Annotated in this window: 97 protein-coding genes and 2 riboswitches (2 of these 99 running past the window's edge); of the genes, 50 read left to right on the top strand and 47 right to left on the bottom strand. The window is 67.4% G+C overall.

Features of this window, described 5'->3' with window-relative positions:
• The 4 genes from M2428_RS11995 to sufU all read left to right on the top strand — a co-directional run.
• Nucleotides 1–2,585 carry the 3' portion of a LuxR C-terminal-related transcriptional regulator gene (locus M2428_RS11995; protein ID WP_277526180.1) on the top strand. It extends 157 nt beyond the left edge of the window, so 2,585 of the gene's 2,742 nt are visible here — the last part of the coding sequence; its start codon lies off the left edge, out of view; the stop codon is at nt 2,583–2,585.
• 80 nt (nt 2,586–2,665) lie between these two features.
• Entirely contained in the window at nt 2,666–5,386 is a 2,721-nt protein-coding gene (locus tag M2428_RS11990; protein ID WP_277526179.1) for a LuxR C-terminal-related transcriptional regulator, read from the top strand.
• 907 nt (nt 5,387–6,293) lie between these two features.
• Nucleotides 6,294–7,601 carry a SufS family cysteine desulfurase gene (locus tag M2428_RS11985; protein WP_277526178.1) on the top strand — a complete coding sequence of 436 codons (1,308 nt, stop codon included), beginning with the start codon at nt 6,294–6,296 and terminating at the stop codon, nt 7,599–7,601.
• A gap of 11 nt (nt 7,602–7,612) precedes the next feature.
• On the top strand, nt 7,613–8,068 hold the full coding sequence (gene sufU, locus M2428_RS11980) for a Fe-S cluster assembly sulfur transfer protein SufU (protein WP_277526177.1): 456 nt from the start codon (nt 7,613–7,615) through the stop codon (nt 8,066–8,068).
• 53 nt (nt 8,069–8,121) lie between these two features.
• On the opposite strand, the gene M2428_RS11975 is transcribed toward sufU, so the two are convergent.
• From M2428_RS11975 to M2428_RS11955, 5 genes are all read right to left on the bottom strand, one after another.
• Nucleotides 8,122–9,435, bottom strand: coding sequence for a UDP-glucose/GDP-mannose dehydrogenase family protein (locus M2428_RS11975; protein WP_277526176.1), 1,314 nt, complete (start codon nt 9,433–9,435; stop codon nt 8,122–8,124).
• A gap of 56 nt (nt 9,436–9,491) precedes the next feature.
• The gene (locus M2428_RS11970) at nt 9,492–9,908 is read right to left on the bottom strand and encodes a VanZ family protein (RefSeq protein ID WP_277526175.1); all 417 of its coding nucleotides are present in this window, start codon (nt 9,906–9,908) and stop codon (nt 9,492–9,494) included.
• Between the two features lie 107 nt (nt 9,909–10,015).
• Entirely contained in the window at nt 10,016–10,237 is a 222-nt protein-coding gene (locus tag M2428_RS11965) for a hypothetical protein (RefSeq protein WP_277526174.1), read from the bottom strand.
• A 4-nt stretch (nt 10,238–10,241) separates the two neighbouring features.
• The gene (locus M2428_RS11960; protein WP_120953656.1) at nt 10,242–10,739 is read right to left on the bottom strand and encodes a DUF2505 domain-containing protein; all 498 of its coding nucleotides are present in this window, start codon (nt 10,737–10,739) and stop codon (nt 10,242–10,244) included.
• Between the two features lie 47 nt (nt 10,740–10,786).
• Entirely contained in the window at nt 10,787–12,352 is a 1,566-nt protein-coding gene (locus M2428_RS11955) for an SDR family oxidoreductase (protein ID WP_277526173.1), read from the bottom strand.
• A gap of 222 nt (nt 12,353–12,574) precedes the next feature.
• Here M2428_RS11955 and mfd point away from each other — a divergent pair, with 222 nt between their 5' ends.
• Entirely contained in the window at nt 12,575–16,261 is a 3,687-nt protein-coding gene (gene mfd, locus M2428_RS11950; RefSeq protein ID WP_277526172.1) for a transcription-repair coupling factor, read from the top strand.
• A gap of 4 nt (nt 16,262–16,265) precedes the next feature.
• Nucleotides 16,266–17,096 carry a metal-dependent hydrolase gene (locus M2428_RS11945; RefSeq protein WP_277526170.1) on the top strand — a complete coding sequence of 277 codons (831 nt, stop codon included), beginning with the start codon at nt 16,266–16,268 and terminating at the stop codon, nt 17,094–17,096.
• 85 nt (nt 17,097–17,181) lie between these two features.
• Here M2428_RS11945 and M2428_RS11940 read toward each other — a convergent pair whose 3' ends face one another.
• The 6 genes from M2428_RS11940 to nirB form a co-directional block, all read right to left on the bottom strand.
• On the bottom strand, nt 17,182–17,406 hold the full coding sequence (locus M2428_RS11940; RefSeq protein ID WP_277526168.1) for a hypothetical protein: 225 nt from the start codon (nt 17,404–17,406) through the stop codon (nt 17,182–17,184).
• Nucleotides 17,407–17,461: 55 nt separating this feature from the next.
• Nucleotides 17,462–18,160 (bottom strand): deoxyribose-phosphate aldolase, encoded by a 699-nt coding sequence (deoC, locus tag M2428_RS11935; RefSeq protein WP_277526167.1) that lies wholly within the window; start codon nt 18,158–18,160, stop codon nt 17,462–17,464.
• A gap of 160 nt (nt 18,161–18,320) precedes the next feature.
• On the bottom strand, nt 18,321–19,238 hold the full coding sequence (locus M2428_RS11930; protein ID WP_277526235.1) for an FAD-dependent oxidoreductase: 918 nt from the start codon (nt 19,236–19,238) through the stop codon (nt 18,321–18,323).
• Between the two features lie 184 nt (nt 19,239–19,422).
• Nucleotides 19,423–20,634 carry a uroporphyrinogen-III synthase gene (locus M2428_RS11925; RefSeq protein WP_277526166.1) on the bottom strand — a complete coding sequence of 404 codons (1,212 nt, stop codon included), beginning with the start codon at nt 20,632–20,634 and terminating at the stop codon, nt 19,423–19,425.
• An 8-nt stretch (nt 20,635–20,642) separates the two neighbouring features.
• The gene (gene cobA, locus M2428_RS11920; protein WP_277526165.1) at nt 20,643–21,677 is read right to left on the bottom strand and encodes a uroporphyrinogen-III C-methyltransferase; all 1,035 of its coding nucleotides are present in this window, start codon (nt 21,675–21,677) and stop codon (nt 20,643–20,645) included.
• Nucleotides 21,678–21,679: 2 nt separating this feature from the next.
• Nucleotides 21,680–24,343 carry a nitrite reductase large subunit NirB gene (nirB, locus tag M2428_RS11915; protein ID WP_277526164.1) on the bottom strand — a complete coding sequence of 888 codons (2,664 nt, stop codon included), beginning with the start codon at nt 24,341–24,343 and terminating at the stop codon, nt 21,680–21,682.
• Nucleotides 24,344–24,599: 256 nt separating this feature from the next.
• Here nirB and nirD point away from each other — a divergent pair, with 256 nt between their 5' ends.
• Entirely contained in the window at nt 24,600–24,989 is a 390-nt protein-coding gene (nirD, locus tag M2428_RS11910) for a nitrite reductase small subunit NirD (RefSeq protein WP_277526163.1), read from the top strand.
• Between the two features lie 14 nt (nt 24,990–25,003).
• Here the strand turns inward: nirD and M2428_RS11905 are convergent, their stop codons facing one another.
• Complete coding sequence (locus tag M2428_RS11905) at nt 25,004–26,743, bottom strand: phospho-sugar mutase (RefSeq protein ID WP_277526162.1); 1,740 nt, start codon at nt 26,741–26,743, stop codon at nt 25,004–25,006.
• Nucleotides 26,744–26,871: 128 nt separating this feature from the next.
• Here M2428_RS11905 and M2428_RS11900 point away from each other — a divergent pair, with 128 nt between their 5' ends.
• Nucleotides 26,872–27,351: an Rrf2 family transcriptional regulator gene (locus M2428_RS11900; protein ID WP_277526161.1), complete on the top strand. Its 480-nt coding sequence runs from the start codon at nt 26,872–26,874 to the stop codon at nt 27,349–27,351.
• Nucleotides 27,352–27,401: 50 nt separating this feature from the next.
• On the opposite strand, the gene M2428_RS11895 is transcribed toward M2428_RS11900, so the two are convergent.
• The gene (locus tag M2428_RS11895; RefSeq protein ID WP_090576752.1) at nt 27,402–28,220 is read right to left on the bottom strand and encodes a purine-nucleoside phosphorylase; all 819 of its coding nucleotides are present in this window, start codon (nt 28,218–28,220) and stop codon (nt 27,402–27,404) included.
• Between the two features lie 108 nt (nt 28,221–28,328).
• Here M2428_RS11895 and M2428_RS11890 point away from each other — a divergent pair, with 108 nt between their 5' ends.
• Both M2428_RS11890 and M2428_RS11885 read left to right on the top strand, forming a co-directional pair.
• A complete protein-coding gene (locus M2428_RS11890) occupies nt 28,329–29,744 on the top strand; it encodes an NAD(P)H-quinone dehydrogenase (protein ID WP_277526160.1) in 1,416 nt (471 codons plus the stop codon).
• Between the two features lie 34 nt (nt 29,745–29,778).
• Nucleotides 29,779–30,504 carry a hypothetical protein gene (locus tag M2428_RS11885; protein WP_277526159.1) on the top strand — a complete coding sequence of 242 codons (726 nt, stop codon included), beginning with the start codon at nt 29,779–29,781 and terminating at the stop codon, nt 30,502–30,504.
• Between the two features lie 110 nt (nt 30,505–30,614).
• On the opposite strand, the gene M2428_RS11880 is transcribed toward M2428_RS11885, so the two are convergent.
• Nucleotides 30,615–31,163 (bottom strand): hypothetical protein, encoded by a 549-nt coding sequence (locus M2428_RS11880; RefSeq protein WP_277526158.1) that lies wholly within the window; start codon nt 31,161–31,163, stop codon nt 30,615–30,617.
• A gap of 126 nt (nt 31,164–31,289) precedes the next feature.
• On the opposite strand from M2428_RS11880, the gene M2428_RS11875 reads away from it, so the two are divergent.
• Nucleotides 31,290–31,922: a flavodoxin domain-containing protein gene (locus M2428_RS11875; RefSeq protein WP_346780744.1), complete on the top strand. Its 633-nt coding sequence runs from the start codon at nt 31,290–31,292 to the stop codon at nt 31,920–31,922.
• A 22-nt stretch (nt 31,923–31,944) separates the two neighbouring features.
• On the opposite strand, the gene M2428_RS11870 is transcribed toward M2428_RS11875, so the two are convergent.
• From M2428_RS11870 to M2428_RS11860, 3 genes are all read right to left on the bottom strand, one after another.
• Nucleotides 31,945–32,637: a hypothetical protein gene (locus M2428_RS11870; RefSeq protein ID WP_277526157.1), complete on the bottom strand. Its 693-nt coding sequence runs from the start codon at nt 32,635–32,637 to the stop codon at nt 31,945–31,947.
• 68 nt (nt 32,638–32,705) lie between these two features.
• The gene (locus M2428_RS11865; protein ID WP_277526156.1) at nt 32,706–33,338 is read right to left on the bottom strand and encodes a hypothetical protein; all 633 of its coding nucleotides are present in this window, start codon (nt 33,336–33,338) and stop codon (nt 32,706–32,708) included.
• A gap of 251 nt (nt 33,339–33,589) precedes the next feature.
• Nucleotides 33,590–34,498 carry a LysR family transcriptional regulator gene (locus M2428_RS11860; protein ID WP_277526155.1) on the bottom strand — a complete coding sequence of 303 codons (909 nt, stop codon included), beginning with the start codon at nt 34,496–34,498 and terminating at the stop codon, nt 33,590–33,592.
• 73 nt (nt 34,499–34,571) lie between these two features.
• Between M2428_RS11860 and M2428_RS11855 the strand changes: the two genes are divergently transcribed.
• The gene (locus tag M2428_RS11855) at nt 34,572–35,579 is read left to right on the top strand and encodes an EamA family transporter (protein WP_277526154.1); all 1,008 of its coding nucleotides are present in this window, start codon (nt 34,572–34,574) and stop codon (nt 35,577–35,579) included.
• Nucleotides 35,580–35,873: 294 nt separating this feature from the next.
• Nucleotides 35,874–36,179, top strand: coding sequence for a hypothetical protein (locus tag M2428_RS11850; RefSeq protein WP_277526153.1), 306 nt, complete (start codon nt 35,874–35,876; stop codon nt 36,177–36,179).
• A gap of 714 nt (nt 36,180–36,893) precedes the next feature.
• On the opposite strand, the gene M2428_RS11845 is transcribed toward M2428_RS11850, so the two are convergent.
• From M2428_RS11845 to M2428_RS11835, 3 genes are read right to left on the bottom strand one after another with little or no spacing between them, the layout of a single operon-like run.
• Complete coding sequence (locus M2428_RS11845; RefSeq protein ID WP_277526152.1) at nt 36,894–38,453, bottom strand: FAD-dependent oxidoreductase; 1,560 nt, start codon at nt 38,451–38,453, stop codon at nt 36,894–36,896.
• Nucleotides 38,450–40,714 (bottom strand): molybdopterin oxidoreductase family protein, encoded by a 2,265-nt coding sequence (locus tag M2428_RS11840; RefSeq protein ID WP_277526151.1) that lies wholly within the window; start codon nt 40,712–40,714, stop codon nt 38,450–38,452. The genes M2428_RS11845 and M2428_RS11840 overlap by 4 nt, the downstream gene beginning before the upstream one ends.
• A gap of 1 nt (nt 40,715) precedes the next feature.
• Complete coding sequence (locus tag M2428_RS11835) at nt 40,716–42,104, bottom strand: MFS transporter (protein WP_277526233.1); 1,389 nt, start codon at nt 42,102–42,104, stop codon at nt 40,716–40,718.
• A 318-nt stretch (nt 42,105–42,422) separates the two neighbouring features.
• Here M2428_RS11835 and M2428_RS11830 point away from each other — a divergent pair, with 318 nt between their 5' ends.
• A complete protein-coding gene (locus M2428_RS11830; protein WP_277526150.1) occupies nt 42,423–43,835 on the top strand; it encodes an MFS transporter in 1,413 nt (470 codons plus the stop codon).
• A 129-nt stretch (nt 43,836–43,964) separates the two neighbouring features.
• Here M2428_RS11830 and M2428_RS11825 read toward each other — a convergent pair whose 3' ends face one another.
• The 3 genes from M2428_RS11825 to M2428_RS11815 form a co-directional block, all read right to left on the bottom strand.
• Nucleotides 43,965–44,696, bottom strand: a complete 732-nt coding sequence (locus M2428_RS11825; protein WP_277526149.1) for a glutamine amidotransferase — start codon at nt 44,694–44,696, stop codon at nt 43,965–43,967.
• 86 nt (nt 44,697–44,782) lie between these two features.
• Nucleotides 44,783–46,603, bottom strand: a complete 1,821-nt coding sequence (locus M2428_RS11820; protein WP_277526232.1) for a biotin carboxylase N-terminal domain-containing protein — start codon at nt 46,601–46,603, stop codon at nt 44,783–44,785.
• Between the two features lie 190 nt (nt 46,604–46,793).
• Nucleotides 46,794–47,510: a nucleoside triphosphate pyrophosphatase gene (locus tag M2428_RS11815; RefSeq protein WP_277526148.1), complete on the bottom strand. Its 717-nt coding sequence runs from the start codon at nt 47,508–47,510 to the stop codon at nt 46,794–46,796.
• Between the two features lie 202 nt (nt 47,511–47,712).
• On the opposite strand from M2428_RS11815, the gene M2428_RS11810 reads away from it, so the two are divergent.
• On the top strand, nt 47,713–49,380 hold the full coding sequence (locus M2428_RS11810) for an HNH endonuclease signature motif containing protein (protein WP_277526147.1): 1,668 nt from the start codon (nt 47,713–47,715) through the stop codon (nt 49,378–49,380).
• A 186-nt stretch (nt 49,381–49,566) separates the two neighbouring features.
• Here M2428_RS11810 and M2428_RS11805 read toward each other — a convergent pair whose 3' ends face one another.
• From M2428_RS11805 to M2428_RS11790, 4 genes are all read right to left on the bottom strand, one after another.
• A complete protein-coding gene (locus M2428_RS11805) occupies nt 49,567–50,142 on the bottom strand; it encodes a hypothetical protein (RefSeq protein ID WP_277526146.1) in 576 nt (191 codons plus the stop codon).
• A gap of 222 nt (nt 50,143–50,364) precedes the next feature.
• Nucleotides 50,365–52,908, bottom strand: coding sequence for an MMPL family transporter (locus M2428_RS11800; protein ID WP_277526145.1), 2,544 nt, complete (start codon nt 52,906–52,908; stop codon nt 50,365–50,367).
• A gap of 1 nt (nt 52,909) precedes the next feature.
• Entirely contained in the window at nt 52,910–53,617 is a 708-nt protein-coding gene (locus M2428_RS11795; protein WP_277526144.1) for a TetR/AcrR family transcriptional regulator, read from the bottom strand.
• Between the two features lie 66 nt (nt 53,618–53,683).
• On the bottom strand, nt 53,684–54,154 hold the full coding sequence (locus M2428_RS11790) for a YbjQ family protein (protein ID WP_277526143.1): 471 nt from the start codon (nt 54,152–54,154) through the stop codon (nt 53,684–53,686).
• A 205-nt stretch (nt 54,155–54,359) separates the two neighbouring features.
• Here M2428_RS11790 and M2428_RS11785 point away from each other — a divergent pair, with 205 nt between their 5' ends.
• A complete protein-coding gene (locus M2428_RS11785) occupies nt 54,360–54,926 on the top strand; it encodes a hypothetical protein (RefSeq protein WP_277526142.1) in 567 nt (188 codons plus the stop codon).
• 143 nt (nt 54,927–55,069) lie between these two features.
• Here M2428_RS11785 and M2428_RS11780 read toward each other — a convergent pair whose 3' ends face one another.
• From M2428_RS11780 to M2428_RS11760, 5 genes are all read right to left on the bottom strand, one after another.
• Entirely contained in the window at nt 55,070–56,512 is a 1,443-nt protein-coding gene (locus M2428_RS11780; RefSeq protein WP_277526141.1) for a dicarboxylate/amino acid:cation symporter, read from the bottom strand.
• A 248-nt stretch (nt 56,513–56,760) separates the two neighbouring features.
• Nucleotides 56,761–58,260, bottom strand: coding sequence for a glycoside hydrolase family 71 protein (locus M2428_RS11775; RefSeq protein WP_277526140.1), 1,500 nt, complete (start codon nt 58,258–58,260; stop codon nt 56,761–56,763).
• Nucleotides 58,261–58,857: 597 nt separating this feature from the next.
• Entirely contained in the window at nt 58,858–60,543 is a 1,686-nt protein-coding gene (locus M2428_RS11770) for a DUF885 domain-containing protein (protein WP_277526231.1), read from the bottom strand.
• Nucleotides 60,544–60,673: 130 nt separating this feature from the next.
• The gene (locus M2428_RS11765; protein WP_277526230.1) at nt 60,674–60,862 is read right to left on the bottom strand and encodes an acyl-CoA carboxylase subunit epsilon; all 189 of its coding nucleotides are present in this window, start codon (nt 60,860–60,862) and stop codon (nt 60,674–60,676) included.
• A gap of 137 nt (nt 60,863–60,999) precedes the next feature.
• Nucleotides 61,000–62,583 carry an acyl-CoA carboxylase subunit beta gene (locus M2428_RS11760; RefSeq protein ID WP_277526139.1) on the bottom strand — a complete coding sequence of 528 codons (1,584 nt, stop codon included), beginning with the start codon at nt 62,581–62,583 and terminating at the stop codon, nt 61,000–61,002.
• A gap of 203 nt (nt 62,584–62,786) precedes the next feature.
• On the opposite strand from M2428_RS11760, the gene M2428_RS11755 reads away from it, so the two are divergent.
• The 10 genes from M2428_RS11755 to M2428_RS11710 all read left to right on the top strand — a co-directional run bounded on the left by M2428_RS11755 (nt 62,787) and on the right by M2428_RS11710 (nt 73,858).
• On the top strand, nt 62,787–63,677 hold the full coding sequence (locus M2428_RS11755) for an NAD(P)-dependent oxidoreductase (protein WP_277526138.1): 891 nt from the start codon (nt 62,787–62,789) through the stop codon (nt 63,675–63,677).
• 185 nt (nt 63,678–63,862) lie between these two features.
• Complete coding sequence (locus tag M2428_RS11750; RefSeq protein ID WP_277526137.1) at nt 63,863–64,801, top strand: biotin--[acetyl-CoA-carboxylase] ligase; 939 nt, start codon at nt 63,863–63,865, stop codon at nt 64,799–64,801.
• A complete protein-coding gene (locus M2428_RS11745; RefSeq protein WP_277526136.1) occupies nt 64,794–65,393 on the top strand; it encodes a PH domain-containing protein in 600 nt (199 codons plus the stop codon). The genes M2428_RS11750 and M2428_RS11745 overlap by 8 nt, the downstream gene beginning before the upstream one ends.
• Complete coding sequence (locus M2428_RS11740; protein ID WP_277526135.1) at nt 65,383–66,663, top strand: adenylate/guanylate cyclase domain-containing protein; 1,281 nt, start codon at nt 65,383–65,385, stop codon at nt 66,661–66,663. The genes M2428_RS11745 and M2428_RS11740 overlap by 11 nt, the downstream gene beginning before the upstream one ends.
• A gap of 160 nt (nt 66,664–66,823) precedes the next feature.
• A complete protein-coding gene (locus M2428_RS11735) occupies nt 66,824–67,612 on the top strand; it encodes a protein phosphatase 2C domain-containing protein (protein WP_277526134.1) in 789 nt (262 codons plus the stop codon).
• A 94-nt stretch (nt 67,613–67,706) separates the two neighbouring features.
• Nucleotides 67,707–70,070, top strand: a complete 2,364-nt coding sequence (gene ligA / locus M2428_RS11730; RefSeq protein WP_277526133.1) for an NAD-dependent DNA ligase LigA — start codon at nt 67,707–67,709, stop codon at nt 70,068–70,070.
• Entirely contained in the window at nt 70,067–70,909 is an 843-nt protein-coding gene (locus tag M2428_RS11725) for an inositol monophosphatase family protein (protein ID WP_277526132.1), read from the top strand. Before ligA ends, M2428_RS11725 begins: the two co-directional genes overlap by 4 nt.
• A gap of 114 nt (nt 70,910–71,023) precedes the next feature.
• Nucleotides 71,024–71,527, top strand: coding sequence for a GNAT family N-acetyltransferase (locus tag M2428_RS11720; protein ID WP_277526131.1), 504 nt, complete (start codon nt 71,024–71,026; stop codon nt 71,525–71,527).
• A gap of 156 nt (nt 71,528–71,683) precedes the next feature.
• Nucleotides 71,684–72,067: a RidA family protein gene (locus tag M2428_RS11715; protein ID WP_277526130.1), complete on the top strand. Its 384-nt coding sequence runs from the start codon at nt 71,684–71,686 to the stop codon at nt 72,065–72,067.
• A 60-nt stretch (nt 72,068–72,127) separates the two neighbouring features.
• Nucleotides 72,128–73,858, top strand: coding sequence for a SulP family inorganic anion transporter (locus tag M2428_RS11710; RefSeq protein WP_277526129.1), 1,731 nt, complete (start codon nt 72,128–72,130; stop codon nt 73,856–73,858).
• A gap of 37 nt (nt 73,859–73,895) precedes the next feature.
• Here M2428_RS11710 and M2428_RS11705 read toward each other — a convergent pair whose 3' ends face one another.
• Nucleotides 73,896–74,567, bottom strand: coding sequence for a response regulator (locus tag M2428_RS11705; protein ID WP_277526128.1), 672 nt, complete (start codon nt 74,565–74,567; stop codon nt 73,896–73,898).
• The gene (locus M2428_RS11700; protein ID WP_277526127.1) at nt 74,560–76,299 is read right to left on the bottom strand and encodes an ATP-binding protein; all 1,740 of its coding nucleotides are present in this window, start codon (nt 76,297–76,299) and stop codon (nt 74,560–74,562) included. Before M2428_RS11700 ends, M2428_RS11705 begins: the two co-directional genes overlap by 8 nt.
• A 127-nt stretch (nt 76,300–76,426) precedes the next feature.
• Here M2428_RS11700 and M2428_RS11695 point away from each other — a divergent pair, with 127 nt between their 5' ends.
• The 4 genes from M2428_RS11695 (at nt 76,427) to gatB (ending at nt 81,477) form a co-directional block, all read left to right on the top strand.
• The gene (locus M2428_RS11695) at nt 76,427–77,944 is read left to right on the top strand and encodes a CitMHS family transporter (RefSeq protein ID WP_346780745.1); all 1,518 of its coding nucleotides are present in this window, start codon (nt 76,427–76,429) and stop codon (nt 77,942–77,944) included.
• 140 nt (nt 77,945–78,084) lie between these two features.
• Nucleotides 78,085–78,381: an Asp-tRNA(Asn)/Glu-tRNA(Gln) amidotransferase subunit GatC gene (gatC, locus tag M2428_RS11690; RefSeq protein WP_026537696.1), complete on the top strand. Its 297-nt coding sequence runs from the start codon at nt 78,085–78,087 to the stop codon at nt 78,379–78,381.
• Nucleotides 78,382–78,385: 4 nt separating this feature from the next.
• Nucleotides 78,386–79,978: an Asp-tRNA(Asn)/Glu-tRNA(Gln) amidotransferase subunit GatA gene (gatA, locus tag M2428_RS11685; RefSeq protein ID WP_277526125.1), complete on the top strand. Its 1,593-nt coding sequence runs from the start codon at nt 78,386–78,388 to the stop codon at nt 79,976–79,978.
• Nucleotides 79,978–81,477, top strand: a complete 1,500-nt coding sequence (gene gatB / locus M2428_RS11680; protein ID WP_277526124.1) for an Asp-tRNA(Asn)/Glu-tRNA(Gln) amidotransferase subunit GatB — start codon at nt 79,978–79,980, stop codon at nt 81,475–81,477. The genes gatA and gatB overlap by 1 nt, the downstream gene beginning before the upstream one ends.
• 9 nt (nt 81,478–81,486) lie before the next feature.
• Here gatB and M2428_RS11675 read toward each other — a convergent pair whose 3' ends face one another.
• Nucleotides 81,487–82,395 carry a LysR family transcriptional regulator gene (locus M2428_RS11675; RefSeq protein ID WP_277526123.1) on the bottom strand — a complete coding sequence of 303 codons (909 nt, stop codon included), beginning with the start codon at nt 82,393–82,395 and terminating at the stop codon, nt 81,487–81,489.
• Nucleotides 82,396–82,555: 160 nt separating this feature from the next.
• Between M2428_RS11675 and tdh the strand changes: the two genes are divergently transcribed.
• The 4 genes from tdh to M2428_RS11655 all read left to right on the top strand — a co-directional run bounded on the left by tdh (nt 82,556) and on the right by M2428_RS11655 (nt 86,412).
• Nucleotides 82,556–83,602, top strand: a complete 1,047-nt coding sequence (tdh, locus tag M2428_RS11670; RefSeq protein ID WP_277526122.1) for an L-threonine 3-dehydrogenase — start codon at nt 82,556–82,558, stop codon at nt 83,600–83,602.
• 84 nt (nt 83,603–83,686) lie between these two features.
• Complete coding sequence (locus M2428_RS11665) at nt 83,687–84,898, top strand: glycine C-acetyltransferase (RefSeq protein WP_277526121.1); 1,212 nt, start codon at nt 83,687–83,689, stop codon at nt 84,896–84,898.
• Nucleotides 84,899–85,200: 302 nt separating this feature from the next.
• Entirely contained in the window at nt 85,201–85,503 is a 303-nt protein-coding gene (locus tag M2428_RS11660) for a GNAT family N-acetyltransferase (RefSeq protein ID WP_277526120.1), read from the top strand.
• A gap of 357 nt (nt 85,504–85,860) precedes the next feature.
• The gene (locus tag M2428_RS11655) at nt 85,861–86,412 is read left to right on the top strand and encodes a hypothetical protein (protein WP_277526119.1); all 552 of its coding nucleotides are present in this window, start codon (nt 85,861–85,863) and stop codon (nt 86,410–86,412) included.
• Nucleotides 86,413–86,679: 267 nt separating this feature from the next.
• Here M2428_RS11655 and M2428_RS11650 read toward each other — a convergent pair whose 3' ends face one another.
• A complete protein-coding gene (locus M2428_RS11650; RefSeq protein ID WP_277526118.1) occupies nt 86,680–87,249 on the bottom strand; it encodes a hypothetical protein in 570 nt (189 codons plus the stop codon).
• Nucleotides 87,250–87,268: 19 nt separating this feature from the next.
• Nucleotides 87,269–87,652, bottom strand: coding sequence for a hypothetical protein (locus M2428_RS11645; RefSeq protein ID WP_277526117.1), 384 nt, complete (start codon nt 87,650–87,652; stop codon nt 87,269–87,271).
• 100 nt (nt 87,653–87,752) lie between these two features.
• Between M2428_RS11645 and M2428_RS11640 the strand changes: the two genes are divergently transcribed.
• Both M2428_RS11640 and hutI read left to right on the top strand, forming a co-directional pair.
• Entirely contained in the window at nt 87,753–88,910 is a 1,158-nt protein-coding gene (locus tag M2428_RS11640; protein ID WP_277526116.1) for an FAD-dependent oxidoreductase, read from the top strand.
• An 11-nt stretch (nt 88,911–88,921) separates the two neighbouring features.
• The gene (gene hutI / locus M2428_RS11635) at nt 88,922–90,139 is read left to right on the top strand and encodes an imidazolonepropionase (RefSeq protein WP_277526115.1); all 1,218 of its coding nucleotides are present in this window, start codon (nt 88,922–88,924) and stop codon (nt 90,137–90,139) included.
• A gap of 54 nt (nt 90,140–90,193) precedes the next feature.
• On the opposite strand, the gene M2428_RS11630 is transcribed toward hutI, so the two are convergent.
• Complete coding sequence (locus tag M2428_RS11630; protein ID WP_277526114.1) at nt 90,194–90,874, bottom strand: histidine phosphatase family protein; 681 nt, start codon at nt 90,872–90,874, stop codon at nt 90,194–90,196.
• 101 nt (nt 90,875–90,975) lie between these two features.
• Here M2428_RS11630 and M2428_RS11625 point away from each other — a divergent pair, with 101 nt between their 5' ends.
• Nucleotides 90,976–91,743 carry a type II CAAX endopeptidase family protein gene (locus M2428_RS11625; RefSeq protein ID WP_277526113.1) on the top strand — a complete coding sequence of 256 codons (768 nt, stop codon included), beginning with the start codon at nt 90,976–90,978 and terminating at the stop codon, nt 91,741–91,743.
• 112 nt (nt 91,744–91,855) lie between these two features.
• On the opposite strand, the gene M2428_RS11620 is transcribed toward M2428_RS11625, so the two are convergent.
• Entirely contained in the window at nt 91,856–92,494 is a 639-nt protein-coding gene (locus M2428_RS11620) for a VOC family protein (RefSeq protein WP_229993759.1), read from the bottom strand.
• 171 nt (nt 92,495–92,665) lie between these two features.
• A riboswitch (SAM riboswitch) is annotated at nt 92,666–92,781 on the top strand.
• A gap of 61 nt (nt 92,782–92,842) precedes the next feature.
• Between M2428_RS11620 and M2428_RS11615 the strand changes: the two genes are divergently transcribed.
• The 3 genes from M2428_RS11615 (at nt 92,843) to M2428_RS11605 (ending at nt 97,116) form a co-directional block, all read left to right on the top strand.
• Nucleotides 92,843–94,159, top strand: a complete 1,317-nt coding sequence (locus M2428_RS11615) for a bifunctional o-acetylhomoserine/o-acetylserine sulfhydrylase (RefSeq protein ID WP_277526112.1) — start codon at nt 92,843–92,845, stop codon at nt 94,157–94,159.
• Nucleotides 94,160–94,303: 144 nt separating this feature from the next.
• A riboswitch (SAM riboswitch) is annotated at nt 94,304–94,419 on the top strand.
• An 11-nt stretch (nt 94,420–94,430) separates the two neighbouring features.
• Nucleotides 94,431–95,570, top strand: coding sequence for a homoserine O-acetyltransferase (locus M2428_RS11610; protein WP_277526111.1), 1,140 nt, complete (start codon nt 94,431–94,433; stop codon nt 95,568–95,570).
• 166 nt (nt 95,571–95,736) lie between these two features.
• Nucleotides 95,737–97,116, top strand: coding sequence for an MFS transporter (locus tag M2428_RS11605; protein ID WP_277526110.1), 1,380 nt, complete (start codon nt 95,737–95,739; stop codon nt 97,114–97,116).
• Nucleotides 97,117–97,254: 138 nt separating this feature from the next.
• Here the strand turns inward: M2428_RS11605 and M2428_RS11600 are convergent, their stop codons facing one another.
• Nucleotides 97,255–98,154: a LysR family transcriptional regulator gene (locus M2428_RS11600; RefSeq protein ID WP_277526229.1), complete on the bottom strand. Its 900-nt coding sequence runs from the start codon at nt 98,152–98,154 to the stop codon at nt 97,255–97,257.
• A 204-nt stretch (nt 98,155–98,358) separates the two neighbouring features.
• Between M2428_RS11600 and mmsB the strand changes: the two genes are divergently transcribed.
• From mmsB to M2428_RS11585, 3 genes are all read left to right on the top strand, one after another.
• Nucleotides 98,359–99,261, top strand: coding sequence for a 3-hydroxyisobutyrate dehydrogenase (mmsB, locus tag M2428_RS11595; RefSeq protein WP_277526108.1), 903 nt, complete (start codon nt 98,359–98,361; stop codon nt 99,259–99,261).
• A gap of 127 nt (nt 99,262–99,388) precedes the next feature.
• Entirely contained in the window at nt 99,389–100,873 is a 1,485-nt protein-coding gene (locus M2428_RS11590) for a CoA-acylating methylmalonate-semialdehyde dehydrogenase (RefSeq protein ID WP_277526107.1), read from the top strand.
• A 141-nt stretch (nt 100,874–101,014) separates the two neighbouring features.
• Nucleotides 101,015–101,581 (top strand): isochorismatase family protein, encoded by a 567-nt coding sequence (locus tag M2428_RS11585; protein ID WP_277526106.1) that lies wholly within the window; start codon nt 101,015–101,017, stop codon nt 101,579–101,581.
• A gap of 13 nt (nt 101,582–101,594) precedes the next feature.
• Here M2428_RS11585 and M2428_RS11580 read toward each other — a convergent pair whose 3' ends face one another.
• Nucleotides 101,595–102,203: a hypothetical protein gene (locus M2428_RS11580; protein ID WP_277526228.1), complete on the bottom strand. Its 609-nt coding sequence runs from the start codon at nt 102,201–102,203 to the stop codon at nt 101,595–101,597.
• A gap of 98 nt (nt 102,204–102,301) precedes the next feature.
• On the bottom strand, nt 102,302–103,165 hold the full coding sequence (locus tag M2428_RS11575) for an SGNH/GDSL hydrolase family protein (RefSeq protein ID WP_277526227.1): 864 nt from the start codon (nt 103,163–103,165) through the stop codon (nt 102,302–102,304).
• A 94-nt stretch (nt 103,166–103,259) separates the two neighbouring features.
• Here M2428_RS11575 and M2428_RS11570 point away from each other — a divergent pair, with 94 nt between their 5' ends.
• Complete coding sequence (locus tag M2428_RS11570; RefSeq protein WP_277526105.1) at nt 103,260–103,916, top strand: phospholipase; 657 nt, start codon at nt 103,260–103,262, stop codon at nt 103,914–103,916.
• A gap of 81 nt (nt 103,917–103,997) precedes the next feature.
• On the opposite strand, the gene M2428_RS11565 is transcribed toward M2428_RS11570, so the two are convergent.
• Nucleotides 103,998–104,234 (bottom strand): RNA-binding S4 domain-containing protein, encoded by a 237-nt coding sequence (locus M2428_RS11565; RefSeq protein ID WP_090576591.1) that lies wholly within the window; start codon nt 104,232–104,234, stop codon nt 103,998–104,000.
• A gap of 33 nt (nt 104,235–104,267) precedes the next feature.
• Here M2428_RS11565 and M2428_RS11560 point away from each other — a divergent pair, with 33 nt between their 5' ends.
• The 3 genes from M2428_RS11560 to M2428_RS11550 all read left to right on the top strand — a co-directional run bounded on the left by M2428_RS11560 (nt 104,268) and on the right by M2428_RS11550 (nt 107,748).
• The gene (locus tag M2428_RS11560) at nt 104,268–105,233 is read left to right on the top strand and encodes a DMT family transporter (protein WP_277526104.1); all 966 of its coding nucleotides are present in this window, start codon (nt 104,268–104,270) and stop codon (nt 105,231–105,233) included.
• A 122-nt stretch (nt 105,234–105,355) separates the two neighbouring features.
• Nucleotides 105,356–106,741 carry a glycine--tRNA ligase gene (locus M2428_RS11555; protein WP_277526103.1) on the top strand — a complete coding sequence of 462 codons (1,386 nt, stop codon included), beginning with the start codon at nt 105,356–105,358 and terminating at the stop codon, nt 106,739–106,741.
• A 2-nt stretch (nt 106,742–106,743) separates the two neighbouring features.
• Nucleotides 106,744–107,748: a GNAT family N-acetyltransferase gene (locus M2428_RS11550; protein WP_277526102.1), complete on the top strand. Its 1,005-nt coding sequence runs from the start codon at nt 106,744–106,746 to the stop codon at nt 107,746–107,748.
• Between the two features lie 94 nt (nt 107,749–107,842).
• Here the strand turns inward: M2428_RS11550 and M2428_RS11545 are convergent, their stop codons facing one another.
• The 4 genes from M2428_RS11545 to M2428_RS11530 all read right to left on the bottom strand — a co-directional run bounded on the left by M2428_RS11545 (nt 107,843) and on the right by M2428_RS11530 (nt 111,905).
• The gene (locus tag M2428_RS11545; RefSeq protein ID WP_277526101.1) at nt 107,843–109,282 is read right to left on the bottom strand and encodes a TIGR00366 family protein; all 1,440 of its coding nucleotides are present in this window, start codon (nt 109,280–109,282) and stop codon (nt 107,843–107,845) included.
• A 70-nt stretch (nt 109,283–109,352) separates the two neighbouring features.
• Nucleotides 109,353–110,267 carry a lysophospholipid acyltransferase family protein gene (locus M2428_RS11540; protein WP_277526100.1) on the bottom strand — a complete coding sequence of 305 codons (915 nt, stop codon included), beginning with the start codon at nt 110,265–110,267 and terminating at the stop codon, nt 109,353–109,355.
• A gap of 61 nt (nt 110,268–110,328) precedes the next feature.
• Nucleotides 110,329–111,141, bottom strand: coding sequence for a DUF1295 domain-containing protein (locus tag M2428_RS11535; protein WP_277526099.1), 813 nt, complete (start codon nt 111,139–111,141; stop codon nt 110,329–110,331).
• Nucleotides 111,141–111,905, bottom strand: a complete 765-nt coding sequence (locus M2428_RS11530; protein WP_277526098.1) for an alpha/beta fold hydrolase — start codon at nt 111,903–111,905, stop codon at nt 111,141–111,143. Before M2428_RS11530 ends, M2428_RS11535 begins: the two co-directional genes overlap by 1 nt.
• Before the next feature lie 255 nt (nt 111,906–112,160).
• Between M2428_RS11530 and M2428_RS11525 the strand changes: the two genes are divergently transcribed.
• From M2428_RS11525 to dusB, 3 genes are all read left to right on the top strand, one after another.
• Nucleotides 112,161–113,534 (top strand): FAD-binding oxidoreductase, encoded by a 1,374-nt coding sequence (locus M2428_RS11525; protein WP_277526097.1) that lies wholly within the window; start codon nt 112,161–112,163, stop codon nt 113,532–113,534.
• Between the two features lie 123 nt (nt 113,535–113,657).
• Nucleotides 113,658–115,121: a YibE/F family protein gene (locus tag M2428_RS11520; protein WP_277526096.1), complete on the top strand. Its 1,464-nt coding sequence runs from the start codon at nt 113,658–113,660 to the stop codon at nt 115,119–115,121.
• Between the two features lie 100 nt (nt 115,122–115,221).
• Nucleotides 115,222–115,343 carry the 5' end (the start) of a tRNA dihydrouridine synthase DusB gene (gene dusB / locus M2428_RS11515; protein WP_277526095.1) on the top strand. It continues 1,057 nt past the right edge of the window, so the window shows 122 of its 1,179 coding nt (coding positions 1–122); the start codon lies at nt 115,222–115,224; the stop codon falls past the right edge of the window.

The following is a 115,343-nucleotide window of genomic DNA, read 5'->3' as shown; positions in this document are numbered from 1 at the left end:
GCGGCATAGTCCTTGTGGGCGACCACGGGGCCGGCAAGTCCTTTATCGCCCAGCGCGCCCTTGAGCAGCTCGGCGACGATTACCTGGTTGTCCAGGTCAGGGGCAGCTCCATTTCCTCCAAGCTTCCCTACGGGGCCCTGAGCGTCCTCCTCAACGACCTCGACGCCTCCCATCTCGAGCACCCCCTGATGGTGCTGCGCGGACTGACCCAGCTGCTCCACAACAAATCCGAGGGGCGGCGAATCGTTCTTTTCGTGGACAACGCCCATGACCTCGACGAGCTCTCGAGCATGATGGTGGCCCAGCTGAGCGCGGGGGCCCATGTCACCTTGCTGGCGGCGTGCGTGGACATGCCCCACGTCGGCGGCGACATCATGGGCCTGTGGAAGGATGACCTGCTCCGGCGGGTAGACCTTGGACCGTTCGACTTCGCCGAGACGGCCGCAACGCTGAATCACGAATACGGCGGCCGTTTCTCCCTGACTGCAGCCCGGGCGCTGTGGAGCGCGAGCGGGGGCAACGCCCTGTTCCTCCATTCGCTCGCCCGGGAACAGATCAAGCTGGGCACAGTGGTCCGCCAGGACGGCGTATGGTTCCTGGGCAACGGCCCCATTGCCTTGACCGGCGAGATCCGGGACGTCGTGAAGGCACGCCTGAACCGGCTTGGCACCGGCCAGCGCGACGTTTTTGAACTGCTGGCACTTGCAGGCTCGGTCCCGCTGCAGACCCTCATGCTGATCGCCAACCCGCAGGACATGGACGCGCTCCAGGAGCGGGCCCTGATCCGGGTCACCCATGACCATCCGCCGATGGTTAGCGTCGCCAACCCCGTGACGGCCGGGATCGTCGCCAGCGTAGTCCCGCCCGGCCGCAGCGCCGAACTCCGCCGTCGGCTCACGGCCGTGCTCCAGGAGCCGGACGCCCTGGGCGCCGGCAGCGCGACCGGCGTCGCCTGGGCGCTGGACTGTGGGGAGCAGGTGCGCCCGGAGGTGGCCCTGGCCGCGGCCCACACCGCGAACAGCGCGTCGGACCCCGCGGCGGCGCTGCGGTTCATCCAGGAGGCGGAAGGAAACGAACGCCCGGTCCTGACGGCCATCGAATCGGTGAATGCCCACATTTTGGTGAACAACATGGAGTCCGCGCGGCGGGTTCTGGAAGCCCTGGATGACACCGCCTGCCGGGAGCTTCCAGTGTCCGAGTGGACGGCCTTGCAGCTCCTGCGGGCAGAGCTGGAAAAGCGCAGCCCGGTCCCGGGAGCCGATCCCAAGGCCCGGCTGCGCGAGCTCGCGGAGCGGCTGGCGGCAGAACCGGAGCAGCACACCCCTGTGGTGGACGCGGCCCGCGAGCAGGTGCGCCTGGCCGAGGCCGAGCTCGCCGCATTCCAGGGACGCTACGCCGATGTCCTGGCCGCGACCGAGCATGTGGACACCACGGACCTGGGCAGCGAAGTGCGCATCGTGACTGCCAGCGTCCGCGCCGAGGCCCTCGCCGTCACTGGCAACGCCGTTATGGCGCTGGCCCTGGGAAAGCAGGTCCTGGCGGCCACAGCCAACGTGCCCCTCGCGGACCGGGCGGTCCGTGAAGTGAGGGGCAGGTTCCTGCTCCTGCTTCTGCTCTCGGCAAATTTCCGGGAAGCATCCGCCTACCTGGACGAGACCTATGGGAGCCTCGAGCCCCAGACCCGGCTCGGCGGGATGTTCGAGATTGGGCACGGCGTCGTTGACCTGCACGCCGGCCACCTGGACGACGCCCTGTCCCGGCTGCAGGCCGGCAGGTGGCAGCTCCGGGCCCAGGACCCCGATGCTTTGACCGGGCTGGCCACGGCAGTCTGTGCCTATGCCGCCGCGCTCCAGGGCGAAGAGGAGACGGCAGGCCTCCTGCTGGGCGACTTGGACCAGCCGCGGCCACCCGCGGCCTGGCTGACGGAACGGCTCACCCGCTATTTCGAACTCTCGGCTCAGGCCGAGCTCGGCCAGCGGGCAGCATCCATCCGCGCCTTGGCCGCCGAGGCGGAGAACGACACGGAATCCTCGGCCGTGGCCCCGGCGCTCCTGTTCCAGTCCGCCGCGACCAGGTTGGGAGACCGCCAGATGGGCCACAAGCTCGGCAGCCTCGGCGGCCGGGTGACCGGCCAATTCGCGGCACTGTGCTCGCGGCTGGCCGAGGGCATGCGGGAGGCCGACAGCGAACTCTTGCTGGGGGCGTCCAAGGACGCCGACACATCCGGCAACGCCGTCTTCGCCCGGGATGCGGCCCGGAAGGCCGTCAGTTGCGCGAACGACGCCGGTAACCGGATCGCACTGCGAATCGCCCAGCGGACGCAACAGTCGCTTGATGACAAGTTCGGCAGCCCCAAGAACGGTCTGCACTCGCTCACAACCTCGACCCTGACGGCGAGGGAATGTGAAGTGGCCGTCCGGGCCGCTGCCGGCACGGCGAACCGCAAGATCGCGGAACAGATGCACGTATCGGTCCGCACGGTGGAGGGGCACCTCTACCAGGTGTATTCGAAGCTGCATGTCGCCAGCCGATCGGAACTCAAAGATGTCATCTCAACTCCGGCAGACAGCGCCCGGCTCGGCTGAACCCGGCAGAATCCGGTCGGCATCCCGGTCGGCTTTCCGGGGAAGGCAGAGGGCGGCAGGAAGAACCGGCAATGGAAAGTATGGCTGAGACCGCCCCTTTGATCGAGCGGTCAACACTGCTCAAGGATCTGGTGCGTTGCCTGCGCGACGACACCCGGTCAGGTGCGATCGTCGTCGGCGGCGCCGGGACCGGCAAGACCGCCGTCCTCAAGGCCGCCCTCCGCGAACTCGGGATCCACAGACACCTGATTCGGCTGACGGCCACCCCGGCCCTGGCCGCCGTTCCCTTTGGCGCCCTGGCGCCGTACCTGTCCCGGCTTCCCGACAGGGAACTGGACTCCTACGCCGCCGTCGTGGGGGCAATGGCGGGAAGCCTGAAATCCGAGGCGGAGCGCCCTCTGTTCGTCGTCGACGACGCACATTGCCTCGATCACGGGACCGTCGGGCAACTCGCGCAGGCCGCGGCCACCGGCGCTGCCAGTATCCTGGCGACCTGCAGGCCCGGGCCGATGATCCCGGAAGAATTCCTGTCGCTGTGGGACGACGGAATTATTGCCAAGCTCGATCTTGCCCCGCTCAGCCGGACCGGAACACACCAGCTGTGCGAGCAGGTCCTGCGGGCCGACGTCTCACCGTGGGTCAGCGCGCTGTTCCACGACGCTGCGGACGGGAACCCGCTCATGCTGATGTCCTTGATCCAGCATGCCCGTAGCACCGGCGCCCTGGGATGCCGGCACGGAGTCTGGTTCCTGTTGGCCAACCCCGACATGGCCCGGGTTCCTGCCGCCGACGTCGTTGACCGGCAGCTGCGGTCCATGACCCCGGAGGAAAAGACCGCAGCCACGATCGTTGCCCTGGCCGGGCCGCTTTCCCTGGCCCAGATCCTGCGGATCAGCGGCCCCAAAGCCGTCGATGCGCTGGACACGGCGGGACTAATCGCTGTTTCGGCCGGGCACCACCGGCTCGTCCGGCCCGCGAGCCCGATGGTCGGCGAGATTATCCGCCTCCGGGTCCCGGCCGGGCGCAGCTCGGCCCTGCGTTCGAGCGTGCTGTCGCTGCCCTCAGAGCGTGCCCTGCTCCCCGGAGCCACGCTGAACCGGCTGCGCTGGTCCCTGGACTGCGGCGTGGAGATCCCGCCCGCGCAGCTTCTCCAAGCCGCCGTCGCCGCGAACACGGCCCTGGATCCTGCGACAGCTGCCCGGGCCGCCAGCGCCATCCGGGACGCCCGGTTCCTCCCCGAAGCCAGGATCCAGCTGGCCTATTCCCACTTCATTGCCGGACGCCGGGGGGCCGCGGCGGCGTGCCTGGAGTCCGCGCACCCCGTGCCCGCCGGACGATCGTCGTATCTGGCGGCCCTGCTCGTGGCCCGGCTCGGGTCCGCCACGCCGGACCGGGATGCTGTGACTTCCACGCACTCTCCGGGAGGTGCCCCTCAAGAAGAACAGCGGGACGAAGCGTGGGACGGGCCGTGGGATGAGGGGGCCGCTGCCCGGGTAGCCGCTGAGTTCCTCAGCCGCACGGGGGACAGCAGGTCCGTGGCTGTCGACTCCGGGCTGCGGGAACTGGTTGATAGTCCCGGCACTCCTCCCGGAATTCGCGTCCCGGCCCTATCCCTGCTCGCCGAACTGCTGTCGGCCCAGGGCCTGCTGCGCGCAGGTCTGCGCCTGGACTTCGAGGCATGGAACGGCGCCTGCAGCGGGAGCCTCGGGCTTCCCCTGATGTACGAGGACCTAATGGTGCGACACTGCCTGAACCTGATCGGGGCCGGTGACTGGGACGGGCTCGGCAGCGTCCTCGACGATTACGCGGCCCGCGAGCCCGGACGGCTGCTGTACAGCGGCGGCATGCTCCACCTCATGCGGGGATACTCCAGGCTGCGCCAGGGCCGGATGCGCGAAAGCTTGGCCGAGCTGCGGCTTGGCGTCGAGGAACTTGCCATCGCCGACCCCTTGAACCTGCTGCCGTTTGCTCACGCGGTGGCCGCCTACGCGGCTGCCGCCGTCGGACGGCACTATGAGGCTAGCCAGCATTGCCTGGCCTTCCGGCTTTCGGACTACCGGGAGCCCAAAACCCTTCGCCTGCTAGCGGAGGCGTATTGTCAGGCGGCGGAACCCAGGGGCGGCCCGGAGGGGAGCGGCGCAACTGCCCTGGCCCGGCTGGCAGACGAAGCACTGCACGAGGGACTGCGGGGCGTTGAAACTGATATCAGGCGGCTCGCGTTCCGCAGCGGTGGCGTCTCCGAGGCCGACGCCGAGGCCCTGGCGCTGAGCAGCAGGGCAGTGGACGGGCCAGAGGCGCGCCTGCTTGAATCCTACGCGCTGGCGGTATCGGCGTCCGACGCTGCCGACCTCATTGGCATCAGCGACGACGCGCTCGGCGGCGGGCACGGGCTCCTGGCCCTTGAGGCCGCTCAGCAGGCCGAGCGGATCCTGGCCGATGACCCGGACCGGTGGAGGCTCACCGCGGTCCAGCGTCGGGTTCACCACCGGCTCGTGGAAGCCGGCATGTCGGCGCAGTTGGAGATCGTCCACAGCGATCACGGTGTCCCGCTGACCGCACGCGAAGCCGAGGTCTTGGAACTTGTCTCCCGCGGGGCCACGAACGCCGAGATCGCCTCGGCGCTATGCGTATCGCAGCGGACCGTGGAGGGGCACCTGTCCCGGATCTTCGCCAAACTCGGCGTCGGGCGGCGCGCGGACCTGCTAGGCCACGGCTCCCTGAACCCTGAACCCTGGCCGGCGACAGCGCCGGCGGGTGCGTACAGGCCGGGTGGCCCGGGGGACCGGCGGGAGTATCCCTAAGTAGTGCCATGACCCGTGAGCGTACAGAAATCGGGTAAACGCTACTCGTGTGCAGATCCGCTCCGGGCGATTGACTTAAGCCAGTCCCACGAACAGCCCACAAGGTCTCAATGGGGACAAGTCCTAAATGAGGAAACGGTCTCAATGAGGAAACGGTCTCAAAATGAGGAAAGTGTCCCAAAAATGAGGAAACTTCAGGGAGGCAAACGACAGGTGGCATGATCGGCAGGAAAGGTTGGGCCCAAAGACCCTCTTGCCTGCTGAAGCAGCCACTGCCACCATTAGAGGTGGTCGGGCCATAACCTCCCTACCCCCCAACTCCTTCGTTGGAATCGTACGGTGCCCCAGCCGGCAGCCGTGCGCCAAGGTCGGAGCCGGCGGCGTCAGAGCCTTCTGAGACCGAGGCTCTCCCCCCAGCCGCCGCCGGCTCCCTTAACGGAATGCTCCCGGGTCCGCGCCCCAACGAGGCGCGGACCCGGCGTGAGCGCCATCGAGGAGAGCCGCAAGGGTAAAGGTGACGAGGGAGGCGATTGGACGCGCCAGACCGCGCCGCACCTGGCCTCGCGGGAGCCCAGTGAAGCCGGGAGCTGCGAGGTTGACGGGAAGTGGCGGCTCCTGAACTTGGCTTGGGACGGGGCGGCGCGCCTCCGGCGAAAGTGTCACCGCCGAGAACACCTGCCACGGCGGGTCATGGTGCCCTGCTGAAGAATAAGACGCCGGATCTCCGTCGAGTACCGCGATAGCGGCTCCGCGAGTTGGCCGCGCAGGAGGCCTACAGGCCGGCGCACTGCAGGGACATCCACGCATGGGATAATTAGGATTAATCTGCGTGACGTAATGGCGCCGCCTGCCTTCCGGCCGGCGCGCTCGAGGCGCCGCAGCGAACGCCGATCCAGGAGTCTCCGCCATGGTTGCCACACCAGCCCACCTCCGCCGCTCTGCCATCACGCTCGGGAACGACGAGGTCCTGAGGATCCGCAACGACTTCCCGATCCTGCAGCAGCACGTCAACGGCAAACCGCTCATTTACCTGGACTCCGGGGCTACCTCGCAGAACCCGCTCAGCGTGCTCGAGGCCGAGCAGGAGTTCTACGAGCAGCGGAACTCGGCCGTCCACCGCGGGGCCCACCACCTCGCCGTCGAGGCCACCGAAGCGTTCGAAAACGCCCGGGAAACGGTGGCGGACTTCGTCGGGGCGGAGTGGGATGAACTGATCTGGACCTCCAACGCCACGGAGGGCCTGAACCTGCTCACCTATTCATTCCTTAACGCGTCCCTGCCCGGCGCCGCCCCCGAAGCAACCCGGTTCGCCCTGGCCCCGGGCGACGAACTCGTGGTCACGGAGATGGAACACCACGCCAACCTGATTCCCTGGCAGGAGCTGGCGGCCCGGACCGGCGCCGTCGTGAAGTTCATCCCGATCGACGACGCCGGCGCCCTGGACCTGGAGGCCGCCGCCGGCATCATCGGCCCCCGCACCCGCATCCTGGCGTTCACCCACGCGTCCAATGTCCTGGGCACCATCAACCCGGTGGCCGCCCTGGTGGCCTTGGCCCGTTCCGCGGGCGCCCTGGTGGTTCTCGACGCCTGCCAGTCCGCGCCGCACCTGCCTCTGGACCTCAAGGCGCTCGACGTCGACTTCGCGGTGTTCTCCGGCCACAAAATGCTCGCCCCCACCGGCATTGGCGCCCTCTATGGCCGCTCGGAGCTGCTCAACGCGATGCCGCCGTTCCTGACCGGCGGCTCCATGATCACCACCGTCACCATGGAACGGGCGGGCTTCCTGCCGAGCCCGCAGCGCTTCGAGGCCGGCACCCAGCGCATTTCGCAGGCGGTGGCACTCGCCGCGGCGGTGAACTACCTCAGCGAAACCGGGATGGACCGCATCCACGCCTGGGAGGCCGAACTCGGCCAGCGCCTGGTGCAGGGCCTGGAATCCATCCCCGGCATCCGTGTGCTGGGTCCCGCGGCGGGGCAGGAACGGATCGGCCTTGCCGCGTTCGACGTCGCCGGCGTCCACGCGCACGACGTCGGACAGTTCCTGGACAGCCGGGGCATCGCCGTGCGGGTGGGCCACCACTGCGCCCAGCCGCTGCACCGCCGGCTCGGACTGACAGCCACGACGCGCGCCAGCACGTACCTCTACAACACCACGGACGATGTGGACGCGTTCCTCAACGCGGCCGCCGATGTCCGTGCCTACTTCCAAGCCTAGGACGGACATCCATGAGTCTTGACCAGCTCTACCAGCAGATCATCCTGGAACACGCCAAGGCCCGGCACGGCAGCGGCCTGGCCGCAGCGGCCGCACCGGAGGACGCGAGCAGCGGCCAGTCCCACCAGCTGAACCCGACCTGCGGCGACGAGATCACCGTCCGGGTGTCCGTGGCCGGGGGGAAAGTCAGTGAGCTGCGCTGGGACGGTGACGGCTGCTCCATCTCCATGGCCTCGGCATCCGTGCTGACGGACCTCGCCGAAGGCATGAGCGTCGGGGAACTCCGCACCGTCATTGACAGCTTCCGCGAAGTGCTGCGTTCGCGCGGCAAGGTGCCGGCCGATCCGGAGGTGCTGGGCGACGCCGCCGCGTTTGAGGGTGTGTCCCGTTATGCGGCCCGGGTCAAGTGCGCCATGCTCTCATGGGTGGCCGCGGAAGACGCTCTCGGCCAGGCGCTGGCAGCCTGACGGCAGCCACATTGAACCGCGTTACGGCCGGCCAGCGTTAGGGCCGAATCGCGTTACGGCCGGCCCAGGCCCTTGTAGGTCCAGCCGGCAGCCCGCCACTTGGCGGGGTCCAGCACGTTGCGGCCGTCCAGGATGCGCGGCGCCGACACGAACGCCTTGGTTGCGTGCGGGTCCAGTTCCCGGTACGCCTGCCACTCGGTCAGCAGCAGCACGGCGTCGGCCCTGTGCAGCGCCGTCTCCAGATCCGGTTCGAGCGGAAGCTCCGGGAAGCGTTTGGCGGCGTTGGCCAGCGCCTGGGGGTCGGTGACCGTCACCACGGCGCCTTGCAGCTGCAGCTGCGCCGCGGCGCTCAACGCGGGGGAGTCCCGGACGTCGTCGCTTTCGGGCTTAAAGGCCGCCCCCAGCACGGCAATCCGCTGTCCCATCAGGGTGCCGCCACAGAGCTCCCGCGTGAGCTCCACGACGCGGGTCCGGCGCCTCATGTTGATGGCGTCAACCTCGCGAAGAAAGGTCAGCGCCTGGTCTGCGCCTAGCTCGCCGGCGCGGGCCATGAAGGCACGGATGTCCTTGGGCAGGCAGCCGCCGCCGAAGCCGATGCCTGCGTTGAGGAATTTCCTGCCGATCCGCTCATCGAGTCCGATGGCATCGGCAAGCCGGGTGACGTCGGCCCCCGTGGCTTCGCAGACCTCGGCCATGGCGTTGATGAAGGAAATCTTGGTGGCCAGGAACGAGTTGGCGGCAGTCTTGACTAGCTCTGCGGTGGCGTAGTCCGTCACTAGCCGTGGCTTCCCGCTCGCGAGCGGCTGAGCATAGACCTGGTCCAACACGGCAACGGCGGGGTGGTCCTCGCTCCCGTCCGGCACGCCGTACACAAACCTGTCCGGATTCAAGGTGTCCGTCACCGCGTGGCCTTCGCGCAGGAACTCAGGGTTCCAGGTCAGCATCGCATCGGGCACTGTCTCCGCCAACATCTCGGCCAGTCGCGCCGCGGTGCCCACCGGCACCGTGGACTTTCCTGCAACGACATCGCCCGGGGATACGTATTCAGCGAGCGATGCGACGGCCGCGTCGACGAATCGGAGGTCGGCGCCGTTCTCGCCGCGCTTCTGCGGCGTACCCACGCAGATGAAGTGGACCTCAGAACCGCGGGCCGCCGCCATGTCGGTGGTGAACCGCAACCGCCCCGATTCCTCAAGCTCGGAGAGCAGCTCGTCCAGCACAGGTTCGTAGAAGGGGGCATGGCCCGCTGACAGCTGCGCTACCTTGTGTTCGTCGAGGTCGATGCCGACAACGTCATGGCCCAGCTTTGCCATGCACGCAGCATGGACTGCACCGAGATAACCGCATCCGATAACCGAGATCCGCACAGTTCCGATGTCCTCCCGTTATGGCCTGTTCACAGCGTACGCGGTGCGCCCGGGGATCACACAGTCCCGCGGCGTGCCATGAAGAGCAACGCCGAGAGGGCCCCCACCAGGGCGCCGACGGTGTTCGCGGCGACGTCAACGACTGAGGGAAAGCGCGCCGGGAGGAAGACAAGCTGGGCCAGCTCAACTAGGACGGAGAGCAGGAACCCGACGGCAACCCCGCCCCACCAGAGCCGCGGTCCGAGTATCCGGGTGACCAGGGCGCCCAGCGGCAAGAACAGGATCACGTTTGTGGTCATCTCCACGGCAGAGTAGTTGAACCATGGAGGGACGCCCCAGCGGTGCAGTTGCCGCAGCGACCGCGTCAGGAAATCAGATGCGCCCTGGTCCACGGGAACGGGCCAGAGGGCAATGAGGCTAAGGCCCAGCAGATAGGCGCCCAGTGCCCACATGGCCGCACGACGGGGTAGCAAGTGGTGTCCCCTTTCAGCGGTCCACTTTTTTGCTGATTCTAGCGCCGGCACCTGACCGGGCAGGAATTCCAGCACACCGGCGGCTACTGCCGCCGGTGTGCTGGATCCTAGCTGACCAGCCCGGCAATGCCGATCGCGGCCGTCGCGGCCCCCAGCAGCATGGAGATGCTGACGAGGACCACGTGAACGGTCAGGAAGCGCGTGGCCTTGCCGTCGGCATCGCGGGCCCGCGGGTCCTTCATGACCCGGCGCAGGAACTGCGGCCAGACCACCAGGGACCAGACGCCGGCAATGATCAGGACGACGGCGAGGAACGCTGGCAACTCCACGACGCTAGTGGCTCTCGAGCCAGGCCTGGGCCTGCTGGGACTGCAGGTTCAGGGCCTTGCCGACCATCGGCTCGGCGGCGTCGGCGATCTTGCCGCCAAGGAACGGCACCGAGGAAGTGACGTTGCCCTCAAGCTCGATCCGGGTGCTGCCGCCGTCGGACACCAGGCGCTGGACAGCGTTCACGTCCAGCGGTGCGCCGGAGACCTTGAGGGAGATCTTGCTCTGCCGGGAGCCGTCGGCGGCGGGAGCCTCCCAGGCCTCGAGCTGGGTCACCTTCAGGCTTTCGCCGACAAATTTCCGGGCGATGTCGGGCATCCGTGTGGTGGGGATGGTCCGCACGGTGGTGGTGCTAAAGGCGCCGGCGGGATCTCCGTCAAGGGCAAAGGATTCCAGGGTGCCGCCAACGAGTTCGCTCGTGTGGCGCAGGAAGTCTTCATTGACGAAAACCGCGGTAACGCGGTCGACGCTGTGCGGAACAGTGGTGGATGCACTCAGGGCCATAGGGGGTCCTCCGGGATGTGGAAGTGGACGTTTCGGGCTCCAACATCCTACGGTGTGTGCCCGGCAGGCTCCGATTCGAGATTTTCCAGATCCCTGGCGGCCGCGGTGATGTTCCGCGACATGGCGGGAAATATGACGCTGTGGAACGGCAGGACGGCCAGCCAATAAAGGCGGCCGCTGAGGCCCTTGGGGAAGAAAATGGCGCGCTGGTGGTAGCGGCTGCCCGTCCCCTCCGGCTCCACGGAAAGTTCGAGCCAGGCCCGGCCCGGAGCCCGCATTTCGGCCCGCAGCCGCAGCAGCCGGCCGCGGTCGATCTGCTCGACACGCCACCAGTCCACCGCTTCGCCCTCCGCGAGCAGATGCGGGTGCCGGCGGCCGCGCAGCAGCCCTGCCCCGCCGGTCAGCTTATCCAGCCAGCCGCGCACCTGCCAGGCCAGCGGCAGGGAGTACCAGCCGTTCCGGCCGCCGATTCCTTCGATGATGGTCCATACGTGCTTCGGGTCCACGTCGCTGGGGAAGCTGCGCTCGTCCACGAACACTGTGTGGCCGGACCAGTCCGGGTCGCTCGGCAGCGGATCGGCGTCGACCCCGGCGCTTGCCCACGTGGTTTCCACCTGGCCGTCGCGTTCCTTTCCCAGGGCGAGGGCCACGGCCCGCCGGTATGAGGTCAGGCCGCCCTCGGGCACACGGATGTAGGCATCGATGTCGTGCTCCCGGGAAACGGCGTCGTGCTGCAGCGATTCCACGAGCGGCAGTGACATGGAGAGCGGAATCGGCGTTACAAGCGCCACCCACAGACCGGCCAGCTTGGGAGCCGGCACGGGCAGGGCTAGGACCCAGCGGCGGGGGAGTCCGGCCTCTGCGGCGTATTCCTGCATCATTCCGGCGTAGCTGAGCACCTGGCGGCAGCCGATATCAAACGTCCGGTTGATGTCATCTTCCAGCGAGGCCGCCGCCACGAGGTAGTACAGGACGTCGCGGACGGCGATCGCCTCGATCTTGTTGCGCACCCAGCTTGGGGCCGGCATGAGCGGGAGCGTCTCGGACAGGTGCCTGATCATTTCGAACGACGCCGAGCCTGAGCCGATGACGACGCCGGCCTGGAACACCACTGCGTCCACCGGGCTGTCCAGGAAGACTTTCCCCACCGCCTCGCGGGAGCGCATGTGCGTGGAAAGTTCGGCCCCGGCCGGGTGCAGGCCGCCGAGGTAGACAATCCGGTCCACTCCGGCTGCGGCCGCGGCGTGGGCAGCCGTCCCGGCCATCGCCTTTTCCTTGTCCTCAAATCCGGCTCCGGCCGCCATGGAATGGACCAGGTAGTACAGGACGTCGACGCCGTCGAGCGCCTCCCGCAGGGCCTCGCCGTCGTCGAGGCTGCTGTGCACCACCTCGACGTCGTCCAGCCACGGCACGCCGGCGATCTTGGCCGGGGTCCGGACCACGACTTTGACCCGGTGCCCGGCTTCCAGGAGCCGGGGGACCAGCCGCCCGCCGATGTAGCCGGTGGCCCCGGTGACAAGCACGGTTTTCCGGGAGGCGGCCTTCGCGGAAGCTGCCTGCGGGGTTGGAGCAGGCGTTCGAGCGGGTTCAGGGGTAGCGGTTGTGCCGTTCATGGTGACTCCTTGTCAGCCAGCAGTTGGCGGGTGGCCTACCAAGCCATTCGGTGCCCAGGCCACTTCGGATGGGCCCCCGCTCCTCTTGCCAGCCTAGCCCCGCCGGTCCAGCCCCGTCGGCCCGGCCGTGGCCTCCGCGGTAGGCTTGGAGGACCCGGGATTCTCACGAATTTCGGCTATTCGTGTTGCCTGCACCCCGTGATCACATCAGGAGCAACAGCTATGAGCCTCAACGGCCCCTCTCTCACCGGTCTGCGCCGTGTCCTCGCCGAAGACCGGAATTACGCGCGGGTCCAGGCCGAGGCCGCCCGCGGGTTCGCCGCCCGCAGCGAGGACTACCAGATCAGCGCCCCGGCCGGAATGCGGTCCACGCTGCTCGCCGAAATGGCGGACGGACTGACGGCGTACGCGGCGAACGGGGCCGGCTCCGCCGAAACCGGCTCTGCCGGCGCCGTCCGTCCGGTGCCCGTGGTCCTCGCCGTCACCGCGACCGGCCGTGAGGCCGAGGACCTGACCGAGGCCCTGCGCGCCTTCCTGCCGGCCGATGCCGTGGCCGAATTCCCCAGCTGGGAAACCCTGCCGCATGAACGGCTCTCCCCGCGCTCGGACACCGTGGGCCGGCGGCTGTCCGTGCTGCGGCGGCTCACGCACCCCGAGTCGTCCACTGCCGGTGCGCTGCGCGTCGTGGTGGCCCCCGTGCGCGCCGTCGTCCAGCCGATCGTCGCCGGCCTGGGCGAACTGGTGCCCGTGACCCTGAAGCTCGGCCAGGAGGCCCCCTTCAGCAGCGTCGTCAAGAGCCTCGCCGACGCCGCCTACGCCCGGGTGGACATGGTGACGCGCCGCGGCGAGTTCGCCGTCCGCGGCGGCATGCTGGACGTCTTCCCGCCCACCGAGGACCACCCCATCCGGGTCGAGTTCTTTGGCGACGAGGTGGACCAGATGCGCTGGTTCGCCGTCGCCGACCAGCGCTCGCTGACCGGGCCCGGCCTGCACCATCCCACCGAACTCCACGCCCCGCCGTGCCGCGAAATCCTGATCACGCCCTCCGTCATGTCCCGCGCGGCTACCCTGAAGTCCCAGCTCCCGGCCGCCGCGGACATGCTGGAGAAGATCGCCGGCGGCATCGCCGTGGAGGGCATGGAATCGCTGGCCCCCGTCCTGGTGGACGCCATGGTGCCGTTCCTGGACCAGCTTCCGGCGGGTTCCATCTCGGTGGTGATCGAGCCGGAGAAGGTCCGCACCCGGGCCCACGACCTCGCCGCCACCAACGAGGAATTCCTCGAGGCCGCCTGGTCCACGGCGTCCGACGGGGGCACGGCACCGCTCGATCTCAGTTCCGCGGCGTCCGAGGCGCTGCATTCGGCCAGCTTCCGTTCGCTGACCGAAACCCGCACCGCCGCCCTGGAGCACGGCGTCTCCTGGTGGTCCATCACCTCGCTGGCCAGCGACGAAGAGCTGCTGCCCGACGTCGACGTGCTGAACCTGCATGCCCGGGAACCCCGCGGCTACCAGGGCGACGTGGCGGAAATGATGGACTTCATCGGCTCCCGCGTCCGGGACCAGTGGCGGATCGTCGTGGTCACCGAGGGCCCCGGCCCGGCGCAGCGCCTCGCCGAACTCTTCCACGACAACGACATTCCCTGCGCGCGGGTGGACACCCTTGAAGCGGATCCGCAGGCCGGGCTGATCGAGGTGACCACCGCCGCCGTCGGCCGCGGTTTTGTCCTGGATCCGCTCAAGCTGGCGCTGCTGACCGAGGCGGACCTGCTGGGGCGTACCTCCGCCGGTTCCACCAAGGACATGCGCCGGATGCCGTCCAAGCGGCGGAACGCCGTGGATCCGCTCCAGCTCGTGGCCGGGGACTCCGTGGTGCACGAACAGCACGGCATCGGCCGGTTCGTGGAGCTGATCCAGCGCCGCGTGGCCGGTGGCGGCGACGGGGTGCGCGAATACCTGGTCCTGGAATATGCCCCGTCCAAGCGCGGAGCGCCGGGCGACCGGCTCTTTGTGCCCACCGACCAGCTGGACCAGGTCACCCGGTACGTCGGCGGCGACACCCCGGCGCTGAGCAAGATGGGCGGCGCGGACTGGGCCAGCACCAAGTCCAAGGCCCGCAGGGCGGTCAAGGAGATCGCCGGCGAGCTGATCCGGCTGTACTCGGCCCGGATGGCCTCCCGCGGCTACGCCTTCGGCCCGGACACCCCGTGGCAGCGGGAACTGGAGGAGGCCTTCCCGTATGTGGAGACCCCGGACCAGCTGACCACCATCAACGAGGTCAAGGCCGACATGGAGCGCGAGATCCCGATGGACCGGCTGATCTCCGGCGACGTCGGCTACGGCAAGACCGAGATCGCGGTCCGGGCCGCGTTCAAGGCCGTCCAGGACGGCAAGCAGGTGGCCGTGCTGGTGCCCACGACCCTGCTCGCCCAGCAGCACTACGAGACCTTCACCGAACGGTTTTCCGGTTTCCCGCTCGTCGTCAAGCCGCTGTCCCGCTTCCAGAGCGGCAAGGAAGCCAAGGAAACCGCCGACGGCGTCAAGAGCGGCTCCGTGGACGTCGTGATCGGCACGCACCGCCTGCTGTCCAAGGACTTCGGCTTCAAGGACCTCGGCCTGGTGATCGTGGACGAGGAGCAGCGCTTCGGCGTCGAACACAAGGAGGCGCTCAAGAAGATGCGCACCAACGTGGACGTCCTGGCCATGAGCGCCACCCCGATTCCGCGGACCCTGGAAATGTCCCTGACCGGCATCCGCGAGACCTCCACCCTGGCCACCCCACCGGAGGAACGGCACCCCGTCCTGACCTACGTGGGCCCCTACACGGACAAGCAGTCCTCCGCCGCGATCCGCCGCGAGCTCATGCGCGAAGGCCAGGTGTTCTTCGTCCACAACCGGGTGTCCACGATCGACCGCACCGCGGCGAAAATCCGCGAACTGGTCCCGGAGGCCCGGGTGGAGGTGGCGCACGGGCAGATGTCCGAGAGCCGGCTGGAACAGATCATCGTGGACTTCTGGGAAAAGCGCTTCGACGTCCTCGTCTGCACCACCATCATCGAGACCGGCCTGGACATCTCCAACGCCAACACCCTGATCGTGGACGGCGCGGACAAGTACGGCCTGTCCCAGCTGCACCAGCTGCGTGGACGGGTGGGCCGCGGCCGGGAACGCGCCTACGCCTACTTCCTCTACCCCTCGGAAAAGCCGCTCGGCGAGGTGGCGCTGGAACGGCTCAAGGCCGTCGCGACGCACAACGAGCTCGGCGCCGGCATGCAGCTGGCCATGAAGGACCTGGAGATCCGCGGCGCCGGCAACCTGCTCGGCGGCGAGCAGTCCGGCCACATCCAGGGCGTCGGGTTCGACCTCTACATCCGGCTGGTCGGCGAGGCCGTGGCCGAATACCGGGGCGAGGCCGAGGAGAAGGCCGCCGAAATGAAGATCGAGCTGCCGGTCAACGCGCACCTGCCGCACGACTACGTGCCGGGCGAGCGGCTGCGCCTGGAGGCCTACCGCAAGCTCGCCAGCGCCATCACCTACGAGGCGATCGACGAGGTCCTCGCGGAGCTCGTGGACCGCTATGGCGAACTGCCGCTGCCCGCCACAAACCTGATCGACGTCGCCCGGTTCCGGGTGGGCGCCCGCGAGGCCGGACTGTCCGACGTCGCGCTGCAGGGCAACTTCATCAAGTTCTCCCCGGCGCAGCTGCCCGAGTCCAAGCTCATGCGCCTGACCCGGATGTACCCCGGTGCGCAGGCGAAGCCGGCCCTGGACGCCGTGCTCGTCCCGAAGCCCAAGACCGCCCGGATCGGCGGCCGGGACCTGCAGGACGCCGAGATCCTCGAGTGGGCCAACGGCGTCATCCGCAACATCTTCGCTGATGCCGCTGTATCTGCGACACCGGCGGTGAAATAAGCGAATGATGGGAGGACATCACGCCGCGTCGGGAGCGGCGGCGTGGGTAGCCATTGCCTCGACCGGCCCGTATGCGCTGGGCTGGTACCCCCTGGATCCCACGGGAATCGTGATCGGCGCCATGGCGACGGCGGGGACCGCGCTGGTCTGCGACTGGGACCACCGCGCCAGCACAGTGGCGCACGCGCTGCCGCCGCTGTCCAACCTGGTGGCGCGGGGCATTGAGAACGTCAGCGGGGGCCACCGGCAGGGCACACATTCGGTGTTGGGCGCGGCGTTCTTCGTGCTGCTGGCCACGATCGCCGGGCAGTGGCAGGTGCAGACCCAGTGGGGGCTGCTGTCCGTCGGGGCCGGCCTGCTGTGCATGTTCATGATCAACATCGCGGTGAAGGCACTGAAGCTCTTTCCGAAATACGGCTGGATCAGCAACTGGATCTTCGGGCTGCTCATGGCAGGAGTGGTGACGTGGTTTGCGCCGCACCAGTGGACCTGGCTGCCGGTCTCGATGCTCACCGGCGTGCTGGTGCACATTGTGGGGGACATGATCACCACCGGGGGAGTGCCGCTGCTCTGGCCACTGGTGATCAAGCCGCCGAAGGTCCTGCGGAAACTGCCGCTGCTCAAGAACATCTGGAAAGCCAACGGGGCGTTCTCCATCCCGCTGCTGGGCCGGGCGGGCTCACGGCGGGAATGGTTCGTCCTCATCCCGGTGAGCGGCTACGCGATGGTGGGGATGTTCGGCGCCGGCCTGGCCGTGGCCAAAGCGCACTTCCCGGCAGCCCTGGCACTGGGCACCGGGCTGGTCAAGGGCCTGTTCGCACTGGTGCCCGGCTAGGCTGCGCTCCCCAGATGACTGAGGGTCCTTAAATGACTGAAGCTCCGGAGTATCCGGAGCTTCAGTCATTTAAGAAAGGGAGAGCCTAGTTTTCGCCGGCCGAATCCGAGCGGCCCAGCAGCGTCTGCGGGATCCAGAACGAGAGGGCGAAGAGGACCAGGCAGACGGCCATCGGCCAGACGTTGTCCAGCGTCAGGAAGGCCAGCGAGTAGATCGCGCCGAGGAACAGGACCATCATCGGCACGAACAGGGCGATGCTGGATCCGAGGCTGTTCTCGACGCGCCGGGACGGGGTGGTATTGCTGGACATTCGTTCCTCCTCGGCCCCGGGGGGCTCTCAAAACTGTGGGCGCTGCCGGCGTGGATCAGTACGCGGATGAACCCTGTTCACCCTTAACGATCGCGATGCCGGAGCTGGCGCCAATACGTGTTGCACCTGCAGCAATCATAGCCTGAGCGTCGGCCAGGGAACGCACGCCGCCTGAGGCCTTGACGCCAAGGTCCGGACCGACGGTGCGGCGCATGAGTGCGACGTCCTCTGCCGTGGCCCCGCCGCCGTTGAAGCCGGTGGAGGTCTTCACGAAGTCCGCCCCGGCCTCCACCGCGGCCTCGCACGCGAGCACTTTCTGGTCATCGCTCAGCAGGGCCGTTTCGATGATGACCTTCAGGATGGCTCCGCCCTCGTGCACGGCGTCGGCGACGGCGGCGATGTCATCCACCAGCGCCCCTTTGTCATTGGCGCGGGCGGCGGCGATGTTGATGACCATGTCCACCTCTTCGGCACCGTCCAGGACCGCGCCGCGGGCCTCGAAGGCCTTGACGTCGCTCGGCGTGGCGCCCAGCGGGAACCCGACCACGGAGCACGTCAGGACGCCGGAGCCCTTGAGCGCGGTCTTGACGGTCTTGACCCAGACCGGGTTCACGCAGACCGACTTGAAATGGTATTCGGCCGCCTCGGCGCACACCTTGAGGATCTCCGCCTCGCTGGCCTCCGGCTTGAGTAGCGTGTGGTCGATGTAGGAGGCGATGTTGGGCGTGCCCGCGGTAGCGGCGTCGTGGCTCATGGTGGTCCCTTTCGTGGCGGGCCTGGGACGCGGCGGTCCCTCCCCGGGCCTTGTGGGCCTGCGGGCCCTGGCGGCGCCGCATGGTGCGCGGCTTATCAGGGAACCATCTTGCCATAGGAACATGCCCGGTGGATGCCCCGGCCGGGCCGCCCCCGCACGCTCAGGCCGCGGCCGCCAGGGGCCGGGCCATCGTGGCTTGAAGCAGCTGGGAAGCACACACTGACGCGGCCGAACCGGAGGCCACGAGCAGTCCCAGCCGGACGCCGTCGTAGGCTGCAGCGTCACCGATCGCCCAGATGCCCGGCACGGAAGTGCGGAAGTCCTGGCTGATGACAATCCCGCCACGCGGCGCGGTGGTGAGCCCGGCCGTGGCGGCCAGTTCGTCGCGGGCGATGCGCTCCTCGGCCAGGATCACGAGGTCGCCGTTCATGCTGGAGCCGTCCTGGAAGACGATGCCGGACGCCGGCAGGACGGACCCGGCGACGGTGGGAACGACGGCGGCAGGGCGGACGGTGGTGCGGACGGGGCGGACGCCCCGCGCCCGGAGCACGGCCTCGGCCTGGCCGGCGGCGGAGCCCGTGCCGACCAGGATGCCCAGCGGCCGCCGGCCGAGGACCCGGGTGACGTCCTTGACGGCCTCGCCCAGCCGGGCGGCGTCGTCGATCGTGGAATAACTCAGGCACCGCGCGGCCCCTTCCACCGGCGCCTCGGCGGGGGCCGAGCCGGTGGCGATGACGAGCTCGTCGTAGTCGAATTCCATGCCGTCGGCGGTGGTCACGCGGCGGTTTTCCGCGTCGATGTAGCTGGCCGGCTGGCCAAAGCGGACGGACACCTGGGGCAGGACGGCGAGTTCCAGCAGTTCCTCGGGGGCGTCGTCCCGGTTGCTGAGGACCGTGATGGCGCCGGCAAACGGGGTCCGGGTGAGCTGCCGGACGAGGGCCTGGGCGGCCGGGCCGGCGCCGGCGATGACGATTCTGGGCCGGGCGGCCGTTGTGGCTGTCGTCGGAGAGGCGGTGCCGGGAGCGGCTGCCGTCGAGGCGGACGTGCCGGAGGTGGGAGACAATGCCGGAGCGGACATGTGCAGGCCCTTTCGCTGGGTGGCCATCGTGTGGCCGGTGTGCTTGATGAACCCCAGCGTAGGCGTCCGATTTTTCCGGGGTGTTTCCCGGGTGTTGCCGCTTTTGCCCTGCCTGTTCGCCAGTATTTACCGGCCGGTAATGTCGTGCGTCACACCTGGGCGGGCTGCCTTTCTGCCGCCTCCGTTACACCCGGATCCGGTAGCCGCGCTTCACCACGGTTTCCACCAGACGGGTGTCCGGCAGCGCGGACCGCAGCCGGCTGACGGTCATGTCGAGGGCATGCACCGAACCGCGCAGTTCCAGGAGGTCCGAGAGCGCTTCGCGGGACAGCACGGCCCCGCCGGCGCCGATGAGCGCGCGCAGCAGCAACAGGGGTGCCGGTGCCATGTCGACCGCTTCGCCGTTGATCCGCAGCGAGCGGCCGCGCAGCTCAATGCTGCCGGAAGCGGTATCGAGCCGGCGGACGTGGTTGAGCGCCAGGTGCTCGCAGACCAGCCGGATCAGGGCGCCCATCCGGAAGCGTTCCGGGATCAGCGGTTGCAGCCCGGCGTCCAGCAGCGGCTGCGCGGTGATGGGCCCGACGACGGCGGTCGCCACCGTGGTTTTCAGGCTCTCCACGAGTTGTTTGTAGACGCCCATCTCGTGCGCCGTGCTCCACATGGCGTCCACGGCGGGGGCGCTCGTGAAGGTCAGGACATCCAGGTTGCCGCTGCACGCGGCCTCAATGAGCTTGGGCAGCCGGTCGGCGCCGTCGGGCTTGACCCAGCGGTACGGGGTGACGGTCAGGACGGTGGCGCCGGACATGCGCAGGCGCTCAAGCTGGCGGACATCGGTGTAGCCGTGCAGCTGCACCGCGACTGTCTTGCCCCGCACACCTTCGGCAAGGAGCATGTCCACGAGCGTGGCGGTGGTTTCGTCGCTGCTGATTCCGACGTCGGCAAGCCCGGCCGCACGCACGGCGCCGCGGGCCTTGGGCCCGCGGACGAACATCCGGGTAGCGGAGAGGGTCTCGAGCAGCTGGTCTCCGATGCCAAACGTGTCCGCGGCCTCGCACCAGCGGCGCATGCCGTAGGCGGTGGTGGCGATGCAAAGGTCGGGCCGGGCGGCGATGATCGCCCGGGTGTCCTCGATCAGGCTCTCGTCCTCCCGGACCGGGGCGATCTTCAGAGCCGGGGCGTGAAGCACCTCGGCACCGCGGCGCTCGAGGGCCTCGATGAGGTCCTGCGAGCGGCGGTGCGAGGTGACACCGATCCGGAAACCGTCCAAAGGAAGGTCCCGTTCGGTCGCGTCGTCTGCGGCTTCCGGCGCGGGTGCGCCGGACGTTGAGGGGATCAACGGTGTTAAGGGTGCGCCGGGCTCCGGGAAGGTTGCGGCGACGGCATTCAATGCGCTCATGGGAATCCTTACGCCTCCATCAGTGATGCGGCCAGTCGGTCGAGCTCTGCAGTGGCCTCGGCACAGCCCCGGTTGGCCTCGGCCACCCGGACAACCTCCCCGATCACCAGGACGGCGGGGTTGCTGCAGCCGGCGGCTGCGGAGGTGATGGTGCCCAGCTCGGCGATCGTGGTGCGCTGGCCGGGGCGGTAGCCGCGTTCGACGACCGCCATCGGCATATCGGCCCGCATCCCTGCCCGGCGGAGTCCGGCCGCGAGGTGGTGCAGGGTGCCGATCCCCATCAGGACCACAATGGTTCCGCCGAGGCCGGAAAGGTGCGTCAATTCGTTCTCGGTCAGCGGCGCATGGCCTGAAACAACCGTGAACATGTGGCTGACTTCGCGGTGCGTGACGGGAATGCCGGCGGCGGCCGGAACCGAGATGGCGCTGGTAACTCCGGAGATGACGCGGACCGGAACCCCGGCCGCGACGCAGGACGCGACTTCCTCGCCGCCGCGGCCGAACACATAGGGGTCCCCGCCCTTGAGGCGGACCACATTGTTGCCGGCCAGCGCGCTTTCCACCATGAGCTTTTCGATGTCGGCCTGGCCGACCTTGTGGTGGCCGGGCTTCTTGCCCACATCCACGAGCTCGGCCGAGGTCAGGGACGGCAGTTCCTGGTACGGGGCGAGCCGGTCATAGAAGACGACGTCGGCATCCCGCAGCGCCGCCACGGCGGCGACGGTGAGGAGTTCGGCGGTCCCGGGGCCGCCGCCGACTAGCGTGACGTGTCCCACCGGGCCGGCCGCTGGCTCGGCCGCCACCGGAATGCCGGCGGCATGGCACCGGCCCAGGAGGGCCTCCCAGCCGGGCTGGCCGTCGTCGACTGCCGCCACCAGGAACGGACGCTCGGGCAGCGGGCCGTCAACACTGTCGCCCTGCGGGGAGCTGAGGCGGAACACGATGGCGCCAGCCGCTTCATAGCGCCGCACGGCCTGCCGCGCGGCGTGGTCCGCGCCCGTGACCAGGACTTCGCGTCCGGTGAGGTCAATGGTGAGCTGCATGGCTATACCTCGTTCTCGTCAGGCAGTCCCGGGGTGGTGGCACGGACCGGAATGGAAGCGCCGATCAGGACCTTCGCCTTTTCTTCTGCCGTGGCGGGGCGCATCTGGCCGCGCTCGTCGGAGACGAAGGTGATGGAATCGTCCTTCTGGTCCGGGGCGTTGACGAAGGAGCGGAAGCGGCGGAGGCGCTCGGGATCCTTCAGGGTGTCGGCCCATTCGTCGACGTAGGTGTCAACGTGCTTGGCCATGGCGGCCTCAAGGTCCTCGGCGATGCCCAGGGTGTCGCGCACCACCACATCCTCGACGTGCTTGATGCCGCCGTCGAGCTCTTCCTGCCAGCGCGCGGTGCGCTGCAGGCGGTCGGCGGTGCGGATGTAGTACATGAAGTAGCGGTCGATGTACTTGATCAGGGTTTCGTCGTCGAGATCCTTGGCCAGCAGCTGGGCGTGCGCCGGGGTGGCCCCGCCGTTGCCGCCGACATAGAGGTTCCAGCCGTCCGCTGTGGCGATGACGCCGACATCCTTGCCCCGGGCCTCCGCACATTCGCGGGCGCAGCCGGAGACACCCATCTTCAGCTTGTGCGGGCTCCGGAGGCCGCGGTAGCGCAGCTCAAGCGCGATGGCCATGGCAACCGAGTCCTGGACCCCGAAGCGGCACCACGTTGAGCCGACGCAGGACTTCACCGTGCGCAGGCTCTTGCCGTAGGCCTGGCCGGATTCGAAGCCGGCATCCACGAGGAGCTTCCAGATTTCCGGCAGCTGCTCCAGCCGGGCGCCGAACATGTCGATCCGCTGGCCGCCGGTGATCTTCGTGTAGAGGCCATACTGCTCGGCGACCGCGGCGATCACGCCGAGTTTCTTCGGGGTGATCTCGCCGCCGGCGATCCGCGGAACCACCGAGTAGGTGCCGTCCTTCTGCATGTTGGCCAGGGCGCGGTCGTTGGTGTCCTGCAGGGTGCCGCGGCCCGCGTCCAGGACGTAGGCGCTGTTCTGGCTGGCCAGGATGTTGGCGATGGTCGGCTTGCAGATATCGCAGCCGGCCCCGGTGCCGTACTTGGCCATGATCTCCTCGAAGGAGGTCAGTTCCAGGACCCGGACGGCGTCGAAGAGTTCCTGGCGGGAGAGCTCGATGTGTTCGCAGAGTGCCTTGGAGACCTCGACGCCGGACTTTGTCAGCTCGGTCTCGAGCAGCTTTTTGAGCATCGGCACGCAGGAACCACAGCTGGTTCCGGCGCGGGTGCAGCCCTTCAGCTCGCCGAGTTCCTGGACCGGCGCGTTGCCGTCGCAGGCGCCGCAGCCGTTGACGGTGTCGCGGATGGTTCCCGCAGAGACGTTGTTGCAGGAACACAGGATGGCGTCGTCCGGCAGTTCGGTCTCCGGGGCGTCGCCGCCGCCGGCCGCGGTGAGGTAGGCGCCGGGCTCGGCCGCCAGTTCGCGGCCCAGCATGGGGCGCAGGGACGTGTAGGGCGAGGCGTCGCCGACGAAGATGCCGCCGAGCAAGGTCTTGGCATCGTCCGTGGTGACGATCTTCTGGTACACGCCGCGGGCGGGATCGGCGTAGACGATTTCGAGCGCGTGTTCCGTGCGGGCGAAGGCGTCGCCGAAGCTGGCGACGTCGACGCCGGAGAGCTTGAGCTTGGTGGCCGTGTCGAAGCCGGGGAAGGTTGCGTCGCCGCCGTGCAGCCGGTCCGCGACGATTTCGGCCATCGTGTTGGCCGGGGCCACGAGGCCCAGGCACATGCCGCCGAAGTTGGCGACCTCGCCGATTGCCCAGATGCCGGGAACCTCAGTGGAGCAGTCGTCGGAGATGACGACGCCGCCGCGCTGGCCCAGCTGGAACTGCTGCTCTGCACCCTCCGCGGCCCGGAACAGCTCATCGCGGGGCCGCACACCGATCGCAACGATCACGATGTCGGCGTCGATGATCCGGCCGTCGGCCATGAGGACGCCGGTGACCCGGCCGTCGTCGGAGAGGACCTCGGAGGGGAACACCCCGCCGTGGACGGTGAAGCCCTTGGCCTCGATGAGCCGGCCGAGCGACTGTCCGGCGCCCTCGTCCAGCTGGGTGTTCATGAGCCACGGCGAGCCGTTGATGACGATCGGGGTGGCGCCGAGCTGTTCGGTGCCGGCCGCTGATTCCAGGCCCAGCAGACCGCCGCCGATGGTGACCGCGTTGACCTTGCGGCCAAGCTTCCCGGTGAGGTCCGCGATCGCCTTGTTGATGGCCCAGACGTCTTCGAGGGTGCGGTACACGTGGGTGAGTTCGGAGCCGGGGATGGGCAGACGGGCCGCGTCCGAGCCCGTCGCGACCACGAGCTCGTCATACGGATAGACGGTTCCCGCCGCGGTCATGACCGTCTTGCCGGCGGCGTCGATGCTGATGACGCGCTCGCCGGTCTTCAGATTCAGGGCCGTGTGGTCCCACATGGAAGCGCTGCCCAGGGTGAGGTCGACGTCGCTGTCGGTGAGTGCCTTGCTCAGCGCGACGCGGTCGTACGGGAGGTGGGCTTCTTCGGTGAGGACTGTAACGTGCCAGCCATCGAGTCCGCGGGCGTGCATCGCATCGGCGAAACGGTGCGCTGCGGGGCCGCCGCCGGCCACCACAATACGGCGCGGGGCGGCGCTGGTTGCGCCCTGGTTCGGGTGGCTTGAGGGGTGTCCGGTCACGGTGGGCCTTTCGCATGGGCCGCAGACGGTGCTCTGCAGCTTGTCGTCCCAGACTAGGCAAAAGGAATTTCGCTTCAGTTTCCCTTATGTTTCGTGATCTTAACTTCTGCATCACGAACGCATTTCGGGCCGTGTGAGCTCTCTTTTACGCGCCGGACACATCCGGCGCGTCCGGATGAAACACCGCGGGCCTAGCTTGAATATGTGGCCGCAGCAGCGGTTGAGCCCGTAAGGGATGTATCAGAGAGGGGCCGGGATGACCGCCGTACTTGAAACCGCAATACTCGAGTTTGAGGATCAGGCCGCTAGGCAGGTTGGCTCCACAGCCGGCTGGTACCGGGCGTGCGCCGTGGCGGACCTGGAACCCGCGTGGGGCGAGGCAGCACTGATTGCGGGCCGCCAGGTGGCCCTGTTCCGGACCGTGAACGGTGAGGTTTTCGCCGTCGCCAACGAGGACCCGGCCACCGGCGCGAACGTCATGGCCCGCGGCATCACCGGGTCCCGCGGGGATCGCCCGACCATCGCCTCGCCGCTGCACAAAGAGGTCTACGACCTCGAAACCGGACATTGCCTCGGTAGCGCGGAACTCCGGCTCGCCACCTTCGGTACCCGCATTGTGGGCGGGTACATTGAGGTAGAGCTCTAGAGGGAAGTAGGACTCTAGAGGCCCAGGGCCTCGCGGACGTCCGCCAGAACACTGTCCAGCGCGGCGCGGGCCTCGTCCCGGGCTGCCGGAAGTTCGGCGGCCGAACCGACGCTACGGATGACTTCCAGGTAGCACTTGAGCTTCGGTTCCGTGCCGCTGGGACGGATGATGACGCGGCTGAGGTCTCTCGTCAGGTACAGCAGGCCCTCAGTCGGCGGGAGTTCCTCGGTGCCCACGGCCAGGTCCGTGACGGCCTCGACGCCGGAGCCGCCGAACGATTCCGGCGGGCTGACCCGCAGCCGGTTCATCATCGCGTCCAGCAGGCCGAGGTCCGCCACCCGGATGCTGAGCTGGTCGCTCGCGTGCAACCCGTGCACCAGGTAGAGCTCGTCCAGGGTGTCGAAGATAGTCTTGCCCTCGGCCTTTGCAGCGGCCGCGAGTTCGGCGATCAACACCGCCGCCGAAATGCCGTCCTTGTCGCGCACCAGCGACGGGGCGACGCAATAGCCCAGCGCCTCCTCGTAGCCGTAGACCAGCCCCGGCACGCGGGCAATCCACTTGAAACCGGTCAGGGTTTCCTCGTGGGCGTAACCTGCCGCGGCCGCGATGCGCGCCAGCAAGCGGGAAGACACAATCGAGTTGGCGAACACGCCGCCCGGCGCCTCGCCGCCGGCGGCCTGACGCGCCACGATGTGGGCACCGAGCAGGGCGCCCACCTCATCGCCGCGCAGCATGCGCCACGCGCCGGTGGCCGGGTCCTTCGCCGCCACGGCTGCCCGGTCGGCGTCGGGATCGTTGGCGATCACGATGTCGGCGTCCTCGCGCGTCGCCGCCTCGAGGGCCAGATCCAGCGCCCCGGGCTCTTCCGGGTTGGGGAAGTTCACAGTGGGGAAGTCCGGATCCGGCTGCGCCTGTTCCGTGACGAGCGTGACGTCGGTGAAACCGGCGGCGTTCAGCACAGCCACAGCCGTTTCCCCGCCCACGCCGTGCATCGGGGTCAGGACGATCTTCAGCCCCCGGGCCGGGAAGTGCTGCGGAACCGCCAGGGCCGCGACGGCGCCCTGGTATTCGGTGGCGATCGAGGGCTCCAGCACGGTCCACCCGTCCGCGGCCAGAACGATGGAGTCCAGGGCACCGACGCCAGCGATCTTCGCCGCTATCAGGGCATCGTAAGGTTCCACGATCTGGGCGCCGCGGCCGCTTTCCTCAACCGCGTGACGGCCGAGGTACACCTTGTACCCGTTGTCCTGCGGCGGGTTGTGGCTGGCGGTGACCATCACGCCGCCGTCGCAGTCCAGCGCCCGCACCGCGTACGCGAGCAGCGGGGTGGGCAGCGCGGCCGGCATCAAAAAGGTCTCAACACCCGCCGCGGTGAGGATCGCGGCGGTTTCTTCGGCGAAAATATCGGAGTTGTAGCGCGCGTCGTAGCCGACGACGGCGCGCGGCCGGGTGCCGGGGGAGGCCTGCTGGACGGCGTTGGTGAGGAACGCGGTGAAGCCGGCGGCGGCGCGGCGGACCACCACGCGGTTCATCCGGTTCGGTCCCGGGCCGAGGGCCGCCCGCAGTCCGGCGGTGCCGAACTGGAGGGTGCCGCTGAAGCTGTCGGCCAACTCCTGGCGGGCCGCGGCGACGCCTCCATCGGTGAGGCGGATCAGCTCGGCCAGGGTGGCGGCGGTGGCGGGGTCCGGGTCCTGGTTTGCCCAGTCGCGGGCATCGCTCAGGAGTCGGGCGAGGTCGGCATCAGAAGACGTCATAGGAACCAAACTATCGCCAATCGCGAGCGATACCTGCCCAGATAATCGAGAGTTAGGGTTTCGGTTCCATCTCAAAGCTTCCAGCGGGACCTTGACACCCAAATTTCCGGACACGTAGCGTCTGGAATATGAAGATGGGCCGTGGCGTGGAATGGGCCGTGCACAGTTGCGTCAACATGGCATGGACACCACCAGGGGAGCCGGTGAACAGCGCCCGGCTGGCCGAGTTCTACAAACTCCCGGCCGCCTACCTCAACAAGCAGTTTCAGTCGCTGGTCCGGGCCGGCGTGCTGGAGTCTGTCTCCGGGCCCCGGGGCGGATTTCTCTTGGCGCGCAGGCCGGAAAACATCACGGTGCTGGACATCGTGCTGGCGCTGGAGGGCCAGGACGCGGCCTTCCGGTGTGAGGCGATCCTCGGGAATGTCCCGGAGCCGGACCGGCAGGAGAACTTCGCGCGGACGTGCCTTATTTCCCAGACCATGCGTCAGGCCGAACTCGCGTGGCGCCAGGCGCTGGCGCGCCAGAGCATCGCCGGGATCGCGGACTCGATCGAGCGGCGGTTCCCGTCGGACAAGGCAAAGATCCTGGACTACCTGGCCGTGGAATGACCGCAGCGGGGTAGTCCAGGATCTGTGTCAGAGCCGGATGAGGGCCCGGATCAGAGCTTGGCGATGATCTCTGCGAGCAGCTTGGAAATCCGCGGTCCGGCGGCCTGGCCGGCCTCAAGGACCTCGCCGTGGCTGAGCGGCACCGGGCTGATCCCGGCGGCGAGGTTGGTCACCAGCGAGATGCCGAAGACCTCCATGCCGGCGTGGCGCCCGGCGATGGCCTCCAGGGCCGTGGACATGCCCACCAGATCGGCGCCGATCCGCTTGGCGTACTGCACCTCGGCGGGCGTCTCGTAGTGCGGGCCGGTGAATTGGGCGTAGACGCCCTCGTCCAGGGACGGGTCCACTTCGCGGGCCAGGCCGCGGATCCGAGAGGAGTACAGGTCCGTCAGGTCCACGAACGTGGCGCCTTCCAGCGGTGAGGTGGCGGTGAGGTTGATGTGGTCGCTGATCAGCACCGGGGTGCCGGGCGTCCAGTTCTCGTTGAGCCCGCCGCAGCCGTTGGTCAGCACGAGGGTCTTGCAGCCGGCGGCCGCGGCGGTGCGCACGCCGTGAACCACAGAGCGGACGCCCTTCCCCTCGTAGTAGTGGGTGCGTGCGCCCAGGACGAGGGCCCGCTTTCCCTCTTTGGTCAGCACCGAGCGGATGGTGCCCACGTGGCCCACCACGGACGGTGCGGAGAAGCCGGGGATTTCGGCGGCGGACAAGGTGGCGGTGGTCTCGCCGATCAGCTCGGCGGCGTCGCCCCAGCCCGATCCGAGGACCAGCGCGACGTCATGGGAATCGACGCCCGTCTCTTCGGCGATGTAGGCGGCGGCGTCGCGGGCGGCGTCGAAGGGGTCTGCATTCAGGAATTCTGTATAGCTCACTGGTACAAGTTATCGTGCGCCGGGCCTGCTGCCCAGCATGCACCGCTGGACCAGCGTGCGGCCCGGATTCTTGGTGGCTCCGGTTCGGATGGTGGACAATGGTTGATTGTGACTACGCATCCTGACTTCAGCTCACCCCGCATCGCAATTCTCGGTGGAGGGCCTGGCGGCTACGAAGCCGCCATGGTCGCCGCCTCGCTGGGGGCGCAGGTCACCATCATCGAGCGTGCGGGACTCGGCGGCTCCGCGGTGCTGACCGACGTCGTCCCCTCCAAAACCCTGATCGCGACGGCCGACCTGATGACCCGCATGGCTGAGGCGGGGGAGCTGGGCGTCAAGTTCGACGTCGACGGCGGCGACTTTGCCCCGGCGATGCGCGCGGACCTTAAGCACATCAATGACCGCCTGCTCCGCCTGGCGCGGAAGCAGTCCGAGGACATCCAGGCCGGGCTGGAACACCAGAACGTCCGCATCGTGATCGGCTCCGGCAAGCTGCTGGACAACCACACAATCGAGGTCCTGACCGCCGACGGCACCGAGACGGTGGAGGCCGACACCATCCTGCTGGCGGTCGGCGCCCACCCGCGCGAGCTGCCCACCGCGCGTCCGGACGGCGAACGCATCCTGAACTGGGCCCAGATCTACAACATGGACGAACTCCCCGAAGAGCTGATCGTGGTGGGTTCCGGTGTCACGGGCGCAGAATTTGCCTCGGCCTACAACGGCCTGGGCTCCAAAGTCACCCTGATTTCCAGCCGCGACCGCGTGCTGCCGGGCTCGGACACCGACGCCGCCGAGGTCCTCGAGGGCGTGTTCGAACGCCGTGGACTCAAGGTCCTCTCCCGGGCCCGCGCCGAGACCGTGGAGCGCACGGATGACGGCGTCGTGGTCACCCTCGGCGACGGTTCCAAGGTGACCGGCAGCCACTGCCTCGTCTGCGTCGGCTCCATCCCGAACACCGCCGGAATCGGCCTGGAGGAAGCCGGCGTCGCGCTCACCGAGAGCGGCCACATCAAGGTCGACGGCGTCTCGCGCACCACGGCGCCGAACATCTACGCTGCCGGCGACTGCACCGGCGTCCTTGCCCTGGCCTCCGTGGCGGCGATGCAGGGCCGGATCGCCGTGGCCCACTTCCTGGGCGACGCCGTCATGCCGATCAAGCTGCACCAGGTGGCATCCAACATCTTCACCTCGCCCGAGATCGCCTCCGTGGGCGTGTCCGAGGCCGAGATCGACTCCGGCAAATACCAGGGCGACATCATCAAGCTGTCCCTGCGCAGCAACGCCCGCGCCAAGATGCGCAACCACCGCGACGGGTTCATCAAGATCTTCGCCCGCAAGGGCTCGGGCACCGTCATCGGCGGGGTGGTGGTGGGCCCGAACGCCTCCGAGCTCATCTTCGCGATCTCGATCGCCGTGACGCAGAAACTGCATGTCGACGACATTGCCAGCACCTTCACCGTGTACCCGTCGCTGAGCGGCTCCATCTCCGAAGCGGCCCGGCGGCTCCACGTCCACATGTGACAGTTCACATGTAGCAAAACCGGAGGCCGGAGCCATGCAGAGTCCCCGCTCGCTTGTTGAGCCGATGCAACAGAACTGTGCGGTGCCCTCCGGCCCGGAGGAACGCTTTGCCGGGTACGCCGTCATGGGCGTTCCGTTCAGCTCCGGCTACGTCCTGGCCTTTCGGCATTTTCCGGCATCTTCCGTCGGCCCGGGCTACATCTCGGTCTGGATTCGCGACCCTGCCGGCGTCTGGACGATTCACAGCACCACCGAGCCCGGGACCTCCTGCCCCCGCTACTTCGGCAGCGCCCTTGGCTCGGCGTCGACGGGCGGGATCTCCATCCGGTGGCGTGACGGCTATTCCTTCAGCGTCGAGGTCGGAGACGGCGTGGACCTGAGCTGGGATTTGACGCTGGCGGCGACGCCGGTCACCCGGCTCATGTCCGCGGTGTCCGGCGCCGTTCCGGAGCGGCTGTGGCGCAGCCGGACGTTCCTGCGCGCCATGGGGGCTGTCGCCGGCCCGGTGCTGGGGGCGGGGCACCTCGGGTTGACGGGCGCCGTGCCCAACGGCCAAATTTATTTGGCGCGCCCACGGCGGATGTGGTTTGTCCGCGATAGCAAGGCGCATCTGCAGGGTCACAGCCTGGGACAGACGTCGGCACTGCCCGTCCAGGACCGGCTCGGGGAATTCTGGGTCCCCCAGCGCGGCATCTTCATGATCGGCTCGGTCTTGTTCGAGCCCTTCGACCCCGCCACGCACGCCGCCGCGGGGCAGTGATCAGACGTCGGGCTCAGGTGCCCTGAAGCTCATACCGGGAGCGGCCATCGTGCGGGCAGATCAGGGCGAATGACCGTCGGACATTCGCCCTGATCTGCCCGTGTCAGCGACTATGCCACGGCCGCGCAGATATCTGTCCTCGTCCCGGAGGTGCTGAGAAGCGTGAAGACGCCGCTGGGTGAGATCGTGTAGACGATGCGGCCCTGATACTGGACTGCTGAGGGCCCCGCGCCGAGGGGAAGGTCATTGGGGAACAGGACGAGTCCGTTCGTCCCCGTTGCTGTGATTGTTTGGGTGCCATCGGCGGCCACTGCTACCTTCTGAACCGAGCCGGTCGGCCGGAGATTCAGGGATTTCACCCGGTTCCCGTTTGCATCGAGTCGGGTGTAGGTGAGCGTGTAGCCCCGACCTGCTGTGATCACGCGGGCGACCGCGCCGGTCTTGTCCTTGAAGGTTTTGATAGTCGCATTGGAATTGGTCGCTTCAATAAGCAGCGGGAAGACACATCCCAGTCCGGCATCCACAACAGTTCCGGGCGGGAAGTCCGGGGGGTTGCCGCCCTTCTCGGGAGGTGCGGCGATGGCTGCGGGCGATGCGGCGAGCAGCGCGGCGGCAAGCAGGGCAGTTGGGATAAATCGGCGAACGGTGAGACGTTTCATGGTTCTCCAGGGATCGGCGGCCAGCTCTGGCCGCGGATGGCTAAGGCCAAGATGAGCGGCTGATGCGCTCTTACGGATTGCGCTACGGCGGGCTTCACCGCGGGGTCAACAGTTACCATCGGGTCCTTGGGGATTTCTTGGGCCGCGCCGCTGGGGGAGGCCCGCGGGACCTTCGGCCGTACCGCATCCCAGTCGGCCGAGGCACTATGGCACATGGCCAAAATCTATATCGCCTACGGAACCGTTGAAGGACAAACAGCAAAAATCGCCGACTACATCGCCGAGGTAGTCCGGGCGCACGCGCACCAGGCAGAGACGGCGGACCTCAAACATTCCGGCGGTACCCTTCCGGGCGGCTACGACGGCGTGATCGTGGCGGCCTCGGTGCACGTGGGGAAGCACGAGGGGTACGTCGCGGACTTCGTCAAGAAGAACCGCGCTGAGCTCGAGCGTCTGCCTTCCGCCCTGGTGTCCGTCAGCATGGCCGCCCACGGAGACCAGGAACACGCCGAGGGCTACGTGCAGAAGTTCGAGGAGGACACGGAGTGGCGGCCCACCCACGTCGGGTTGTTCGCCGGCGCGCTGCTCTACACCCATTACGGCTTCATCAAGAGGCACATGATGAAGAAGATCGCCAAGGATAAAGGCTCCCCGGACACAGACACCACCCGTGACTATGTCTACACCGAGTGGGACGGCGTCCAGCGGTTCACCGAAGACTATCTGGCGTGGATGGCCAAGCCAGGCAGTCAGAAATAGGGCCCAGAAGCAGGCTCAAGGCTCAGGAGTAGGCGTAGGGCGGAACCGTGTCGCCGGGGGCGAAGGGTTTGAACCACTGCTCGAAGTCCAGTTTTGCGGCGTCGTCCTCGAGAACGTCCAGGTTGTCGGAGTACAGCGCTTCACTGTCGGCATCTTCCAGCAGGACTTCCTCGACGTCGGCCCGCCAGTCCTCCGGAAGGTCCAGTTCGTAGATGTCCTCCGTGATTTCCGCCTGGTCGAGCAGGCAGCGGACGGCCAGTTCCGCTGCAAGGCAGCCGGGGGCGGTCCAGCCCCGGACCAGGGACGCGGTGACGTCGGCCGCGACGACGACGAACTTCTGGGTGAACTTCGCGTCGTAGCTGGCCGCGAACTGAGGCGGCAGCGAGGACAGGACCGAGGTGCCGGCGATGTCGACCGGCGTGGGAACGTCAAGCGTGCTGAGCGTTCCGAGATCGCGGAACAACTGGTCGATGAGGATGCTGGACGAGTTCCACAGGAGCCCGGCCAGCAGGCGGGTCTGGCGCACGGCAATGTGACGGTCCTGCGGTGAGACGGCGGCCATTTCGGCCAGGTCCTCGGGATCAAACTGGAGCCGTTGCTCGGCCGTCATGTCGTCCGGGTGCGGATCGAGCCCGAGCAGTTCCAGGCTCAGTCCGGTGAGTTTCCCGGCGTCGGCCAGCAGTTCTTCGGTGATGTCGTCGTCGTCGGCGTCCATGCCCCCGATGCTACCCGCCGTTTGTTTCCGGCCCGATTCGCGTTACGCGGCCGGGTAACCGGACGTTTTCAGGCGGCAGTTGCCTGATGCTTCCCGGATGCCGTGCTGCCGTGGGCCATCCGGTCGGAGAGGAGGTAGCCGACCCCCGCGATCAGGGGGACCACGCTTGCAGCGACGATCGATCCGACCGGGCCGGACCTTGCGATGACGGTGATCACGAGCGGCAGCACGCCTAGGGCTACGAGCAGCCAGCCGGCCAGCGCGGTTCGCTTCAGGCCGAGTATGGCGGCCGGGAAGGCAAGCGCGACGACGCTGACGGCGATGATGGGTCCGTTCTCGCTGACGAAGCTGCGCAGGGCCTCAGGGTCGAAGGCCAGCCAGACGCAGGCGGCGATGAAGGCGGAAGACAGGGCGAGCAGCAGGGGAGCGGTTGCCGGCGGCCAGAACCACGCCGAGACCGCTAGGATGAGCATCGGCACCACCCAAGCCAGGGTAATCAGCATCGCGGCAGTTCCGCCGGGGTTCTGCAGTGAGTCGCCGACAATGACGATTCCCGCGAGGACCGTGAACACCGCCATGATGGCTGCCCCGGTGCGCAGCAGCACCGTGGCCCGCTGCTGCGGATCCTTGTCGCGCGTCATAACCACGACGACGGCGAACATAACGATCGCGCCGAGCGCCAAAATGATCGGGACGTTCATGGGATGCCTCCTGCTGACGAACGGAGCCTACGTTCATTGCATCCCCGCCCCAGCGGCCGTGCCAAGGGGAGAAAGGCCCGCTTCCCGTTGGACTGGGTTGACGGGTGGTCTGTGGCGCCGTCCGACGAAGGTTCCTTTTCGGCCGTCAGGGCACGTCCGGAGCCGGGCTTCTGGGCTTTCTGATGCTCGGCCGTCAGAGTCTCCGGTGGTGATGCGGAGAGGACGCTTGTTGCTTTGCGCCGAGGGCGCCTCTAGCGCGCAGCTGTGCCTGCAATCTTGCGCAGGAGGCCGGCAAGGTGCTGAATGCCCGGGCTTTCGGCCATGGTCCTGCGGTGCACCATCCCCACGTGACGAGCCGGCACGGGATTGACCACCGGTACAGCGACCACATCCGCGGGCAGTGCGGGCCTGCCGAGACGAGGCACGAGCGCCACCACGGCCCCTTGCTCCACCAGCGCGATGTGGGTTGCGAAGTCCGGATCGTAGACCTGGATATCCGGGACACGGCCCAAGTCGGCAAAAATCCGCAATAGAGCCTCGTTGCAGATGGCGCCGTGCGGGGTGCTGATCCAGCGCTCATCAACCATATCGGCAGCTTCCACCTCCGCCCTTCCTGCCAGGGGATGGTTGCGGTGAACCAGAAGATCCGCGATGTCATCGCAAAGCCACTCGAGCATCACGTGCTCTGGAATCACAAGCGGGACGGAGTTCCAGTCGTGGACGATGCCGAGGTCGGCTTCCCCGCCGGCTACACGTGCCACCGCTTCACGTGGGTCCTCAGCCAGCACGGTGACGTCCAGATCAGTTCCGGAGGAAGCGAGCATGCCCAGCATCGGCCCCACCAGCCCCCGGCACGCGGTGGAGAAGGACACCACCTTCAAGCGGCCATAGGGTTTGGCGGGATCGGCCAGGAGCGTGGACTGGAGTTCTTCCAGTTCGGCGAGAATGCGGCGCCCATAAGCGGCCAAGGCAAGTCCGCGTTCAGTCAGCAGCACCCCTCGGCCATGCCGCTCCAGGACCGAAAAGCCGGTCTGCTTTTCCAGCTTCTTGATCTGCTGCGATACCGCCGACGGGCTGAAGCCCATCACCTCTGATGCTGCAATGACGGAACCATGGTGCTCGATCGCTGCCAGCGCACGGAGCGCTCCGATGTCTATCATGAAGCAAACGTACATGCTATGCGGTATGAATCAACGCTGGTGCTTCATTCTCCTTTCTGTCAGGGTGAGGAGCGTGAACCTTCGCCATTCCTTGCTTGCTACCCTCGTCGCTGTCTTGTGGGGCCTAAACTTCGTGGCCATCGACTTGGGCCTCCACATCAACGGACGCGACGTTCCGCCGTTGCTGTTCGTGGCGATGAGGTTTGTCCTGGTGGTCTTCCCCTGGATTTTCTTTGTGCGCAAGCCCGATGTCAGCTGGGCAGCAATTATCGGCGTCGGACTCTTTATGAGCGCCGGCCAGTTCGGGCTGCTGTACCTGGCCATGGCGCTGGGCATGCCGGCTGGTCTGGCCTCCCTGGTACTACAGGCGCAGGTTCTGCTTACGGTTCTGTTGGCCGGCGTGTTCCTTGGCGAGCGGCCCAGCGGGCGTCAGTTGGCCGGCGTCGTACTTGGCGTCGCCGGCCTGGCGGTAGTAGCGGTGGGCCGCAGTGCCGTTGCCCCGCTACTTCCGTTCCTCATTGTGCTCGCCGCGGCGCTTTCTTGGGCCGTGGGCAACGTAGTTGCACGCAAAGCCAAGGCGGCGTCGGGGCTGGGGCTGGTGGTCTGGTCGGGTGCGGTGGTCCCGCTCCCGCTCGCCGGACTTTCACTGATCATCGATGGTCCCGGTGCCATCACCGCAACGATCGGAGACCTCCAGCCCGCCACTGTCCTGAGCGCGCTATACACTGCGGTTTTCGCTTCGCTGGTGGGCTACGGGATCTGGAACCGGCTGCTCGCGAAATACTCGCCGTCGGCCGTGGTCCCTTTCACGCTGCTGGTGCCGGTCGTGGGGATGAGTGCCGCGTGGCTGGCCCTGCGGGAGGTGCCCTCGGCCACGGAAGTGGCTGGCGGACTGCTCCTGCTGGGAGGAGTGGCGACGGCGGTGCTCACCAGAAGCGGTGGGCGGATTCAACGACAGGGCCCCGCATTGCCGCCAGTTTTGGGCCCCGCTTCGGCCAGTGGCTTGCGGGTCGCAGACGCCGACGAACCAAACCTTCAGCGACTGCAGGGATCAGCCAGTGGAAAACCGTCCGAGAACTGACATAACGCGCGACTCGTTTCCTATGCGTTGGCCTTGGCCTTGGCCACCCTAACCTTCCTACCTATCGACTCCGAGCCGTGGGTATGGGTAAAGCTCGCAGTTCTTGCCGTGGGCACCATCGTTCCTGGTACCTGGTTAACTCGGTTCACATTGTGGCAACGGGATGAGTGCTGGCGGGAGCGCGGTAAAGACCCCAAGCATCCAGGGTAGGACCACGCGGACGACAACTCCCGTGCGGGCGATCAGGGAGTAAGGCCCCTACCTTCGGCCGTGTCGCATATGCATAATGTCGCCATGTTTATTTTCGTGCTGTTGGCCATCTTGATACTGGTCGTGTTTTGGCAATACATCTTGGCTGGGCTCGGCCTGTGGGTGCTCGTCCTCATCATGCGCGCCGTGATCAACTGGACGCTGGCCGACCCGAAGCCGAATTACCCCCGGAAGCCCGTTCAGACCCGGCCTGTGCCCAAGTCCAGGCCCAAGCCTGCCCGCGAGTTGCCCGCGCCCGAATATCTGCCCAGGTGGACTGCGAACCGCCGGCTGGACGCGGGGCGCGAGCATGCCCAGTGGCAGGAGAAGTTCGACAACGCAGCGCAGTAGGACCCCGCGGGCTGGGCGGCATTCGCGGGCTGGAGCGAGTGCTTCTTCGGGGTCAGGGGCGCCAACGCACACCGTTGTCCGTACATGGAGCCGTGTTGACTGCACGGCCCCCCAAACATGCTGCATCGACGAGTTCGCGTTTCCCGATCGGTTCGTTCAATTCGACCGTCACCGGCACCGCGTCGTTTCCTTGGCAGGTATATCCCCCAGGTCATAAGGGTTCGACATCGGTCCGGATCACGATCCGCTCCTGTTCGACCCGCACTCGGGGATCCAGCACAGTGCCGGTTACGCCACTTGCGCACTCCAGTCGCGTCACCCCCAACCGGAGGGTGGTGGAAAACGAGGTGACCTCCGTGGAGTTGAGTAGTTCCCACGTTCCGATGTCCTCAACCGCGGATGCAGACGATCGGGTGCCACTCACCTTCGGTGAAGACGATCCGGTGTCACCGACGTCGGGTGCGGAAGCGTCGCAACCGCTGAGGAGGAAAGCCGAGCAAGCTAGTGCTCCGACCAAGAATTGAAGTCCGGAACTTGGGTGCTCCACTTCCACCTCCACGTAAACAAGTCCGAAAGAGGATACGGGGTGACTTGCGACTGCCGGTGCCCGAAGTATGGCATCCTTGGTGCTCGGCTCATAGAGCATCAACTCTGTAGCGGGAAGTTTCGGGACTCAACCTACTCCGGGAGTGCGTGATGAAGCTTCACTTCCGCCTAGGCAACGGCCCCCTGAAAGTGGGCCTCAATGATCCCCTTGATGTCGTCGTGGCAGCCGCCGCAGCCCGTGCCGGCGCGGGTTGCCGCGGATACCTCGGGCACGGTACCGCAGCCCTCCGTAACAGCAGAAGCAATGGCCGTGCCGCTGACGCCCGCGCACCGGCAGACCGTCCGGGAAGGGTCCACGGATCCCGCCGCGGCGGCCTGGTCCGGCCCGTCCAGGCGCAGCAGCAGCGAGCGGTCCGCGGGCAGTTCGGCGCCGCGTTCGAACAGCTGCACCAGTTCGGCTGAGGTGCGCGGCATACCCACGGACACGAGGCCTTCGAGCACGCCGGCGCGGGTGGTCATCTTGACGTAGCGGCCGTGCTCGGGATCGGCCCACTGGGCGATCTGCAGCCTGGCCCGGCCGTTCACGGCCCCGGCGGTCAGGGCTTCCTCGTCCCACGGGTCGGCGGAAACATCCCCGGCCACGGCCATGTTCATGCCACGGGCCTTGAGCACGATCACGCCCGGCAGTTCCGCGGGAAGGGGCGGCAAGGCCTCGGCCTCCGCGTCGGCGCCGGACGCCAACAGGGTCAGATAGTCGGCGAGCCATTCGGCCTGCCGCCAGCCAGGCCCCACCAGCCCGGACGGGCCGCGTGCGGTCCGGCACTGAACGCACTCGGGATCCGGGCAGCGGACCTCGGCGCAGTCGCCGATCGCAAAAATGTGGGGCTCGTGGTGGGCGCGGAGCTTGTGGTCCACCAGGATCCCGGCGGCGGTGGAGAGCCCGCAGCCTTCCGCCAGTTCGGTCCGTGGCCGGACACCGCAGGAGAGCACCAGGAGGTCGCCGTCGATCGCGGAGCCGTCATCGAGGAGCAGGGCCGAGAAACCGCCGTCGGGCGCGTTGTGCTCCACGCCGACGGAGCGGGCGTTGCCGGCCATCCGCACGCCGCAATTCCGCAAGGAGGCCGCGAGTACGGAGCCGCCGCCGCGGTCGATGTTCCGGCCCAGGGGATGCGGGCCGTTGTGCACCACGGTCACGGTGGCGCCTTCCTCGGCCGCGGCGAGGGCCGTCTCCAGGCCCAGCACGCCGCCGCCCAGGACCACCACCCGCTTGCCGCCTGCCACGGCAGCGTGGAGTACGGACGCGTCGCGGAGATCCCGCAGCGCGGTCACGCCCGGCGGCAGCACCGGTGCGGCCGGGTCCGGGTTGAGCCCCGTGAGGTTGGGGATGACAGGGCGCGAACCGGTGGCGAAGACGAGCCGCTCGTAGCCGGGGGAGGTGCCGTCGCTTAGCAAAACCCGCTGCCGGGCACGGTCCACACGGCGGACGCGGACGCCCAGCCGGACATCGACGCCGTCGGCCACCAGCGCTGCCGCGTCGGCGAGGGCCAGGGCGGCCGGCGTGGTGCGGCCGACGCCAAGATCGGCCACCAGCACGCGGTTGTACGCCGCCTCGGACTCTTCGCCGATCACCGTCAGGTGCGCGATGCCGCTGCGCACGGCCGGCAGCAACTCGTCGATCAGCCTCGCGGCGACGGGCCCGAAGCCCACCACCACAATCCGCTCAGTCATGAGGTCTCCTCTGCTTGAAGAACTTGAACACCGCTGCGATTGCCGGCCGCGCCCCCGGAGACAGCGTCTCCGGAAACCGCCGGGCGGATCCACACCTTGCTGGTCTTGAACTCGGGCATCCCGGAAATGGGGTCCGTGGCGGCCTCGGTGAGCCGGTTGGCGCTCTCAAGTTCCGGGAAGTGGAACGGCAGGAACACCGTCTCCGGCCGGATGTCCGTGCTCAGCTCGGCACGGCAGCTGACCACGCCGCGTTCGTTGGAAATCGAGACGTAGTCGCCGTCGGCGATGCCCTGGGCGGCGGCCGCGGCGGGGTGCAGCTGCAGCCGCGCCTCCGGCTGGGCTTCGGCCAGCGCAGCGACCCGTCGGGTTTGCGCGCCGGACTGGTAGTGCTCCATGAGGCGACCGGTAATCAGGGTCATCGGTGTCCCGGCGCGGTCCGCCGCGGACGCTGCGGCCACAGGGGCCGCGCCGGCAGAAGGCGTACGACGTCGGGGCGTCACCGCCGTGAACACGGCACGGCCGCCGGCATGGGCAAAGGCGTCCAGGAACAGCCGCGGCGTTCCGTCACTTCCGGCGGGGTAGGGCCAGTAGGCGGCCTCGCCGCGGTCCAGCATGGCGTAGTCGATCCCGGAATAGTCGGCCAGGCCGCCGGAGGACGCGAGCCGGAGTTCCTCGAACACGGTTTCCGGGTCCTCGCTGAACGTGGACGGTGCATCCAGCAATTCGGCCAGCCGGGTCATGATCCACAGCTCGCTGCGGACCCCGGGCGGGGGAGTGAGGGCCCGGCGGCGGCGCAGCACGCGGCCCTCGAGGTTGGTCAGGGTTCCTTCTTCCTCGGCCCACTGGGTGACCGGCAGGATCAGGTCCGCCTCGGCAGCGGTCTCGGAGAGGAAGAAGTCGCACACCACCAGGAAGTCCAGGCTGCGCAGGCCCGCGATCACGGCGTTGGCATCCGGGGCGGACACCGCCACGTTGGCGCCGTGCACGAAGAGGCACCGGACGCCGTCTGGCTGTCCAAGGGACTTGAGGAGTTCGACGGCGGGGAGGCCCGGGCCCGGGATGAGGGTTTCCGGCACGTCCCAGACCTTTGCCATGTGGGCGCGGGCGGCGGGATCGGTGATCTTCCGGTAGCCGGGGAGCTGGTCCGCCTTCTGGCCGTGTTCGCGGCCGCCCTGGCCGTTGCCCTGCCCGGTGAGCGTGCCGTAGCCGCTGCGTGCGGAGCCCGGCATGCCCAGTAGGAGGGCGAGATTGATGGCGGCCGTGGCGGTGTCAGTGCCGTCGACGTGCTGTTCGACGCCGCGGCCGGTGAGGATATAGCTGCCGCCCTTGCCGGCGCCGTCGGCCAGCCGCCGGGCGGTTTCACGGATCAGTCCGGCGGGGACGCCGGTGATCGACTGGACCCGTTCCGGCCAGAAGCTTCCGACGCTGCGGGCCACGGCCTCGTATCCGGTGGTCCGGTCCGCGATGTACCCGGCGTCGGCGAGGCCCTCGTGGATCACCGCGTGGGAGATGCCCAGGAGCAGGGCGAGGTCGGTGCCGGGCAGCGGCTGCAGGTGCAGGCCGCCGCCGTCGGACGTGAACGCCGCGGTGGCGGAGCGGCGAGGGTCGACGACGATCAGCCCGCCGGCGTCGCGCGCACCCTGGAGGTGCTGGACGAAGGGCGGCATGGTTTCGGCCACGTTGGAGCCGAGCATCAGGATGGTGCTGGCTGTGTCGAGGTCTGCCAGCGGGAACGGGAGCCCGCGGTCCAGGCCGAATGCGCGCATGCCGGCCGCGGCGGCCGAGGACATGCAGAACCGGCCGTTGTAGTCGATCCGCGAAGTGCCCAGGGCCAGCCTGGCGAACTTGCCCAGCTGGTAGGCCTTCTCATTGGTGAGGCCGCCGCCGCCGAACACGCCGACGGCGTCCCCCCCGTGCCCGGCGCGGGTCTCCTTCACGGCGGCGACGATCCGCGTCAGGGCCTCGTCCCAGCTGATCGGGCGGTGGACGCCGTCGGTGCCCCTCAGCAGCGGCTCTGTGACGCGGCCGGTGTGGTTCAGCAGTGAGGCGGAGGTCCAGCCCTTGCGGCACAGGCCGCCGCGGTTGGTGGGGAAATCGCGTCCGGCGACTGTCAGGAGCGGCGGGGCGACGGAGGGTGCAGTTTGTTCCGCCACGGGGTCTGACCCCGGCTGGACAGCCGGGGTCAGAGCCGCTGGGGATGTGAGCGTCATGGCGCACTGCAGGGCGCAGTAAGGGCAGTGCGTGTCGGCGCTTTTGGTCATGTTAGACGTGTCCCATCGCATTTCGGTTGGCGTTGCGGATGTAGAAGAACCAGCAGACGGCGAGCATCAGGACGTAGGCCCCCACGAATCCGTAGAACGCCGGGGTGTAGGAGCCGCTGGCGGAGTTCGAGGCGTTGAGCACCTGCGGGATGACGAATCCGCCATAGGCGCCGATGGCCGAGACCAGGCCCAGGGCCGAGGACGCGAGCCGCTGGGTGGTTACCGTGCTGGCACCTGACTTTGCTGCCCGGCTTGAGGTGGCGAAGATGATGGGGATCATCCGATAGGTGGCACCGTTTCCGAAGCCGCTGGCGGTGAAGAGCAGCAGGAACAGGCCCAGGAACAGCCAGAAGTTCTTCAGCGGCAGCGTCCAGATCATGGTCAGGGTGATGACGGCCATGGCAGCGAAGGCTGAAACCGTCATCCGGGCGCCGCCCATGCGGTCCGCCATGCGTCCGCCGTAGGGGCGGGCCAACGAGCCGACCAGCGGGCCGAGGAAAGCGAGAGACAGGGCTACGGTTCCGACCCCGATCGAGGAGAAGGCCGGGAAGTAGTCCTTGATGAGCTTGGGGAACACACCGGCGAAGCCGATGAACGAGCCAAATGTGCCGATGTACAGCAGCGCCATGATCCACAGGTGCGGTTCCTTGAGCGCGGCGAGCGAGCCCGCAACATCGCCCTTGGCGCTGGTGAGGTTGTCCATGTACTTCCAGGCGCCGAACGCGGCGAGCAGGATCAGCGGGACCCACATGAGGCCGGCCACCGGCAGGTTGACGGTGCCGGCGGCCAGGAGGGTGATGGCAATCGGAACGGCCAGCTGTGCGACGGCGGCACCGAGGTTGCCGCCGGCGGCGTTCAGGCCCAGGGCCCAGCCCTTTTCGCGGGCCGGGTAGAAGAAGGTGATGTTGGCCATCGAGCTGGCGAAGTTGCCGCCGCCGAAGCCGGCGAGGGCGGCCACGAACAGCATGGTGCCAAACGGGGTCTCCGGGTTGGAGACGCACATGGCCAGCCCGATCGAGGGGATGAGCAGCAGCAGGGCCGAGACGATGGTCCAGTTGCGGCCGCCGAAGCGGGGGACCATGAACGTGTAGGGGATCCGCAGCGTGGCGCCCACCAGGCTGGGCATGGAGATCAGCCAGAAGATTTCCGAGGTGGTGAAGGTGAAGCCGGCCGCGGGGAGCTGTACCACCACAATCGACCAGAGCTGCCAGACCACGAAGCCCAGGAACTCGGCGAAGATGGACCAGTTCAGGTTGCGCCGGGCAATGGAGCGGCCCTGGGACTCCCACTGGTCCTTGTTTTCTGCATCCCAGTTGGCGATCCAGCGGCCGGGCCGGTGGTCGAGGGTAAGGGCATCAGTGCGGGCGGCACTGGCATCTGCGGTGCCGATTTCGGCGGTGCGTTCAGCAGTCACTTGGGAGACCTCCTTGGGGGGTGTTGTCCTTCAAAGGTAGGGATGCCGCGTTTCAGGGACGGTCGCGGTTTATTAACACGCTGTGACTTTTGCCTATCGGGGCTTTTATGACGGTGTGAGAGTAGGTGTGACGATCACCACGTGAGGCAACGACACGGCGTCCAAATAACGGACCATTTGTCCATTGACTGGACAGTAGGAACTAATATCAGACGTATACGAATCCCTAGCCGGCGGCCCCGGGCATCGGGCTCTTGGGGAACATCCGACCGGTCTTCATGAAAGCGTTACTACATGTCATCCACTGCAACCTCCGCGGAGCATGGGTCCACCAAGCAGGTGAATTCGCGCGGCCGCGTGATTGTCGCCAGCCTGATCGGCACCACCGTCGAGTTCTATGACTTCTACGTGTACGCCACCGCTGCCGTACTGGTCTTCCCCTCCTTGTTCTTCCCGGCGCAGAACGAAACCGCCCAGCTGCTCAGCTCGTTCGCCGTATTCGGCGTGGCCTTCATCGCCCGCCCGCTCGGATCCGTGGTCTTCGGCCACTTCGGGGACAAGTTCGGCCGCAAGGGCACCCTCGTGGCCTCGCTGCTGACGATGGGCATTGCCACCTTCCTGATCGGCTGCCTGCCGACGGCGAAGGTGGAAGGCTGGGAATTCTGGGCTCCGGCCCTCCTGGTCGTCATGCGCTTCTTCCAGGGCCTGGCCCTCGGTGGCGAATGGAGTGGTGCGGCACTGCTGGCCACCGAGAATGCCCCCGCGAACAAGCGCGCCATCTACGGCACCTTCCCGCAGTTGGGGGCCCCGATCGGCTTCATCATCGCCAATGTGATCTTCCTGGTCTTCAGCTACACGCTGTCGCCGACGGCCTTCATGGAATGGGGCTGGCGCGTGCCGTTCCTGCTCAGCGCTGTCATGGTGATCATCGGCCTCTACGTCCGGCTCAAGTTGATCGAAACTCCCGCGTTCACCAAGGTCATCGAATCCAATGAGGTCGCCAAGCTGCCTCTCGCCCGGGTCTTCAAGTCCAGCTGGCGCCACCTGATCCTGGGTACGTTCATCATGCTCGCCACGTACGTGCTCTTCTACCTGATGACAACGTTCACGCTGACCTACGGAACCCGCGCCTCCAGCCTGGATGCCGCCAAGGCCGCAGCCGAGAAGGCGGGCAAGCCGATGACCGAGGCCGCGGCCGCCGCGTTCGTCCCAGGTCTGGGGTACACGCGCAACGACTTCCTCTGGATGCTGATTGTCGGCGTCGTGTTCTTCGGCATCTTCACCCTGGTCTCCGGTCCCCTGGCCGAGAAGTTCGGCCGCCGCAAGATGCTCATCACCGTGACCGCGGGCATCTTGGCCTTCGGCCTGCTGTTCGTCCCGCTGTTCAGCGCCGGATTCGTGGGCACGATGGCGCTGCTGATCATCGGATTCTCCCTCATGGGCCTGACGTTCGGCCCCATGGGTGCGCTGCTGCCGGAGCTGTTCCCGACGAACGTCCGGTACACCGGCTCGGCCATCAGCTACAACTTCTCCAGCATCCTGGGTGCGGCGGTGGCTCCGTTCATCGCTGTCTGGCTCTGGGAAGTGGGCAAGGGCAGCCCGGCGCTGGTCGGTGTCTACCTCGCCGCTATGGCCGTGCTGACGCTGATTGCCTTGTTCGTGAGCAAGGAAACGCGCGATCTTGATTACGAGAACAACGTAGCCTGACGCTCCAGCCCAGTTGCTGACAGAAATGCCCGGTGTGTTCCTCGAACGCACCGGGCATTTCCGTGTCGGCCGGAAAGCAACCGGGACCGAACGCGGGGCGGGGCAGGCGGGCGGGGAGGCGGCAGGGGTTTAGCTCGCGTAGCGCTCCACGAAGTTCCGCAGGATTTTCATCGGTTCCGTCGCGGTGAACCGCCGGGCGTCTTCCATGAGCATTTCGGCCGATTCGGGCGGGAAGTAGCCGGCGTGGCGGTAGATATCGATCCTTGTCACGAGCCCTTCGGCATCGAGCTCAGGGTGGAACTGGGTGGCGTACAGGTTGGTCTTGATCCGGAACATGTGCACCGGGCAGGCGGCCGAGCTCGCCAGGAGCACCGCGTGGGCGGGCAGGACGGTGCAGGCTTCCTTGTGGCCGGTGAACGCCGTGAAGCTCTCCGGCAGTCCGCGCAAAAGGGGATCCTGCAGCCCTTCCGCCGTCAGTTTGATGGTTACGCCGCCGAGCCCTTCACCATACGTCCGGTCGATCACGGCGCCCTGGTGCAGTCCGAGCGTGCCGACGCCGTAGCAGGCGCCGAGGAACGGGAAGTCCTCGGTCACAATCCTGTCCAGCAGCCCGGCGAGTTCGCGCTCTACCCGGTGCTGGGCGGCGCTCTTGTGCTCGGCCGGGTCGCTGGAGGTGAAGGGACTGCCGCCCACAATGACGCCTGAATAGTCGGACAGTTCCAGGTCAGGCAGCGGGACGGCTTCCATCCGGATGCGGTGCAACTGCTCCGGCTTGAGCCCGCAGTAGCGAAGATAGGCGCGGTATTCGTCCTCGGCAGCGGTGTCTTCCGCGCGCGAGGCGAGGAGCAGGAAGGGCTTCACACTCCAAGTCTCTACCGGCCGGTCACGGGGGCGCCAGAGGCGCGCCCGCGACCGGCAGCGTCATAAACTCCGGCCGTCGCTGTCGCTTACTGTGCGTCGCCGTCCTCGATCATGGCGATCACGGCGCCTGCGGCCACAGTCTCGCCGGCCGCTGCGGCGAGGCCGATCACGATCCCGGCGCGGTGGGCGGTGAGCGGCTGCTCCATCTTCATCGCTTCGAGCACGACGACGAGATCGCCCTCGGCGACCGTGTCACCTTCGGCCACGGCCACCTTCACGATGGTCCCCTGCATGGGGGAGGTCAGGGCGTTGCCGCTCGCGGCCACGGCTGCGCTGCCGCCGCGGGAGCGCTTCTTGACCTTGGCGGGCTTGGAGCCGCCCGTGTTGCTGACCGAGCCCAGCGACGCCGGCAGCACGACTTCCAGGCGTTTGCCGCCGACCTCGACGACGACGCGCTGGCGGTCGCCGGCGTCGGCCGCTTCAGCCTCGGTGCCGGTGGGGGTCCAGGCAGGAATGTCGTTGACGAAGGCGGTCTCGATCCAACGGGTGTGCACCTTGAACGCGCCGTCGGCCGGTGCGAAATCGGGGTTGGTAACAACGGCTAGGTCGAATGGGATGACGGTGGGGATGCCTTCCACCACCATTTCCTCAAGCGCCCGCCGGGACCGCTGCAGGGCCTGGGTGCGGGTGGCGCCGGTAACGATCAGCTTGGAGAGCATGGAGTCGAAGTTGCCGCTGATGACATCGCCCTGCTCCACGCCGGAATCGATGCGGACGCCGGGGCCCGTGGGGTTCTTCAGGAGCGTGATGGTGCCCGGGGCGGGCATGAAGTTCCGGCCCGGGTCCTCGCCGGTGATGCGGAATTCGATCGAGTGGCCGCGGACTTCCGGGTCGCCGTAGCCGAGCTCCTCGCCGCAGGCCAGCCGGAACTGCTCGCGGACGAGGTCGATTCCGGTGACTTCCTCGGAGACGCAGTGCTCCACCTGAAGGCGGGTGTTGACCTCGAGGAAGGAGATGGTGCCGTCCTGGCCGACCAGGAATTCGCAGGTGCCGGCGCCGAGGTAGCCGGCTTCCTTGAGGATTGCCTTGGAGGATTCGTAGAGCCGGCGGTTCTGCTCTTCGGTGAGGAACGGGGCCGGGGCTTCTTCGACGAGCTTCTGGTTGCGACGCTGAAGCGAGCAGTCGCGGGTGGAGACCACCACGACGTTGCCGTGGGCGTCGGCGAGGCACTGGGTCTCGACGTGCCGCGGGGCGTCCAGGAAGCGCTCGATGAAGCATTCACCGCGGCCGAAGGCGGCGGTGGCCTCGCGCACGGCGGATTCAAAGAGTTCGGGGATTTCCTCGCGGGTGCGGGCCACCTTGATGCCGCGTCCGCCGCCCCCGAAGGCCGCCTTGATGGCGACCGGCAGGCCGAACTTGTCCACGAACTCGAGGATTTCCTCGGCGGATTCGACTGGGTCTGCGGTGCCGGGGACCTGCGGGGCGCCGACTTTCTCGGCGATGTGGCGGGCCTGGACCTTGTCGCCCAAGGCCGAGATCGCTTCGGGGGAGGGCCCGATCCATGTGATGCCTGCATCGATCACCTTGGCGGCGAACTCGGCGTTCTCGGCCAGGAACCCGTATCCGGGGTGGATGCCGTCCGCGCCGGACTGGCGGGCGACGTCGATGATCTTGTCCATCACGAGGTAAGACTCCGCGGCGGTGTTGCCACCGAGTGCGTAGGCCTCGTCGGCGAGCCGGGCGTGCAGCGCGTCGCGGTCGGGGTCGGCGTAGACAGCCACCGAGGCGATGCCTTCATCGCGGGCGGCGCGGATGATGCGCACCGCAATTTCTCCGCGGTTGGCGATCAGCACCTTGGTCAGCCGACGGGTGCCCGCGGCTGTAGATGACTGTGTTGATCCCGGCACGGTGGGTGCGGACTGCTCCGAATTTGCTGACAAGGCGTCTCCTTCTTTCCTTCAGGGAGCCTAGCGCGGTTTTGAGGGTTCCGCCGATATTACTTGCGGATTCCGCGCGTATACGGCCCTTCCTTTGTAGGGTTGCCACAAAGGACGGCCAATTGGCTCACTCCGGACCCACTCGACTCTCGCTCGGTCTTTACTCGGCTCGGACGTCCGCTGGGTCTACGGCCCCGCCGGTCCAGAGCTCGGTGATGCTCACATTTGCCTGTCCAAGCAGCGCGCGCAGGGTGGAGATGGAGAGCCCGACGACGGTGTGGGGATCGCCGTCGACCTTGCGGATGAACGCCCCGCCGTAGCCGTCGATCGTGAAGGAGCCGGCGCACTGGAGTGGCTCGCCGGTGGCGATGTAGGTTTCGATTTCCTCGGTGCTCATCTCCATGAAGTGCACCTCGGCGGAGGAAACCGAGCCCAGGGTGGCGCCGGTGCCGCGTGCGGTGACGCCGCCGTCGGTGTCGGTTCCTTCGTCGTCAGGGTCGCCGTCCGTGTCGCTTTCTGTGTCGCGGCAGTCGACGAGCCAGTGGCCCGTGTGGAGGACGCCCATGCTGCCGCTCATGCGGAGCATGCGTTCGCGGGCGACGTCGGCCGTGTACGGCTTGCCATGGGCCTCCCCGTCGAATTCGAAGACCGAGTCGCAGCCGATCACGAGTGCGCCGTCCGCCTCGGGCAGTGAAGCGACGGCCTCGGCCTTGGCCCGGGCGAGGAGCAGGGCGGTGTCATGCGGATCCGTCACGCCGTAGCGGGCCTGGACGGCGTCCTCGTCCACATCCGAGACGAGGACCTCGTGCCGGATGCCGGCGTGGCTGAGCAGCTTGGTGCGGGCGGGGGACTGGGAGGCAAGAATGAGGCGGGTCACCGTTCCAGCCTAGTTGACCCGGTCCAGAGGGGGACCGTTGCGTTGGGTTCACTCGTTGCGACCGGCGTTTTCTTGGCGGATTGCCGGAATGTTCGGGGCGCAGCCTCTCATCCCGGGTGACGTCCGCTAATCCAGGGTCCGCGACGGTTGAAGCCTCTTTGCGTGACCCCAGAATGTCAGACCCCCGGAGGAGAGTGGACCTATGGACGGCAATCAGGGGCCCGAAGTGGTTCCGGCAGGAGGCGGCGGCACCGGTTTCGGCCGGGCCGGGGGCGGTGCGGCGTCCGGGCCGGTGACCGTGGCGGCGGCCGTCGAGGACCTGGTCCGCATGGTGTCCGCGATCCGTCCGGCCACGGACAGCGCGGGGATGATCGACCAGCTCCGGGTACTCGAGGACGTGAAGTCGGCATCGGCGGCCCTGCAGGCCCGGATCGCGGTCTCCTTTGATGCCTCCCAGCGCCGCGAACAAACAATGCTCGGAATCCCCGCGGAGAAACGCGGTGCCGGGGTCGGTGCGCAGCTCGCCCTGGCCCGGCGCGAGTCCCCGGCCAGGGGCGGCCGGCTCCTGGGCCTCGCGAAAGCGCTCGTGACGGAGATGCCGCACACCCTCGCCGCGCTCGAGTCCGGGCAGCTGAACGAATGGCGCGCCACCCTGCTCGTGCGCGAGACCGCGTGCCTGACCGCCGCGGACCGGGCCGCCGTGGACGCGGACCTCGCGCCCGACACCGGGGCACTGGCCGGGGCCGGGGACCGGCGGCTGGTGGCCACCGCCCGGGCCGCCGCGTACCGGCTGGACCCGCGCACCGTCACCGAACGCGCCGCGCCCGCCGTGTCCGAGCGGTATGTCAGCCTCCGCCCGGCCCCGGACACCATGTGCTATCTGACCGCCCTGCTCCCGATGACCGCCGGCGTGGGCGTGTATACCGCGCTGGGCCGGCACGCCGACACCCTGCGGGCCGCCGGGGACCCGAGGGGCCGCGGACAGGCCATGGCCGACACCCTCGTGGACCGCTGCACCGGAACCCCGGGCGGGATCACCGGGGTGGAGATCCAGGTCGTCATGACCGACCGTACCCTTTTCCAGGGCGACAGTGAGCCGGCCCGGATCCCCGGCTACGGCACCGTCCCCGCCGGCTGGGCCCGCGCCCTCATCACCGGCACCAAGGCCAACGACAGCACCGTCGGCGTCGGTTCACCCGGACAAAGTGGCTCACAGGAATCCGCCCAGTCAACAGCCGGTCCTCCTGAACCTGGCGGTGCAGCCGGCGGTCCCCCTAAACCTGGCGGCACACCCGGCAGATCCCCGGGACCCGGCAGCCCCAATAGACCCAGTGACGCGTCCGGTGCCGATGAAACCGCTTTCGGCGTCTTCCTCCGCCGGCTCTACACCCACCCGGGCACCGGCGAGCTAGTCGCGATGGACTCCCGGGCCCGGATCTTCCCGCACGGGCTCCGCCGCTTCATCCAGGCCAGGGACGACACCTGCCGCACGCCCTACTGCGACGCCCCGATCCGCCACTTGGACCACATCATCCCCTGGCACCACGGCGGACCCACCACCAGCACCAACGGCGCCGGCCTCTGCGAAGCCTGCAACCACACCAAAGAAACCCCCGGCTGGGGAGCGCGAGCCGTGACTGCACACGAGTCAGACCCCACATCAGGGGACGAAACCAGATCCACGCCCGGACAGCGGCACACCATGGAACTCACCACCCCCACGGGCCACACCTACCGCTCCACCGCGCCACCCCTGCCCGGATCGCCTACCGGCGAAGCGAGCGCGGTGTCCCGCCGTCGGCGCCGCGACGAGGGCCACCACGGGAAGACGCTCAAGCGTGTGCGGCCCCCAGGTTCATCGGCGGCCTGAGCGGCGCGGGTTCTCACCAAAGTCGCAACTGAAAGTGGGGTTGATTTCATGGGACGTTCGACGGGTCAGTACGACCGACAAGTCTGCAATCCAAGGGGCCGCAGCGCGAACGTCACGCCGTCCCAGATGCAGGGAGGCTTGACGGGGGTTGAGCAGCACTTTCTGCCGATGAAGGAACTGGGACAGTCAGGCGAGAGTGCTGGTCAGGAATCGCTCAATGGCAGTGAACACCTGAACGTGAGCGGCCAAGGAGGCACGCCAGTCGTTCGGGACTTCCAACGAGTGATTGGCGTTCAGAATGTCAACGAACGTAGCTGCCGTCTCTGACAACGCATCGGTTGTCCATAACTTGTCTTTGGATCCGCCAATGAGCAGGTCCGGCTTACGAGTTTCAGTAAGCGTTCGCCGAATGACGTCATCCGTGAGGATAGGGGTGAGCCAAACAGCTGGCACTTGAGCCTCTTCCGCCCAGGGAATAGAGAACGTGCCAAACGACTTGGCCACGATGAGTCGATGGTCGGCGGGCGGCGCCTCGGCGAACGCCTGCTGAACCGCACGAGCGGCGAACCCGTGGGGGTCATCCCCAGGTTCATCGTCGGCGGTCCAGCGAATTGCCCGAACCTGCCAGCCGCGGTCTCTCAACTGTTCTGCAGGCCAGTAAAGAAGAGGAGATTCGACCTTGTACCCCGCACCTGGCACAAGCACGACGACCTTGGTCTCATCTTGATTGGCCTCACAGCCTGGCCAGAGGAAAGTTTCCATGCCGGAGATCCTACAGGGGCTGCTTTTCTGTCCTGATGGCAGAAGCCAGTGAGCAAAGTTCGTCGTTGACCTGTGGCGATGCTGCTGAGAAAACCGGCGGCGAACGCACCCCCAACCCGTCCCGAATTGCGCGCACAAAAAAGCCGCCCGCCGATCAGAATGATCAGCGGGCGGCTTCAGGACAACTCGGCTTTAGGGCGACTCACAAGCAGGCTGTGAGTGTCAGCGCGCGCCGACCCCCTCTGGCTCGGGCTCGCTTTCGGATGAGGTGGCTGATGCCGCGGGCCGGAGCTTGGCGCCCTCGACGTCGACGTCCGGCAGGATTCGGTCCAGCCAGCGGGGCAGCCACCACGACTTGTCGCCGAGCAGGTACATCACGGCCGGGACGATCGTCATGCGGACCACAAAGGCGTCCACCAAGACACCGAAGGCCATCGCGAAGCCCAGCGGCCGGACCATGTTCAGGTGCGAGAAGATGAAGCCGGCAAAGACGCTGACCATGATGATGGCTGCGGCGGTGACCACGGATGCGGCATGGCTGAAGCCAGTGCGGACCGCATGCTTGGCCGATTCCCCGTGCATGAATGACTCGCGCATGCCGGAGGTAATGAACACCTGATAGTCCATGGCCAGGCCGAACAGCACACCGATCAGGATGATCGGCAGGAAGCTCAGCACGGCGCCCGGGTTTTCGACCCCGAACACGCTCCCCAGCCAGCCCCACTGGTAGACCGCCACGACGGCTCCGAAGGCGGCCGCCAGCGAGAGCAGGAAGCCGCCAGTGGCCAGCAGCGGCACCACGATCGAGCGGAACACGAGCAGCAGCAGGATCAGCGACAGTCCGACCACGATGCCCAGGTACGGGGGTAGGGCGTCGCCAAGCTTTGTGGAGACGTCGACGTTGCCGGCCGTCTGACCTGTGAGGCCGATGCTGACACCGGTGGAGTCCTTGATGCGGTCCTTTTCGGCGCGCAGCGCGGAGACCACCTTGACCGTACTGGCGCTGGCAGGGCCCTCCTTGGGAATGACCTGGAACACCGCGGTGCGGCGGTCCTCGCTCAAGGCCACCGGAACTGCGGCCGTCACGTTGGCCGTGCCGCGGAGGATGTCGGCGACGTCGAGCTGCTTTGCCGTGGCTTCGTCCTCGCTGAGGCCGGCGGGGAAGTCGCCCACCACCACGATCGGGCCTGTCATGCCTTCGCCGAAGCTGCGGCCGGTGACGTCGTAGGCCTTGAAGGCCTGCGACTCAACGGGCTCGGACCCGCCGTCGGGCAGAGCGAGCCGCAACTGGCTGGCCGGCAGCGCCACGATGCCCAGCAGCAGGACACCGGCCAGCAGCGCCAGGATGGGGTGGCGGGTGACGAGGCCGCCCCAGCCGCGGGTGCTGCGGCGTTCGTCGCGCGCACGGTCCTCCCTCTCATGGCCGGGAGCGGCGTTGTGCTTCTCCGCCTTGGCCCAGACGCGGCGGGAAATGAGTCTGGGGCCGATCAGGGACAGCACGGCCGGGGTAAGGGTCAGGGCGACGACGACGGCGACTGCCACCGTTGCGGCGGCGGACAGGCCCATGACGGCCAGGAAGGGGAGTCCCGGAATGACGAGGGCCGCGAGGGCGATGATGACCGTCAGGCCCGCGAACAGCACCGCGTTGCCGGAGGTGCCGGTGGCGAGGGCCACGGATTCCTCCCCATCCATGCCGGCCAGAAGCTGGCCGCGGTGCCTGTTGACGATGAAGAGCGAGTAATCGATGCCGACGGCGAGGCCCAGCATGAGGGCCAGCATCGGGGAGATGGAACTCATGTCGATGGCGCCGCTGAGGGCGAAGGTGCCGCCGACGCCCACTGCCACACCGACCAGGGCCATCAGCAGGGGGAGCCCGGCGGCGATGAGCGTTCCCAACATGACGATGAGCACCAAGGCCGCGATGGCGATGCCGAGGATCTCGGAGATGCCGAACAGCTCCGAGACGTCCTCGGTGATTTCCTTGCTGGCCAGGGCGGTGACTCCCGCAGAAGAGACTTCGTGGGCGATGTCCTGGACTTGCTGGCGCACCGCGGGGGCCAGCCCGTTGATCGAGGTCTTGAACTGGACCTGTGCGATCGCCGCCGTGCCGTCCTCGGAAACGAACCGCATGCCCTGCGAGGCCTCAAGCTGGCGTTTGGCGAGGGCGAGCTTGGCCGCGCCGGCCTCGAGTTCCTTGGTCCCGGCGTCGAACTTTTCCTGGCCGGCGGTGAGGGCAGCCTTCTGCTGGCCGAGCTGGGCGTCGATGGCCTCAGCGGACATGCCGGCCGCGGTCATCTGCTGCTCTGCCGCAGCCAGCTGGGACTTGCCCGCGGCCAGCCGGGCGGCCGACGCGTCCAGCTGCGCCTTGCCCGCGGAAGCCTGCTGCTCGCCGGCGGCAAGGTCCGCGACGGCTTTGTCCAGCTGGGCCTGGGTGGCGAACGGGTCCACGGTGCCCTGGACGTCGGGTAGGGCTTTCAGCTTGGCCAGGGCAGCCGAGACCGCGTCCTTGCCGGCCTGGGTGAACTGGCCGTCGTTCGACTCGAACACGATGCCGGCCGAGCCGCCGGAGGACTTGGGCAGTTCCCGCTTCAGCTTGTCCGCCATCTGCTGGGTTTCAGTGCCGGGGATCTGGAAGTTGTTGGACATGGTGCCGTGGAAGGCCGCCGCTGCACCGCCGACGGCCACCAGGACGGCGAGCCAGAGGGAAATGACGAGCCAGCGGTGGCGGTAGGAGAACTTACCGAGACGGTAGAGCAACAGGGCCATGTCAGTGCCGATCTGGGGAAGGGGTGGCGGGGGAGTGGGATGCGAAACCGGAACCGAGGAGGCTCATGGAATCGATGAGGAGCTGGCGCAGGATGGACAGGGAGGCCGGACTGAGGTCGCCGCCGCACCGGGCGAACCAGACATCCATGGCGGCCTTACCGCAGGAGATGATGGAGCCCGCGAGGGCGCGGAGGTACAGTTCGTCGATCTCGACGCCGGAGACCCGGGCGAAGCGCTCCCGGGCGGCGTCGATGATTTCAACGGTGCAATGGTCCCAGGCTTCCAGTTCAGAACGGCTGAGCATGGGGTTGGCCTGGCCCATGCTGTACAGCTCGGCCATGGGAGCCACTGTCATGGGGTCGGCCAGTTCAACCAGGGCCGCCCGCGCAGATTCCAGGATGGGCTCGCCTGCCGGGCGGAGCCGGAACTGCTGGAGCGCCTTGTCCAGGAATCCGTGGGTCACCGAGGCAATGACCACCTCGGTGCTGGCGAAGTAGTTGAAAAACGTGCGGCGGGATATGCCAGCTGCCTCGGCGATGTCCTCCACTGTGAAGTTTCCGGGACCCCGCGTGCGGAGCAAGTCCATGGCAGCGTCCGTGATGGCCTGCCGGGTGGCGGCCTTGTTTAGTTCGCGGCGCGACGTCGGTGCGGCGCCGGATCCGCCGGACGGGGCAACGTAGGCGGCGGAAGGAGATGGTGAGGAGGGCACGCGCTTACACTACGTGCATGTTTGCACTCTGCGCAAGTATTTTGGAGAGGGTCCGGCAAGGCGGAATCAGGGCTTGAGCTGGGGCGCCGTGCCGCCGGAGGTGGCCTTGCCCCCCGAATTGCCCGTAACGCCGGAATTGGTCAGGCCCCCGGAAGTCGCCGTGCCGCCGGAATTGGTCAGATAGATCGACTGGCCCGTGGCTCCGGGCTCGTCCTGAGTCAGGGGAATGGCAAAAACGGCCGTGCCGTAGGCGCAGATTTCCGTCCAATTCTGCCCGATCGCTGAAGTGTCGAAGCGCATGGCGATGATGGCGTTGGCGCCGCGCTGCTCGGCCTCGGCCACCATCCGGGCCATGACATCCTGCCGGCTGTCGTAGAGTGCCCGCGTCATTTCCAGCACCTCACCGCCGCCCAAGGAACGGAAGCCGGCCATGACCTGGGCGGTGATGTCCCGGGAGCGGACGGTTAGGCCCATGACCTCACCAAAGACGGCGTCGATCCGGTGGCCCGGAATGTCATTCGATGTCACGATCAGCATGCCCAGAGCCTATCCACTTTTGCCGCCCGCACGGCGGGTGCCAGGCGGCACAGTATCCCTGCCGGATTCACAGCAAAGCGAAAGCTGGGAAACAGCTATCTCTGCTGGGGCTGGTGCAGACTGGAGGTGCTCGCGGAGCAGACTTCCCCGGAAGAACCATCAGCTTCAAGCGCCGTCACCACTCGGCAGATCCAGGAGACAGCAGATGTCACGCACAACCAAAATCACGCTCGGCCTCGGGGCGGCGGCCGTGGCACTGGGCGCCGGGCTCGGAGTCGCCGGGATGGCCTCCGCCACCACGACGCCGACGCCCACCCCGTCCCCCAGCTCGAGTGCCCCCGGGAACAACCCCGCCGACGGCTACGGCATGCGCGGCGGACGCCACGGCCACGGCGGTGCGGAGCTCGGCGCCCGCGCCAAGGAACTCGCTGCCAAGCTGGGGGTCGACGAGGCCAAGGTCACCGACGCCCTGAAGTCCTTCCGCGAAGCCAACAGGCCCGCCACCCCGCCGGCCACTCCACCTGTCGCAGGACAGAAACCGGACCGCGCCGCGAGGGAGAAGGCGCTGGCCGCGTCCCTGGCGAAGTCGCTCGGCATCGATGAGGCCAAGGTCACCGCTGCCTTGGCGGAACTGCGCACGGCCGAGCAGGCCAAGCATGCCGCCGCACTGAAGCCCCGGCTGGACCAGGCCGTCAAAGACGGCACCCTGACCCAGGCAGAGGCGGATGCCGTCGCCAAGGCCGCCGAAAAGGGTGTGATCGGCGGCCGCTAGGCCTCCGCGTCTTCGGGCCGACGAATTTGGGCCGATGGATTCGGGCCATCAGCGATGAGAGACGTCGGTTAAGCCAGAGAAGTCCCCGGGGGGTTCCCGGGGACTTCTCCTGTAAACGCTGGTACTAAACGCCGGTTCAGTCGTTACGCCTTCACGTCCACAAGTTCGCGCTCATCCCGTCCAGCCGCGGGAGCTGCGGCAGCGGACGGATCAACGGCCGTCGTGCCGACGTCGTCGCTGAACGGGTCCCCGTTCCGCGGCGCGTTGTACAGGGTTTCGTCCAGGATGCTCTGGCGCTTGGCCACGATCGCGGGGATCAGGGCCTGCCCGGCCACGTTGACGGCGGTGCGGCCCATGTCCAGGATCGGGTCGATGGCCAGCAGGAGGCCGACGCCGGCCAGCGGCAGTCCCAGCGTGGAGAGCGTCAGCGTCAGCATGACGACGGCGCCCGTGGTGCCGGCGGTCGCGGCGGAGCCGAGGACGGACACCAGCGCGATCAGCAGGTACTGGGTGAAGTCCAGCTGGATGCCGAAGAACTGGGCCACAAAGATCGCCGCCACGGCCGGGTAGATCGCGGCGCAGCCGTCCATCTTGGTGGTCGCGCCGAGCGGCACCGCGAAGGAGGCGTAGGCGCGGGGGACGCCCAGGTTCCGCTCGGTCACGCGCTGGGTCAGCGGCAGCGTGCCGATCGAGGAGCGCGAGACGAAGGCCAGCTGCACGGCCGGCCACACGCCGGAGAAGTACTGCCTGACGGACAGCCCGTGGCTGCGGACCAGGACGGGGTAGACCACGAACAGCACAAGCGCCAGGCCGATGTAGATCGCCACGGTGAACTTGCCGAGCGAACCGATGGTGTCCCAGCCATAGACGGCCACGGCGTTGCCGATCAGGCCGACGGTGCCCAGCGGCGCGATCCGGATGATCCACCAGAGGACTTTCTGGATGACGGCGAGGGCGGACGCGTTCAGGGCCAGGAACGGCTCGGCTGCCTTGCCCACTTTGAGCGCGGCGATGCCGACGGCGATCGCGATCACCAGGATCTGGAGGACGTTGAAGCTCACGGCGGTGGTGGCGACGCCGTCGGTGACTGTGGTGCTCGCGCCGAGGCCCAGGAAGTTCTTCGGGAACAGCCCGGTCAGGAAGGCCCACCAGTCACCGGACTTGCCGGCGTACGTGGCGTCCTGGCTGATGCCCGTGCCGGCGCCGGGCTGCAGCAGCACACCCAGGCCGATGCCGATCAGCACGGCAATCAGCGAGGTGATCGCGAACCAGAGCAGCGTGTTCCACGCCAGCCGGGCGGCGTTGGACACGGCGCGCAGGTTGGAGATTGAGCTGACGACGGCGGTGAAGATCAGGGGGACCACGGCGGTCTGCAGCAGCGAGACGTAGCTCGAGCCGATGGTCTGCAGCGTGGTGCCGAGGGCGTTGGGGTTTGCCTTGGTGCTGCCGGTGTACTTGGCCAGCAGGCCAAGGCCCAGGCCGACGATCAGGGCGGCGATGATCTGGAAGCCGAACGAGCCGGCCCATTTGGGCAGCTGGAACCCGGTCTTTCCAGCGGGTGGGGGGGTGCTTGTCTGAGTGGTCACCGGAACACGCTAGGACCGCCACGAATAGCATGACCAACGGATGTTGAGAAATGTTACGCGGCGGAAGTTTTGTTTAGAGCGCAAAATCCCTTAGATTCCGCCGGAAGACTGCCCGATTGTGAAGTTATTCCCGGGCAGAATGTGGCGATTGTCTCGCGGCCGAAGCCACGGTCACACGAGAGTGCAGTTCGCGGCAATGTTTTTCCTCGAAAACACTGCCGCGAACTGCCATCCCCCGCGGGGACGGCCTAGCGGGCGCAGGTGGCCGCGACGCCGCCGCCTGCGCGGTAGATCATGTCCTGGTACACCACAGAGGAGCGCACCGGGGTGTTGCTCGTGACGGTCTGGACCGTAGCCCCGCTGCGGGCGAGCTTGAAGGACGGTGTGGTGCCCGCCACGAGCGGAACCTTGAAGGACGTCAGCCCGGCCGGCGCGTCCATGGTCTTGACGTTGCTTCCCTGTGTGATGGTCAGGCGCCCCGGTGACTTCAGCACGGCCACGAGCTCCACCTCGTTCTTCGCTGCGTCACCGTTCGGGATGGACATGGGCGTGGGTTTGCCGTTGCGGCCGATCGGCGTTTTCGAATACGGAGCGTTCGTGGGGTGCGAGCGGTGGCTCCAGTACAGGGCGTCCTGCGTGATGGTGGGTTTTACTCCGCTCTTGAACCAGGAAACGTAGTAGGCAGCCATGTCCAGCACCGCATAGCCGCGTTGCTTCGAGGGCGCCACCCATGACTCGGTGTAGTCGTTCCAGGTCATAAGCGCAATAGAATCGGCGTTCCCGCTGATCGCCGTTGCCAGCGAATTCCGCAGCGTGGAGCTGTTGGACGACTCCCAGTAGCGCCCGTCGTAGGACCGTGTATCCTCGAATGCCACCGGCTGCATATACGTCTTGCCGCGGCGGTGGGCCTCGGCGCTTTCCTTGGCCAGAGTCGGAACGCCGCTGGCGATGCGCGTGCCCCATTGCGAATACCCGGAAACCGAATTGTTCCAGTCTGCCTTTTGGGTTCCTCCGCCCCAAGAGATGAAGATCGGAACGAGGTTGGACTTGACGCCGGAGGAGGCGAGGCGATTCCGGAGCCCGTCCCACCATGCAGGTGTCTTGCGCTCCGGGAAGAACGGCGCCAGCACAATGCCAGCACTGTTCCGGTAGATCGAAGCGTCGTCCTTCACCTTCATGACGTTTTTGTAGACACTGTCAGAGGTGGAGCCGGCCGCCGTGTTGAAGTCCGGGCTGAGCATGATCTTGAAGCCCGGGTCCACTGCCTTGGCGGCGGCGAGCATGGCGGGCAGCTGCTGCCAGCGGATGTCGGTGGAGCTGTTGTACTCCCAGATGAACCCGTCCAGGCCTGCCCCGACTGCCTGTCGGATCTCTTTCTCGAAATCTGCCTGTCGCCACGTCGTCTGGCTCGCGCGCTGAGGGGCCACCGGACGGTCCCGCAGGTCGTAGGCGCCATTGGCGGAGTTGTGGGTATCCATCCAGCGCGGGTAGACGTCGCGGGTCGCGTCGGCACTGTCCACTGCGAGCGGGAACGGCGGGAAGTAGTAGGCCCACGCCTTCTTCGCCGAGGTGTGCCGGTTCGCGGGCGCCGGAAGGCTAAAGGGCAACGGATTGCAGGCCGCCGTCGTGGCCATTGGCGTGGCTGACGGCGTCGCAGCGTTTAGCGGTGCCGAAGTGCCAATCGCGGCCGTGGCCGCGAAGACTGCCGTCGCAACCACGGACACGGCCACCCGCTTCCGGGTCCGCATCCGCGCTTTCGTCGCGTCATTGGCCGTTGGTCTTAGGGGTGAGGCAAAATTCCTCATAGAGTGCTCCAATATGGGGTTTTGGTGTCTGCCCGGCAACGATCAGCCGCTGCGGAAACCTCAGCGAGGTTCCGGCCGGCCCAGCACACAACATTTCCGCCGTGCTCCTTAGCGGAGCCGTGAAATGCTACAGCTGTTCGTTCGCGCGGGTTCAATTTTCCAACTGCGCGCACCCGAGACCGAGATGCTGGATAGCTCTATCATGCGCCTGCTTCATAGGCGACGTCCCGCGTAAGTGCCGCAGCGACGAAGCGCGCATAATGACAGACAGCAAGACCGCACCGCCGTTGCGGCGGTTCTTGCTTGGGCCGGGGCCTGCCGAAGAGCACGGGCACACCGGACATTTGCGTCGCAGCCCCCAGCCGCTGACCCGGGCTTCCAAAAGCCCTGCAAATGTGTTCCCCAGAGACTAGTCGACTATTCGGCCAAGGTCCATTTGGCCTTGGCGTACGAGCGGCCAGTTGCGGTGGCTTCGCTGTGCGGAAGCCGCCCCAACTGGCCGTATAGCCGCTGAAAGCGCAGGTTAGACCGTGAACATCCTTACCCCAGGAGCGCGCGCTTGAGGGTGTCGAGGCCCACCGAGCCGATGTTCAGGGCCTTCGTGTGGAAGGCCTTGAGGTCGAAATCCGGGCGGGATTCCAGCTCTGCCCGGATCTGCTCCCAGAGCCGCTGGCCCACCTTGTAGGACGGTGCCTGTCCCGGCCAGCCCAGGTAGCGGGTGAACTCGAACTTCAGCTGTCCCTCGCTGATCGCGAGGTTCTGCTTCAGGAACTCGTAGCCCTTGTCGGGGGTCCACGCCCCGGAGCCCCAGCGCTCGGGGACCTCAAGTTCCAGGTGCACGCCGATGTCGAACACCACGCGGGCAGCCCGCATGCGCTGCGCGTCCAGCATGCCCATGTGGTCGCCCGGATCGCTGAGGTAGCCCAGTTCCTGCATGAGCCGCTCCGCATAGAGCGCCCAGCCTTCGCCGTGCCCGGACGTCCAGCAGACGTTCCGGCGCCATTTGTTCAGCAGCTCGCGGCGGTAGGTGGCGGTGGCGACCTGGAGGTGGTGGCCCGGGACCCCCTCGTGGTAAACCGTGGTGGTTTCGGCCCAGGTGGTGAAAGTGTCCTCGCCGGCCGGCACGGACCACCACATCCGGCCCGGACGGCTGAAGTCGTCCGAGGGGCCCGTGTAGTAGATGCCGCCTTCATCCGTGGGCGCGATCCGGCACTCCAGCGTCTTCATGACCTCCGGGATGTCGAAGTGGACGCCGGCGAGCTCAGCGACGGCTTTGTCTGAGAGTTCCTGCATCCAGGCCTGGAGGGCGTCGGTGCCTTTGAGCTGGCGGGCGGGATCGTTGTTCAGGATCTCCTTGGCTTCCTCCACGGTGGAGCCGGGCCGGATTTCCCCGGCCACGCGTTCCTGCTCGGCAATGAGACGGTCCAGCTCCTGGACGCCCCACGCGTAGGTCTCCTCCAGGTCCACGGTGGCGCCGAGGAAGTCCCGGGATGCCAGGGCGTAGCGGCTGCGGCCCACGGCGTCCTTGGCCGGGGCGACGGGCAGGAGTTCGGACTCGAGGAAACCCGCGAGCCGGGAGTACGCCACCCGGGCAGCCGCCGCTCCGGCGTCGAGCTCTGACTGCAGTTCCGCCGGAAGCGGGCCCTCCGCGGTCTTGGCGCCGGCGGCGAGCTTCGCAAAGAAGCCGTCGTCCGCGGCGTGCTTGGTGGCCTGCTCGATCACGATCGACACCTGGCGGGCCGCGGCCACCTTGCCGTCCTGCATCGCCGACCGCAGCGACTCGATGTAGCCGTCGATCGCGGCGGGGACATTGTGGGCGCGGCCCGCGATGTGCTCCCACTGCCCGGCGGTGTCCGTGGGCATGAGGTCAAAGATCGCGCGGATGTCCTGGGACGGGGACGCGATGTTGTTCAGATCGGCCGTGTGCCAGCCCGATTCGTGGATTTCCAGCTGCAGGCCCAGCCGCTCATGCATGGCGTCGAGCGTGACGGCGTCGACGTCGTCAACCGGCTCCAGCCCGTCCAGCGCGGCGAGTGCCTCGCGCGCGGCGGCCGCGAATTCCTCGTGGCCGGAGGGGGAGAAGTCCTGGTACTCGGTCTCGTGCCCGGGCAGGCCGAGCTCCGTGGCGAAGCTTGGGTTCAACCGGATCAGGGTGTCCGTGTAGGCGTCGGCGACGGCGTCAATGGCCGTCTGCTGGCGCACGGGGGCAGTGTTGTCTGAGGCAATCGTTTCGGTAGTCACCCGACGAGACTAGCCCGGCCGCGGTGGTTATGAAAGAGTCACTGAACTTTTTTCGTGGCCGGATATGGGGCAGACCGCTGCCCAGCAGAGGGGTCTCAGGAGTGGCCGAGAGCTCTCAGCCGAGGCTGCGGCGCCAGGCTTCCGGACCGGGCCTGGGAGCCAGCCGGAGCTGCTGCCGGCGGACCCAGTGCCGGACGCCGGGGCTTTCCGGTGCGGCCTGCTGGGACTGCCCCAGGGACAGCACGACGGCGGTCAGTGCCGCCAGCTCTTCAGGTGTCGGCTCGCCCTTGGCGACGGAGAACAGGACCTCGGGCGTGGTCTCCGGCCCGGTGGCTGGCTCGAGGGGGTGGGTGGCTGGGCCCACGCCGGCGAGGGACCCGGCCTGAGATTGCGAAGGCTGGGAGCCGGTGGGGACGTGCGAGGTTAGGGGGCCGGTGGGGATCACAGCGGGATGTTCCCGTGCTTCTTGGCGGGCAGGGCGGCCCGCTTGTCCCGGAGGGCACGCAGGCCCTTGATGATCTGGACCCGGGTCTCGGACGGTGCGATGACGGCGTCCACGTAGCCGAGCTGGGCGGCCTGGTACGGGTTGAGCAGCTCTTCCTCGTACTGGCGGATCACCTCGGCGCGCTTGGCCTCGACGTCGCCGCCGTTCTCAGCCACCGCGGCGAGTTCGCGGCGGTACAGGATGTTCACGGCGCCCTGGGCGCCCATGACGCCGATCTGGGCGGTGGGCCAGGCGACGTTGAGGTCCGCGCCAAGCTTCTTGGAGCCCATCACGATGTAGGCCCCACCGTAGGCCTTGCGGGTGATCACGGTCAGCTTGGGCACGGTGGCCTCGGCGTAGGCGTAGAGCAGCTTCGCGCCGCGGCGGATGATGCCCTGGAATTCCTGGTCCTTGCCCGGCAGGAAGCCCGGGACATCCACCAGCGTGATGATGGGGATGTTGAAGGCGTCGCAGTGCCGGACGAAGCGGGCCGCCTTCTCCGACGCCGCAATGTCCAGGGTGCCGGCGAACTGCATGGGCTGGTTGGCCACGATACCCACCGTGTGGCCCTCCACCCGGCCGTAGCCGATGATCACATTCGGGGCGTACAGGGACTGCATCTCCAGGAAGTGCGCGTCGTCGACAATCTGCTCAATGACCTTGCGCATGTCGTACGGCTGGTTGGCCGAGTCCGGGATCAGCGCATCCAGGGCGAGGTCGTCGTCGTCGACCTCCAGCTCCTGGGAGTGCTCCAGCACCGGGGCCTCGGCGAGGTTGTTGGAGGGCAGGAAGTCCAGCAGTTCACGGACGAACTCGACAGCGTCGGCCTCGTCGGAGGCCAGGTACGTCGAGGTGCCCGTGTTGGCGTTGTGCTGGCGGGCGCCGCCGAGGGTTTCCATGTCCACGTCTTCGCCGGTGACGGTCTTGATGACATCCGGGCCGGTGATGAACATGTGGGAGGTCTTGTCCACCATGACCACATAGTCGGTCAGGGCGGGGGAGTAGGCCGCGCCGCCGGCGGAGGGGCCCATGATGAGGGAGATCTGCGGGACGACGCCGGAGGCGTGGACGTTGTTGCGGAAGATGTCAGCGAACATGGCCAGCGAGGCGACGCCCTCCTGGATGCGGGCGCCGCCGCCGTCGAGGATGCCGACCACGGGGCAGCCGTTGCGCAGCGCGAATTCCTGGACCTTGACGATCTTCTCGCCGTTGACCTGGCTGAGCGAGCCGCCGTAGACGGAGAAGTCCTGGCCGTAGACGGCGACCGGGCGGCCGTCCACGGTGCCGTAGCCGGAGACGAGCCCGTCGCCGAGGGGCTTCTTCTTCTCCATCCCGAACGCGGTGGAGCGGTGCACGGCCAGCGCGTCGAATTCGACGAAGGAGCCGGCGTCCAGCAACAGGTCGATGCGCTCGCGGGCGGTGTTCTTGCCGCGCGCATGCTGCTTGGCGATCGCTTCCGGACCGGAGGGCTGCTCGGCACGGGCCTGGCGGTCGCGGAAATCTGCAATCTTTCCCGCAGTCGTGGTCAGATTGTGGCTCATCAAGTTTCTCCGGCTCTGTCGCTAAGTTGTACGGCGCCCGTGCGTGGGTCCTTTGGCTGGAATCCACAAAAACAGGGCTCTGCTGGCAAGTCTAGTGACGGTATTGCCCGGTGCCGCTGTAGGGAACCTACAATTTTCCCGCCGCGAAGCTCCCGCTCCACTTTGTTACCCGCCAGTAACATGGGTCCGCTAGAGTGTTGGACATGACTTCTAGCAATGATGCTTCGGGCCCCGCCGCAGGGCCGTACCAGGCCGCCGGTTCCCTCCAGGGCCGCACTGTCCTCATCTCCGGGGGCAGCCGCGGCATCGGCCTGGCCATCGCGCTGCGTGCAGCCCGGGACGGAGCCAACATCGTCCTGATGGCCAAGACCGGCCAGCCGCACGCCAGGCTCGAGGGCACCGTCTACAGCGCCGCCGAACAGATCGAGGCCGCCGGCGGCCAGGCGTTGCCGCTGGTCGGCGACGTTCGTAACGACGCCGACGTCGCCGGTGCTATCGGTGCCGCCGTGGACCGCTTTGGCGGGATCGACGTCGTCATTAACAACGCTTCCGCGATCGACCTCTCTACGACCGATGACGTGGACATGAAGCGCTACGACCTCATGCAGGACATCAACGTCCGCGGCACCTTCCTGCTCTCGAAGCTGGCGCTGCCGGCCCTGCGGGTTTCCGAGGCCGGCCATATCCTCACGCTCTCCCCGCCCTTGAACCTGGACCCCAAGTGGGCCGGGATGCATCTGGCCTACACCATGGCCAAATACGGCATGAGCCTGACCACGCTGGGGCTTGCCGAGGAGCTCAAGGCCGACGGTGTCAGTGTGAACTCGCTCTGGCCGTGCACGTTGATCGACACCGCGGCGATCCGCAACATGCCCGGCGGCGACATGATCGTCAAGGGCGCCCGCAGCCCCGAAATCATGGCCGACGCCGCCCACGCCGTGCTGACCGGCAGCAATGCGGTCCCGGCGCACGGCAACCGGACCGGAAACTTCTACACCGATGAAGAGGCTCTCGCAGCGGCAGGGGTGACGGACTTCAGCCCGTACAGCCTCGGCGCGCCGGAGGACCAGCTGGTGCCGGACATCTTCCTCTGAACTTGCTGAGTCTTTCCCGGCCGCGAGGGCTGCGGAAATTCCCCTCGTTTGAGGATCCGAGGCCGAAATTCCCCGGAAAGTCCGGCCGACCCGCCGGACTTTCCGGCCAAAGGTGGGGAGTTTCGGCGGAGTTTGAGTCAACAGGGGCGGGATCCTCGGGGCGCTTTCCTCGGTAGGATTCAAGCATGGAAGCCGTGCAGGAAACCCCGGACCGTCCGCCCCTGGACCTGAGTGCCCTCAGCGATGAGGCGTTCCTGTCCGCCAACGGAATTCCGAGCCTGACAGTGGTTGAGTCCACCGGCTCCACCAACGCCGACCTCCTTCGCGGTGTGACCGAGGACCCCGGCGCCTGGCCGGACCTGTCGGTGCTGACCGCCGAGTACCAAAGCGCCGCGCGCGGCCGGCTCGACCGCCGCTGGGAGGCGCCAGCCCGCAGCTCCGTCTCCGTCTCGCTCGTGCTCCGACCAGTCAACGCGGCTGGCCGCCCGCTGCCGACCCACAGCTTCTCCTGGCTCTCTCTCCTGGCCGCCCTCGCCCTGCGCGAGGCCCTGGCGGAAACGGCTGGCCTTCCGGCGGAACTCAAGTGGCCCAACGACGTCCTGGTGCGGGGCCGGAAGATCGCGGGCATCCTGGCCCAGCTCGGTCCACTCGGCGGCGCCGGCACGCCGCCGGTCATCCTGGGCACCGGCCTGAACGTCACCCTGACCGAGCCCGAACTTCCAGTCCCCACGGCCACGTCCGTCCTGCTGGAGAACGCCGACACCGTGGACCGGACCGAGCTCCTGAAGAGCTACCTGTCCCGCTTCGCCACCCTCTACCGGAGTTTCTGCAACGCCGACGGCGACCCCGCCGCCGGCATGGCCGGCGGCCCGTCGCTGCATAAGAGGGTGGAACACCTGCTGTCGACCCTCGGCAAGCAGGTCCGTGCCCAGCTCCCCGGCGACCACGAGATCATCGGCCACGCCACCCGCCTGGACGAATACGGTTCGCTCCTGGTGGTCGACGCCGCGGGCCATGAACATGTGGTGACCGCCGGCGACGTCGTCCACCTGAGGCCGTGGAACCCGGCCGGGACCGGCGGGCAGGGCGACGGCCGCGGCGGAGCAGAAAGCGGTTATGCGTAAAGTGCTCCTGCCGGGAGAGCAAGTGATTGTGGTGACCCGGCCCCAGCCCAGGCTGCTCATTGTCCCGGCGCTGATGTTCATTGTTGTTCCGGCGTTGGCCGCCTATGCCTGCGCCTGGGTTCTCAAGGGCGGCCCGGCGCGGCTGATGCCCCTCATCCCCAAGGAATGGACGCCCTGGCTGGTCGCCGTGTGCCTGGCGCTGGCGGCGTGGGTGCTGCTGGGTTATTGCCTTCCGCGGGTCATTGCGTGGCACGCCACGCGCTACATCCTGACCAGCCAGCGCTTAGTTACCCGGTACGGCATGTTACGGCGCCGCGATGAACAGGTCGCCCTCGCTGCCGTCCGCCATGTGGCCATAGAGCAATCGTTGTTGCAGCGGCTATTGCGCTCCGGGAATATATCCTTGGAGACCGGGTACCCCGTTGGAATGGTGGTTCCGGATGTCCCGGAGGTCGCGACATTCCGTAACTTCGTGCTGGACGCCATCGGCGAACTCCCCCAGGGCGAGGTGTTCGGGGCCGATGACATGACCTACAACGCGGGCGAGGCCTGGCCGTGGGAGACGAGAGAAGGTGGAAGAGATGAACGCTGAGAACGTCCACCAGGACATCGACCTCGCTGCCCCGGATTTGCCCCGGGAACCCGAGGGCGTGGCCGGCCCGGCTGTGCCCGGCAGCAACGCCGAGACCGCCTTCGACACTGAAGCCGGCGCGCTCATCGAACCCGCCGAAACTGAGCTTGGAATCGAACCCGAACCCGCCGCCGACCCCGAACCCGAACCTGCGGCCCCGGAACCTGCCAACCCGCCAACGGGAACGGTGTCCGCCGAACGGCTCGCCGCCAAGGCCCTGGAGGCCCGGCTGCTGGGCGGTGAACGCAAGCTCCGGCGCCGTGAGGTTGCCGCAGGCGCGGGACTCTCGCTGCTCTCTGCCCGGAAACTTTGGCGGGCCCTCGGCTTTCCCAACCTCGGGGACGAGGATGTCGCCTTCACCGAGCGCGACCAGTCCGCCCTGTCCACCATCGTGGACCTCGTGCGTGACGGCAAGCTCACCGAGGAAGCCGCCATCTCCATCACCCGGGCCATCGGCCAGATGACCGATCGGATGGTCGTGTGGCAGATCGAGGCCCTGGTGGAGGACATGGTCCAGGAACAGGGCGTGCCGGACGCCGTTGCGCGCAAGCGGCTCGTCAGCGAGCTGCCGAACCTCATTGACGCCCTCGAGGAAATGCTCGTCTATTCCTGGCGCCGGCAGCTCAACGCCGGTGTCCAGCGTCTGGCCGTCCGGGCCGAGGCCGGACTGCAGTCCAGCGAAGAGGGCCGCGAAGGCGACGAGGACGATTCGCCGCTGCCGTTGGCCCGGGCCGTTGGCTTCGCCGACCTCGTGTCCTATACAAGCCTCTCCCGCCGGATGAACGAGAAGACCCTCGCCCAGCTGGTGCAGCGCTTCGAGAACAAATGCGCCGAAATCATCTCCGTCGGCGGCGGCCGGCTGGTGAAGACCGTTGGCGACGAAGTCCTCTACATTGCCGAGACCCCAGCGGCCGGCGCCGAAATTTCCCTGGCCCTGTGCCGTGCCTTCACCGAGGACGAGATCCTGCCCCAGGCCCGCGTGGCCATGGTCTGGGGCCGCATCCTCTCCCGCCTCGGCGACATCTACGGACCCACCGTGAACCTCGCAGCCCGCCTGACGGCCCTCGCGGACCCCGGAACCGTGCTGGTGGATTCGATGACCGCGGCCGCGCTGGAACAGGACGAACGCTTCGTCCTGGTGCCCCGCCCGGCCGAGGACGTCCGCGGGTTCGGTGAAATCCACCCCGTGCAGTTGCAGCCCGGCAGCGGCCGGGGCCTGATCCTGGACTAGGCGGCAGATCAGGATAAGCGCGGCGGTAGCCCGTGGCGGGCTTCTCACTCTGCGGCGCATATGCAATAGTCGGACCGGCAGTTGCGACCCGGCTGGGTTTGTGACCGCCGTGAACCCTCGCGCACCACTGCAGCCGCGCACCACTTTATTGAGGACCGCCATGAACCCTACGCCAGACGCCCCCCTCCCGCCGTCGGACGGGGAACGGGGACCGCGCCTGCGCTTCGGGTTCGGCACGGACCGGGGGCTGCGCCGCGAGGCGAACGAGGATTCCTTCATTGCCGCCGACCCCGTCTTCGCCGTGGCGGACGGCATGGGCGGGCATGAGGCGGGCGAAGTTGCCAGCGGCATCTGCGTGCGCACCCTGGCCGAGCTGCCGCAGTTCAAGACCGGCAGCCGGGACGCGACGGCGAACATCCTCCAGGAGTACCTGCTGATGGCCGACGCCGGCATCCGTCACGCCACGGGATCCCGCGCCGGGACCACCCTGTCCGGCGTCGCTGTGGTGGAACAGCTGGACGTTCCGTACTGGCTGGTGTTCAACATCGGTGATTCACGCACCTACCGGTACAGCCACGGCCAGCTAGTGCAGATCAGCGTGGACCATTCCGAGGTGCAAGAACTCCTGGACACCGGCCAGATCAGCGAAGCCGAGGCTGCTGTGTATCCGCGCAGGCACGTTGTGACGCGGGCATTGGGCACCGGAGACGACTCCGAGGCCGATTACTGGCTGGTTCCCCTAGAGGACGGCGACAGGATCCTGGTCTGCTCCGACGGTCTCAACGGGGAACTGAGCGATGAGCAGATAGCCGGCATCCTTGAAGCCGAGGCGGACCCCCAGGCGGCCGTGGACGAACTGATCCAGGCAGCGTTGCGCAGCGGCGGCCGGGATAACATCACGGCGATCGTGGTCGACGCCCAGACTGCAAGCGTGGATGCGCCCGCCTGACCGGCCCCGTGCCCGGACGCTGACCGGCCCCGTAACCGGACGCTGACCTGCCCCTGGACCGGACAATGTCGGTGATCTAGGGCAGGATAGGTCTGTGAGCACAGGGAAGACCGCAGCAGAGACCGCAGCAGGGACTGAAAAAGCAGCCGAAGAAGCCCCCAGGCACGCCACGGATCCTCAACCTCCCGAGGGGGAGCAGGTCCCGTCCGGCGACATCCGCGCGGAGTATGAGGACCTTGTGGAGCAGGTCCGCAAACACCGCTTTGCGTACTACCAGGAGGACGCTCCGATCATCTCCGACGCCGAGTTCGACGAGCTCTACCGACGGCTGGAAACGATCGAAGCCATGCATCCGGAACTGGTGGCCAACGATTCGCCCACGCAGGAAGTCGGCGGCGAGGTGTCGGCGGCGTTTACCGCCGTCCAGCACCTGCAGCGCATGTACAGCCTGGAAGATGTCTTCTCGCTCGAGGAGCTTGAGGCCTGGATGGTGAAGGCCGAGGCAGGCGTTGCCAGGATCGGCAACGGCGGCAACCCGCCGTCGTGGCTCACCGAACTGAAGATCGACGGGCTGGCCGTCAACCTGCTCTACCGCGACGGCGCGCTGGTCCGGGCCGCCACCCGCGGCGACGGCACCACCGGCGAGGACATCACGCACAACGTCCTGACCATCAAGGAAATCCCGCAGCAGCTCAGCGGCTCCGGCTTCCCGGCGGAAATGGAAGTCCGCGGCGAAGTCTTCATCCCGTCCCAGGCCTTCGCCGAATTCAACGAAGCCCTGATCGAGGCCGGCAAAGCGCCCTTGGCCAACCCGCGCAACGCTGCCGCAGGCTCGCTGCGGCAGAAGGACCCGGCCGAAACCGCCAAGCGTCCGTTGCGGATGTACGTCCACGGCATCGGCGCCCGCGAGGGACTCAACATTGCCAGCCAGTCGGAGACTTACCGCAAGCTCGCCGAGTGGGGACTGCCCACGAGCCCCTACTTCGAGGTCCTCGCCGGGCTGGCCGACGTGCTGGACTTCATCAAGCGCTACGGCGACAAGCGGCACAGCCTCACCCACGAGATCGACGGCATTGTCATCAAGGTGGACGACTTCGCCACACAGCGGGCCCTGGGCTACACCACCCGGGTACCGCGCTGGGCCGTGGCCTACAAGTACCCGCCGGAAGAGGTCCACACTAAGCTGCTCGACATCGCCGTCAACGTCGGCCGCACCGGCCGGGTCACCCCGTACGGCGTGATGGAACCGGTCAAGGTTTCCGGCTCCACCGTGGAAATGGCCACCCTGCACAACCAGGAAGTGGTCATTGCCAAGGGCGTGAAGATCGGCGACATCGTGGTGTTGCGGAAGGCCGGAGACGTCATTCCGGAAATTGTGGGCCCGGTCCTGGCGCTCCGGGATGCCCAGGACCCGCCTGTCCGCGACTTCATCATGCCCACCGAGTGCCCCGCCTGCGGCACGCCATTGGCCCCCGGGAAGGAAGGGGACGTGGACATCCGCTGCCCCAATTCCCGGTCCTGCCCGGCGCAGCTGCGCGAACGCGTCTTCCACCTCGCCGGTCGCGGCGCCTTCGACATCGAGGCCCTCGGCTGGGAAGCCGCCATCGCACTGACCCAGCCCGCCGAGCCCACCACGCCGCCGCTGACCACGGAGGCGACACTGTTCGACCTCACTCCGGAGCAGCTCGCTGACGTCCGCGTCCGCCGTGAGAAGCGCTCCAAGGGCGTGGGCACAGGGGAATTCGAGCTGGTGCCCTACTTCTACACCAAGGCCACCACCAAGACCCCGTCCAAGCCCACGGCCACCACGGACAAGCTCTTCCGGGAACTGGACAAGGCGAAGTCCCAGCCGCTGTGGCGGGTCCTGGTGGCCTTGTCCATCCGGCACGTCGGCCCGCGGGCCTCGCGCGCCCTCGCCACCGCGTTCGGCAGCATGGACGCGATCCGGCGGGCCTCCGAGGAGGAGCTCGCTCACGTCGACGGCGTGGGTCCGGTGATTGCCCAGGCGCTGACGGAATGGTTTGCCGAGGACTGGCACCGCGACATCGTGGACCGCTGGGCGGACGCAGGCGTCCGGATGGCGGACGAACGCGACGAGTCCATGCCCAGGACCCTGGAAGGGCTGACCATCGTGGTGACCGGAAGCCTCGACGGCTTCAGCCGCGATGAGGCAAAGGAAGCCATCCTGATCCGCGGCGGTAAGGCGGCCGGTTCGGTCTCCAAGAACACCAGCTACGTGGTGGCGGGCGAGAACGCCGGCACCAAACTGGACAAGGCCGAACAGCTTGGCGTTCCCGTCCTGGATGAGGACGGTTTCCGGGCGCTGCTGGCGGACGGGCCGGCCGACGCCGGCGCGGAGAGCTCCGAGGACAGCGTCGCCGACGGTGTCAAGAACAGTGTCCTGGACTCTGACGACGACGGCCAGTCCCACGGCGTCGACGTTGCGGCGGCCGAATGAGCGCCCGCCCCGGCGTCCCTCCCGAGTCCGCACCGGCCATCCCGGCGTTGCTGGAACTGGCCAAGTCGGCCGCGGCAGCGGGGGCCGCCGTCCTGGCCACCCGCAAAACCGCAGCCTTGGACGTCAGCAACAAGGGCGACTCAGGAGACTGGGTGACGGCTTTTGACCTCGCCGCCGAAGCCGCCGTCCGGGACGTCATCACCGCCGCCCGGCCGTGGGACATCATCACGGGGGAGGAGGGCGGCACCGTCCTGCCGGCGCAGCCCAGCGGCTACCGCTGGTCCGTCGACCCGCTCGATGGCACCACCAATTTCATCCGCAACATCGTTTACTACGCCACCTCCGTGGCGGTGGCGGACGCCGACGGCGTTTGGCTGGCCGGCGTCGTCAGCGCACCGGCGCTGGGCCGCACCTACTACGCGTCGCGCGGCGAGGGGGCCTGGGTCCAGGAGCAGGGCACACTGACCGCTCTGTTCGGCCCGGTCCCCGGACGGGCTGGGCAGATCCTGGCCACAGGCTTCAGCTATGACCCCGACGTCCGGGCGGAACAGGCCACTGGCCTGGGCGCCCTGCTGGACGGCTTCGCCGACATGCGCCGGCTGGGCTCGGCGGCGCTGGATTTGTGCCTCGTGGCGGACGGCACGCTCGATGCCTTTGGTGAGCGCGGGCTCAACGAACACGACTTCGCCGCCGGGGCCCTGATCGCCGAGGAAGCAGGCTGCTGGGTGCGCCGGCCGCGGCTCACCAGCCCCCTGGCCGGCGGCCCCTCCGACGACGAGCGCCTGGCCGCATGGACGTGCGCCGGACCGCTGGAACTCTCCGGCAAGTTCCCCCTCTAAAGTCGTTCCCGCCGGTCGGCTCCTGGCCTGAGTGCGCCTGACCTGAGTGATAGTTCAGTCACGGAAACGGCCGTTCCGGTCCAGGCCCGGGCAGAGCGCCCGTACCATTGACAGGTGCCTTCGCAGATCCTCATTCGCCCCGCCGTTCCGGCCGACTACGACGCCATAGCGCGCATCACCCGGGACGCCTACCTGGCGGCAGGCTACTTTGAGAGCGCCGACCACCCGTACATGCGGCAGATCCAGAACGTCGAGCAGCGTGCGGCGGACGCGACGGTTTGGGTCGCGGAGCGGGACGGCCGGATCCTCGGCTCGGTGACGCTGGCGGTCGAGGGCGAGCCGTACGCGGATATCGCCCAAAGCGACGAACTCGAGTTCCGGATGCTCGTGGTGGACCCGTCCGTCCAGCGCAGCGGCGCCGGCAAGGCCATGGTCCAGGCCATCATCGACCACGCCAAATCCCTGCCCGGAATCCACGCCGTCGCCCTCACCACGGGTGAGACCTGGGAAAGTGCCCACGGCCTCTACCGGAAGACCGGCTTCCTCCGGGCGCCGGAGCGCGATTGGCTGGTGCCTGGCACGGACATCAAACTGCTCGTCTACCGCCAGGATTTCTAGCTAGAGGTTCTAGCTAGAACCTCCAGCCCGGGCAGTGGCCCCGCGTAGGCCCGCCGACCAGCAGGCCCGCCGACACAAACCAACCCGGTTTGGCGGCTCCAGCGCCGGGCGACCTAAAGTTGTGCCGATCCCTGCGGCAACTGCGAAAGGCCCACCATGCGCAAGACCTTCGGTACCGGCTCCACCTGGGAACAGGCCCTCGGCTATTCCCGGGCTGTCCAGGTGGACAACACCCTCTACATCTCCGCAACCGCCGCCAGCGGCGAAGACGGAATTGTGGGCGACGACTTCTATACCCAGACCAGCTACATCCTGCAGAAGCTCGGCGCCGTGCTGGCCGAGGCCGGCTTCGGCTTCAAGGACGTGGTGCAGTCCAAGCTGTACCTGACCGACATCAGCAAGTGGGAAGAGGCCGGCCGCGCCCACGGCGAGGTCTTCGGCGACATCCGTCCCACGCTCTCCCTGGTCCACGTGCTGCCGTTCCTGGATCCCAAGATGTTCGTCGAGATCGAACTCGTCGCCCAGAAGAGCGCCAGCTAGCAACCAACGCGGGCCGCCGGGACTCTGGCGGAACTTCCGCGCGTGGAGTATGACTGGCGCATGACCACGGCGCACGGGCAGGGGCCCACCAGGGTTCCCCTTATCGGCCAGTTCCGCTCCTATGACCGCTCGTGGCTGCGCGGCGATCTGATCGCCGGCGTCACCGTCGCGGCCCTGATCGTTCCGAAGAACCTGGGCTACGCAGGAATCGCGGGGATACCGTTGCAGAACGGTCTGTATGCCGCGGCCGCCGGGGCCATCGTGTACGCGATTTTCGGCACATGCCGGCAGATCTCGATGGGGCCGAGCTCCGGTCTGGCGGCGGTGGCCGCGAGTGCCGTGCTCGCGGCAGGCATCACCAGCGAGCAAGATGTCGCCTCCTTCGTTGCCGGAATCACCCTGGCCTCCGGGATCCTGTTCCTGCTTCTTGCCGTCTTCAAGATGGGCTGGATTGCGCAGTTTCTCTCGAAGGCCGTGGTCACCGGCTTCCTTTTCGGCGCGGCGATCGACGTCGTGATCGGGGAGCTCCCCAAACTCACCGGGACGGAGGTCACCGGTTCCAACCCGATCCAGGAACTGTGGTCTTGGCTGGGCACTCTGGGCGAGGCCCAGCCAGCCACCGTGGTGGTGGGGGTCGTCGCGCTGGCCGTCGTCTTCGGGCTGAAAGCCATCGCTCCCCAAGTCCCCGGCGCCCTGGTCCTGGTGGTGGGCGGATTGCTGGCTGCGGCGCTGTTCGATCTCGGGGCCAAAGGTGTGGCCCTGGTGGGCGACGTGCCCAGCGGGCTGCCCTCGCTTGAGGTCCCGGACGGCCAGCTGATGTGGGACCACGTGGGCACCGTGGCCCTCGCGGCGGTGGCTCTGGTCCTGATCGGCTTTTCCCAGACCGCCGGGGATGCGAGGGCCTTCGCTGCCAAGCACCGCTACCAGATCGACATCAACCAGGAATCGATTGCCCAGTCGATGGCCAACATTGCCGCAGGACTCTTCAAGGGGATGCCCGTCTCGACGAGCCTGTCAGCGAGCTCTCTGAACGACCACTCCGGGGCGAAGACCGGCCTTGCCTCCCTCACTTCGGGGGTCACGGTTCTGCTCACGCTGCTCTTCCTGGCGCCGCTGTTCTCGATCCTGCCCAAACCTGTGCTGGCGGCGCTGATCATCGAGGCCGTCGTCATGGGCATGATGAACTTTCCGGAACTGCGACGGCTAGCCCGGGTGCAGAGGTTCGACTTCTGGATTGCGGTCGCAGCGATCATCGGCACCCTCATCTTCGGCGTTCTCGCGGGCGTCGTGATCGGGATCGGCCTCTCGATCTTCTGGCTCGTCCGGGTGGCCACCCACCCGCAGATGCCGTCCCTCGGCCGCGAACCGGGCACCCAGGTCTTCCGTGAAACCGGTGAGCACCCCGGCGACGAGATCGTTCCCGGCGTTGCCGTGATCCGGTTCGACGGCGGCCTCTTCTTCGCCACCGCCGACGCGCTGGAGGACCGTCTGCGCGAGGTCATCCGGTCAAGGCCGGGGCTCACAGGGATTGTGCTCGATTGCGGCGGGATCAACTTCGTCGACTCCCAGGGGGCAGCAAAGATGGCGGACATCGTGATCCTCGCCCGGGAGTCGGACGTCAACTTGCGCCTGACCCGGCTCAAGCCCGAGGTTCGTGCGGTCCTGGAACGCGACGGCGTGATCGAGCGCGTCGGGGCGGACATGATCCACGGCAACATCTACAGGGCCGTCCAGGCGGAGCAGGCGGCGGCACAGAAGCGGCCCGACGGCGCCGCCGACCAGCCGCAGTGACCCCGCAACCCCCGCAACGCCCAAGCACCCTGCGTTTCTAGTGGCCGGTTCCGGCGGGGATTCCGTAGCGGTGCTCGGGCCGCCCGGTGGTGCCGTAGCGCAGCTGGATGTCGACGGCGCCGTCGTCCGCCAGCGCGGACAGATACCGTTGGGCAGTAGCCCGGGACACACCTACACGGACGGCGACGTCGGCGGCCGAATACTGCTCGCCGGGAACCAAGGATTCCAGCACCGCGGCCTCCGTGGCAGAGCGGGGACGGGCCGAGGCAACGACGTCGCCCGGGATCAAGGCACGCTTGGCGCGTTCCACCGTCTCTTGGCTGACGGACCCCGGCTGCGCCAGGATCCGGCGGTAGCGTGCATAGGAGCGCAGCTGCTGCGAGAGGGATTCGGCCGTGAAGGGCTTGAGCAGGTAGCCCAGTGCCCCGCGACGGAACGCGAGGCGCAGCGAAGCTGTGTCCGAGGCCGCGCTGAGGATCACGGTGTCGACGTCCAGCTGGCGCAGCAGGTCCAGGCCCGAAGCGTCCGGGAGGTAGACGTCCAGCAGTACCAGGTCCGGGCGCAGGCTGTGGATGGCCTGCAGAGCCTGCGACGCCGAGCCGGCCGGCGGCAGCGCCAGGAACCCTGCCACCGAATCCACGTAGGCGGCATGCAGCTTGGCGACGTGGAAATCATCGTCGACAATCAGCACCCTGAAATCTTCAGACATCGTTGTCCTCTCCGCTTGATTCGGTGGTTCCCGGCATCGTTGGCCCGGATTCGGTGGTTCCCGGCAGGGTGGCGACGAACACGGCGCCCGGGCCGCCGGGGGAGCCCGCCTCAAGCAAGCGCACGTCTCCGCCGCGGCGGCGCGCGAGCTGCCGGGACAACGCCAGCCCCAGGCCCTGGCCGGCGCCAGCCCGAGCTGGCCGATCCGAGGTCGTATAGCCTTCCGTGAAAACCGCCTCGGCCTCCGCGGCTGTCATTCCGGTGCCCAGGCCGTCACCGGAATCCGCCACCACAATGTGAAGTGTGCCGGGGCCTCCGTCGATGCCCGGTTCGTCCAGCACTTCCACTTCCACCCAGCGCTCGGCCGCAGAACCGGCGACGGCGGCGTTTACGGCGTTGTCGATCAGGTTCCCCAGCACGGTGGTGACGTCCTGCGGCTCGGTGACGTGGCCGCGGACCACGGATTCCGGGCCGAGGCGCAGGCTCACGCCGCGCTCGTCCGCCTCGACGCCCTTGGCGCCCAGGAAGGCCTGCAGGTAGGGATCCTGAAGCAGCTCGGCCTGGTCCACCGGGAACGCCAGCGGCCCGGTGCCTGCCAGTTTGGCGAGATAGTCCTGGGCTTGCTGGGGCTGGCCGATGCTCATGAAGCCCGCGATCGTGTGCAGCTGGTTGGCGAATTCGTGGCGCTGCGCCCGTAAGGCCGCGGACATGGTGCCGACGGCGTCGAGCTGGCGGGTCAGCTGCTGCAGCTCGGTCCGGTCCCGGAGCATCACCACCCAGCCCAGGTCCTCTCGACGATGCAGGGCCTTGCGGGCGCTCGCCACCAGGACCCGGCCGCCGGCCACCAGTTCCACGGCCTCACCCTCCGCCGCGTCGGCCCGGGTCAGGGCCTTCAGCTGGGCGGGCACCGGCGCGGTGGCCCAAGCGCTGCCCGCCAGGTCGGGAACACCGAGGAGCCGCTGGGCGGCGGCGTTGAAAACACTGACCCTGCCGTCGGCCGCAACGCCGATCACGCCGTCGTCGACCCCCTGCAGCACGGCCACCTGGTCGTGCACCAGGGTGCTGATCTCCTCGGGCTCGAGCCCGAGCGTCAACCGCTGGAGCCGCCGCCGCAGCAGGAACGAGGCCAGCACGCCGGCCAGCAGCGCGCCGGCGGCCGTGGCGGCGATGGGGATGATGTCCCGGGCCAGGCTTTGGCTGATCGTTTCGGTGGAATACCCCACGCTTACCTCACCCACCACCGCTCCGGAGTCCGGGGCGTAGACCGGGACCTTGGCACCGGCGGACGGGCCCAGCGTGCCCGTGTTGCGCGTGGTGACCTCCCGGCCGGCGAGGGCCTCGGAGGGGTCGGTGCTGACCTTTTCGCCCAGCCGTTCCGCGTCCGGGTGCGCCAGCCGGATACCGGTCTCGTCCGTGATGACCACGAACAGGGCCCCGGTCCGGGTGCGGGCACCCTCCGCGGCAGCCATCAACGGACCGGACAACAACTCGGACGCCGGGGGAGCGGCGGGAAGGGCGCTGATGGACTGGACCTCTGACCGCACTGACGGGTCCGAGGCCACCGTCCGGGCCAGGGTCAGCGCCTGGCTCTCCGCCTCGCGGCCCAGCCGGTCGTAGGTCAGCCAGGCGTGGACGGCGCTGCTCAGCAATACCACCAGCACCACGACGCCGAGCTGCAGCAACAGCGTCTGGGTCGAAAAGCGCAGGGTCGGCATCGCTGTGCGGCGCTTCATTGGGCTCCTGCCTGGGGTTAGTACGGACGTGAGCAAAATGCGCAAAATGAATCCAATAAGCAGTATGCCAATCAATTGAGCCAAAGGCCCAGTCGTGACGAGCGCCACTCTAACGTCTGTAGTGCGCATCACACCGGAGTGGTGTCATTCAACGAAGAAGGAGCCGGCCGTGCTGGTATTACTAGGATTCGCCATGATCGCGGTATTCATGGTGCTGATCATGACGAAGAAGTTGACGCCAGTATTGGCGCTCATCATCGTCCCCACAGTCTTCGGACTTTTCGCCGGCGCGGGCCTCGGCATCGGCCCGATGGTGCTGGACTCGATGAAGTCCATGACCTCCACGGCCGCGCTGCTGATGTTCGCGATCATCTACTTCGGCCTGATGATCGACGTCGGGCTCTTTGACCCGCTGGTCCGGTTCATCCTGCGCAAGCTCGGCAATGACCCCGCCAAGGTGGTCCTCGGCACGGCCATCCTCGCAGCGGCTGTTTCGCTCGACGGTGACGGCTCCACCACCTTCATCCTCACCACCGCGGCCATGCTCCCGGTCTACCTGCGGCTCAAGATGAGCCCCGTGGTCCTGACCTGCGTTGCCGGCCTGGCCAACGGCACCATGAACATCCTGCCCTGGGGCGGTCCCACCGCCCGCGCCGCCTCCGCACTGAAGCTCGACGTCAACGATGTCTTCGTACCCATGGTCCCGTCCCTCATCGCAGGACTCATTGTGGTGCTGGTCTTCTCCTGGTTGCTCGGCCTGCAGGAACGCAACCGCCTCCGCAGCACCGCCCCCGAGATTTGGGGCGTCCCGGACTCAGCTGAATCCCTTGTTGGCGATGCAGACGGCGCGGCCGGTGGCAGCACGGCCGGCGGTTCCGGTAATCGCCACGGCCGCAAGGGCCCCGGAGCCTCGCCCCTCTCCCCGGAAGGATCCTCCGTTGCAGTGCTTGAGCGCACCGATTCCCTCGTTGACGACCGCGACTCCGCCATGGCCGACACCGCCCTGGACCCCAACCGCAATACCCTCCGCCCCAAGCTGTTCTGGTTCAACCTCGGCTTGACGGTCGCGGTCATGGTGACGCTCGTCGCCAACGTCATTCCGCTCCCGTTCGTCTTCATGGTGGGCTCAGCCATCGCCCTGCTGGTCAACTTCCCCAAGGTCAAGGACCAGAGCGCCCAGCTGATCGCGCACGCACCCTCGATCGTCGCCGTCGTCAGCATGGTCATGGCTGCCGCAGTCCTCACCGGCGTCCTCAACGGCACGGGCATGGTCAAGGCCATGTCGGAATGGCTGGTCCAGATCATTCCGGCCGACATGGGCCCGCTGATGGCCATCATCACCGGCGTCCTGAGCATCCCGATGACATTCTTCATGAGCAACGACGCCTTCTACTTCGGCGTCCTGCCGGTCCTCAGCGAGACGGCGGCCCACTACGGCGTCAGCGCCGCCGAGATGGCCCGCGCTTCCATCACCGGCCAGCCCTTCCACCTGCAGAGCCCCCTGGTCCCGGCCATCCTGCTCCTGGTCTCCCTGGCCAAGGTGGACCTTGGCGACCACCACAAGAAGGTCCTCTGGCGCACGGCTGTGATCTCCCTGGTCATGCTCGGAGTAGGAGTCCTCACCGGAGCCATCGGCATCGGCTAACCAGCCCCACGAGACGACAGTTCGCGGCAGTGTTTGCACAAAACATTGCCGCGAACTGTCGTCTCGGCGTCCGACGGTAACAGCAGTTCAACCCACGTAGACTGGGACGGAAAATAATCCTTTACTTGCAGGGGAGATCCATGGCTGCGATCAACCGCGACGACGTCGCGCATCTCGCGCAACTCGCGCACATCGAGATGAGTGCTGAAGAGCTGGACAGGATGGCCGGCGAACTCGCCGTCATCGTGGATTCAGTGAAGTCCGTCAGTGAAGCTGCCGGTGATGACGTCCCGGCCACGTCCCACCCGATTCCGCTGACCAATGTGTTCCGCGAGGATGTCGTGGGCCACACGTTTACGGCCGAGCAATCCCTCTCCGGTGCCCCCGACGCTTACGAAGGCCGTTTCAAGGTCCCGGCAATTCTGGATGAGGACTAAGACCATGACTGACAACAACGAACTGATCCGCCTCTCCGCCGCCGCGCTCGCCGAGAAGCTGGCAGCCCGCGAGATCACCGCCGTCGAGGTCACCCAGGCGTACCTGGACCGCATCGCCGCCGTGGACGGCAAGGTCCACGCCTTCCTGCACGTCAACGCCGACGAGGCGCTCGCCGTCGCCGCTGAAGTGGACGCGATCCGCGCCGCCGGCGGTGCCGCCGCCGAAGAGCTCCACGTCCTCGCGGGCGTGCCGATCGCGGTCAAGGACCTCATTGTCACGATCGGGCAGCCCACCACGGCCGGCTCGAAAATCCTCGAAGGCTGGCACAGCCCGTACGATGCCACGGTCGTCGAGCGCCTGCGCGCCGCCAAGATGCCGATCCTGGGCAAGACCAATCTGGACGAGTTCGCGATGGGCTCCTCCACCGAACACTCCGCCTACGGCCCCACGCGCAACCCGTGGGACTTGGACCGCATCCCGGGCGGCTCCGGCGGCGGCTCCGCTGCCGCCGTCGCGGCTTTCGAAGCCCCGCTGGCCCTCGGCACGGACACCGGCGGCTCCATCCGCCAACCCGGCGCCGTCACCGGCACGGTCGGCGTCAAGCCCACCTACGGCGGCGTCTCCCGCTACGGCGCCATCGCCATGGCCTCCTCGCTGGACCAGATCGGCCCGGTCTCCCGCACCGTGCTGGACTCGGCCCTGCTGCACCAGGTGATCGGCGGCCACGACCCGCGCGATTCCACCTCGCTGCCGGACCCGCTGGAGGACCTTGTCGCCGCCGCCCGGACCGGCCACGTCGAGGGCATGAAGATCGGTATCATCAAGGAGCTTCACGGCGAGGGCTACCAGGCCGGCGTCGAGAACCGCTTCAACGAGTCCCTTGAGCTGCTCAAGGCCGCCGGTGCCGAGATCGTCGAGGTCTCCTGCCCCAACTTCAAGTACGCCCTGGGCGCCTACTACCTGATCATGCCCTCCGAGGCGTCCTCCAACCTGGCCAAGTTCGACGGCGTCCGGTACGGCCTGCGGGTCCTGCCCGAACATGGACCGATGACGATCGAACGGGTCATGGGCGCCACCCGCGCCGCCGGCTTCGGCGATGAGGTTAAGCGCCGCATCATCCTGGGCACCTACGCCCTGAGCGCCGGCTACTACGACGCCTACTACGGCTCGGCCCAGAAGGTGCGCACTCTGATCCAGCGCGACTTCGACGCCGCATTCGCCAAGGCCGACGTGCTGATCTCCCCGACGGCCCCCACCACGGCCTTCAAACTCGGCGAGAAGCTCAACGACCCGCTGGCGATGTACCTCAACGACGTCGCCACCATCCCCGCCAACATGGCAGGCGTTCCCGGGCTCTCCCTGCCCGGCGGCCTGGCCGACGAGGACGGGCTGCCGGTCGGCATCCAGCTGCTGGCACCGGCCCGCCAGGACGCCCGGCTCTACCGCGTCGGCGCAGTCCTGGAATCCCTGCTCGAGGCACAGTGGGGCGGACCGCTGTTGGACAAGGCTCCTTCACTGACGGCTCCTTCCCTTTCTGATTCTTCACCGGCTGCTTCAACGGCTGGCGCCGCTTCGAGCCACGGAGGTTCACACTAATGACTGACGCAACCCTCAGCTTCGAAGAGGCGATGGAGAAATACGATCCCGTTCTGGGCTTCGAGGTCCACGTGGAGCTCAACACCAAGACGAAAATGTTCTCCTCCGCGCCGAACGTCTTCGGCGACGAGCCGAACACCAACGTCAACGAGGTGGACCTCGGCATGCCCGGCGTGCTGCCGGTGGTGAACAAGACCGCGATCGAGTCCTCGATCAAGATCGGCTTGGCGCTGAACTGCAAGATCGCCGAGAGGTGCCGCTTCGCCCGGAAGAACTACTTCTACCCGGACACCCCGAAAAACTTCCAGACCTCCCAGTACGACGAGCCCATCGCGTACGACGGTTACCTGGACATCGAGCTCTCCGACGGCACCATGTTCCGCGTCGAGATCGAACGCGCGCACATGGAGGAGGACGCCGGCAAGCTGACCCACATGGGTGGCGCCACCGGCCGCATCCAAGGCGCGGACTACTCCCTGGTGGACTACAACCGCTCCGGCGTGCCGCTGGTCGAGATCGTCACCAAGCCGATCGAGGGCGCCGGCAGCCGCGCGCCCGAACTCGCCAAGGCCTATGTGGCCGCTGTCCGCGAAATCGTCAAGAACCTCGGGGTCTCCGACGCCAAGATGGAACGCGGCAACGTCCGCTGCGACGCCAACGTCTCGCTGCGCCCGCACGGCCGCGAACGCTTCGGCATCCGCTCGGAAACCAAGAACGTCAACTCGCTGCGCGCCGTCGAACACGCCGTCCGCTACGAGATCCAGCGGCACGCCGCCGTCCTGGACTCCGGCGAGCCGGTCACCCAGGAGACTCGACACTGGCACGAGGACACGCGGACTACGACGTCGGGCCGGGCCAAGTCCGACGCCGACGACTACCGCTACTTCCCGGAACCTGACCTGGTCCCGATCACCGCGTCCCGCGAATGGGTCGAGGAACTCCGGGCCACCCTGCCCGAGCCGCCGGCCGCCCGCCGCAAGCGGCTGCAGGCCGACTGGGGCTACTCGGACCTGGAGTTCCGCGACGTCGTCAACGCCGGCGTCATGGACGAGATCGAGGAAACCATCGCCGCCGGCGCCACCGCCACCGTGGCCCGCAAATGGTGGATGGGCGAGATCGTCGGACGCGCCAAGAACGCCGACGTCGATCCCGGCCAGCTCGGCGTCGCACCGGCCACCATCGTGGAACTGAACCAGATGGTCGAAGACGGCAAGATCAACAACAAGATGGCCACCGAGGTCCTCGACGGCGTGCTCGCCGGCGAAGGCACCCCGGCGGAAATCGTGGAGAAGCGCGGCCTCGCCGTGGTCTCCGACGACGCACCGCTCCTGGAAGCGATCGATGCGGCTCTCGCCGCGCAGCCCGGCGTCGCGGACAAGATCCGCGGCGGCAAGATCCAGGCGATCGGCGCGATCGTCGGCGCCGTCATGAAGGCCACCCGCGGCCAGGCCGACGCCGGCCGCGTCAAGGAGCTGATCCTGGAACGCCTCGGCGTCTAAGGCTAGGTCCTAGCCGCCCACTAAATCGGTCATGATGGTCTGCAGTGCTTCGCAGACCATCATGACCGATGTGCGTTTAAGGTTCTCCGGCCTGGCCAGAAGGTCGATCCGGCGCCGGGTGCTGATGCCTTCCAGCGGACGCAGCACAATGTCCGGATTCAACACAGGCCGTGCGGTGTGCCGCGGCAGCAGGCCGATCACGCCGCCGGCCGCCACGAGTGCCGCCACGGTGGAGTAGTCGTTGATGCGGTGCACAATGTTCAGTTCACGGCTGGAGACCGCCGCGACGGCGGAGAGCACGTCCGCGGGGGAGTAGCCGGCGCGGCTCGTCACCCACGGTTCGCCCACGACGTCGTCGGCCGTCACCGCCCGCTGGCCGGCCAGCCGGTGCCCGGCCGGCAGGGCCACGTCCAGCGGCTCGTGCGCGAGCGGGATCACCGCGACGCGTTCCTCGGGCCAGCGCGGGCTGTGATCCATCCGGTGCGCCAGGACCAGGTCGTAGCGGGCCGTCAGGGCCGGGAAATCCTGCTGGGCGACGTCCTCGTCGGAGAGCAGGATCCGGGGTTGGCCGGGGCCGTCCAGGAGCCGGGCCAGCGGCGCGAACAGCGCCTGCCCGGCACTGTGGAAACCGCTGAGCGTCACCGGCGCCACCGGCGAGCCGTGGTAGGCGCCGATCGCCATCTTCGCATCCGCCATCGCGCTGACCACCGCTGCTCCGGCGTCCGCCAGGACCTGGCCGGCCTCCGTGAGCACCAGGTTCCGGCCCTCCTTGCGGGTCAGCGGCACCTCAACGGACTTCTGTAGCGCGGCCAGTTGCTGGGACACGGCCGACGGCGTCACGAGGAGGGTTTCGGCGACGGCCTTGACGCTGCCCAAGGCTCCGAGTTCGCGCAGCATCTCCAGCTGGTGGATTTCCATGCCAGCCATTCTATGCAATAGCAATTCCTAATTCGTCGATTGAGAAAAATTCGGTTGTGCTAATGCTTTCTGGTGGGTCTAATGGGGTGAGTTGTCCCACAAGCCCGTGCCGCACGGCGGAACAGAACGCGCGGAGCGAATCTCACAGTTAGGAAGGCCCATGAAGGCTCTCTACAAGGCCGGCGCCCACGCAGGGTTCGAGCTCGTCGACCGTCCCGAGCCGAAAACCGGCCCCGGCGATGTCAAGATCCGCGTCATGACGACCGGCATCTGCGGCACCGACCTGCACATCCAGGCCTGGGACGCCTGGGCGCAAGGCATCATCAACGCCCCCCTGATCGCCGGCCACGAGTTCTACGGCGAGGTCGTGGAGACCGGGGAGGACGTCCTTGACGTCAAGGTGGGGGACCGGGTCTCCGGCGAAGGCCACATCGTCTGCGGCATCTGCCGCAACTGCCGCGCCGGCCGCCGGCAGATGTGCATCAACACCGTCAGCGTCGGTGTCCAGCGTGACGGCGCCTTCGCCGAGTACGTGGTGATCCCCGAGACCAACGTCTGGGTCCACCAGGACCCCTCCGTCACGCCGGAACTCGGCGCCATCTTCGATCCCTTCGGCAACGCCGTGCACACGGCCCTGAGCTTCCCGCTAGTCGGTGAGGACGTCCTGATCACCGGCGCCGGACCCATCGGGCTGATGGCAATCGCCGTGGCCCGGCACGCCGGCGCGCGCAAGATCGCGATCACCGACGTCTCCGCTCCCCGGCTGGAACTGGCCCGCAGGCTCGGCGTCGACCTCGCGATCGACGTCTCGAAGATGCGGGTCAAGGACGCCCAGCGCGAACTCGGCATGCGCGAAGGCTTCGACATCGGCATGGAAATGTCGGGACACCCCACGGCACTGCCTGAGATGATCGACAACATGAACCACGGCGGCCGGATCGCAATGCTGGGACTGCCCAGCCAGTCAATCGACATCAACTGGGGCAAGGTGGTCACGCACATGCTGACCATGAAGGGCATCTACGGCCGCGAAATGTTCGAGACCTGGTACGCGATGAGCGCCATGCTCTCCTCCAACCCGGTCTTGCACGCGACCATCTCGGCCGTCGTCACGGACACGCTGCCGGCCACCGACTGGGAAAAGGGTTTCGAGGTGGCCCGCGCCGGCGTCGGCGGCAAGGTGGTCCTCGACTGGACTGTTTTCTAGGCCAGCAGTTTTCAGGCCCGTTCCACACCGCCCTTCCAGACACCACATTTTGCCCCCGCATCCAACCAGCTGAGGAGCCAACCCATGTATTCAGCCATCAAGGACCAGCTGCAGCACGAACTCGATGAGATCCGCAGCGCCGGACTGTTCAAGACCGAGCGGCACATCGACTCGCCGCAGGCCAACCGCATCAAGGCCGGGCAGATCGGCGAGTCCGGCGCCGACGTGCTGAACTTCTGCGCCAACAACTATCTGGGCCTCGCCGACCACCCGGACATCATCGCCGCGGCGAAGACCGCAATGGACGAGCGCGGCTTCGGCATGGCCAGCGTGCGCTTCATCTGCGGCACCCAGGACCTGCACCTGGCCCTCGAGCAGCGCGTTTCGGCGTTCCTCGGCACCGAGGACACCATCCTGTTCTCCAGCTGCTTCGACGCCAACGGCGGCGTGTTCGAGTCCCTCTTCGGCCCGGAAGACGCCGTCATCTCCGACGCCCTGAACCACGCGTCCATCATTGACGGCATCCGGCTCTGCAAGGCCCAGCGCTTCCGCTACGCCAACCAGGACATGGCTGACCTCGAGGCAAAGCTGATCGCGGCCACCACGCAGGAGAACCCGGCCCGCCGCAAGATCATCGTCACGGACGGTGTCTTCTCGATGGACGGCTTCCTGGCGCCGCTCGAAGCGATCTGCGACCTCGCGGAAAAGTACGACGCCCTTGTGATGGTGGACGATTCCCACGCGGTGGGCTTCATGGGCGCCACCGGTGCCGGCACGCCGGAACACGCCGGCGTCTCGGACCGCGTGGACATCTACACGGGCACGTTCGGCAAGGCCCTCGGCGGCGCGTCCGGCGGCTACGTCTCGGGCCGCGGCGAGGTCGTGGCGATGCTCCGCCAGAAGGCCCGCCCGTACCTGTTCTCCAACTCGCTGGCCCCGGCGATTGTCGCGGCCACACTCACGGCCCTGGACCTCGTGGAGAACTCCGGCGAACTGCGCGGCAAGCTCTTCGCGAACGCTGAGCTCTTCCGGAACCGCATGAGCGAGGAAGGCTTCGACCTGCTCCCCGGCGAGCACGCGATTGTCCCGGTGATGTTCGGCGACGCCGTCATGGCGGCCAAGGTGGCCGACGCCATGCTCCACAACGGCGTCTTCGTCACGGCGTTCAGCTACCCGGTGGTGCCCAAGGGCGCCGCACGGATCCGCGTCCAGCTTTCCGCCGCGCACAGCTCCGACGACGTCGAGGCCTGCGTCCAGGCGTTCGTGCGCAGCCGCGCGGCGGTGGCTGCAGCCTAGGGCGGATCCCTGAGGCCGGGCCCCACGCTGAACAGCAAGGGGACCGGCCTGGCCCGGCCTTGCTCGTTCATCCCGGCTTCCTCCACTTGCTTGTCCGCGGGACATGCCCAGCTACCGCAGCGAGGACTGGACATAATGCCACTATGTCCAACGGCCACGACCAACGAAGGGCATGTCCCGTGCCGGCCCGCAGCAACGAGGGACGTGTCCAGTCGTGCGGACCAGGGAAGGGCATGTCCTGGGCTGGCACGCGGCAACGAGGGACGTGTCCAGCGGTTCAGGACCAGGGAAGGGCATGTCCAGTGATCGGAACGTGGATATGGCACGTCAGCCATTTTCGAACGATCCACTGGCGCCTTTGTCGGCTACTGCGCGGCGTAGTCAGGGCGCCGGATCGGGACTTCGATGAACTGATCTACGTCATTCACCACAAGTTCTGGGGTAAAGGCTACGCAACCGAAGTCGGCCAGAAGATGCTCGCCTACACCTTCGAAAACTCCACGCTCCGCTCAATCTCCGCGACAATCGATCCAAATAACCAGGATTCCAAGAAGGTCGCCGCCAAACTCGGATGGTGGAAACAACATTCGCCGACAACCCCGTGAGCCACTGGACTCTTCAACGCCCCGGGACCTAATAGGATCGCTGTCGTGACGGAGCGCGTCCCGGCGAGTCTTGAAGGTTGCACATGACAGACGTGCCGACCCTTTGTCACAAAAGTGACCAGCAGGCTTCTCTAGTCAGTGAATAATCCCGGTCTTAAATTGAGTGTCATCACTCGTTTCTAGCCGGGGAGTTACGGTGTTTATTGGGGGAAATGCGGCGCACGCTGCAACATCAGATCGATCTGCAGGTGTGGTGATGGCGACGTGGGGAAGATTTGATCTGATCTATTTGCCTGCCATACCTCTGGTCGTATCCTCCGGGTTCCTGTGGCTGAGCCGACCCGAACGATGACCGGCATGAGGAAGTGGATAGCTGCCCACCGCAAGTTGGTCGTACTGCTGGGAGGCGCAGTTGTGTGGGTCGCCGGGATAGCCCTCTTCGTCAGCTGGGGACACCCGCTGGATAAGACGCTCATGAACGCTGCGTTGTGGGCAGTCTTTATGGCCGGCTCCTTGACCTTCCAAGCACGCCGGGAACGCAAGGCCGCCACCAAACTCGACGCCCAGGGCGCGATTCTGGCCTACGTCCGCTACCCGGATTCACGTCCCGGATCCCTCAGCGGTATCTGGAATATGGGCGTCGCCACGTTCGACGGGCCCACGACTATGAAGTTTCAGCCAGCCGTCTATGACACGCTCGAGCCTTCCGGGCGACCCACCACGTTCAGCGCCCTGGCGACAAGGTCCTCCGAGCCCAGAAGAATCGACCGGAAGGAACAGAAATATGTCACCCATCAGGGTTTCCAGGCTATCGGACTCACCGCCGACAAAGGAGACATCGAAGTGGCCGCCCGGCCCGAATCGCTCCGAAGGATCCTCGACGTCGTTACCGGCTCCCCGGGGCCTTAATGAGTCGGGGTGGGTGTGGCTCACACCGATTCGTTCTGACCGGAGTCCGCCAACGTGATCCCACCTACGGACCAGTTCTCGCGTGGAACTTCGTGAAGGACGACGCGGATAGTGTCCGGCCGTATGCCCATGATCTGGGCGTACGTGGCTGTCAGGCCCGCCAGCAGTTCGCGCTTTTGTCCGTGGGCGATGGGGACGCGTTATGAACCTCGATGATTGGCATCTGCCGAGTCTGGCGTGATCGGTCCCAGAAGCGCCGCAGACCAGTCAGTTGTGAACCTGGGACGTATTGTCTGGGAACTGGGCCATGAGTTCCCGGATCCGCGCCCTGCGCCGCCGCTCCCAGGCTGGTAACCAGATTGCCAGGACCAGAAACAGTACGCCGCAGACCACTCCGAACCAGGGATGCTCAGGGCTGTCGAAAATCAGGAAGACCGCCAGCGCGGTGAACAGGCCGAACACCAGAGGCGCAACCCACACCGTGTGCCGGTCCCGGATGAGGATCCAGATCAGCTCGGCTTCCCACTGTTCGGCCGATGCCTGCTCCGGCAGCTGCCCGGTGGAGATGGCCTTCTGGATGTTCGCTGGGGTGGGCGACCCGGGAGGGAGGTTCCGCTCCTTCGCTTGAACGCGGCGGCCGAACCACACAACGAAGATTCCGATGGCCACACCGAAGGCGCTGGTAAAGGCGACATCCTCCGCCACGACCTCCTTGCCCCTGAGGTATCGCATGCCCAGCTGGATGGCAGCCCATCCCACTGCGACGACGAGCGCGATCAGCCATCGAGGGGCGCGGCGGAGCAGTTCCTGCCAGCGGCCCGTGGAGTTGTTGGTCACCAATTCTCCCCGCCGGACGTCATGCCATCCGGGAAGCGACGATGGTCCCACCCACCATGAACCAGATTCCGACGAAGGCAAACATGGCCCCAAAGATGCGGACGAACTTGGGGTTGGCGAAGAACGACTTGGAGTAGTCCACGCCCATGGGCTTGTAGTCCTTGACCAACGACGCATACGCGCGTGCCGAACCGCGGAGATCGGAAGCCAGCACCAACCCGAGCACCACCGCCGTGAGTCCCAGCGCGCCCATGCCCCAGGGCATCACCGGGTTCAGGCGGCCTTGTCCGGAGGAAACCGTGGCCGCCACGGAGACGAAGACCACCCCAAAAACAATCAAGTAAGCGATCAGGCAACCCTTCACCGGTTGCGGCAGCTTCATCATCGAACGCCAGAACTTCAATTGGTCCCCAATCCGATAGTCGACTACTGCGGCCACCCTAACCCGTCGAAGCCGCAGGGCCTAGGAAATGCCTGACGCGACAATCTGCAAGGATGGGACCATGTCAGCTCATTACGATGTCGTAATTGTCGGCGGCGGTATCGCCGGTCTGTCCCTTGCCTCCACCCTGGCCGGGCAATGCAGCGTGGCCCTGATCGAAGCCGAGCAGACCCTGGCCTACCACACCTCGGCCCGCTCGGCCCGGCAACTGATTCCCAGCTACGGCCCGCCCGTGGTCCAGGAACTGACCGTCCGGACCCTGGACCTCATCGCCGCCCAGGACACCGAACGCCCGGAACCGGTGCTCACGCCGCGCAGCTTCCTGCTGATCGGGGACGAGGCCTCCGTCCGGGCGGAGGCCAGCGGCCACATGCGCCGGATCACCCACGCCGAGGCACTGGATCTGTGCCCGGCCCTCCTTCCGGACTCGTTCAGCGCAGCCGGCCTGGACACCGGATCCTTCGCCTGCAACGCCCCCGTGCTGCTCGAGGACCACCGGCGCCGGGCCGAGGCGGGAGGCGTGGACATCATCACCGGCGCCAGGGTCCATTCGGCCCAGCGCCTGGGCACCGGCTGGGAACTGGGCGCAGGGCAGGAAGGCTTCCAGTCCGCCGTCGTGGTCAATGCCGCCGGCGCCTGGGCGGACGAGCTCGCCGTCCTCAGCGGCGTCGAGAAGCTGGGCCTGCAGCCGTACCGGCGGACCGCAGCGATCGTCGACGTCGAGAATCCCCTCCCGGAAGCCTGCCCGATGGTGGCGGCGGCCGATGACAGCTTCTACTTCCGGCCCGATGACGGCCAGGTCCTGATCTCGCCCGCGGAGCACGTGCCCAGCGGCCCCGAGGACGCCCGGCCCTATCCCGGCGACATCGAACGGCTTGTGGCCCGGCTCAACGCGATCACGACGCTCGGGATCCGGAGCGTCATCACGGCCTGGACGGGGCTGCGGACGGAGGCGGCCGACGGCGTCCCGGTGGCGGGGTTCGACGCCGAGGCCACCGGATTCTTCTGGCTCGCCGGTCAGGGCGGGTACGGTTTCCAGACCTCATCCGCCATTGCGGAGCTGGCCGCCGGCCTGATCCTGGCCGGTCAGGGGCCCGCCGCCCCGGCCGCGGCCCGGACCCCGGCCGTGTCCCCGTCTGTGCCCCCGGCGCGGGACGCTAGTCCGGCATCCCGGACAGCGGAGGCGCTGGCCGCCACCCGCTGGTCCATCCGGCGCTAAAGAATGGTTCTATGAGCACCCTGATCACCAACATCGCCGAACTGATGACCCAGGACGCGGAACACCGCGTCCTCCGCGACGCGGCAGTGGTGATCGAGGGGGAACGGATTTCCTGGCTCGGCCCCGCAGCGGATGCTCCGGCGGCCGACGAGGCCGTGGACGCCGGCGGCCGGGCGCTCCTGCCGGGGTGGGTCGATTCGCACACCCACCTGATCTTCGCGGGGGACCGCACGGCCGAGTTCGAGGCCCGGATGGCAGGGCAGAGTTACAGCGCCGGCGGCATCGCCGTGACCACCGGCGCCACCCGGAGCACGAGCGACTTCGACCTCACCCGGCTGGCGATGGGCCGCGTTGCGGAGGCCGTGTCGCAAGGCACCACCTACCTCGAGACCAAAACAGGCTACGGACTGGACGTCGAGAACGAGGCCCGCAGCGCCCGCATCGCCTCGACCGTGGCGGACGAGGTGACCTACCTGGGCGCGCACCTTGTGCCCGCCGGGATGGACGCGGAGGAATACACCGAGCTGGTCTGCGGGCCGATGCTCACCGCGGTCCGGCCCTATGTCCGCTGGGCCGACGTCTTTTGCGAGCAGGGTGCCTTCAATGAGGACCAGTCCCGCCGGGTGCTCCAGGCCTGCAAGGCCGCCGGGCTGGGGCTTCGCGTCCACGGCAACCAGCTGGGCGAGGGCCCCGGTGTCCGGCTGGCGGTGGAAGTCGGCGCCGCGAGCGTGGACCACGTGAACTATCTCTCGGCCGCGGACGTCGATGCTCTCGCCGCCAGCTGGTCCGGTTGGGACGCCGCCGGCGGCAACGGCACGCGGGGCACCGTTGCCACCTGCCTTCCAGCCTGCGATCTTTCCACCCGGCAGCCGCTGGCCCCGGGACGGGAACTGCTCGACGCCGGCGTGCAGCTGGCGCTGGCGTCCAACTGCAACCCCGGCACGTCCTACACGAGCTCCATGGCGTTCTGCGTCACCACCGCCGTGCTGCAGATGCGGCTCAGCGTCCACGAGGCGGTGCGTGCCGCGACCTACGGCGGCGCGCTGGCCCTGGGGCGGGAGTCCGGGAACGACGTCGACGGCGAACGCGCGGTGGGCTCGATCGCCGTCGGACACCGCGCGGACCTGCACCTGCTGAACGCGCCTTCGGCCACGCACCTGGCCTACCGGCCCGGCATCCCCCTGACGCACGCAGTGTGGCGGGCCGGCCTGGCGCAGCCCGTCCGTTAATCAGCCCGTCCGTTAATCAGCCCGTCCGTTAGCCAAGCGGTCCACTAGTCCTGGCTAGAAAATCATGGGCGGAGCGTCGAGGACGGTCTCGTCCACGCGCCTCTTCTCCCACTGCGTGAAGGGCTTGTCGAGCTCGTACTTGTCGCGCGCCGTGCGCAGCAGCGTACGGACCTCGGCGTTCTCCGGGTTGTTCAAGGACTCGAAATATTCCACCGACCAGTGGAACCAGCGCATGCAGAACAGCCGCATGGTCAATCCGTGCGTCACGAACAGCGCGTTCGGGGCATAGCTGGGCTTGGACCAGTGCCGGTGCAGGGTTTCCATGAAGGACGAAATCCTGTCGTACACATCGGAACCGGACTCGCCCTCCCGGAAGCGGTAGAAGAAGTGCCCGTAGGCGTTGCGGAGCTCCTTCTGGTCCTCGATGTCGCCGGCGATCTGAAAGTTCGCCCAGTCCTGTTCGCGCAGGCGCGGTTCCTCGATCACCCGCTCCACGAGCGGGCCGAGGTTGAGCGCCTCGAGGGTCTGGTAGGCGCGCAGGTACGGGGAGACGTAGACGCACACCGGGCGGCCGTCCAGCTGGCGCCGGACCTCGTCCCCGGCCGCTGTGGCCTGCTCCAGGCCCAGGGGTGTCAACGGAATCCGGTAGTCCGGAACACGGTTGTAGATCGAGGTATCGGCATTGGCCGCAGACTGGCCGTGCCGGATCATGATGATTTTCCGGGGCGCACTCATATTCCCCAAGCATAGGGCTCCCAAAAAGGCCGGTGGTGCCGGCGCGGCCGGCACCACGTGGGCACCAGCAAACTATCGGCAACTGCAGGCAAGATAGAATCATGTTGGTTCCCTCCCGCCGTCGGCTGCGGTTCGAAATGTTGATTGTCCTGGGGTTGTCGCTGGGGCAGTCCGCGGTCTACTCCCTGGTGCAGCTGCTGGACAAGATGACCACGGCACCGCTGGCCCAGGGGACGTCCACGCTGAACCGCTCCCAGAGCCCGCGCGAATACTTCGACCTCACCTATCAGATGCTGGACATCTTCTTCGCGCTGGTCCCGGTGGCCCTGGTGATCTACTTCCTCACCGAACACTGGCCGGCCGGAGAGCGCGGTACCTCGGCGTTCCATAAAATCGGCTTCGACTTCGCCCGCCCCGGCAAAGACCTCCTGCAGGGGCTGGGGCTCGCCGCGCTCATCGGCATTCCGTCCCTCGGGCTCTACGCCGCCGGCCGGGCGCTGGGGATCACGACGTCGATCATCCCCAGCGCGCTGGACCCGTACTGGTGGACCGTGCCGGTGCTGGTCCTGTCCGCGATCCGGCACGGAATCGTGGAGGAAGTGATTGTGGTGGGCTACCTGCTGGACCGGCTCGGGAAACTGGGCTGGAGCGTGCCGGCGGCAATCGCCGCCAGCGCCCTACTCCGCGGCAGCTACCACCTGTACCAGGGGTTCGGGCCGTTCATAGGCAACGCGATAATGGGCGTCGTCTTCGCGCTGGTCTACACGCGGACCAAACGGGTGATGCCGCTGGTGATCGCCCACGCCATCCTGGACACCGTGGCGTTCGTGGGATTCAGCCTGTTCGGCAAGGCCGTGGGCCTGGGCTGAGTACTTGGTCCGGCACGACTGGGCCGGCTTTTAAATAATCTCGGCCGCCGTCTCCTAGGTGACATCGTTGGCACCTAAGAGATGGCGGCCGAAGCGTGGGGCAGGTGGAGTCTTAGATCGTGACCGCTCCGGAGGCGGTCTCGAAGGTGACAGAGAGGATGCCGGGAGTACCGTGCGGCGCGATCCAGTTCACGGCGACGTCTTCCAGCGGCTTTTCCACCGGCTCGCCCAGCCACTCCGTCACGCGCGCGGCCGAACCGGCAATGGTCAGCGCGGACATCTTGACTTCGCTCGCGTAGGCGTTGGACGGGTGCAGCTCCGGGTCGCCCTCCCACTTGAGCATGTAGGGCACCTGGGGGTCGGCGATGAGCCCCAGGATCCCGATCTGCTTCCAGACCAGTTCGCGGCCGTCGGGAAACTTCCGGTTGCCGTTCACAGCCGCGCGGCCGAGCCGCTCCTCGAACGGGGCGAGATCGTCAACCTCGACGCACCAGCCCATCCAGCCGCCGCCCGCTTCGGAGCGCGCCCGGACTGCCTGGCCGAAAGGGGCCTTGTCAGATGCCGGGTGGTTCAGGACCTCCACGACTTCCAGGTACTTGTGTCCCGCGAGCGGGATAATCATGTTGCGTGTCCCGAAACGGGGGTGCACTCCACCCTTCACGGCTTCGACGCCGAGGGCAGACGCAATTCGTTCAGTGGTGGCTGCCAAGCCATCGTGTTCACAGGCGTAAGAGACGTGATCCATGCGCATGCCCTCATCTTGGCACTTTGTGATGGACCTCTCAGCTTAGGCACCCCTAACCGTCATGGGATGTCCCGGCGCACCTGACGCGCCCGCCCCGGGAGCCGCCGCCACTGCAACCTTCTTCATCTTCGTCACAAAGCTATCCAGGGCTCCGCCGCCATTCCTACACTGAAACCAGGTCATGAGTGCCAGCGCACAGCCCCGGCTTGCTGGCCGGCAACCCTCGTAACGCGGTGGGGTGCCCCGGGTGAAGACCTGGCCGTCCGGCGCCCGCCGGAGGGCAAGCGCGGCGCCTCTGCCGGTCTGGGCCTCAAGCCCCGCCCGGTGCTGTGCCCAGTTCTTTGAGGAGCATCAATGTCCAACGCCTGGTCCTTCGAAACCCGCCAGATCCACGCCGGCCAGGAGCCGGACAGCGCCACCGGTGCGCGTTCCCTGCCGATCTACCAGACGACGTCGTTCGTGTTCCCGAGCGCCGAAAGCGCCGCGAACCGCTTCGCGCTCGCCGAACTCGCCCCCATCTACACCCGGATCGGCAACCCCACCCAGGACGCCGTGGAACAACGCGTGGCCAGCCTGGAAGGCGGCCTCGCGGCCCTGCTGCTCAGCTCCGGCCAGGCGGCGGAGACCTTCGCGATCCTCAACATCGCCGAGGCCGGGGACCACATGGTGGCCAGCCCCAGCCTGTACGGCGGAACCTACAACCTGCTCGCCCACACGCTGAAGAAGTTCGGCATCTCCGTGACCTTCGTGGAGGACCCGGACAACCTGGTGCAGTGGCGCGATGCCGTGCGGCCCAACACCAAGCTGTTCTTCGGCGAAGTGGTCTCCAACCCCCGCCAGGACGTCCTGGACATCGAGGGCGTCTCCCGCGTGGCGCACGAGGCCGGCGTGCCGCTGGTGGTCGACAACACGCTCTCCACCCCCTACCTGATCCGGCCGATCGAGTGGGGCGCGGACATCGTGGTCCATTCCGCCACCAAGTACCTCGGCGGGCACGGCGCCGCAATCGCCGGCGTGATCGTGGACTCCGGCAACTTCGACTTCGGGAAGGACCCGGAGCGGTTCCCCGGCTTCAACACCCCGGACCCCACCTACAACGGTCTGGTCTACGCCCGCGACCTCGGAGCCGACGGCGCGCTGGGTGCGAACCTCTCCTACATCCTCAAGGCACGGGTCCAGCTCCTGCGCGACCTCGGCTCCGCGGTGTCCCCATTCAACGCCTTCCTCATCGCCCAGGGCATCGAAACGCTGAGCCTGCGCGTCGAGCGCCACGTGGCCAACGCCACGAAGGTGGCGCAATGGCTGGAGGGGCGGGACGACGTCGAATCGGTCGCCTACGCCGGGCTGCCGTCCAGCCCCTGGTACGAGCGCGGCCGTAAGTACGGGCCCAAGGGGACCGGCGCCGTCGTGGCGTTCAACATCGCCGGGGGAGCGGAGGCCGGCAAGCGGTTCGTCGATGCCCTCGAACTGCACTCGCACGTCGCGAACATCGGCGACGTCCGTTCCCTGGTGATCCACCCGGCGTCGACCACCCACAGCCAGCTCTCGCCCGAACAGCAGAGCATCGCCGGCGTGAATCCCGGGCTGGTGCGGCTCTCGGTGGGCCTGGAGCACATCGACGACATCCTCGCGGACCTCGACGCCGGATTCCGCGCAGCCAAGTCCGCCTAAGTTAAACGGCCAGGTAAACCTGACGGCCGGCGGCCGGTCTCCCTTGAACGGGACGGCCGGCCGCCGGGCTGTCAGATGGCAGGGCTGTCACATGGAAGTCACAATCTTCGTGATTTCCGCACCCTCTTTCGTAGACTCGTACCAGGTCATGAGTGCCAGCGACAGCCCCGGCTTGCTGGCCGGCAACCCTCCTTTTGCGGCGGGGTGCCCCGGGTGAAGACCTGGCCTGCCGGTCAGCTGACGGCAGGCAAGCGCGAAGATAGGTCCTCACATGACGATTGCCGTCACCCGCACGGGTGTTCCCGAAACCAAGCCATCCCGCAACCCGCACGGAACCGTCCAGTACGTCAGGATCGGTGACCTGCAGCTCGAATCGGGGATTCCCCTGCCGGATGTGGTCCTCGCCTACGAGACGTGGGGGACCCTGAATGCTGATGCCTCCAACGCCGTCCTCATTGAACACGCCCTGACCGGCGACACGCACGTAACCCGCGGCAACAGCGAAGAGCCCGGCTGGTGGGAACAGCTCGCCGGACCCGGGGCCCCCGTGGACACGGACAAGTACTTCGTCGTTTCAATCAACATCCTGGGCGGCTGCCACGGATCCACGGGACCCTCCACGCCGGCCCCGGACGGGCGCCCCTGGGGATCGCGGTTCCCGCTCGTCACCCTGCGGGACACCGCCGCCGCGGAGGCGCGGCTGGCCGACGCCCTGGGCATCGGCTGCTGGTACGCCGTGCTGGGCGGCTCCCTCGGCGGCGCGCGCGCCCTTGAATGGGCCGTCACGTTCCCCGGCCGGGTCCGGCGCTGCGCCGTGATTTCCGTCGGCGCCAGCAGCACAGCCGAACAGATTGCCTTCGCGCAGGCCCAGACCCTGGCCATCCGCCAGGACCCCCACTTCAACGGCGGAAACTACTACGGCGGCCCGGAACCCGAAGCAGGGCTCGCCCTCGCCCGCCGCATCGCACACATCACCTACCGCTCAGCGGCCGAACTGGACGGCCGGTTTGGCCGGAAGGCGCAGGAGCCCGAGGCGCCCCTGGAATCCGGATCGCTGGCCGGACGCGGGCGCTACCAAGTGGAGAGCTACCTGGACCACCAGGGCAGCAAACTGGTCCGGCGCTTCGACGCGAACAGCTACATCGCCATTACCGAAGCCCTCATGAGCCACGATGTCTGCCGGGGGCGCGGAAGCCTCGAGGAGGCCCTGGCCCCGGCCACCGCCGAGTTCCTGGTGGCGGCCGTGGACTCGGACCGCCTGTATTTCCCGGCCCAGTCCCGTCAACTGGCCGAGGCCCTGCCGGGCGGCCCGGAAGTGCACATCATTGAAGCGCCGATCGGCCACGACGGCTTCCTGACCGAAATCGGCCAGCTCAGCGGACAGCTACGGGAGACCTTCTTCGGCCACTAGACCACCTCGGTTGTGCATTTTTGCAGATGCGCTCTGCACTTCTGGCCGTTGATGCTCAGGGCGGGAGCGTCCATACTCATGGGGAATGACGCCATGTGCCCTACATCACGGGCGTCCTCAGCCCAATGGTCCACAGGGTGTCGATGTAGACACCGAAGGAGTCACGATGAGTACGGATAACGCCGCTAGGCGCGCTGAAGAGCCAGACGTCAAAACGTCAGGCCTGAGGAAAGTAGTAACGGCCTCCATGGCCGGCACGGTCGTGGAATGGTACGAGTTCTTCCTCTATGCCTCCGCCGCCACCCTTGTGTTCGGCAAGCTGTTCTTCCCGAACACCGGTTCGGAGCTGGACGGCATCCTCGCCGCCTTCCTCACCTACGCGGTCGGCTTCATTGCCCGCCCGATCGGCGGCATCGTCTTCGGCCACTTCGGCGACAAGTTCGGCCGCAAGCAACTGCTCCAGCTGAGCATCATCCTTGTCGGCGTGGCCACCTTCGCGATGGGCTGCCTGCCGACCTTCCAGCAGATCGGCTACTGGGCTCCGGCCCTCCTGGTCTTCCTGCGCTTCGCCCAGGGCTTTGCCGTCGGCGGTGAATGGGGCGGCGCAGTCCTCCTCGTCGCCGAGCACAGCCCCAGCAAGTCCCGCGGATTCTGGGCCAGCTGGCCGCAGTCGGCGGTTCCGATGGGCAACCTCCTGGCCACCGCCGTCCTGTTCACCCTCTCCGCCACGCTGTCCTCCGCCGACTTCCTCAGCTGGGGCTGGCGTGTGGCCTTCTGGCTCTCTGCTGTGATCGTGATCGTCGGCTACTACATCCGCACTAAGGTCCAGGACGCCCCGATCTTCCTGGAGGCCCGCAAAGAGGTCACCGTTGAGAACAAGGGCTACGGCGTCGGCGAAGTCTTCCGCCGCTACCCGCGCGGCGTCTTCACCGCCATGGGTCTGCGCTTCGCGGAGAACATCCTCTACTACCTTGTGGTCACCTTCTCCATTACCTACCTGAAGGTGATTGTCCAGACGGACACCTCGCGGATCCTGCTGCTGCTGCTCGTTGCGCACCTGGTCCACTTCGCCGTGATCCCGATGGTCGGCAAGCTCTCCGACGCCTACGGCCGCAAGCCCGTCTACATGGCCGGCGCTGTCCTCGGCGGCACCTGGGGCTTCTTCGCCTTCCCGATGATGGACACCAAGAACGATCTCATCATCCTCGCGGCCATCACCATCGGCCTGCTGTTCCACGCCCTGATGTATGCCGGCCAGCCGGCGCTCATGGCCGAGATGTTTCCGACCCGCATGCGCTACTCGGGTGTTTCGCTCGGCTACCAGGTCACCTCGATCGTGGCCGGTTCGCTGGCTCCGATCATCGCCGTTGCCCTGCTGAGCCAGTTCAAGTCCTCCACCCCGGTGGCGATTTACCTCCTCGGCGCCTGTGTGGTCACGATGGTGGCCGTGTACTTCCTCAAGGAAACCCGTGGGATCTCCCTGCGAGACGTCGACGCCGCCGATGCCCGGGGCACGGCCGATCTCCTCGCCGCCTCCAAGAAGTAGGCAAGAAGTAACGTCGAATTAAAACGGCAACAGCCCGGGTCCCGCACTGCGCGGCCCGGGCTGTTGGCATTTGTGCCAGCCTGCTCAGCCGGCCAGGACGGCTCCGCCTGCCAGGACTGCTCAGCCTGCCAGGACTGCTCAGCCTGCCAGGACTGCCTGGCGGGCGGCAATCTCGGTCCGGATCGCCTCCAGTACGGCCTGCACGGGAGCGGAGCGCAGCGACTCGGGCCTGGCCACTGCCCAGATGGGCAGCTGGCGCTGGAAGTCGTCCGGGAGCACCGGAAGGAAATCGGGGCTTCCGACCACCAGGAAGTTGGGGAGCAGGCCTATCCCTGCGCCCCGCCGGACGGCCTCGAGCTGGGCGAAGACGCTGGTGGCCTGGAAGCTGGACCGCGGCACCGGCAGCTGCGTGGAGCGGTGACCCAGCTCGGCCACCTGGAGCGCCGATTCCACGTAGGAGACAAAGCCGTGCTGCCCGACGTCGTCGAGCGTTGCCGGAAGGCCGTGCTCCTGCGCATATCCGGGACTGGCGTACAGCCTGAGGAAATAGTTGCTCAGGAAGATGGCCTGGGCGTTGGCGGTCTCCATGTTGCCCACCACCACTTCCAGGTCCACGCCTGAGCGGTTTTGGCTGACCTTGCGTGTGGCACTGAGCAGCTCGACGTTGAGCAACGGATTCGCCCGCTGCAGGCGCACCAGGGCCGGGGCCAGGAACTCGGCGCCGAAGCCGTCCGGGGTGCTGATCCGGACAAGGCCGGAGACCACGTCACCGGACCGGGCAATGCTGCTGGATAGGGCACCGAGCGTGCCCTCGATGGCCTCCGCAGCCGCGACGGCCTGGCTGCCAAGATCGGTCAGCTCCCAGCCGTGCGGGCTGCGTTCCAGCGTCCGGCCGCCGAGCTGCTTGTCCAGGGCCAGGACACGGCGGGAGATGGTGGTGTGGGTCGTGCCGAGCGTCTCCGCCACCGCGTTGAACCGGCCGAGCCGTGCCACAGTCAAAAGGATCAGCAGGTCATCGGGGCTCGGAAGCCGGCGCAAGTCCACTTTTTGTCCCTCTTCAGTGAGTGTGTCGTCAACGGATGGGGGAGCCACAGCCGACAGTGTGCATTTGTGCACATGGCATCTGTAATTTTTTCCCTTGATTGCACTCTATCAGGGGTGTGATGGTGGACACAGGGACGCCGGGTTTTCGGTTTTCAGGCCGGAGCGCCCGGCAGCACATCAAGCAAAGGAGCTTAAGCCATGGCAGTCATCGCCTGGATCGGACTCGGAAACATGGGCGGGTCCATGTCCGTCAACCTCTCAAACGCCGGACATGAAGTCCGCGGCTTCGACCTCAACGCCGCAGCCGTTGCCGCCGCCGAGGCCGGGGGAGTCAAGGCCGCCGGCAGCATCGCCGAGGCCGTCGCCGGCGCCGACGTCGTCTTCACCATGCTCCCCAAAGGCGAGCACGCCCGCGCCGTGTACCTCGGCGAGGACGGCGTCCTGGCCCACGCGGACACCCGGACCCTGCTGGTGGATTCCTCCACGATCGATATTGCCTCCGCGCAGGCCCTGCACGACGCCGCGGCTGCCGCCGGCTTCCGCTTTGTCGACGCGCCCGTCTCGGGCGGCATGAGCGGCGCCAAGGCCGCAACACTGACGTTCATGATCGGCGGTGAGGCCGGCGCCGTTGCCGAGGCCACCGAATACATCCGCCCCATGGCCGCGAACATCATCCCCACCGGCGGCGCCACCACCGGCCAGGCCGCGAAGATCTGCAACAACCTCATGCTCTTCATCAACCTGGCCTCCACGGCCGAGGGCGCAGTCCTCGCCGACCGGCTCGGCCTGGACAAGCAGGTTTTCTGGGACATCGCGTCGGTCTCCTCCGGCGACAGCTGGGCGCTGCGTACCTGGTACCCCGTGGCCGGCGTCGTGCCCACCGCGGCATCGAACAACGACTTTGCCCCGACCTTCACCACGGAGCTGGCCAACAAGGACATCGGCCTGGCCATCAGCGCGGCGCGTGACACCGGCACCCCGCTGGAAATCGGCGAGCACGTCCAGCAGCTCTTCCAGCGGCTCATCGACTCCGGCCAGTCCGGCCAGGACTGCTCGATGATCGTCAAGCTCGTCGACGGCACACTCGACCCCGCCAACTAGCCGACCCCGCCAACTAGCCGACCCCGCCAACTAGCCGTCCCCGCCAACGAGGCGCCCTGCCCGTCAGGGCCTAACCCTTGAGGGCCAGCAACGTCACGGCCCCGCCCTTCACGAAAGAGATCCACGCATGGAACGCATCCCGCACTTCATCAACGGCGCCCTGATTTCGGACGCCGAGCGCTTCGGCCCCGTCTTCAACCCCGCCACCGGCGAGCAGGAGAAAGAGGTGGCGCTGGCTTCCGCCGCACGCGTCGAGGAGGCCGTCGCGGCCGCCCGCGCCGCCCTGCCCGGCTGGCGCGCCACGAGCCTGGCCAAGCGCACCGGCATCTTCTTCAAGGTCCGTGAACTGCTCATGCAGCGCCGGCCCGAACTGGCGGCCCTGCTGACCAGCGAGCACGGCAAGGTCCTCTCGGATGCCGAAGGCGAAATCACCCGTGGCCTGGAGAACATCGAATTCGCCACCGGGCTGGCCCACATGCTCAAGGGCGAGCGTTCCGAGCAGGTCTCCGGCGGCGTCGATGTCCACTCGGTCCGCCAGCCGGTCGGCGTCGTCGCCTGCATCACGCCGTTCAACTTCCCCGCGATGGTGCCGTTGTGGATGATCGGCAGTGCCCTGGCCTGCGGCAACACCGTGCTGCTCAAGCCCAGCGAAAAGGATCCGTCCTCCGCCATCTTCATCGCCCAGGTCTTCGCCGAGGCCGGACTGCCGGCGGGCGTGCTCAATGTGGTCCACGGCGACAAGGAGGCCGTGGACGTTCTGCTGGAACACCCGGACGTCAAGGCCGTCAGCTTTGTCGGCTCGACGCCGATCGCGCAGTCCATCTACAAGCGCGCCGCCGATCACGGCAAGCGCGTCCAGGCTCTGGGCGGAGCGAAGAACCACATGGTGGTCCTGCCGGATGCGGACCTCAACATGGCCGCGGACGCCGCCGTCTCGGCCGCCTACGGCTCCGCCGGGGAGCGCTGCATGGCAGTCAGCGTCCTCGTCGCCGTCGGCAGCATCGCCGATGAACTCGTGGACGCGATCAGCACCCGCATGGCCACGCTCACGATCGGCCCGGGCACGGACCCGGCCTCCCAGATGGGCCCGCTCATCACGGCCGAGCACCGTGACAAGGTGGCCTCCTACGTTGCCGGCGCGGCCAACGAAGGTGCCACCGTAGTGGTGGACGGCCGCGAGCACGAATTCGACTCCAACGGCTTCTTCATCGGCGTCAGCCTGATCGACCACGTCAAGCCCGGCATGAAGGTCTACGACGACGAGATCTTCGGCCCCGTCCTCTCGGTGGTCCGCGTCGAGACCTACGCCGACGCCGTGAAGCTGGTCAACGACAACGAGTTCGGCAACGGCGTGGCCATCTTCACCCGCGACGGCGGCGCCGCCCGGCAGTTCGAGTTCGACGTCGAGGCCGGCATGGTGGGCGTCAATGTGCCCATCCCGGTGCCGGTGGGCACCTTCTCCTTCGGCGGCTGGAAGAATTCGCTCTTCGGCGACACCCACATGTATGGACCGGAAAGCATCCGCTTCTACACCCGCGGCAAGGTTGTCACCACCCGCTGGCCGGACCCGTCCACTTCCGTGATCGACCTCGGCTTCCCCCAGGTCGACTGACACCTCTCGGTTTCTACTCCAACGCGGGGCCACTTGCGCGCCCATCCGGCACCGGATCATGGGCTGCGGGTGACCCCTCGTTGGTTCCGGGGTCCGGGATTAGAGTAGGCAGGCAGCGACAGCCACGATCCGGGAGGCACCATGACCACGCTCATCAACCGCCCCAACACGGCATTGCTCGTCGTCGATATGCAGGTCGGCGTCGTCGCGGAGGCCTACCGCCGCGACGACGTCGTCGCGACTATCGCCGCCCTCGTGGAGAAGGCGCGCGGTGCCGGGGTGGACGTCGTCTGGGTGCAGCACAACGGCGAGGAACTCCCGCGCGGCAGCGACGGCTGGCAGTATGTGCCGGAGCTCGCGCGGCGCGATTCGGAGCCGATGGTGGCCAAGGAATACAGCGACGCCTTCGAGGCCACCGACCTGGAGTCCGTGCTGGCCGATCGCGGCATCGGCCGCTTCTTCCTGGCCGGCGCGCAGACCGACGAGTGCATTCGCTCCACCCTCCACGGCGCGATCACCCGCGGCTACGACGTCACGCTGGTTGCCGACGCCCACACCACCGAGGACCTGACCGACTTTGGCGCCCCGCCGCCGGAAATGGTGGTGGCCCACACCAATTTGTACTGGCAGTACCACAAGGCCCCGGGGCGCACGGCGGGAACGGTCAACGCGGCCGACGTCGACTTCGCTAGCCCTTCAGGGTCCTAGCCCCCTTTGTGAGCTAGCCCTTCATGATTTCAGCGCGCTGGGCCATGTAATCCTCCATGGACAGCTTGCCGTCGCTGTACTGCTGGTCGAGTTCGGCCAGCTTGCGGGCCCGGTAGCCCTGCGCGCCCGACGGCACCTGCGGAGTTTGATGGGGGATTTGCGGTGCCTGCGGCTGTCCTGCTGCCGGCGCTGGGGGAGTTGGGGGTGCCTGCCGCTGCGGTTGCGGCGGGTTGTTCAGGTACTCGGGGCTGTCCTCGTAGGGAACGGGGGATTGGTAGCCGGTCGGACCCGGGTACTGCTGGCCGGGGTAGGGCACGTTCGGGAACGGCTGGTTGGGGAACCGGGGACTGGGGTCCTGCGCGTTTGGGTACGGCTGGTTGGGGTACGGCTGGTTGGCCGGTCCCGGCTGCTTCGGGGCGCCCAGCTGGCCGAAGCCGCCGAAGTAGTCCTGCTGTGTGTAGCCATCCCGCGGCTGGTTGCTCTGGTTGCCGGGGTCGTTCTGGTTGCCCGGGAACTGGCCGAACTGTCCCGGCGTGCCCTGGTTCCGGCCGCGGACGGACCGGCGGTAGAGGCGCATGGCCACGGGAACCAGGAACGACAACACGATGATCCAGAAGAACATGCTGCTCACGGTATGGGGCCTTTCAGCTGCTGGGCCTTCTCATTGCGGGCTCATCTGTAGGGCCGGAGAAGTGTTCCTCCAGCTTATGCCCCACAGGCTCAGGACCGCACTGCGTCCTCGGCGCCGGGCGGACCTTCGCCGGAGCCGAGCGGAACGCCGGGACCGAACACCGGGCCGGCCAGGGGCCGCTTGGCCGTCACGCCGTCGCCCGAGGACCTGTGCCGCAGGCGCCGCACCACCCAGGGGACAAAATACGCCTTGGCCCACACCAGGTCCCCGCTACGCGCCTCGCGCCAACTGCGCTGCGGCAGCGGCTTGGGGGAGAGAGGCTGCAGGGTGTGCTGAACGTTCAGCGAGTCCAGCACCATGGCCGCGATCGTGTGGTGGCCCAGCGGTGAGAAATGCAGCCGGTCAGCATTCCACATCTGCGGGTCATTGAGCTGGCGCAGGGACCACATATCCGCGATCACGGCGTCGTGGCGCGCGGCGATGGTGCGCAGGTTCTCGTTGTAGATGGCCACCTTGCTGCGGATCCGGCCCAACACCGTGGAACCGGTGTCCGGGCCGTTGAACAGGACCACGGTGGCGCCGCCCAGGCTCAGGATCTGCACCACCGAGTCCAGCTTTTCGGCCAGCACGTCAGGGTCACCGCCCGGGCGGATGAGGTCGTTGCCGCCCGCGGAGAGAGTGATGAGATCCGGCTTGAGGGACAGGCAGTGCGCCATCTGCTGGTCCACGATCTGCTGCAGCAGCCGGCCGCGGACGGCCAGGTTGGCGTACGCGAAGTCGTTGTGGCCGCGGCTGAGTTCCTCGGCGACGCGGTCTGCCCAGCCCCGGTGGCCGCCAGGGCTGGCCGGTTCCGGGTCGCCGATGCCTTCCGTGAAGGAGTCGCCCATGGCCACATAGCGGGTCCACGGGTGGGTGACGACAGTCTCCGCTGAGGGGTCCGGTGAATTTTCCATGGCTTCGGTTTCGCTCACCCCCTTATCCTGCACTGTTCACGTTAAGCTACGCCACCGTGAGTTGTTACCGGCGGGTAACTGTAAGAATGGTTCCATGACTCACGCTGATGCCCTTCCGGCCCCCGTCGTCCTTTGGTCCAAGCCGGAGCAGGAGAGGGCCGGGAAACCCCTGCTGGTCCTGCTGCATGGCTACGGCGCCAACGAACAGGACCTGCTCAGCCTGGCGGAGATGCTCCCGCAGGATTTCGCGGTGGCCTCGTTGCGCGCCCCGCTCACCGAGGGTCCTGGCTTCACCTGGTTCCCGCTGACAGCGTCCATTGACTATTCGCTCGACGCCGTCAAGGTCGCCGCAGCGTATGTCCAGGACTGGCTCGACGGCGTCAAGGCCAACCACCCGTCGGTGACGCTGCTGGGGTTCTCGATGGGCATGGCCATGGCCACCACGTTGCTGCGGCAGCGTCCGGCGGACTTCGCCGCCGTCGTCGGCCTGTCAGGGTTTGTCGTCGACGCGGGCGACGATCCCAGCTTCCGCGACGGCGAACTGGACGGCACAGTGCCGCTGTTCTGGGGCCGGGACCAGCAGGACCCGGTGATCACCGAGGACAAGATTGACTACACCATCGGCTGGGTCCGCAAGCACGTGAAGCTCACCAAGGTCCTGTACACGGGTATGTGGCACGGCATTAACCAGCAGGAAGTCGGCCACGTCTCGGAGTTCCTGACGCACGTGGTGCTCAACTCCAAGAAGTAGCCGCGGGGGTAGAAGCAGCCGCGACGAAGAAGTAGCCGCGCCCGGACGAGCAGCTAGGAGGCCGTGCGCCCGGGCAGGCGGCTAGGAGGCTGCTGGCGCGCTGATCCGCACGGTCCGGGCGTTCACGGTGACGGTGTCGCCGTCGTGAAGCTGACGGCCGCGGCGCTCGTCGATCTCCCCGTTGACCTTGACCAGCCCGTTCTTGATCAGTTCTGCGGCCTCCACGCCGTCCTCCACCAGATTCGCGAGCTTTAGCAGCTGGCCCAGCCGGATCATGCTGTCGCGGATGGTGATGTCTTCGAATTCCGGATTGCTCATACAAGCAATAATGCCTGACCTAAGGTGGCACCAATGACCCACACCCCCCGGCTCCCGCTGATCGTGGGCCTGCCCATGGCCGTCGCGACCGGACTGTTCATCCCGGTCCAGGGCCGGATCAACGGCGCACTCGGGGTGGTGCTGGGCGACGGAATCGGCGCCGCGGTGGTCAGCTTCAGCACCGGACTGGTGGTGATGACAGTCATCTCGCTGACCCTGCCCAAAGGCCGGGCCGGCCTGGCCCGGATCCTGCCGGCCGTGCGCGAGCGGCAGTTTCCGCCCTTTTACGTGATGGCCGGCTGCATCGGGGCCTTCTTCGTGTTCGCCCAGTCCTTCACTGTGGGACTGCTCGGAGTTGCCCTCTTCACGGTGGCTGCCGTGACGGGGCAGACCCTCAGCGGCCTGCTGGTGGACCGGATGGGGATCGGGCCGGCGGGGAAGAGACCTATCACCGGCATCCGGGTGCTCGGCAGTGTGCTCACCGTCGCAGCCGTCGCCTGGGCGGTGTCGCCCAGGTTCAGCGCCGGGGAATCCGGGCTGCAGCTGTTTGTGCCCGTGATGCTGCCGCTCCTGGCCGGGATCCTGATGAGTTTCCAGCAGGCCATGAACGGCACGGCCACCGTGCACTACGGCACTCCCATCGCCGCGACACTCGTGAACTTCATCGCCGGGGGCGCCCTGCTGTGGGTGGCCTGGCTGGTCAAACTTGCCGTGGCCGGGGCCGGCAACCCCCTGCCGGCGCAGTGGTGGTATTACCTTGGCGGCCCACTGGGCTGCATCTTCATCGGCATCGGTGCCCTCTTGGTCCGCAGCCTGGGCGTGCTGGTCACCGGCCTCGGGATGATCGCCGGACAGCTGCTCGGGTCCCTCGGACTGGACTTGATAGTGCCGGTGCCCGGAACTGTGATCGCGCTCCCGACATTCCTCGGCACCGTACTGACGCTCGGCGCCATCATCCTGGCCACCCTGCCCTGGCCCCGCGGCGCGCTGAAGCGGTAGCGGGCCGGTAGGCTTGGAGTTTGCATCGCACTGTTCGTTTCCCCCCGTCCGGCAACCAGCCGGTGACCCGGGGCTGACACCGCGGACCGCACCCAGCGGCCCTGTACAAAATTGGAGTTCCCATGGCAGCAAAATCCGTCCTTGACCAGATCATTTCCCTCGCCAAGCGCCGGGGATTCGTTTTCCAGGCCGGTGAAATCTATGGTGGCTCCCGTTCTGCCTGGGACTACGGGCCCCTCGGCGCCGAGCTCAAGGAAAACATCAAGCGCCAGTGGTGGCAGTCCGTGGTCCGCGGCCGCGAAGACGTCGTAGGCCTGGATTCCTCCGTCATCCTTCCCCGCCAGGTCTGGGAAGCGTCCGGCCATGTCGATGTCTTCTCCGACCCGCTGGTGGAGTGCCTGTCCTGCCACAAGCGCTACCGCGCGGACCACCTCGAGGAAGAGTACGAGGAGAAGAAGGGCCGTCCCGCCGAGAACGGCCTCAAGGACATCGCCTGCGCCAACTGCGGCACCCGCGGCCAGTGGACAGAACCCCACGAATTCTCAGGCCTGCTCAAGACCTACCTCGGCCCCGTCGCCAGCGAGGAAGGCCTGCACTACCTGCGGCCCGAAACCGCCCAGGGCATCTTCGTCAACTTCGGCAACGTCCTGACCACCTCGCGGAAGAAGCCGCCGTTTGGCATCGGCCAGATCGGCAAGTCGTTCCGCAACGAGATCACGCCCGGCAACTTCATCTTCCGCACCCGCGAGTTCGAGCAGATGGAGATGGAATTCTTCGTCGAGCCCGGCACCGACGAGCAGTGGCACGAGTACTGGATGAAGGAACGCATGTCCTGGTACACGGGCTTGGGCATCCGCGAAGAGAACCTGCGCTTCTTCGAGCACCCGCTGGACAAGCTCAGCCACTACTCCAAGGGCACGACCGACATCGAATACCGGTTCGGCTTCCAGGGCTCGGAGTGGGGCGAGCTCGAGGGCATCGCCAACCGCACCGACTTTGACCTCTCCACCCACGCCAAGGCCTCCGGCGCGGACCTGAGCTACTTCAACCAGGCCACCAACGAGCGCTACACCCCATACGTGATCGAACCCGCGGCCGGCCTCACCCGCTCGTTCATGGCCTTCATGATCGATGCCTACACCGAGGACGAGGCCCCCAATGCCAAGGGCGGCGTGGACATCCGCACCGTGCTCAAGCTTGATCCGCGCCTGGCCCCGGTGAAGGCAGCCGTGCTGCCGCTGAGCCGCAACGAGGACCTATCTCCGAAGGCCAAGGACCTCGCCGCCCAACTGCGCAAGAGTTGGAACATCGAGTTCGACGACGCCGGCGCCATTGGCCGCCGCTACCGCCGCCAGGACGAGATCGGCACCCCGTTCTGCATCACCGTGGACTTCGAGACCCTGGACGACCAGGCCGTCACCATCCGCGAACGCGACACCATGAGCCAGGAACGCGTTTCCCTGGACAAGGTGGAGGGCTACCTGGCCGCACGGCTGATCGGCGCCTGATCATGGCCATTGCATACCGGGAATGGCGGGAGGGCGACGACCTCGCGCTGCTGGAAATCTGGGGCGGCCCTGAGACGGTCCAGGCCGGACAGTTCCGTGGCACGCTGTCGCCCTCGGGCAATTCCCCGTGGCGCCGCTGCATCGTGGCCGAGGACGTCGTGGACGGTGTCGCCATTCCCGTGGCGGCTGCCGTCGTCCACGAGGCCTCGCTGCATCCGGAACGGCTCTGGGCGTATGTCGAGGTCGCCCGGGACCACCGCCGCGCCGGCCTCGGGTCCACGTTGCTGACCATGCTGCGGCACGAGGCCGCCCAGGCGCCGTCGGGCGTGTCCAAACTGCGCTGCAAAGTGGAGCCGGGCACCCCCGGGGCGGCGTTTGCCGAGGCCGCGGGCCTGGCCCCGATCCAGCGCTCCCGCCTCGTCGTCGTTGACCCGGCGCCGCTCAAGCTGCCGGTGTTCGGCGACGGCTCGGAGTCCGCGGCCACCGATCAGGTCGAAGACCTGGCCACAGGCTCGGTGGAGCTCAGCGACGTCGTGGGACGCTACTACACCGCCGTGCACGGCTGGGACAGCCCCGGGGAGCTGAGCGTCGCCGCGGTGCAGCGTCTGTTCCTGGATGATCTCAGCGGCGCCCACGGAGCGATCGTGCTGCGGGCGCCCAAGGCCAGTGCCTTTGGGCACGGCATCGCGGCGAGCCGGAAGGGCAGGCTGGAGGGGTTCGCCATCAGTTACGCCCAGGGAATTCCAGGCGCCGACGCCGACAGTGCCGGTGCGGCCGGGTCTTCTGAACCTACTGAGGTTTTCCTCGGACACGAACCCAAGCTCGACGCGGATCAAGCTCGGGCCGCCGTCCGGGATCTTCTGGCCCTGATCGCCTACCAGCACCCGGTGATGCTGGAACTGGACGACGCGATGACAGCCCTGCACGCCGTCGTCGAACCGCTGCTCGAGAGCGGCAAAGCCCATGTCCAAGGCTCGGAAACGCTGGTCGTCTCCGACCAGGCGTAAGCCTTAACCCAACTGACCCGCAGTTGCGGCCGTTATGGGTAACGGCTGCAGCTGCGGGTCAGTTTGCGTTAAGCCCGGTTAGTATCCAGGACAGTTACTTGGGGATCACCGGCGGCACGAAGTCGAAGGTCATGCCCAGCAGCCAGACGAGCAGCAGGACCACCGGCAGGTGGAAGACGAACTGCAGAAAGGTGAAGCCCACCAGGTCCCGGGCGCGCAGCCTCAGCACCGCGAGCAGCGGCAGCATGAAGAACGGGTTGACAAGGTTCGGCAGTGCCTCGGCGATGTTGTAGATCTGCACGGTCCAGCCGAGGTTCATGTTGACGTCGGTCGCGGACTGCATCACGTACGGCGCCTCCACAAGCCACTTGCCGCCGCCGGACGGCACAAGCAGGCCCAGCAGGGCGGTGTACAGCGCAATGACGACGGCGAACGCGCCATTGCCGCCGATGTCCGAGAAGAACTCGGCCAGGTGCGCGGAGAGGGTCATCCCGCCGTGGCCGGTGGCCTTGGTCAGGATCGCGGCCATCGCGGCGTAGAGCGGGAACTGCACCAGGATGCCGGCGGTGGCCGGGACCGCCTTGGTGACCGCCTGCAGGAAGTTCCGCGGCGTCCCGTGCAGGACCAGGCCCAGGATGAGAAACACCAGCAGATAGCCGTTGAGGCTGCTGACCACGCTGAGGAACGGCTTGGTGAAGAACTGCGACATGAGCCAGCCGAGCGTGAGGATTCCGGCCAGGATCGGCAGGAGCTTGCTGTATTCGAGCCATTCGCCCGGCCGGGAACGCGGCGCGGGCTCGCTCGGCTCGTCATCCAGGTCCACGCCGAGGTCCTCGGCGGTGCGGATCGAGCCGCCCTGGGGCGCGGAGAAGTGCGCAATCACGGTGGTGAGGGCCATCAGGATGGCCAGGGTCAGCAGTGACTGCCAGGTAAAGATTGTGGTGCCGAAGTCCAGGATGCCGGTGATTTTCAGCAGCGCCGGCGGCAGCGACGCGGCGGTGGCCTGCAGCTGCGCGGCGGAGGAGGACAGCCCGAGCGCCCAGACGGCGCCGAGGCCCATGAACGCGGCGGCGCCGAGTGCACGGTAATCCACGGTCAGGTCCGTGCGGCGGGCAATCGCCCGCGCCAGCAGACCGCCGAAGATCAGGCTGAGCCCCCAGTTGAGGAAGGACACGGACATCGACATCAGCGCCACGAAGCTTACCGCGGTCCGCGCGGTTGACGGCACGAGGGCAAGCCGGTTGATCAGCTTCGCCACGGGCGGGGAGGTGGCCACGACGTAGCCGGTCAGGACCACCATGGCCATCTGCAGGGTGAAGGCGGTCAGGTCCCAGAAGCCGTTGCCGAACGAGTCAGCGATGGCCTGGGGCGAGGCGCCGATGGCCAGTGCGGCCACAGCGATGATGACGACGCCGGCGAGGGCGAAGATGTAGGCGTCCGGAAACCACTTCTCCGTCCACGACGCCATCCGTTGGGCTATCCGTGCGAGACCGCGTTCATCGATTCCGCTCTTGGTCACGACTGTGCTTGCCACAGGTGTCCCTCTCCATTGAGTGCTTTTTGTACCCCATGGAGCTTAGTCAAGACGATGGCGGAAGCCGGGCTTATCGGCGCCGCGCACCTGCGCGCCGCGGACCGTCGGCCTTGTCCAGCCGGCGTCGTTCCTCCTCCGTCGCGGCGCTGCCGCCGAGACCGGCCGGCATCCACCAGGCACCGGGCGCGGGCTGCAGGGGGAAGTCGGCGATGCCGGTGTCGATCCCCTCCTGGAGCGTCGTGGCCAGGCGCGCGGTGGCCTGCCGGGCGTCCTCGGCCGGGCCCGGGAGGGAGCCCGGAAGGATCGGGGCGCCCACGTGGATGCGGACCGGGGCTCGCCAGGCGCGCCGCGGCGAGAAGGCATGGTGGCGGGTCATCAGTCGGTGGGCGCCCCAGATGGAGACCGGGATGATCGGCACGCGGGCCTCGGCGGCCATCCGCACCGCACCGGTCTTGCATTCGCGCACCGTGAAGCTGCGGCTCACGCCGGCCTCGGGCAGGACTCCGATGTACTCGCCCTCCCTGAGCCGGGCGACCGCGGCGTCGTAGGCGTGGGCTCCCGAGCCATACCCCACCACGACATGCCCGGCTGCGCTGACCGCGGGCCCGGCCAGCCAGTGGTCGGCGGCTCCCTGCGTGACGAGGAAGCGCAGCTGGGCCCGGTTGTGCCACCACAGCAGCATCTCGGCAAAGGCAAAGTCGAGGTAGCCGAAGTGCGTAATCGCCACCACGGCACCCCCGCCGGGCACCACCGGCCGCGACGGGCCGCTAGCGGCAGCGCCGCGGCTGGCAGCACCGCGGGCGGCAACACCGCGGGCGGCAACACCGCGGGCGGCCGCACCGCGGGACGCACTGAGTGGCCCGGGCTGGGGCAAGTGCTCCCGGCCTGTGATGAGGACGCGGATCCGGAACAGCCAGCGCAGCACCAGCCCGGTGCGGACAGTGAAACGGTAGAAGCGGTCGTTGGGTTCCGGCCGCCAGCGCATCAACCTCCACCTCACCGGCCGCCAGCCCAGGGGAGGCCGGGCCTGTCCCGGGTCTCGCATGTCAGTGCCTGCCCACCCGCCGCCGGGGCGGCAGGGGCAGGAAGCCGGAGGTGGATTCGATGTATTCCTTGTAGCCGGGCCGTGCAGACATTGCCTTTTCCGTCAGGGGCTTGCCTGTCTTACCGGCAAGGGTCCAGATCATCAGGGCGGGGGAGAGGATGGTCAGCACGCCCGGCCAGGAATCGGCGGCCACGAGGAAGAGCCCTGCCCAGACGGCGGCGTCGCCGAAGTAGTTGGGGTGGCGGGTGTAGCGCCACAGCCCAGTGTTGAGGACGGTGCCGCGCTTGGCGGGATCGGCCTTGAACTGCGTCAGCTGCCAGTCGCCGACCGTCTCGAACACGAAGCCAACGATCCAGAGCAGGACGCCGGCGAACGCGAGCCAGCCCAGGCTTCCGGTGGCGAACATGCCGACCTGGATGGTGAGCGAGACGAAGAACATCACCACCCCCTGGGGCAGGTAGACCCGCCGCAGGGCGTAGACGTTGCGTGATCCGGGTGCTGCGGAGAGCATGTCCACATAGCGCGGGTCCTCGTGGCCGCCGCGTGCACGGAGCCCGATGTGGACGGCGAGGCGGATGCCCCAGACCGCGACGAGGACAAGCAGCAGCAGCCGCCGTCCGGCGTCGCCGTATCCGGAGGAGAGTACCCAAGAGACGCCGGCCACCACGACGAAGCCGAGGCCCCAGACGGTGTCGATAACGGAGTGCCGGTTCTGCCGCACGGCAACCACGAAGGTAACCGCCAGCAGGACCACGAGTCCCGCGATGACCCACGGCAGGCTGGCAAGGAAAGCATCAAGCGGGAACGGCGGCATCACAACACCACCGGCAGGCGTGTTCCGGCCGCCGGCAGGGCGCCGCGCAGGACGCTGCGTAGTGCGTCCGTGGATCCAGAGACGTCAGCTCCCGTGGCCTCGCCGAAGGTGTCCAGGATAAAGCCGTTGGCGAGGGAGTTCCACAGACCCACCCGGGTCAGCATGAAATGACCGGCACTCTTGAGCGAAACGTAGTCCACGGATTCCGCGACGCCCTCGGCGCGCCTGGCGTAGGCGAGCGAGTTGGCGGGACTTGTCCAGTGATCCTCGGCACCGTGGACAATCAGCACCCGGCGGCCCGCGACGGGTTCAACCGGGGTTTTGTGATTAATCCACGGGGCGAGCGCGACGACGGCCTCGACCTGCGCGTCGTCGGCCACGCACAGTGCCGTGAGACCGCCCATGGAGTGGCCCAGCAGGTACACCGGCACGCCGGGATGTTCCTGGCTGATCTGGGCGAGCGCCCAGCGGGCATCGTGAACGGGGGACATGTCCTCCCCGTTCCAGCCACGGTACCGGTTGCGCAGGGTCCAGACGGCCAGCCCGTGTCGGCCGCCCTGCCTGTGGAGCGCCCGGGCGAAGGGCCGCATCCGGGCCGGGCTCAGGTGCCTCCCGCTGACTGCGTCGTAGCTGTCGGCCCGCCCGCCGTGCAGGATCAAGGCGACTGCGCGGGTCTCCCCGGCGGCCTCGGCGATTCTCAGCACAGCCTTGGCTGCGGGCCCGGAACGGCCCGCTCCCGGCTCGCGGTCGTCTAGTTTACGCATGGCCACGCGTGTGTCCTTCCGTCCTTCGTCCCTCAATAACCAACCCTAGGTTGCAGCCTCCGCCCGTCAAGGCAGGTGGTGCCTAGTGTGATTCGGAGCCGGCGCCTCCGGTGATGGGTGCGGCCAGCAGTGGACCCTTGACGGGGGAATGCGGGAAGAGTAGGCATGTGCAAGTAAACCTCCGGGCGCCACGCCGGCTGGGAGCGCAGAAAACTGTCCGGGTCGAAGCTCACGACGAAATCGACGGTACAGAAAATGAACGGAACAAAGTTCGATAGCCTGCGCGAGCAAGTCCGCGGGCAGATCATCACGCCCGGCGACGCCGACTTTGACGCGGCGCGGGCAGTGCATAACGGCATGATCGACAAGAGGCCGGCAGCGGTGGTCCGCGTATCCCAAGTTGCGGACGTCATCGCCTGCGTCAACTTCGCCCGGGACAACTCCCTGGATCTTGCCATCCGCGGTGGAGGCCATAGCGTTCCCGGGTTCGGCACCTGGGATGACGCCCTGGTCATCGACTTCGTCAACACCACCGGGGTCCGGGTCGATCCAGCAGCCCAGACGGCGCGCACGGAGGCCGGGGCAACGTGGGCCGACTTCAACCACGCCACCCATGCCTTCGGGCTGGCGACTCCTGGGGGCGTTGTCGGATCCACGGGCGTCGCCGGGCTGACTTTGGGCGGCGGCATTGGCTACCTGTCGCGGAAGTATGGACTCAGCTGTGACAACCTGCTCTCCGCCGACGTCGTAACGGCGGACGGAAACTTCCTGACCGCCAGTGAAAGCCAGAACGAGGATCTGTTCTGGGCCCTACGGGGCGGCGGAGGAAACTTCGGTGTGGTGACGTCCCTGGAATACCGGCTGCATCCGGTGGATATGGTCCACGCAGGGATCATCATCTATCCGATGGAGCATGCGGACACAGTGGCGAAGTTCTATCGGGATCATATGGATTCAGCGCCGGAGGAGTTTGGAGCGTTCCTTGCATTCGCCCAAGGGCCGCCTGTGCCATTCCTGCCCGACGAATGGCACGGCAAACCAGTGATCGTGGTAGTCGGCATGTGGACGGGCGATCAGGCCGAAGGTCCCAGCCGCTGGAAGCCCTTCCTCGACGTCGCTCCCGTGGCGGGTTCCATGGTGGGGCCGATGCCCTACCCGGCCCTGAACCAGGCCTTCGACCCGTTGGTTGCCAAAGGGCTGCAAGGCTACTGGAAGGCCGACTACCTGGCGGAGCTCAACGACGGCGCCATCGCCGCGCACATCGAACACGGCAGCAAGGTCCCCAGCGTACAAACCGCTGTACACCTGTACCCCGTTGACGGGGCAGTGCATCGCGTGGGCGCAAGCGAAACTGCGTTCGCCAATCGGAACGTGAAGTTCGCGCCTGTGGTCGCAGGCATGTGGCAAGATCCCGCGGACAACGAGGCGAACATCGCCTGGGTCAAGGAATATGCGGCGGCACTGCGCCCCTATTCGGCGCCGGGTGGCTACATCAACTTCATGGACGGCGATGACTTGTCCCGCGTGGCGGAGAATTACGGGCCGAACTACAAGCGACTGAGGGACGTCAAAGCCAAGTACGATCCCCAGAACCTCTTCCACGTCAACCAGAACATCGCACCGGCGTAACCTGGCGTTCTTGCCGGCACTCCGGCACACCGGGGCGCGCCGCGAACGCGCGGCGTGCCCCGTCATCCGTCCGGACAGCCCCCGCCCACGCCGTAAAGTTTTCGGCATGAGGTTGAACTGCTGATGGGCGCCGGACACTCGCATTCCCACACTGCGCATTCGGAGCCGACGCCCCAAACGCTCGCGGCGCGGAAGAAGGCCAACTGGATCCTGGCTGCCGTCCTGATCCCGCTGACGCTGCTGACCCTGGCGGCCATGGCCTTTATGTGGCCGTCGGGAAGCAAGGAGGGCATCTCCCTGGCGAGCCCCTATGCGGCGGCCCCGGGCGTGACCTTTGACACCGGCAAGATCCAGCGGGTCGTCGTCGGCAGCTGTTCGGATGCCCCGGCAGGCGGTGACGCCGCGGCGCAGCAGGGCACATCCGGTTCCGGCACCACTCCGCAGCCCCCGAACGAGGGCTCGCAGTGCACGTTCGCCTACACCGAGCCGGACAAGGGCGGCAACCCGGTAAAGGTGGTCATCAACCCTGACATCGCGAAGTCCCACGGCGTGAAACCCGGGGACGACATCCGCTACCTGAACCTCTCCAAGGTGCAGGGAGCCGACGGTCAGGGCGCGCCGGCCTATGTCTTCGTCGACTTTGTCCGGACCCTGCCCATCATCTTCCTGGCCGTGCTCTACGCCGTCGTCGTGATCGCGGTGGCGCGGTGGCGCGGCCTGCGCGCCCTGATCGGACTGGTCGGCGCCTACGTCGTGCTTGTCTCGTTCATGCTGCCCGGGCTGGTCGAGGGGAAGCCGCCGCTGCTGCTGGCGCTCGTGGGGTCCACGGTGATCATGATCGGGGTGCTGTACTTCGCCCACGGCTTCTCCGCCCGCACGTCGACGGCCCTGCTCGGGACGATGTTCGGCCTCGCCATTACGGCGCTGCTGGCGGCCTGGGCCACCGACGCCGCAAACCTCGCCGGTGTGGGCAGCCACGACGCCGCCACCCTCACCAACATGTCAGACAACATCTCAATCTCCGGCATCATCCTGTGCGGGCTGATCATTTCCGGTCTCGGTGTGCTGAACGACGTCACCATCACGCAGTCGTCGGCCGTCTGGGAACTGTGGGAGCTCGCCCCCGAGACCAGCGCGCGGCAGCTCTTTACGTCCGCGATGCGGATCGGCCGGGACCACATCGCCTCCACGGTCTACACCATTGCGTTTGCCTACGCCGGCGCGGCCCTGCCGGTCCTGATCCTGGTCATGCTCTACGAACGGCCGCTCGGTGACGCCCTCACCAGCGCCGAACTCTCCGAGGAAGTCATCCGCACCCTGGTCGGTTCCGTGGGGCTCGTCCTCGCCGTTCCGGTCACCACCCTCATCGCCGTGCTGGTGGTCAAGGCCACCGGAATCAAGGGCAGCTCGGTTAAGCGGGTTGCCTTGGGCGAGCCTGACTGGGGTGGATCCGAGGCTGGCGGCTCTGCAGGGATCGAGTCCGACCGGGTCGCGCCGGACGGGATCTGGCCGGACGGGGCCGAGCCAGATGATGCCGGTGCCGGTCCTGCCACGCGCCGCGGGCGGCGTGCCGCCCTGCGGGGCTGACGCGGACCCGGCGGCACCCGAAAGTATCCACACAGCCGGGCATTTCCACATAGCCGGAGCGGGACCGGGCTGATTTGCCCGTCTTTGAGACAATGGTCGGGTGACTGTTGTAGCAACGCCTCCCGCCCCCAAGCTGGAACTCCCGCCCCTGAAGCTGGGCCCGATCACCGTGGACACCCCCGTGATCCTGGCTCCCATGGCGGGTATCACCAACTCCGCCTT

Source organism: Arthrobacter sp. ES3-54, from assembly GCF_029504395.1.
Classification (GTDB): Bacteria; Actinomycetota; Actinomycetes; order Actinomycetales; family Micrococcaceae; genus Arthrobacter.
This window is presented reverse-complemented; position numbering and strand designations above follow the sequence as displayed.

Excerpts from the sequence above, each read along its gene's own strand:
- M2428_RS11925 (WP_277526166.1), bottom strand. The coding sequence starts at position 20,634 with ATGAGCGCATTGAATGCCGTCGCCGCAACCTTCCCGGAGCCCGGCGCA.
- M2428_RS11955 (WP_277526173.1), bottom strand. The coding sequence starts at position 12,352 with ATGAACGGCACAACCGCTACCCCTGAACCCGCTCGAACGCCTGCTCCA.
- M2428_RS11740 (WP_277526135.1), top strand. The coding sequence starts at position 65,383 with ATGAACGCTGAGAACGTCCACCAGGACATCGACCTCGCTGCCCCGGAT.
- gatB (WP_277526124.1), top strand. The coding sequence starts at position 79,978 with ATGACTGACGCAACCCTCAGCTTCGAAGAGGCGATGGAGAAATACGAT.
- M2428_RS11710 (WP_277526129.1), top strand. The coding sequence starts at position 72,128 with ATGACCACGGCGCACGGGCAGGGGCCCACCAGGGTTCCCCTTATCGGC.
- cobA (WP_277526165.1), bottom strand. The coding sequence starts at position 21,677 with ATGCAGCTCACCATTGACCTCACCGGACGCGAAGTCCTGGTCACGGGC.
- M2428_RS11630 (WP_277526114.1), bottom strand. The coding sequence starts at position 90,874 with ATGAGTGCGCCCCGGAAAATCATCATGATCCGGCACGGCCAGTCTGCG.
- M2428_RS11870 (WP_277526157.1), bottom strand. The coding sequence starts at position 32,637 with ATGGACGCCGACGACGACGACATCACCGAAGAACTGCTGGCCGACGCC.
- M2428_RS11840 (WP_277526151.1), bottom strand. The coding sequence starts at position 40,714 with ATGACCAAAAGCGCCGACACGCACTGCCCTTACTGCGCCCTGCAGTGC.
- deoC (WP_277526167.1), bottom strand. The coding sequence starts at position 18,160 with ATGAGCCACGACGCCGCTACCGCGGGCACGCCCAACATCGCCTCCTAC.
- M2428_RS11705 (WP_277526128.1), bottom strand. The coding sequence starts at position 74,567 with ATGTCTGAAGATTTCAGGGTGCTGATTGTCGACGATGATTTCCACGTC.
- M2428_RS11940 (WP_277526168.1), bottom strand. The coding sequence starts at position 17,406 with ATGTCCAGCAATACCACCCCGTCCCGGCGCGTCGAGAACAGCCTCGGA.
- M2428_RS11520 (WP_277526096.1), top strand. The coding sequence starts at position 113,658 with ATGGGCGCCGGACACTCGCATTCCCACACTGCGCATTCGGAGCCGACG.
- M2428_RS11530 (WP_277526098.1), bottom strand. The coding sequence starts at position 111,905 with ATGCGTAAACTAGACGACCGCGAGCCGGGAGCGGGCCGTTCCGGGCCC.
- M2428_RS11750 (WP_277526137.1), top strand. The coding sequence starts at position 63,863 with ATGGAAGCCGTGCAGGAAACCCCGGACCGTCCGCCCCTGGACCTGAGT.
- M2428_RS11810 (WP_277526147.1), top strand. The coding sequence starts at position 47,713 with ATGGACGGCAATCAGGGGCCCGAAGTGGTTCCGGCAGGAGGCGGCGGC.
- M2428_RS11580 (WP_277526228.1), bottom strand. The coding sequence starts at position 102,203 with ATGTTCTTCTGGATCATCGTGTTGTCGTTCCTGGTTCCCGTGGCCATG.
- M2428_RS11610 (WP_277526111.1), top strand. The coding sequence starts at position 94,431 with ATGACGATTGCCGTCACCCGCACGGGTGTTCCCGAAACCAAGCCATCC.
- M2428_RS11560 (WP_277526104.1), top strand. The coding sequence starts at position 104,268 with ATGACCCACACCCCCCGGCTCCCGCTGATCGTGGGCCTGCCCATGGCC.
- M2428_RS11865 (WP_277526156.1), bottom strand. The coding sequence starts at position 33,338 with ATGAACGTCCCGATCATTTTGGCGCTCGGCGCGATCGTTATGTTCGCC.
- M2428_RS11850 (WP_277526153.1), top strand. The coding sequence starts at position 35,874 with ATGTTTATTTTCGTGCTGTTGGCCATCTTGATACTGGTCGTGTTTTGG.
- M2428_RS11715 (WP_277526130.1), top strand. The coding sequence starts at position 71,684 with ATGCGCAAGACCTTCGGTACCGGCTCCACCTGGGAACAGGCCCTCGGC.
- M2428_RS11640 (WP_277526116.1), top strand. The coding sequence starts at position 87,753 with ATGTCAGCTCATTACGATGTCGTAATTGTCGGCGGCGGTATCGCCGGT.
- M2428_RS11860 (WP_277526155.1), bottom strand. The coding sequence starts at position 34,498 with ATGATAGACATCGGAGCGCTCCGTGCGCTGGCAGCGATCGAGCACCAT.
- M2428_RS11535 (WP_277526099.1), bottom strand. The coding sequence starts at position 111,141 with ATGCCGCCGTTCCCGCTTGATGCTTTCCTTGCCAGCCTGCCGTGGGTC.
- M2428_RS11990 (WP_277526179.1), top strand. The coding sequence starts at position 2,666 with ATGGCTGAGACCGCCCCTTTGATCGAGCGGTCAACACTGCTCAAGGAT.
- M2428_RS11655 (WP_277526119.1), top strand. The coding sequence starts at position 85,861 with ATGAGGAAGTGGATAGCTGCCCACCGCAAGTTGGTCGTACTGCTGGGA.
- M2428_RS11540 (WP_277526100.1), bottom strand. The coding sequence starts at position 110,267 with ATGCGCTGGCGGCCGGAACCCAACGACCGCTTCTACCGTTTCACTGTC.
- M2428_RS11585 (WP_277526106.1), top strand. The coding sequence starts at position 101,015 with ATGACCACGCTCATCAACCGCCCCAACACGGCATTGCTCGTCGTCGAT.
- M2428_RS11525 (WP_277526097.1), top strand. The coding sequence starts at position 112,161 with ATGAACGGAACAAAGTTCGATAGCCTGCGCGAGCAAGTCCGCGGGCAG.
- M2428_RS11930 (WP_277526235.1), bottom strand. The coding sequence starts at position 19,238 with ATGTCCGCTCCGGCATTGTCTCCCACCTCCGGCACGTCCGCCTCGACG.
- hutI (WP_277526115.1), top strand. The coding sequence starts at position 88,922 with ATGAGCACCCTGATCACCAACATCGCCGAACTGATGACCCAGGACGCG.
- M2428_RS11800 (WP_277526145.1), bottom strand. The coding sequence starts at position 52,908 with ATGGCCCTGTTGCTCTACCGTCTCGGTAAGTTCTCCTACCGCCACCGC.
- M2428_RS11665 (WP_277526121.1), top strand. The coding sequence starts at position 83,687 with ATGTATTCAGCCATCAAGGACCAGCTGCAGCACGAACTCGATGAGATC.
- M2428_RS11735 (WP_277526134.1), top strand. The coding sequence starts at position 66,824 with ATGAACCCTACGCCAGACGCCCCCCTCCCGCCGTCGGACGGGGAACGG.
- M2428_RS11615 (WP_277526112.1), top strand. The coding sequence starts at position 92,843 with ATGTCCAACGCCTGGTCCTTCGAAACCCGCCAGATCCACGCCGGCCAG.
- M2428_RS11805 (WP_277526146.1), bottom strand. The coding sequence starts at position 50,142 with ATGGAAACTTTCCTCTGGCCAGGCTGTGAGGCCAATCAAGATGAGACC.
- M2428_RS11790 (WP_277526143.1), bottom strand. The coding sequence starts at position 54,154 with ATGCTGATCGTGACATCGAATGACATTCCGGGCCACCGGATCGACGCC.
- M2428_RS11755 (WP_277526138.1), top strand. The coding sequence starts at position 62,787 with ATGACTTCTAGCAATGATGCTTCGGGCCCCGCCGCAGGGCCGTACCAG.
- gatC (WP_026537696.1), top strand. The coding sequence starts at position 78,085 with ATGGCTGCGATCAACCGCGACGACGTCGCGCATCTCGCGCAACTCGCG.
- M2428_RS11900 (WP_277526161.1), top strand. The coding sequence starts at position 26,872 with ATGAAGATGGGCCGTGGCGTGGAATGGGCCGTGCACAGTTGCGTCAAC.
- M2428_RS11605 (WP_277526110.1), top strand. The coding sequence starts at position 95,737 with ATGAGTACGGATAACGCCGCTAGGCGCGCTGAAGAGCCAGACGTCAAA.
- M2428_RS11775 (WP_277526140.1), bottom strand. The coding sequence starts at position 58,260 with ATGCGGACCCGGAAGCGGGTGGCCGTGTCCGTGGTTGCGACGGCAGTC.
- M2428_RS11945 (WP_277526170.1), top strand. The coding sequence starts at position 16,266 with ATGATGGGAGGACATCACGCCGCGTCGGGAGCGGCGGCGTGGGTAGCC.
- M2428_RS11760 (WP_277526139.1), bottom strand. The coding sequence starts at position 62,583 with ATGAGCCACAATCTGACCACGACTGCGGGAAAGATTGCAGATTTCCGC.
- sufU (WP_277526177.1), top strand. The coding sequence starts at position 7,613 with ATGAGTCTTGACCAGCTCTACCAGCAGATCATCCTGGAACACGCCAAG.
- tdh (WP_277526122.1), top strand. The coding sequence starts at position 82,556 with ATGAAGGCTCTCTACAAGGCCGGCGCCCACGCAGGGTTCGAGCTCGTC.
- M2428_RS11675 (WP_277526123.1), bottom strand. The coding sequence starts at position 82,395 with ATGGAAATCCACCAGCTGGAGATGCTGCGCGAACTCGGAGCCTTGGGC.
- M2428_RS11550 (WP_277526102.1), top strand. The coding sequence starts at position 106,744 with ATGGCCATTGCATACCGGGAATGGCGGGAGGGCGACGACCTCGCGCTG.
- M2428_RS11725 (WP_277526132.1), top strand. The coding sequence starts at position 70,067 with ATGAGCGCCCGCCCCGGCGTCCCTCCCGAGTCCGCACCGGCCATCCCG.
- M2428_RS11845 (WP_277526152.1), bottom strand. The coding sequence starts at position 38,453 with ATGACTGAGCGGATTGTGGTGGTGGGCTTCGGGCCCGTCGCCGCGAGG.
- M2428_RS11575 (WP_277526227.1), bottom strand. The coding sequence starts at position 103,165 with ATGGAAAATTCACCGGACCCCTCAGCGGAGACTGTCGTCACCCACCCG.
- M2428_RS11570 (WP_277526105.1), top strand. The coding sequence starts at position 103,260 with ATGACTCACGCTGATGCCCTTCCGGCCCCCGTCGTCCTTTGGTCCAAG.
- M2428_RS11590 (WP_277526107.1), top strand. The coding sequence starts at position 99,389 with ATGGAACGCATCCCGCACTTCATCAACGGCGCCCTGATTTCGGACGCC.
- mfd (WP_277526172.1), top strand. The coding sequence starts at position 12,575 with ATGAGCCTCAACGGCCCCTCTCTCACCGGTCTGCGCCGTGTCCTCGCC.
- gatA (WP_277526125.1), top strand. The coding sequence starts at position 78,386 with ATGACTGACAACAACGAACTGATCCGCCTCTCCGCCGCCGCGCTCGCC.
- nirD (WP_277526163.1), top strand. The coding sequence starts at position 24,600 with ATGACCGCCGTACTTGAAACCGCAATACTCGAGTTTGAGGATCAGGCC.
- mmsB (WP_277526108.1), top strand. The coding sequence starts at position 98,359 with ATGGCAGTCATCGCCTGGATCGGACTCGGAAACATGGGCGGGTCCATG.
- M2428_RS11785 (WP_277526142.1), top strand. The coding sequence starts at position 54,360 with ATGTCACGCACAACCAAAATCACGCTCGGCCTCGGGGCGGCGGCCGTG.
- M2428_RS11885 (WP_277526159.1), top strand. The coding sequence starts at position 29,779 with ATGCAGAGTCCCCGCTCGCTTGTTGAGCCGATGCAACAGAACTGTGCG.
- M2428_RS11745 (WP_277526136.1), top strand. The coding sequence starts at position 64,794 with ATGCGTAAAGTGCTCCTGCCGGGAGAGCAAGTGATTGTGGTGACCCGG.
- M2428_RS11625 (WP_277526113.1), top strand. The coding sequence starts at position 90,976 with ATGTTGGTTCCCTCCCGCCGTCGGCTGCGGTTCGAAATGTTGATTGTC.
- M2428_RS11620 (WP_229993759.1), bottom strand. The coding sequence starts at position 92,494 with ATGCGCATGGATCACGTCTCTTACGCCTGTGAACACGATGGCTTGGCA.
- M2428_RS11555 (WP_277526103.1), top strand. The coding sequence starts at position 105,356 with ATGGCAGCAAAATCCGTCCTTGACCAGATCATTTCCCTCGCCAAGCGC.
- M2428_RS11985 (WP_277526178.1), top strand. The coding sequence starts at position 6,294 with ATGGTTGCCACACCAGCCCACCTCCGCCGCTCTGCCATCACGCTCGGG.
- M2428_RS11830 (WP_277526150.1), top strand. The coding sequence starts at position 42,423 with ATGTCATCCACTGCAACCTCCGCGGAGCATGGGTCCACCAAGCAGGTG.
- M2428_RS11905 (WP_277526162.1), bottom strand. The coding sequence starts at position 26,743 with ATGACGTCTTCTGATGCCGACCTCGCCCGACTCCTGAGCGATGCCCGC.
- M2428_RS11880 (WP_277526158.1), bottom strand. The coding sequence starts at position 31,163 with ATGAAACGTCTCACCGTTCGCCGATTTATCCCAACTGCCCTGCTTGCC.
- M2428_RS11700 (WP_277526127.1), bottom strand. The coding sequence starts at position 76,299 with ATGAAGCGCCGCACAGCGATGCCGACCCTGCGCTTTTCGACCCAGACG.
- M2428_RS11960 (WP_120953656.1), bottom strand. The coding sequence starts at position 10,739 with ATGGCCCTGAGTGCATCCACCACTGTTCCGCACAGCGTCGACCGCGTT.
- M2428_RS11565 (WP_090576591.1), bottom strand. The coding sequence starts at position 104,234 with ATGAGCAATCCGGAATTCGAAGACATCACCATCCGCGACAGCATGATC.